This is a genomic window from Bacillus sp. 22-7, assembly GCF_010628845.1.
Classification (GTDB): domain Bacteria; phylum Bacillota; class Bacilli; order Bacillales; family Cytobacillaceae; genus Cytobacillus; species Cytobacillus firmus_B.
This window is the reverse complement of record NZ_NJQY01000002.1, coordinates 1-115343: the sequence shown is the minus strand read 5'-3', so window position 1 is coordinate 115343 and position 115343 is coordinate 1. Positions and strand designations below refer to the sequence as shown.

General features: G+C 40.7%; 116 protein-coding genes, 3 pseudogenes and 2 riboswitches (1 of these 121 running past the window's edge). Of the genes and pseudogenes, 27 read left to right on the top strand and 92 right to left on the bottom strand.

The genetic code is table 11. From position 1 onward, the window contains the following. Positions 1-259 carry the start of a DUF3231 family protein gene (locus CE058_RS01315; protein WP_163139779.1) on the bottom strand. The gene continues 749 nt to the left of window position 1, outside the view, so the window shows 259 of its 1008 coding nt (coding positions 1-259); its start codon is at positions 257-259; its stop codon lies beyond the left edge, outside the window. Positions 260-361: 102 nt separating this feature from the next. Here CE058_RS01315 and CE058_RS01310 point away from each other — a divergent pair, with 102 nt between their 5' ends. Next, positions 362-904 (top strand): hypothetical protein, encoded by a 543-nt coding sequence (locus tag CE058_RS01310; RefSeq protein WP_286167826.1) that lies wholly within the window; start codon positions 362-364, stop codon positions 902-904. A gap of 7 nt (positions 905-911) precedes the next feature. On the opposite strand, the gene CE058_RS01305 is transcribed toward CE058_RS01310, so the two are convergent. From CE058_RS01305 to CE058_RS01295, 3 genes are all read right to left on the bottom strand, one after another. Further along, positions 912-2027: a cysteine desulfurase family protein gene (locus tag CE058_RS01305; RefSeq protein ID WP_163139775.1), complete on the bottom strand. Its 1116-nt coding sequence runs from the start codon at positions 2025-2027 to the stop codon at positions 912-914. Positions 2028-2382: 355 nt separating this feature from the next. Beyond that, the gene (locus CE058_RS01300; RefSeq protein WP_163139773.1) at positions 2383-2763 is read right to left on the bottom strand and encodes a VOC family protein; all 381 of its coding nucleotides are present in this window, start codon (positions 2761-2763) and stop codon (positions 2383-2385) included. A gap of 95 nt (positions 2764-2858) precedes the next feature. Beyond that, the gene (locus tag CE058_RS01295) at positions 2859-3083 is read right to left on the bottom strand and encodes a hypothetical protein (protein WP_197087772.1); all 225 of its coding nucleotides are present in this window, start codon (positions 3081-3083) and stop codon (positions 2859-2861) included. A gap of 232 nt (positions 3084-3315) precedes the next feature. On the opposite strand from CE058_RS01295, the gene CE058_RS01290 reads away from it, so the two are divergent. Next, positions 3316-3609, top strand: coding sequence for a phospholipase A2 family protein (locus CE058_RS01290; RefSeq protein WP_163139769.1), 294 nt, complete (start codon positions 3316-3318; stop codon positions 3607-3609). Positions 3610-3718: 109 nt separating this feature from the next. Further along, the gene (locus tag CE058_RS01285; protein ID WP_163139767.1) at positions 3719-4090 is read left to right on the top strand and encodes a VOC family protein; all 372 of its coding nucleotides are present in this window, start codon (positions 3719-3721) and stop codon (positions 4088-4090) included. Between the two features lie 65 nt (positions 4091-4155). On the opposite strand, the gene CE058_RS01280 is transcribed toward CE058_RS01285, so the two are convergent. After that, positions 4156-4383 (bottom strand): hypothetical protein, encoded by a 228-nt coding sequence (locus CE058_RS01280; RefSeq protein ID WP_048011572.1) that lies wholly within the window; start codon positions 4381-4383, stop codon positions 4156-4158. A 131-nt stretch (positions 4384-4514) separates the two neighbouring features. Between CE058_RS01280 and CE058_RS01275 the strand changes: the two genes are divergently transcribed. Beyond that, the gene (locus tag CE058_RS01275; RefSeq protein ID WP_163139765.1) at positions 4515-5384 is read left to right on the top strand and encodes an EamA family transporter; all 870 of its coding nucleotides are present in this window, start codon (positions 4515-4517) and stop codon (positions 5382-5384) included. A 232-nt stretch (positions 5385-5616) separates the two neighbouring features. On the opposite strand, the gene CE058_RS01270 is transcribed toward CE058_RS01275, so the two are convergent. Then, the gene (locus tag CE058_RS01270) at positions 5617-6468 is read right to left on the bottom strand and encodes a GNAT family N-acetyltransferase (protein WP_163139763.1); all 852 of its coding nucleotides are present in this window, start codon (positions 6466-6468) and stop codon (positions 5617-5619) included. A 156-nt stretch (positions 6469-6624) separates the two neighbouring features. Then, complete coding sequence (locus tag CE058_RS01265; protein WP_163139761.1) at positions 6625-7035, bottom strand: RidA family protein; 411 nt, start codon at positions 7033-7035, stop codon at positions 6625-6627. 103 nt (positions 7036-7138) lie between these two features. Here CE058_RS01265 and CE058_RS24940 point away from each other — a divergent pair, with 103 nt between their 5' ends. Then, on the top strand, positions 7139-7306 hold the full coding sequence (locus CE058_RS24940; protein WP_286167825.1) for a hypothetical protein: 168 nt from the start codon (positions 7139-7141) through the stop codon (positions 7304-7306). A 49-nt stretch (positions 7307-7355) separates the two neighbouring features. Beyond that, positions 7356-7511, top strand: a complete 156-nt coding sequence (locus CE058_RS24935; RefSeq protein ID WP_286167824.1) for a hypothetical protein — start codon at positions 7356-7358, stop codon at positions 7509-7511. Positions 7512-7556: 45 nt separating this feature from the next. Here CE058_RS24935 and blaOXA read toward each other — a convergent pair whose 3' ends face one another. Next, positions 7557-8351 (bottom strand): class D beta-lactamase, encoded by a 795-nt coding sequence (gene blaOXA / locus CE058_RS01255; RefSeq protein ID WP_163139759.1) that lies wholly within the window; start codon positions 8349-8351, stop codon positions 7557-7559. Between the two features lie 144 nt (positions 8352-8495). Here blaOXA and CE058_RS01250 point away from each other — a divergent pair, with 144 nt between their 5' ends. Together CE058_RS01250 and CE058_RS01245 are read left to right on the top strand one after the other, a co-directional pair. Next, positions 8496-9842 carry an aminotransferase-like domain-containing protein gene (locus CE058_RS01250; protein WP_163139757.1) on the top strand — a complete coding sequence of 449 codons (1347 nt, stop codon included), beginning with the start codon at positions 8496-8498 and terminating at the stop codon, positions 9840-9842. A 111-nt stretch (positions 9843-9953) separates the two neighbouring features. Beyond that, the gene (locus CE058_RS01245) at positions 9954-10448 is read left to right on the top strand and encodes a hypothetical protein (RefSeq protein ID WP_163139755.1); all 495 of its coding nucleotides are present in this window, start codon (positions 9954-9956) and stop codon (positions 10446-10448) included. A gap of 81 nt (positions 10449-10529) precedes the next feature. Here CE058_RS01245 and CE058_RS01240 read toward each other — a convergent pair whose 3' ends face one another. The 16 genes and pseudogenes from CE058_RS01240 to CE058_RS01165 form a co-directional block, all read right to left on the bottom strand. Continuing rightward, complete coding sequence (locus CE058_RS01240; RefSeq protein ID WP_048011564.1) at positions 10530-11615, bottom strand: YkvI family membrane protein; 1086 nt, start codon at positions 11613-11615, stop codon at positions 10530-10532. Positions 11616-11707: 92 nt separating this feature from the next. Then, entirely contained in the window at positions 11708-12874 is a 1167-nt protein-coding gene (gene menC, locus CE058_RS01235; RefSeq protein ID WP_286167823.1) for an o-succinylbenzoate synthase, read from the bottom strand. 21 nt (positions 12875-12895) lie between these two features. Next, positions 12896-13714: a GNAT family N-acetyltransferase gene (locus tag CE058_RS01230; protein WP_163139753.1), complete on the bottom strand. Its 819-nt coding sequence runs from the start codon at positions 13712-13714 to the stop codon at positions 12896-12898. 2 nt (positions 13715-13716) lie between these two features. Next, positions 13717-14844 carry a M20 peptidase aminoacylase family protein gene (locus CE058_RS01225; protein ID WP_163139751.1) on the bottom strand — a complete coding sequence of 376 codons (1128 nt, stop codon included), beginning with the start codon at positions 14842-14844 and terminating at the stop codon, positions 13717-13719. After that, positions 14841-15704 (bottom strand): MurR/RpiR family transcriptional regulator, encoded by an 864-nt coding sequence (locus tag CE058_RS01220; RefSeq protein WP_163139749.1) that lies wholly within the window; start codon positions 15702-15704, stop codon positions 14841-14843. The genes CE058_RS01225 and CE058_RS01220 overlap by 4 nt, the downstream gene beginning before the upstream one ends. Positions 15705-15877: 173 nt before the next feature. Continuing rightward, positions 15878-16957: a Ger(x)C family spore germination protein gene (locus CE058_RS01215; protein ID WP_163139747.1), complete on the bottom strand. Its 1080-nt coding sequence runs from the start codon at positions 16955-16957 to the stop codon at positions 15878-15880. Further along, positions 16954-18042 carry a GerAB/ArcD/ProY family transporter gene (locus CE058_RS01210; RefSeq protein WP_163139745.1) on the bottom strand — a complete coding sequence of 363 codons (1089 nt, stop codon included), beginning with the start codon at positions 18040-18042 and terminating at the stop codon, positions 16954-16956. Before CE058_RS01210 ends, CE058_RS01215 begins: the two co-directional genes overlap by 4 nt. Before the next feature lie 31 nt (positions 18043-18073). Then, entirely contained in the window at positions 18074-19600 is a 1527-nt protein-coding gene (locus tag CE058_RS01205; RefSeq protein ID WP_163139743.1) for a spore germination protein, read from the bottom strand. Between the two features lie 492 nt (positions 19601-20092). After that, positions 20093-20242, bottom strand: a complete 150-nt coding sequence (rpmG, locus tag CE058_RS01200) for a 50S ribosomal protein L33 (protein WP_117325841.1) — start codon at positions 20240-20242, stop codon at positions 20093-20095. A 184-nt stretch (positions 20243-20426) separates the two neighbouring features. After that, complete coding sequence (locus CE058_RS01195) at positions 20427-20861, bottom strand: hypothetical protein (RefSeq protein ID WP_286167822.1); 435 nt, start codon at positions 20859-20861, stop codon at positions 20427-20429. 33 nt (positions 20862-20894) lie between these two features. Further along, on the bottom strand, positions 20895-21146 hold the full coding sequence (locus CE058_RS01190) for a type B 50S ribosomal protein L31 (protein WP_163139741.1): 252 nt from the start codon (positions 21144-21146) through the stop codon (positions 20895-20897). 23 nt (positions 21147-21169) lie between these two features. Continuing rightward, positions 21170-21439 (bottom strand): 30S ribosomal protein S14, encoded by a 270-nt coding sequence (rpsN, locus tag CE058_RS01185; RefSeq protein ID WP_163139739.1) that lies wholly within the window; start codon positions 21437-21439, stop codon positions 21170-21172. 155 nt (positions 21440-21594) lie between these two features. Further along, a complete protein-coding gene (locus CE058_RS01180; RefSeq protein ID WP_163139737.1) occupies positions 21595-23193 on the bottom strand; it encodes an ABC transporter permease in 1599 nt (532 codons plus the stop codon). After that, positions 23193-24095 (bottom strand): ABC transporter ATP-binding protein, encoded by a 903-nt coding sequence (locus tag CE058_RS01175; RefSeq protein ID WP_163139735.1) that lies wholly within the window; start codon positions 24093-24095, stop codon positions 23193-23195. The genes CE058_RS01180 and CE058_RS01175 overlap by 1 nt, the downstream gene beginning before the upstream one ends. 91 nt (positions 24096-24186) lie before the next feature. Beyond that, complete coding sequence (locus CE058_RS01170) at positions 24187-24894, bottom strand: TetR/AcrR family transcriptional regulator (protein ID WP_286167821.1); 708 nt, start codon at positions 24892-24894, stop codon at positions 24187-24189. A 314-nt stretch (positions 24895-25208) separates the two neighbouring features. Next, positions 25209-25945 (bottom strand): annotated as a pseudogene (locus CE058_RS01165) (phosphotransferase family protein). Between the two features lie 178 nt (positions 25946-26123). On the opposite strand from CE058_RS01165, the gene CE058_RS01160 reads away from it, so the two are divergent. From CE058_RS01160 to CE058_RS01150, 3 genes are read left to right on the top strand one after another with little or no spacing between them, the layout of a single operon-like run. Continuing rightward, complete coding sequence (locus CE058_RS01160; RefSeq protein WP_163139733.1) at positions 26124-27242, top strand: YibE/F family protein; 1119 nt, start codon at positions 26124-26126, stop codon at positions 27240-27242. Continuing rightward, entirely contained in the window at positions 27239-28006 is a 768-nt protein-coding gene (locus CE058_RS01155) for a YibE/F family protein (RefSeq protein ID WP_163139731.1), read from the top strand. Before CE058_RS01160 ends, CE058_RS01155 begins: the two co-directional genes overlap by 4 nt. Beyond that, positions 27999-28238 (top strand): hypothetical protein, encoded by a 240-nt coding sequence (locus tag CE058_RS01150; RefSeq protein ID WP_163139729.1) that lies wholly within the window; start codon positions 27999-28001, stop codon positions 28236-28238. The genes CE058_RS01155 and CE058_RS01150 overlap by 8 nt, the downstream gene beginning before the upstream one ends. Positions 28239-28412: 174 nt before the next feature. Here CE058_RS01150 and CE058_RS01145 read toward each other — a convergent pair whose 3' ends face one another. Then, positions 28413-29264 (bottom strand): STAS domain-containing protein, encoded by an 852-nt coding sequence (locus CE058_RS01145; RefSeq protein WP_163139727.1) that lies wholly within the window; start codon positions 29262-29264, stop codon positions 28413-28415. Positions 29265-29543: 279 nt separating this feature from the next. On the opposite strand from CE058_RS01145, the gene CE058_RS01140 reads away from it, so the two are divergent. Next, positions 29544-30035: a CBO0543 family protein gene (locus CE058_RS01140; RefSeq protein WP_048008673.1), complete on the top strand. Its 492-nt coding sequence runs from the start codon at positions 29544-29546 to the stop codon at positions 30033-30035. Positions 30036-30073: 38 nt separating this feature from the next. On the opposite strand, the gene CE058_RS01135 is transcribed toward CE058_RS01140, so the two are convergent. The 3 genes from CE058_RS01135 to CE058_RS01125 all read right to left on the bottom strand — a co-directional run bounded on the left by CE058_RS01135 (position 30074) and on the right by CE058_RS01125 (position 31621). Next, on the bottom strand, positions 30074-30844 hold the full coding sequence (locus CE058_RS01135) for a DUF817 domain-containing protein (RefSeq protein ID WP_163139809.1): 771 nt from the start codon (positions 30842-30844) through the stop codon (positions 30074-30076). Positions 30845-30919: 75 nt separating this feature from the next. After that, positions 30920-31129, bottom strand: a complete 210-nt coding sequence (locus CE058_RS01130; RefSeq protein WP_048008671.1) for a helix-turn-helix domain-containing protein — start codon at positions 31127-31129, stop codon at positions 30920-30922. A 9-nt stretch (positions 31130-31138) separates the two neighbouring features. Beyond that, positions 31139-31621, bottom strand: coding sequence for a DUF2975 domain-containing protein (locus CE058_RS01125; protein ID WP_048008670.1), 483 nt, complete (start codon positions 31619-31621; stop codon positions 31139-31141). A gap of 284 nt (positions 31622-31905) precedes the next feature. On the opposite strand from CE058_RS01125, the gene CE058_RS01120 reads away from it, so the two are divergent. Then, on the top strand, positions 31906-33300 hold the full coding sequence (locus CE058_RS01120; RefSeq protein ID WP_048008669.1) for a sensor histidine kinase: 1395 nt from the start codon (positions 31906-31908) through the stop codon (positions 33298-33300). Further along, the gene (locus tag CE058_RS01115; RefSeq protein WP_048008668.1) at positions 33278-33955 is read left to right on the top strand and encodes a response regulator transcription factor; all 678 of its coding nucleotides are present in this window, start codon (positions 33278-33280) and stop codon (positions 33953-33955) included. Before CE058_RS01120 ends, CE058_RS01115 begins: the two co-directional genes overlap by 23 nt. An 89-nt stretch (positions 33956-34044) precedes the next feature. Here the strand turns inward: CE058_RS01115 and CE058_RS01110 are convergent, their stop codons facing one another. Beyond that, positions 34045-34656 (bottom strand): YdhK family protein, encoded by a 612-nt coding sequence (locus CE058_RS01110; protein ID WP_163139725.1) that lies wholly within the window; start codon positions 34654-34656, stop codon positions 34045-34047. Positions 34657-34893: 237 nt separating this feature from the next. Between CE058_RS01110 and CE058_RS01105 the strand changes: the two genes are divergently transcribed. Next, the gene (locus tag CE058_RS01105) at positions 34894-35280 is read left to right on the top strand and encodes a hypothetical protein (RefSeq protein ID WP_048008666.1); all 387 of its coding nucleotides are present in this window, start codon (positions 34894-34896) and stop codon (positions 35278-35280) included. A 135-nt stretch (positions 35281-35415) separates the two neighbouring features. Further along, positions 35416-35574 (top strand): plastocyanin/azurin family copper-binding protein, encoded by a 159-nt coding sequence (locus CE058_RS01100; protein WP_286167829.1) that lies wholly within the window; start codon positions 35416-35418, stop codon positions 35572-35574. A 122-nt stretch (positions 35575-35696) separates the two neighbouring features. Here CE058_RS01100 and CE058_RS01095 read toward each other — a convergent pair whose 3' ends face one another. From CE058_RS01095 to CE058_RS25300, 3 genes and pseudogenes are all read right to left on the bottom strand, one after another. Next, complete coding sequence (locus tag CE058_RS01095) at positions 35697-36431, bottom strand: urease accessory protein UreH domain-containing protein (RefSeq protein WP_163139723.1); 735 nt, start codon at positions 36429-36431, stop codon at positions 35697-35699. A 304-nt stretch (positions 36432-36735) separates the two neighbouring features. Further along, positions 36736-37707, bottom strand: a complete 972-nt coding sequence (spoIIP, locus tag CE058_RS01090; RefSeq protein ID WP_286167828.1) for a stage II sporulation protein P — start codon at positions 37705-37707, stop codon at positions 36736-36738. A 392-nt stretch (positions 37708-38099) separates the two neighbouring features. Further along, a pseudogene (locus CE058_RS25300) lies at positions 38100-38696 on the bottom strand (YncE family protein); the annotation flags it as partial. Positions 38697-39049: 353 nt separating this feature from the next. On the opposite strand from CE058_RS25300, the gene CE058_RS01080 reads away from it, so the two are divergent. Beyond that, the gene (locus tag CE058_RS01080; protein WP_163139719.1) at positions 39050-40687 is read left to right on the top strand and encodes a multicopper oxidase family protein; all 1638 of its coding nucleotides are present in this window, start codon (positions 39050-39052) and stop codon (positions 40685-40687) included. A 311-nt stretch (positions 40688-40998) separates the two neighbouring features. Here the strand turns inward: CE058_RS01080 and CE058_RS01070 are convergent, their stop codons facing one another. The 3 genes from CE058_RS01070 to CE058_RS01060 form a co-directional block, all read right to left on the bottom strand. Further along, a complete protein-coding gene (locus CE058_RS01070; RefSeq protein WP_163139717.1) occupies positions 40999-42438 on the bottom strand; it encodes an MATE family efflux transporter in 1440 nt (479 codons plus the stop codon). A gap of 125 nt (positions 42439-42563) precedes the next feature. Continuing rightward, positions 42564-43022 carry a hypothetical protein gene (locus CE058_RS01065; RefSeq protein WP_163139716.1) on the bottom strand — a complete coding sequence of 153 codons (459 nt, stop codon included), beginning with the start codon at positions 43020-43022 and terminating at the stop codon, positions 42564-42566. Positions 43023-43036: 14 nt separating this feature from the next. Further along, positions 43037-44023 (bottom strand): F510_1955 family glycosylhydrolase, encoded by a 987-nt coding sequence (locus CE058_RS01060; protein ID WP_197249697.1) that lies wholly within the window; start codon positions 44021-44023, stop codon positions 43037-43039. Between the two features lie 462 nt (positions 44024-44485). On the opposite strand from CE058_RS01060, the gene CE058_RS01055 reads away from it, so the two are divergent. Further along, complete coding sequence (locus tag CE058_RS01055) at positions 44486-44806, top strand: AbrB/MazE/SpoVT family DNA-binding domain-containing protein (protein WP_163139712.1); 321 nt, start codon at positions 44486-44488, stop codon at positions 44804-44806. Positions 44807-45008: 202 nt separating this feature from the next. On the opposite strand, the gene CE058_RS01050 is transcribed toward CE058_RS01055, so the two are convergent. The 9 genes from CE058_RS01050 to CE058_RS01010 form a co-directional block, all read right to left on the bottom strand. Then, on the bottom strand, positions 45009-46163 hold the full coding sequence (locus CE058_RS01050) for a M20 family metallopeptidase (protein ID WP_227887615.1): 1155 nt from the start codon (positions 46161-46163) through the stop codon (positions 45009-45011). Positions 46164-46194: 31 nt separating this feature from the next. Continuing rightward, on the bottom strand, positions 46195-47877 hold the full coding sequence (ggt, locus tag CE058_RS01045) for a gamma-glutamyltransferase (protein ID WP_163139710.1): 1683 nt from the start codon (positions 47875-47877) through the stop codon (positions 46195-46197). Between the two features lie 273 nt (positions 47878-48150). After that, on the bottom strand, positions 48151-51024 hold the full coding sequence (locus CE058_RS01040) for an ATP-binding protein (protein WP_163139708.1): 2874 nt from the start codon (positions 51022-51024) through the stop codon (positions 48151-48153). Further along, the gene (locus CE058_RS01035) at positions 51014-51385 is read right to left on the bottom strand and encodes a response regulator transcription factor (protein ID WP_048008658.1); all 372 of its coding nucleotides are present in this window, start codon (positions 51383-51385) and stop codon (positions 51014-51016) included. The genes CE058_RS01040 and CE058_RS01035 overlap by 11 nt, the downstream gene beginning before the upstream one ends. Beyond that, entirely contained in the window at positions 51386-54634 is a 3249-nt protein-coding gene (locus CE058_RS01030; protein ID WP_163139706.1) for a hypothetical protein, read from the bottom strand. After that, positions 54631-56031 carry a glycosyltransferase family 2 protein gene (locus CE058_RS01025; RefSeq protein WP_483297528.1) on the bottom strand — a complete coding sequence of 467 codons (1401 nt, stop codon included), beginning with the start codon at positions 56029-56031 and terminating at the stop codon, positions 54631-54633. The genes CE058_RS01030 and CE058_RS01025 overlap by 4 nt, the downstream gene beginning before the upstream one ends. An 11-nt stretch (positions 56032-56042) precedes the next feature. Further along, entirely contained in the window at positions 56043-57086 is a 1044-nt protein-coding gene (locus CE058_RS01020; protein ID WP_163139702.1) for a HEAT repeat domain-containing protein, read from the bottom strand. After that, positions 57087-58709 (bottom strand): GGDEF domain-containing response regulator, encoded by a 1623-nt coding sequence (locus CE058_RS01015; protein WP_163139700.1) that lies wholly within the window; start codon positions 58707-58709, stop codon positions 57087-57089. 371 nt (positions 58710-59080) lie between these two features. Beyond that, positions 59081-59635, bottom strand: coding sequence for a DUF3231 family protein (locus CE058_RS01010; protein ID WP_163139698.1), 555 nt, complete (start codon positions 59633-59635; stop codon positions 59081-59083). Positions 59636-59797: 162 nt separating this feature from the next. Between CE058_RS01010 and CE058_RS01005 the strand changes: the two genes are divergently transcribed. Next, positions 59798-60373, top strand: a complete 576-nt coding sequence (locus CE058_RS01005) for a CBO0543 family protein (RefSeq protein ID WP_048008654.1) — start codon at positions 59798-59800, stop codon at positions 60371-60373. A 15-nt stretch (positions 60374-60388) separates the two neighbouring features. On the opposite strand, the gene CE058_RS01000 is transcribed toward CE058_RS01005, so the two are convergent. The 23 genes from CE058_RS01000 to CE058_RS24920 form a co-directional block, all read right to left on the bottom strand. Next, positions 60389-61075, bottom strand: a complete 687-nt coding sequence (locus tag CE058_RS01000) for a lysoplasmalogenase (RefSeq protein ID WP_163139696.1) — start codon at positions 61073-61075, stop codon at positions 60389-60391. A 27-nt stretch (positions 61076-61102) separates the two neighbouring features. After that, complete coding sequence (locus CE058_RS00995; protein WP_163139694.1) at positions 61103-61669, bottom strand: MOSC domain-containing protein; 567 nt, start codon at positions 61667-61669, stop codon at positions 61103-61105. 160 nt (positions 61670-61829) lie between these two features. Beyond that, entirely contained in the window at positions 61830-62318 is a 489-nt protein-coding gene (locus tag CE058_RS00990; protein WP_076258672.1) for a CBO0543 family protein, read from the bottom strand. A gap of 143 nt (positions 62319-62461) precedes the next feature. Next, entirely contained in the window at positions 62462-63658 is a 1197-nt protein-coding gene (locus CE058_RS00985; RefSeq protein WP_163139692.1) for a CbiX/SirB N-terminal domain-containing protein, read from the bottom strand. Between the two features lie 298 nt (positions 63659-63956). Beyond that, positions 63957-64943 (bottom strand): ABC transporter substrate-binding protein, encoded by a 987-nt coding sequence (locus CE058_RS00980; protein ID WP_163139690.1) that lies wholly within the window; start codon positions 64941-64943, stop codon positions 63957-63959. Between the two features lie 23 nt (positions 64944-64966). After that, complete coding sequence (locus CE058_RS00975; RefSeq protein WP_048008649.1) at positions 64967-65731, bottom strand: ABC transporter ATP-binding protein; 765 nt, start codon at positions 65729-65731, stop codon at positions 64967-64969. Between the two features lie 2 nt (positions 65732-65733). Further along, entirely contained in the window at positions 65734-66774 is a 1041-nt protein-coding gene (locus tag CE058_RS00970; RefSeq protein ID WP_163139688.1) for a FecCD family ABC transporter permease, read from the bottom strand. Next, positions 66771-67607 carry a class I SAM-dependent methyltransferase gene (locus tag CE058_RS00965; RefSeq protein ID WP_163139686.1) on the bottom strand — a complete coding sequence of 279 codons (837 nt, stop codon included), beginning with the start codon at positions 67605-67607 and terminating at the stop codon, positions 66771-66773. Before CE058_RS00965 ends, CE058_RS00970 begins: the two co-directional genes overlap by 4 nt. Before the next feature lie 63 nt (positions 67608-67670). Next, positions 67671-68210: a cob(I)yrinic acid a,c-diamide adenosyltransferase gene (locus tag CE058_RS00960; protein WP_048008646.1), complete on the bottom strand. Its 540-nt coding sequence runs from the start codon at positions 68208-68210 to the stop codon at positions 67671-67673. Between the two features lie 13 nt (positions 68211-68223). Further along, positions 68224-68778 (bottom strand): nitroreductase family protein, encoded by a 555-nt coding sequence (locus CE058_RS00955; RefSeq protein WP_163139684.1) that lies wholly within the window; start codon positions 68776-68778, stop codon positions 68224-68226. Next, positions 68772-69533 carry a uroporphyrinogen-III C-methyltransferase gene (gene cobA, locus CE058_RS00950; protein WP_163139682.1) on the bottom strand — a complete coding sequence of 254 codons (762 nt, stop codon included), beginning with the start codon at positions 69531-69533 and terminating at the stop codon, positions 68772-68774. The genes CE058_RS00955 and cobA overlap by 7 nt, the downstream gene beginning before the upstream one ends. After that, entirely contained in the window at positions 69530-70159 is a 630-nt protein-coding gene (locus CE058_RS00945) for a precorrin-2 dehydrogenase/sirohydrochlorin ferrochelatase family protein (RefSeq protein WP_163139680.1), read from the bottom strand. The genes cobA and CE058_RS00945 overlap by 4 nt, the downstream gene beginning before the upstream one ends. Then, on the bottom strand, positions 70128-71513 hold the full coding sequence (locus CE058_RS00940) for a cobyrinic acid a,c-diamide synthase CobB (RefSeq protein WP_163139678.1): 1386 nt from the start codon (positions 71511-71513) through the stop codon (positions 70128-70130). Before CE058_RS00940 ends, CE058_RS00945 begins: the two co-directional genes overlap by 32 nt. After that, the gene (locus CE058_RS00935; protein WP_163139676.1) at positions 71510-72646 is read right to left on the bottom strand and encodes a cobalt-precorrin 5A hydrolase; all 1137 of its coding nucleotides are present in this window, start codon (positions 72644-72646) and stop codon (positions 71510-71512) included. Before CE058_RS00935 ends, CE058_RS00940 begins: the two co-directional genes overlap by 4 nt. Then, positions 72639-73421, bottom strand: coding sequence for a precorrin-4 C(11)-methyltransferase (gene cobM, locus CE058_RS00930; protein WP_163139674.1), 783 nt, complete (start codon positions 73419-73421; stop codon positions 72639-72641). Before cobM ends, CE058_RS00935 begins: the two co-directional genes overlap by 8 nt. After that, the gene (gene cobI / locus CE058_RS00925; RefSeq protein WP_048008639.1) at positions 73418-74122 is read right to left on the bottom strand and encodes a precorrin-2 C(20)-methyltransferase; all 705 of its coding nucleotides are present in this window, start codon (positions 74120-74122) and stop codon (positions 73418-73420) included. Before cobI ends, cobM begins: the two co-directional genes overlap by 4 nt. After that, a complete protein-coding gene (gene cbiE / locus CE058_RS00920) occupies positions 74123-75316 on the bottom strand; it encodes a precorrin-6y C5,15-methyltransferase (decarboxylating) subunit CbiE (RefSeq protein WP_163139807.1) in 1194 nt (397 codons plus the stop codon). After that, complete coding sequence (locus tag CE058_RS00915) at positions 75291-76427, bottom strand: cobalt-precorrin-5B (C(1))-methyltransferase (protein WP_163139805.1); 1137 nt, start codon at positions 76425-76427, stop codon at positions 75291-75293. Before CE058_RS00915 ends, cbiE begins: the two co-directional genes overlap by 26 nt. After that, positions 76402-77076 (bottom strand): precorrin-8X methylmutase, encoded by a 675-nt coding sequence (locus CE058_RS00910; RefSeq protein ID WP_076258628.1) that lies wholly within the window; start codon positions 77074-77076, stop codon positions 76402-76404. The genes CE058_RS00915 and CE058_RS00910 overlap by 26 nt, the downstream gene beginning before the upstream one ends. Then, positions 77064-77834, bottom strand: coding sequence for a precorrin-6A reductase (cobK, locus tag CE058_RS00905; RefSeq protein ID WP_163139672.1), 771 nt, complete (start codon positions 77832-77834; stop codon positions 77064-77066). Before cobK ends, CE058_RS00910 begins: the two co-directional genes overlap by 13 nt. A 9-nt stretch (positions 77835-77843) precedes the next feature. Beyond that, entirely contained in the window at positions 77844-79466 is a 1623-nt protein-coding gene (gene cobJ / locus CE058_RS00900) for a precorrin-3B C(17)-methyltransferase (RefSeq protein ID WP_163139670.1), read from the bottom strand. A gap of 233 nt (positions 79467-79699) precedes the next feature. Further along, a riboswitch (cobalamin riboswitch) is annotated at positions 79700-79878 on the bottom strand. Positions 79879-80109: 231 nt separating this feature from the next. Further along, positions 80110-81444: a D-serine ammonia-lyase gene (gene dsdA, locus CE058_RS00895; protein ID WP_163139668.1), complete on the bottom strand. Its 1335-nt coding sequence runs from the start codon at positions 81442-81444 to the stop codon at positions 80110-80112. Between the two features lie 179 nt (positions 81445-81623). After that, positions 81624-81740, bottom strand: coding sequence for a DMT family transporter (locus tag CE058_RS24920; RefSeq protein WP_250802464.1), 117 nt, complete (start codon positions 81738-81740; stop codon positions 81624-81626). Between the two features lie 499 nt (positions 81741-82239). Beyond that, a riboswitch (purine riboswitch) is annotated at positions 82240-82338 on the top strand. A gap of 81 nt (positions 82339-82419) precedes the next feature. Between CE058_RS24920 and guaC the strand changes: the two genes are divergently transcribed. Continuing rightward, positions 82420-83403: a GMP reductase gene (gene guaC, locus CE058_RS00885; protein WP_048008633.1), complete on the top strand. Its 984-nt coding sequence runs from the start codon at positions 82420-82422 to the stop codon at positions 83401-83403. Positions 83404-83738: 335 nt separating this feature from the next. On the opposite strand, the gene CE058_RS00880 is transcribed toward guaC, so the two are convergent. The 5 genes from CE058_RS00880 to CE058_RS00860 form a co-directional block, all read right to left on the bottom strand. Beyond that, on the bottom strand, positions 83739-84956 hold the full coding sequence (locus CE058_RS00880) for an MFS transporter (RefSeq protein WP_163139666.1): 1218 nt from the start codon (positions 84954-84956) through the stop codon (positions 83739-83741). 331 nt (positions 84957-85287) lie between these two features. Then, positions 85288-86694, bottom strand: a complete 1407-nt coding sequence (locus tag CE058_RS00875; RefSeq protein WP_163139664.1) for an amino acid permease — start codon at positions 86692-86694, stop codon at positions 85288-85290. Between the two features lie 87 nt (positions 86695-86781). Beyond that, positions 86782-88416 carry a M20 family metallopeptidase gene (locus CE058_RS00870; protein WP_163139662.1) on the bottom strand — a complete coding sequence of 545 codons (1635 nt, stop codon included), beginning with the start codon at positions 88414-88416 and terminating at the stop codon, positions 86782-86784. A 50-nt stretch (positions 88417-88466) separates the two neighbouring features. Beyond that, entirely contained in the window at positions 88467-89270 is an 804-nt protein-coding gene (locus CE058_RS00865; RefSeq protein WP_163139660.1) for a dimethylarginine dimethylaminohydrolase family protein, read from the bottom strand. A 41-nt stretch (positions 89271-89311) separates the two neighbouring features. Then, entirely contained in the window at positions 89312-90166 is an 855-nt protein-coding gene (locus CE058_RS00860) for a dimethylarginine dimethylaminohydrolase family protein (protein WP_204260498.1), read from the bottom strand. A gap of 177 nt (positions 90167-90343) precedes the next feature. Between CE058_RS00860 and CE058_RS00855 the strand changes: the two genes are divergently transcribed. Together CE058_RS00855 and CE058_RS00850 are read left to right on the top strand one after the other, a co-directional pair. Then, a complete protein-coding gene (locus CE058_RS00855; RefSeq protein ID WP_048008627.1) occupies positions 90344-91081 on the top strand; it encodes an IclR family transcriptional regulator in 738 nt (245 codons plus the stop codon). Between the two features lie 556 nt (positions 91082-91637). After that, positions 91638-92405 carry an alpha/beta fold hydrolase gene (locus CE058_RS00850; protein WP_163139656.1) on the top strand — a complete coding sequence of 256 codons (768 nt, stop codon included), beginning with the start codon at positions 91638-91640 and terminating at the stop codon, positions 92403-92405. 336 nt (positions 92406-92741) lie between these two features. Here CE058_RS00850 and CE058_RS00845 read toward each other — a convergent pair whose 3' ends face one another. The 6 genes from CE058_RS00845 to CE058_RS00820 form a co-directional block, all read right to left on the bottom strand. Continuing rightward, positions 92742-93677: a transporter substrate-binding domain-containing protein gene (locus tag CE058_RS00845; protein ID WP_227887676.1), complete on the bottom strand. Its 936-nt coding sequence runs from the start codon at positions 93675-93677 to the stop codon at positions 92742-92744. A gap of 201 nt (positions 93678-93878) precedes the next feature. Beyond that, positions 93879-94385, bottom strand: a complete 507-nt coding sequence (locus tag CE058_RS00840) for a DinB family protein (protein WP_163139654.1) — start codon at positions 94383-94385, stop codon at positions 93879-93881. Further along, positions 94385-94933: a GNAT family N-acetyltransferase gene (locus CE058_RS00835; protein ID WP_163139652.1), complete on the bottom strand. Its 549-nt coding sequence runs from the start codon at positions 94931-94933 to the stop codon at positions 94385-94387. The genes CE058_RS00840 and CE058_RS00835 overlap by 1 nt, the downstream gene beginning before the upstream one ends. Before the next feature lie 48 nt (positions 94934-94981). Continuing rightward, positions 94982-95485: a DinB family protein gene (locus tag CE058_RS00830; RefSeq protein WP_163139650.1), complete on the bottom strand. Its 504-nt coding sequence runs from the start codon at positions 95483-95485 to the stop codon at positions 94982-94984. Positions 95486-95489: 4 nt separating this feature from the next. Beyond that, on the bottom strand, positions 95490-96686 hold the full coding sequence (locus CE058_RS00825; protein ID WP_163139648.1) for a styrene monooxygenase/indole monooxygenase family protein: 1197 nt from the start codon (positions 96684-96686) through the stop codon (positions 95490-95492). 384 nt (positions 96687-97070) lie between these two features. Beyond that, positions 97071-98315 carry a helix-turn-helix domain-containing protein gene (locus CE058_RS00820; protein WP_163139646.1) on the bottom strand — a complete coding sequence of 415 codons (1245 nt, stop codon included), beginning with the start codon at positions 98313-98315 and terminating at the stop codon, positions 97071-97073. Positions 98316-98571: 256 nt separating this feature from the next. On the opposite strand from CE058_RS00820, the gene CE058_RS00815 reads away from it, so the two are divergent. Both CE058_RS00815 and CE058_RS00810 read left to right on the top strand, forming a co-directional pair. Next, entirely contained in the window at positions 98572-98907 is a 336-nt protein-coding gene (locus CE058_RS00815) for an ArsR/SmtB family transcription factor (protein ID WP_163139644.1), read from the top strand. A gap of 30 nt (positions 98908-98937) precedes the next feature. Continuing rightward, the gene (locus tag CE058_RS00810; RefSeq protein WP_163139642.1) at positions 98938-99936 is read left to right on the top strand and encodes an NADP-dependent oxidoreductase; all 999 of its coding nucleotides are present in this window, start codon (positions 98938-98940) and stop codon (positions 99934-99936) included. A 291-nt stretch (positions 99937-100227) separates the two neighbouring features. Here CE058_RS00810 and CE058_RS00805 read toward each other — a convergent pair whose 3' ends face one another. From CE058_RS00805 to CE058_RS00780, 6 genes and pseudogenes are all read right to left on the bottom strand, one after another. Continuing rightward, a complete protein-coding gene (locus tag CE058_RS00805) occupies positions 100228-101163 on the bottom strand; it encodes a ring-cleaving dioxygenase (RefSeq protein ID WP_204260497.1) in 936 nt (311 codons plus the stop codon). 31 nt (positions 101164-101194) lie between these two features. Then, positions 101195-101802, bottom strand: a pseudogene (locus tag CE058_RS00800) (flavin reductase family protein). Positions 101803-101825: 23 nt separating this feature from the next. After that, positions 101826-102764: a ring-cleaving dioxygenase gene (locus CE058_RS00795; protein ID WP_163139637.1), complete on the bottom strand. Its 939-nt coding sequence runs from the start codon at positions 102762-102764 to the stop codon at positions 101826-101828. Positions 102765-102915: 151 nt separating this feature from the next. Continuing rightward, positions 102916-103314: a DoxX family protein gene (locus CE058_RS00790; protein ID WP_163139636.1), complete on the bottom strand. Its 399-nt coding sequence runs from the start codon at positions 103312-103314 to the stop codon at positions 102916-102918. 189 nt (positions 103315-103503) lie between these two features. Next, positions 103504-103740 carry a DUF896 domain-containing protein gene (locus CE058_RS00785; protein ID WP_163139634.1) on the bottom strand — a complete coding sequence of 79 codons (237 nt, stop codon included), beginning with the start codon at positions 103738-103740 and terminating at the stop codon, positions 103504-103506. 177 nt (positions 103741-103917) lie between these two features. Next, positions 103918-104625, bottom strand: a complete 708-nt coding sequence (locus CE058_RS00780) for a Crp/Fnr family transcriptional regulator (RefSeq protein ID WP_163139632.1) — start codon at positions 104623-104625, stop codon at positions 103918-103920. Between the two features lie 112 nt (positions 104626-104737). On the opposite strand from CE058_RS00780, the gene CE058_RS00775 reads away from it, so the two are divergent. Both CE058_RS00775 and CE058_RS00770 read left to right on the top strand, forming a co-directional pair. Next, positions 104738-105091 carry a DoxX family protein gene (locus tag CE058_RS00775; protein WP_163139630.1) on the top strand — a complete coding sequence of 118 codons (354 nt, stop codon included), beginning with the start codon at positions 104738-104740 and terminating at the stop codon, positions 105089-105091. Between the two features lie 906 nt (positions 105092-105997). After that, positions 105998-107101: a GerAB/ArcD/ProY family transporter gene (locus tag CE058_RS00770; protein WP_163139801.1), complete on the top strand. Its 1104-nt coding sequence runs from the start codon at positions 105998-106000 to the stop codon at positions 107099-107101. Positions 107102-107157: 56 nt separating this feature from the next. Here CE058_RS00770 and CE058_RS00765 read toward each other — a convergent pair whose 3' ends face one another. Together CE058_RS00765 and CE058_RS00760 are read right to left on the bottom strand one after the other, a co-directional pair. Continuing rightward, on the bottom strand, positions 107158-107325 hold the full coding sequence (locus CE058_RS00765) for a hypothetical protein (protein ID WP_163139628.1): 168 nt from the start codon (positions 107323-107325) through the stop codon (positions 107158-107160). Positions 107326-107445: 120 nt separating this feature from the next. Beyond that, complete coding sequence (locus CE058_RS00760) at positions 107446-107868, bottom strand: VOC family protein (RefSeq protein ID WP_048008610.1); 423 nt, start codon at positions 107866-107868, stop codon at positions 107446-107448. Positions 107869-108789: 921 nt separating this feature from the next. On the opposite strand from CE058_RS00760, the gene CE058_RS00755 reads away from it, so the two are divergent. Continuing rightward, positions 108790-109305 carry a cupin domain-containing protein gene (locus CE058_RS00755; RefSeq protein ID WP_163139626.1) on the top strand — a complete coding sequence of 172 codons (516 nt, stop codon included), beginning with the start codon at positions 108790-108792 and terminating at the stop codon, positions 109303-109305. 334 nt (positions 109306-109639) lie between these two features. On the opposite strand, the gene CE058_RS00750 is transcribed toward CE058_RS00755, so the two are convergent. From CE058_RS00750 to CE058_RS00725, 6 genes are all read right to left on the bottom strand, one after another. Continuing rightward, entirely contained in the window at positions 109640-110488 is an 849-nt protein-coding gene (locus tag CE058_RS00750) for a sialate O-acetylesterase (RefSeq protein ID WP_163139624.1), read from the bottom strand. A 336-nt stretch (positions 110489-110824) separates the two neighbouring features. Continuing rightward, positions 110825-111367 (bottom strand): small multi-drug export protein, encoded by a 543-nt coding sequence (locus CE058_RS00745; RefSeq protein ID WP_248347719.1) that lies wholly within the window; start codon positions 111365-111367, stop codon positions 110825-110827. Between the two features lie 17 nt (positions 111368-111384). Further along, the gene (locus CE058_RS00740) at positions 111385-111819 is read right to left on the bottom strand and encodes a hypothetical protein (protein WP_163139622.1); all 435 of its coding nucleotides are present in this window, start codon (positions 111817-111819) and stop codon (positions 111385-111387) included. Next, positions 111816-112022: a helix-turn-helix transcriptional regulator gene (locus CE058_RS00735; RefSeq protein ID WP_035329703.1), complete on the bottom strand. Its 207-nt coding sequence runs from the start codon at positions 112020-112022 to the stop codon at positions 111816-111818. The genes CE058_RS00740 and CE058_RS00735 overlap by 4 nt, the downstream gene beginning before the upstream one ends. A 513-nt stretch (positions 112023-112535) precedes the next feature. Beyond that, a complete protein-coding gene (locus CE058_RS00730; protein WP_163139620.1) occupies positions 112536-114299 on the bottom strand; it encodes a Rieske (2Fe-2S) protein in 1764 nt (587 codons plus the stop codon). A 370-nt stretch (positions 114300-114669) separates the two neighbouring features. After that, positions 114670-115137, bottom strand: a complete 468-nt coding sequence (locus tag CE058_RS00725; RefSeq protein ID WP_261391742.1) for a hypothetical protein — start codon at positions 115135-115137, stop codon at positions 114670-114672. Positions 115138-115343 lie beyond the last annotated feature (206 nt).

Below are 115343 nucleotides of genomic sequence, written 5' to 3'. Positions count from 1 at the left end.
GGGCTGCAGTGTTCACATCCTCTTCACGCTTAAACCCATAAGGCACGGATAAGCCTTCATTTTCAAAAAATCCAGTCAGCTTCTGTAAATGTGCATCCGTTAATTGAAGACCTTCCTGAAGCATGGACTGTAGTTTCTGGTCTTCAACTGTATTTGAAAAATATAAGAAAATACACTGACTCATGCTGCTGTTCAAATAAGCCGACCATAACTGCGCTATTTCAGCTGCAGTCAATGCAGTGTTCTGACTATCATTCATGACTACACGTCCCTCCTTTTTCTCTTAGCATTTCCAAAAGCTGAAAGAATTACAAAGGGATATAATAAATAATTAAATATTGCACATCCTAACTATCGGGAGGTGTTTCTTTTGATCGTTTATTACGGTTCCATCAAGAAATTGGATCACTTTCAAAAAGAGCAGGCAGGGCAAAGTAAAATGGAGGAATTGGATACACTTGGGATCTGGTGTACATCGGATTTTGAGTCTGCTAAGTCATTTGCCATTGGGAAAGAAACAGTCTGCGAAAAATCGGAAACGGACTTCTGGGAAGATGGAACACCGAAAGTGGTTCAATATGATAAGTTAATACGTGGATTTGTCTATAAAGTCTATATAGATGAACCAAACTTAAGAGAATTTGATTCTTATGATCATTTCATGAATGAGAGAGACCCCTTTTGCGACTATGCAAGCAAAAAAAAAAGACACCTTACCTGGCAAGATAAGGCGATCCTATTGAATAAAGATGAAGCCAACACCCAATTTTGCAGAAACCTGTCGAAACAAGGCTACGATGGGATGGTCATTCCGAAAATGCCAATTGAAACCGGCCCTGAAGATATGTATTGCATTTTTTCAGGAGATATCATGCAGATTGCTGATGTCTTTTCAATGGAATAGCGGGAGCCTAAATTACTTCTTTAAGCCATGAAACCACCTGATCAAGCTCCTCTTTTGTCGTAAATTTCCCCAGACTGAATCTGACAGCACCCATTCCAATGTATTCCGGAACCTCCATTTCCCTTAAAACAGGAGATAATTCCACTTTGCCTGAATGGCAGGCTGATCCTGTGGAAGCAGCAAGCTGTGGAATGGCGGATAAGATGTCCTGTCCAACCCTATTGATAAAACTCACATTCAGGGTATTCGGAAGCCGTTTTTCTTCATGGCCGTTAAGAACAACCTCTTCACCAAATGCCTCCTTCAATTGACCCCAAAAATAATTCGTTAAGTCAGCAAGCCCGCTGTCCGAGACATGCTTCCCAGCTAACTCACAGGCTTTGCCGAGCCCGGCTGCAAGCAATGTGTTCTCTGTTCCTGCTCGCATTCCAAACTCATGTCCTGCCCCGTGAATAAGCGGTTCAAGCTCTGTGCCTTTCCTGATATATAAGGCGCCAATCCCTTTAGGCGCGTAAAATTTATGACCGGCAATGGTGAGCATATCCACATTCAGCTCATTAACATCAACAGGCACTTTTCCGGCGGATTGGGAAGCATCGGTATGAAATGCAATCTTGTGCCTCCTTGCGATTTCCCCTATTTCTTCTATTGGCTGAAGAGTCCCCACTTCATTGTTTGAATGCATAATGGTGATCAGGATTGTGTCTTCCCGGATGGCCTTTTCAATATCCCCAGCAGAAACCATTCCATATTTATCCACATCCAACATCGTGAGTTCAGCACCTAAACGCTCCAGAAATTTTAAAGGCTCGATTATGGCAGGATGCTCTATTTTTGATGTAATGATGTGCTTGCCTTTTGAAAGATGCTTGAAATAATAGCCCTTTAATGCGAGGTTGTTTGCTTCACTTCCGCCGCTGGTAAAAATAATCTCTTCAGGTGAGCATGACAGCAAGTCAGATACCTGTTCCCTTGCACGGTTCATTTTTTCTTTTACTGGCTGCCCTGCCCAGTGCACTGCGGAAGGATTTCCGTAAAAGTCTGTCAGAAAAGGATACATGTGATCAGCAACCTCTGAGGCCAAAGGCGTGCTTGCGTTGTAATCGAGATAAACTTTGTTCATTTCCCCTCCCCCTTTCTATAAGAATATCAAAATAATAGAGGAAATGGAGTTTTAGACTAATTTAATAGGGATACCCTCACATCCCTAAAAAAACAATTAACAATAAATTTACAGACCTTTTATCCTTCTTTAATAATGCAGGCTTAAAATAAAGATATACCAACTAATCGAAAGGAGCTGGCGCTATGCTTGAGAAACTTTTTAGATTAGCGGTCCTGACTATTTTTTGTACTCTTTTCCCGTAAGTTTTTAGTTTTTCTTTTTCTCCCAATGGAAGCCCGGCATCAAAATGTGAGCTGACAAGTCTACGTAATGCTCGTTCAACTGCCGCGATATCGGCTTTCACTCAAACTTTTCACTTTCTCTCCATCACAGCAAAGTAATTTTCTTCTCCATCCGCAAAGTTAAAAACCCGGCCTGAAGGCATTTCTACAATTTCTCCAACCGTAATGCCCTTGTTTGAAAAGTCGCTATGAAGTCTTTCAAGATCTTCTGTAAAAAACATCAACGAAGGGGTGCCAAGGTTTAATCCCGGCGACATCTTCGCTACCCATTCCTTATTGTGCAGAATAATACTCGTCTCCGACTCCTTTGATGGAGATACTTCGATCCATCTCATCCCCTGGCCATTATCTTCTTCGGCCAATATCTGAAATCCAGCTTTTTCAGTCCAAAAATTTACTGCTTCATCCTGATTGTTAACGTATAGCATAATTTGTCCGACTTGCTTAATCATGTTCTTACACTCCTTTCGTAATTTTTATATTAAATAAATCTGAAAATTAATTCAATTAAAAAAGAGCCCTGCCCCAGGGACAAAGCTCTGCCTTCTTAGTAATAGTAAGGATATGGCGCGTACGGGTAAGGCGGGTAAGGATAATAAGGATAACCAAATCCTGGTCCCGGTGCCAGCAAGGCTCCTGTCGCAAGCCCTCCTAAAAAGCCAAGCCCCAGACCAAAGCCTGGTCCTCCAAACCCGAATCCCGGCCGGCCAAAACCAAATCCGGGTCTTCCAATTCCAAATCCGGGACGAACTCGATGGTCAGTGAAATACATGCCATTGTGCGGAACAAACTCCTGTGACACAGGCATGTGCTGGTATTGATAATCCAAACGGAACTCCTCCTCTGTATATGTCTACAGTAAAGGATATGCGTCAGTTGCCTATGGGGTATGGGCCCCTGCCCTTAATTCAAAAACAATCTTCGTTTAATAGATAAGTAACCACACCTCTATTATGATTTCTCCATATCTATAAATTAAATTGATAATTAAAAGAGGGATACTAGTGAGTAGAAAAAAACAAATTCCTTGCCTTTTCCCCGGATACCGATGGTGCGGTCCCGGATGCAGCGGACCAGGCGCCCCTATTAATGGAGTGGATGCCTGCTGCAAAGCTCATGATAAATGCTGGTCAAGCGGAAGATCCAAATGCAGCTGTGACCAGGAATTTCTCAGATGCCTGAAGCCAAAAACAAACCTGCATGGCGAAGAAGGAACCATTGCGACGATCATTTATATTTATATGAAGATTCAAACCGATTTTACCTGCAGCCGGTTTCGGAGGAGAAGACAATATTAAAAAGCGGCGCTAGTCGCTTTTTTTATTAACAGTAATATTGCTTTATTAGATTACTTCGATTAAACTCAAAATTAGTTATCTGAATAATAAGAAAACCGAAGGAGGAACCATGAAACTAGGAGCGTTTTCAGTAAGCTTAACCGTAAAAGACATTAAGAAGTCAAAAGAATTTTACGAAAAACTTGGTTTTGAAGCATTAGGCGGGAATATTGAGCAAAATTGGCTGATACTGAAGAATGAAAACTGTGTCATAGGTCTATTCCAAGGCATGTTCGAGAAAAACATCCTTACATTTAACCCTGGCTGGAACCAGAACGCAGAAAACTTAGAGGAATTCACTGACATTAGGGACCTTCAAAAGCAACTAAAGGAACAAGGGATTCCTATCATAAACGAAGCAGATGAGTCAGGTTCCGGCCCTGCAAGTTTCACCCTCGAAGATCCGGATGGCAACGCTATTCTTTTCGACCAGCATAGGTAGAATTCTGCTTACATAAAAATAGAAACAGCAGTGCCGGATTGCACTGCTGTTTTAGCCAATAATAATCAACGTTCATTTCCCCGTTTAAAGTTCCCCGTTATCTTTGCCATGATTAATTGCCTGCTCTTTTCATCTTCAGCTTCACTCATTCTTTTTAGAAACTTCTCTGACTCTTTACCTTTTAGGATTTTCACTTGTTTTCCATTAAAATCAAGAAACACTGTGCTATTTTTATTTACCCGAAAGCTAAATGGTTCTTCATCCAGGCGATTCCTTTTATCAATATGATCCATTTTCTTCCTCCTTGCTTAACCAAACTATAATATAGAATACTCAACAAGAAAACAGAATTTTTTAACTAAATGAATCAAATAATATCCTATACACATTTAATTATCCCGTTGCAGAAGTGGAGATCCTGCTTATGAGCATAATTTTAGCCCTGCTGGCCGCATTATTTGCATCTTTCACCGCTATTCTCGCTAAAATTGGCATTGAAAAGGTTGATTCCAACCTGGCTACCGCCGTACGGACGATTGTGGTGGTCATCATGGCTTTTTTAATGGTCCTTATTACTGGCGAAACAGATAGCATATTTACTATTTCGGTGAAATCCTACGTATTTCTGGTCCTGTCAGGCCTGACAACCGGCCTATCATGGATCTGCTTTTTTAAAGCGATTCAGATTGGAGATGTATCAAAAGTAGTTCCCATTGATAAGTCGAGTGTCGTCTTAACGATCCTCTTATCCTTTATTATTCTCAGGGAACCCGCCACAGCTCTGGTTGTTTCAGGCGGAATCATTATTTCCATTGGAACCTTTGTCTTAATTGGCCTAGTCAGGAAAAAGACCCGCAAAAAGAAAGTATTTAATACAAAATCATATATTTTCCTGGCCGTCCTGTCCGCTGTATTTGCTGCAGCCACTAATATTTTAGCGAAGATCGGAATTGAAGACGTCGACTCCAATGTGGCTACCTTTATCCGGACTGTGGTCATCATTCTTTTCGCCTGGGGCATCGTATTTTTTCAGGGGACTGTTAAGGAGCTTAAAAGCATTTCGAAAAAGTCCTATTTATTTCTTTTCCTCTCTGGAGCCGCTACCGGATTATCCTGGCTGTGCTATTTCGGCGCTCTCGCCATCGGCAAGGTTAGTGTCGTGAACCCCATTGATAAATTCAGTGTGGTGCTGACGATGATTTTAAGTTTCATTATTTTAAAAGAGAAGCCGGCAATGAACACAATTGCAGGCGCCATTTTGATTACGATTGGGACGGCTTTGCTGATAATCTAGGCGTTAATTAAAGATAATTACATAAGAAAAAACGGCTTAAATCCTCAATTTGAGCCGTTTCAATGGAGATTGGGCTTCCAGCAGCCCATTTCAGAAACTATATTTATGTGCTAGTATTATTTACTTGCTGATAGACCAAATTTACTTTCGGATAAAATATTTTATTTGCGCAAAGCCCAATTCTACTAGCGTAAAAGCTATTTATTTTCGCTTAGCCAATATCATTATTCACCTATCCAAAAGCCTGCGAAGCAATAGCATATAAGGTATTGTTCCTCTGCGGCATAGCTGCTGAATTTTTCATCATGACTGGAGGAGTGTTTGTTTTAACAAAACCGCTTCGCTCCAGATAGGGCATAAAATCCTTTCTTCCTACTGGAACATCAATTCGCAGCTTCCCTTTATGATGTAAAGCCAATTTTTCTACGATTAAGGCAGCTGTATCTGAATCAGCTGCTGCAATGGGTCCAAGTATTAAATTGACTGGTCCCTGTATGGATAATCCATATCCAATGATCTCTCCATTATTATTTTTAACAACAAGGCATTGTTTGGACTGGCTGATTCGATTGCGCAGAAATACGCTTCGCTTATCCCCAAAGGCAGCCCCGTCCAAAATAACAAGCTTAGCAAAATCAGACTGATTAAAGTCTTCTATAAAAACTCCATCATGAACCTGTAAATGTACAGGGATGAAATCATCACAAAGAAATTTGCTTATAAAATCCACTGTTTTGAAGCCCATTTTTTCATAAAGGGGCTTTCCTTCCTTCGTTGCAATGAGCATTAGCGACATATCCCCATTAATACTTTCAGCACACTTCCGGACTGCTTCCATTGCCAGCCCTAATCCCCTGAATTCTTCATGGACAATAACCATGCCAATCGACGCCAGTCTAGTGTCATAGGGAATAATAGCTGAACTGGATACAATTCTCCCTGCAGCATTCTTATGACCGAAAACTCTCCCGGATTCCAAAATTGTTCTTATTTCATATTCATCATAATCCCATCCAACCGATGCCGATAAATCTATTAGGCCAGGAATATCATATTGATTTAATTCTGCTATTTCAACTTTCATTCGCTTCTCCCTCTAAATCTTTTGTTTTTTCACCCTAATAAGTATTAAATACCCTTTATACAAAATCCTTCCTGCTTAAAGTTCTAAAGAAGAGCTAAAAAAAAAAATGGACCCCGAATGCTATTCCTGGAGGGTCCATTTCTTTCGTTATGCGGATTATTTGGCGTTTTGGGGTAAGGCAGCAACCGCTTCTATCTCAACTAATTGGCCCCTATAACCCAAAACGGTGACACCTGACAATGTACTTGGAGCATCATGAGAACCGAATTCTTCCCTAACTGCCTGCCATACGGCCACCAAATCTGACTGGTCAGAGGATGCAACAAGAACTCTTGTATAGGCCACATCCTCTAATTCAGCGCCACATTCCTGTAAAGCTGCTTTCAGGTTTTCCACGCAAAGCTTGGCTTGTTCTTCATAACTTATTCCCTCAGGCACTCTCCCCTCTTGATCAAGCGGACACGCCCCTGCCATAAAATAAAGATCCAATCCTGCAGGGACATGAGAGGCGTAAGCATAGTCAACGGCAGGTAAAACCTGCGAATGTATTAATGAGATTTTCTTCATTTCTTACATTCCTTTCCTCTGGCATTTACTATTTTAATTCCACCTATATATATGAATTCCTTTTTCAGTTAAACTGTTTTTAATATCTCAAAAGGCGGGTGGCATGATGCGGGGCATTAAGTTAATAAGAATGATAGTAATTCTTTCTGTCAGCTTACTGTTTGGCTGTTCAGATAAATCGGTGGATCAAGCTGAATTTCCGCCAGAGAAGACGGCAGCTGTTGAAGTGAACGGATCAGACTATTCAATGGAAAAAGGAGGCTATCGGTGAGTCAGGACAGAAAGTTAAAGTTAAGATAGAAGATAACCCGATTCTTAACGTGTTTTTATGGAATCAAAGCGGAAAAGAAAAAGAAATCAAGCTGGAGGATGATCAAATAACTGTGCCTGCAGATAAAGGAACTTATATTTATGAAGTCTTAGCGGAATGGAAAAACGGGGAAATCTCTTATACATTTGTGGCGGAAGTTCAGTAATAGGGAAACCATAGACATGGTTTCCCTCGCTGAATCAGCTGCATTCTATTTAAGAATTTTTTTCTCCTTCAATACTTCCAAAGCAATATTTTTGGCCTCAGTGCCTGTTCCATCGATATTCACCGCAAACACCCATGTGCCCTTCTCTGTTTCAATAAAACCAACATACCAGCCAAGTCCCATGTCAGAGAGCCTTGTCCCTGTTTTGCCATGTAAAATGAAGTGATCCTGTTCATCCTGAATCATCATTCGCTTGACTGTTTTTTGGTTCTTTTGTGAAAAAGGCAAATCTTCTTCAACTAGTTTTTCGATAAAACCAGCTTGTTCTGCTGCAGATATTCTCAGGCTGCTGTCCAGCCAAAACGAATCAATACCGCCAGTAATGTCCTGGTTCCCATACCCTATCCTTGAGACGTACTCATTCATTTTCTTTTCACCAATCGTCCTCGCCAGGTCCTGATAAAACCAGATAGCAGATTCCCTCATGGCAGAAGCAAGGGAATGATCCCGATTCCAGCTTTCGAATTCGCGTTCCACTCCATCCCACCTTTTCACCTCGTACTCATCTCTCACAGCGGCAGTTTCAAGTCCTATTAGGGCATTGGCAACTTTAAAGGTTGACTCCGGCGTCAGTCTCTCTTTGCTCCTCTCCTTGCTATAGACATAAACCTTGTCATTCTTAAGATTTTTGAGAACCATAGTTCCCTCTTTTCCTGCAAAAGCCTCTTCAATGTGCAGCTCTTTCGTGTTTTCTTTTCCGCCTAATGCCTCAGCACCTGTACCTGCCAGCAGGCATAACAAGGCAAGAGAGGCTATACCAAATCTCCTCATCCGATTCATCTTTTCTTCCTCCTTCATAAAATAGGATTTCCGTCATGATGTGTGCTCCATATTTGTCCCTTATACTATAAACAGCATAATGGACACCGAAAAGTAATATTTCGGCTATCTGTACCCATACAGATTCTTGAGAGGAGCATAATAATGGGCAATAAATATGATGAAGTCATAGAAGAAATCCAATCCAGATTGGATGATGAACGGCTGAAATCCGGAGAAAAGCTCCCTTCCATCCGCAGATTGGCCAAAGAATTCAACTGCAGCATCAACACTGTACTGAAAGCTTACAGTGAATTGGAGAAGGCACATCTGATTTACTCAGTGCCCAAAAGCGGCTATTTTGCAGTAGGCTCGGATATGCCCAAAAAACAAACTCAAATGAAAATTGACTTTGTCTCAGCAGGCCCGGATAAAAGCAAGATGCCCTACCGTGATTACCAGCATTGCATGAATCAGGCAATTGAGCTTTATAAAGAGGAAATGTTTCAGTATTCCCATCCCCTCGGCCTGGAGAGTCTGCGGCATCAGCTGTCAGCTCAGCTTCAGGATCTGCAGGTTTTCGCCCCGCCTGATAGAATTGCCGTTGTATCAGGATCCCAGCAGGCTCTGGATCTCTTAATCTCACTGCCTTTTCCCAATAAGAAAAATGAGATTTGCGTTGAACAGCCAACACACTTCAGTTTCATAGATTCCATCACTTCGCGCGGCCTGAAGCCTATCGGCATCGAGGTAAATCAGAATGGGATTGATCTTAATAATTTGGAAAAGGTCTTCAGAGAACGAAGCGTTAAGTTTTTCTACACAGTCTCCCGATTCCAGAACCCGACAGGCTGCAGCTACTCCAATCAGGAGAAAAAGCACATTGTCGAGCTCGCTCAGAAATATGATGTCTGCATAATCGAGGATGATTATATGGGAGACCTTGATACCAGGAAAAAAGCAGACCCCATGTTTGCCTATGATCCCAGCGGCAGAGTCATTTATACAAAAAGTTTTTCTAAAGTTCTGCTGCCTGGGCTGCGATTGGGATTGGCCGTTCTTCCGGAAACACTAATGAAAAGCTTTACTCAAGCCAAATTTGCAGCGGACGTCCATACACCAGTCCTCACACAAGGAGCACTTGAGATTTACTTAAGCAGCGGTATGTTTAAAGTCCACATTGAAAAACTCCGGTATCAATACAAAAAGAAAGGCACCATTCTCAAAAAGGCGTACTTGGAGCATTTGCCTCCTGGTGCTGCCTTTACTGGCGGGGATTCGGGATTTTATTCAACAGTTGAGCTTCCAGGCAGATTGAAAGCAAAACAACTTGTGGAATATCTCCAAAAGAAGAATGTACTGGTTCAGGATGCAACAGGTATGTACCTCCCTGAATACAGGCATGAAAACCGTATCCGGTTAAGTGTGTCACAGGTGGATGACAGGAGAATTCCAGTTGGGGTGAAAAAGATCGGGGAAGGGATTTGTACGTTAGTCAATTCATATATCTGAAAGATGCGTTTAAATATGGACTAACGCCACTTCCAAAGATGACATGACACCCGATTAACAATCATATCTATAAGGATGGGGTTCCAATATCCATAAAAGGAGATGGTTCGATTGAATCCTTATTATTATTATCCATATTATCGGGCAACTGGCTGGGGAGATATATTAACACTGCTGCAGCAAAGTTTATATGCTGAGGAAATGGTTTGTTCCATGAGTTCTGAACTATTTCATATTCCCGAGACCAAAGATTTAAAAGGAAATGCAGAGATGCACAACCACCTGGTTCCGGCTTCGTATCACCGCGTGACCGCTGTTGGATGTGCACATAGACTAGTAAATGGAGAACAGCGGCAATCGATTATCGACACTATGGCGGCTTGCATCGTGAATGCGGAAAATCAGGATAAAAAGGTGCGGGAAGGACTAAAAACGATGGAGGAAAATGCAGGTCCAGAGTATAAGGCGTTTATAAGTTTGATCATCAGATGGCAAGACCAGGCAGAAAATTACCTATCTCAAGCTAAAGAAGCTTTGCGTACGATGGATGTATCTTTTCCTTCTGCTGGAAGCGGACCGGAGAATGGCGGTTACAATCTTTATTAAGGAATTGGATACCAGTCAGGCAAGTATGACGAAATTTAAAGAGGTTATAGAAAGCTCAGCAGAACTGAGCTTTCTAGGTTTCTACTGTTTAAAAGCAACTCCATTAGCAATACTCCCAACAGCCTTCCTCTTCCCTCTAACCCAAGCAAACACAATAGCCGCAATCAATGTAAATCCTAAGTACCCCATTAATGGATAAACCGTTCCGACCAAAGTGATGAAGCCGATGAAACTTGCGCCAAAAGCGGCAGCTCCGAATAATACAACAAAGACATTGAATTTAGGATTCTCTCTTTTCACGATCCTAGCAGTGAAGGCATACAGCATCCCAACAGCTGTGTTGTAAATCATGCCAAGCAGGACAACAAACATTAACAGTCCAAATGCCGGTGAAATTTCATTTGCAAGTGCAAGGATCGGCATTGGAGATCCCTCCACCACGTCCATTTTGACCAGCATGGCTACATTGATCAGTAAAATCAGCACACCCAGACCAACACCGCCCAAGATTCCGCCCAAGCCAGCCTGCTTTTCATTCTTCGTTGTGCCGCCCATGACAGCAAGCATCGCTGCACCAGCCGCAATATTGTAAGAAACATACAGTAATCCGCCCATAAACCAGTTGGAAGCAGCAGGCGTTTGGCTTTCCGCCAATTTCTGAACTTCCGGGAAATCCAGCCCCATCGTGCTTAGAGCATAGACGCTAATGATAACCACCATGAGGAGCAGAAATGGCGTAACCAGGCTGATAATTGAAATGACTTTTTGGATGTTCAGACATACTGTCAGGATCGTTAACACAGCCATAATAATATTGCCGGCCATGCTCGGGATTCCAAATTGCTCTTCGAAGATCGATCCCGATCCGGCAAGCATGACGACGGCCACCCCAAAAAGGAAGAATGTAATGATAAAATCTACAGCCATTCCAAGATACTTTCCGCAAATATGGTAAATCACATCTTTATGGGAATCTGTCTGCAGACGGCTTCCCAGCTGCGTTAAATTCATGCCAAGAAAAGCAAAGAAAAAAGTCGCGAGCACGCCTCCGGCAATCCCCATCCAGCCAAAGCCCGTAAAAAACTGCAAAATCTCCTGCCCAGAAGCAAAGCCTGCTCCGACAATCACCCCAATAAAGGCCCCGGCAATCTGAATACTCTTTTTCAAACCTATTCCCCCTTTTAATATTTGAATTTTTTGACAACTTTATTTAAAAGAGAAAGAGAGAATCCTCTCTCTTTGAGCGTCATTTGCGCTTTTTATTTGGTTTGAGTGGCACTATTCCCGCCAATGAGGGCTGCATGTTCATTCTGCTCTCCCAACGCAAATTTCTTTTCAAAAACAGTAAACTCTCTAATAGTTTCATAATTCGGTTCATACCCGATGCCGGATTTTTCTGGAACCTTGATCATTCCATTTTCAACGATTACTTCAGGTTCAATCAGATCCTTCTCCCAATAGCGGGATGATGCAGCTGTGTCCCCTGGCATAATAAAGTTTGATAGAGTGGTTAAGGCAATATTGTGTGCTCTGCCAATGCCGGATTCCAGCATGCCTCCGCACCACACCGGGATGCCGCGTTCCTGGCAGAGGTCATGAATTTTTTTGGATTCTGTCAAGCCCCCGACACGGCCGATTTTGATATTAATAATTTGGCAGCTTCCAAGTTCAATCGCCTTGCGCGCATCCTCATAGGAATGGATGCTTTCATCGAGGCAGACCGGTGTTTCAAGTTCCCTCTGAAGGACAGCATGGTCAATAATGTCATCAGAGGCCAGCGGCTGCTCGATCATCATTAACTCAAATTCATCCAGCTGTTTTAACAGTTCAATATCATCAAGTGTGTAGGCTGAGTTCGCATCCGCCATAAGCGCTATATCCGGAAAATGCTTTCTCACTTCTCTCATGACCTCAACATCCCAGCCCGGCTTGATTTTCACTTTAATTCGTTTGTAGCCATCCTCTACATATTCACCAATAAGGTTCAGCAAGTCCTCAACACGGTCCTGAATCCCGATGCTGATTCCAACCTCAATTTCATTCGCTGTCCCGCCAAGCGCATTCGCAAGCGGAATTCCCTTTTGCTTGGCATATAAGTCCCAAACCGCCCCTTCAAATGCCGATTTCGCCATATTGTTTTTCCGTATGTAGGAGAGGGTTTCTGACACATCATCAGGGTGTTCCATTTCTTTGTTTAATAGATTCGGAATGATGAAATCTTCAAGCATATGCCAGTTCGTTTTCAGTGTTTCTTCGTTATACCATGGTGAATGAAAGGCAACTGATTCTCCCCAGCCGCTAACACCGTTCTCATCCTTTGCTTCCAGTAAAAGAAATTCTTTATCCTGAAACGTTCCAAAGCTTGTGGTAAATGGTGCTTTCATTCTCATTTTCATATGCCTCAAAACGACTTCTGTCACTTTCATATTCATTCCCGCCTTTTCCTGTTAGTTGAGTTTAAGCTGGTTTCGTTGAATTAATACATAGTAGTGTACCGGGCCTTTTGCACTTTTTTGAAAACCTGCCATGGCGTACCCTTGTGAAAATAAAGTCTGAAAAATCCCTCTAGTTTTGAAGCGCCAATCCATCGACAGCTCGAAATTTTGATTTTTAATAGCTTGAAAGTTTGCCGGAATCGGAACAAGTACAGGTCCTCCAGAAGCATCCCATTCGGTATTTAATAAAACAGGAAAGTTGTCCTCTGATATTCCCCAGTCAAACGGATTCTTGGCAGACGCTGTTTCAATCCTGAGCGGATCACCGGCATGAGAACTGGTAATCCACCATTCCACCTTTAACCGGTCTGTCGGCAGTCCATGATTCAAATTATCATCCATATCTCCATAGCAATTCTCCACATATGTGGAGCAAACCGCATTCAGTTTATTAAGATTTAAATAGGCATTCCGGCTTTCAAGCGGATCAAACGTCCAGGTGATCAGATCATATCCCATCTCAGCTGCCAGTTCCTTTTGCTTCTGCTTTAATAATGCGCCAAGCCCCTTATCCTGGTGGTCGGGATGAATGCCGAGCATATGAGAGCATAAATACCCTTTTCCTTTGCTGAAACCCGGAAATCCGTAACTGAATCCCACAAGTTCTTCTTCTATAAATGCCCCGAGGAGAACCCCGCCGTTCTGGGCAGCTGTAATGGTTTGATGAACCGGCAGGGGAGCCATGTTCCAGATGATCTCCTCCAGCTTTTGAATTAGATTCATATCTGATGCTGTCTTTAATACCCGCAAATCAATTGTCACAGCAGCCATCTTCACTCCTCCTTCTCCAAAGTGGCCATTACCGCCCTGGCCAATATTTCAACTCCTGAGTAAATGGCTTCCCGATTAAATGTCATGTCCGGATGATGAAGCCCCGGCTGTAAATCACAGCCCAATCCTAGCATCGCGGCCTTAATATTCGGCTTTTTGAGGGTATAAAAATGAAAGTCTTCCCCGCCTGAAGTCACGATTGGCTCACGTAATTGGCCGGCTCCCAGTACATCAATTATGGCCTTCTCCAGAAATTGCTGCGCTTCTTCATCTACCTGGGCTGCTGCCACATTCGCTTTCGTCTCCAGTGTAATTTTGACTCCGTAGAGCTTGGATAAATACTCCGTGACCGTTTCAATTTTTTCAGACAGTGCGTTTATCACTTCATTGGTTTGAGCTCGCAGGTCTAAACTGAAGGAAGCTTTTCCCGGTATGATATTGCCTGAGTCACTGCCGGCATGAAACTTGGTCATCTTAGCCGTATGGGGGACCATGGGATCCAAATGAATGTTTTTAATTTCATGAATAAAAGAAGCGCCAATCTCGATGGCATTCTGGCCAAGATGCGGACGGGCGCCATGGGCATCTTCCCCGATAATTTCCCCTGTCAGAAATCTTGCAGCACCATGGTAAATGGCTCCCGATGCTTCCCCGTCTCTTATTTCCTGGATGGGTCTAAGATGTACACCGTACAGGTAATCCACGTCATCCAGCACGCCATGCTCAATCATTTTCAAGGCACCAGTGCCTTTTTCTTCAGCCGGCTGGAAGATGAATTTCAGCTTGCCTTTCTTGGGGAATCCCGCCTTTTGCAGCAGCAAAATCGCCCCTACTCCCATTGTCATATGGGCATCATGGCCGCAGGAATGATTCGCCTGAAACTTGCCGTCCACTTCCTGCCAAAGTGCGTCCATATCGGCTCTCAGAGCGACACACGGACTCCCTTCCCCCACTTCAACAACTAAACCGGTGCAATCCCCAAACAGCTGAACCCGGAATCCCCGGCACTCAAGGAATTTCTGCAGGTACTCGGTGGTTTTATATTCCCTCCAGCTCACTTCCGGATGTTTGTGCAAATGCGTAAATACCATCTCTAACGCTGGTTTAAGCTCTTCAATCATTTCCTTCAATCTAACTTCCCTCCCGGCTGTATAAAAAAATGCTCACTTTCCAGCTTTTCATATTGTTCTTTTCTTGCTTGAAATCGGTCACGATCTTGAATGGACACCCCTGCAATCATCGCATTCAGAAAGGAAAATAATGCGGGTGCTGCATCAATCGTCGATTTTTCGGAAGAATGGATTTGAAAAAGCAAATCGGCATGCTCCTTAATTGGCGCGATCGCTGAATCGGTTATGCCAATCACAAATGCTCCCTGCTTTTTCGCCAATTCCGCCAATTTGATCGTATCCTTCATATAACGGTCGAATGAAATGGCAATGAACGTCGCATCTTTATCCATTTCTGTGACCGTCAAAAGCAGATCATCTGTATCCGGCCGGATCAGCTTCGCATTTCCCCTGACTACACCAAGGGTAAAAGAAAGCCAGCTTGCTGCTGCAAAAGAAGACCGCAATCCTGTAACATAGACCTTTTTCGTCTTGATCAAGCGTTTCACTAAAACATCAAAATCATCCTGGCTTATGTTCTCAAGCGTTTCCCTGATATGCAGACAATCCTTCTCCATTACACTTGCCAGGAACTCCGGTTTTTCGGCCAGTTCCACCTTACTCGTAAAATACTGCCCCAGTGTGCTATTCGCCTTCAAAAGCTGTTCCCTTACCATCTTCTGAAGCTCAGAATAGCCGGAAAGCTGAATCGAATAACAGAAACGGATGACTGTCGTTTCACTGACCCCGATTCTTTTGCCGATCTCACCCGCAGACTTTACGGCAAAATCCTTCGGATGGTCGAGCAAATACTTCGCTGCCTTCTGCTGGCCTTTGGTGAGGTTATTAAACTCTTTTTCTATGGTTTCTTTTAATATCATTTAGGATCACCTTAAAATATGAAGTTTAAGCTGTATTCTTTAGTTTTTTGAAGTCTGCACTTCGTTTTAATTAAACTATCATATATTTCTTCGGAAAACAACAATAATTCTGAAAATTTTATAATTAAAAAAGACACCCTTATCGGATGCCAATTTCTTTATGATATACATGATCATTCTATAATTCCCGATTGAACAGCATTCACATCTGCTTCAATTTTAATTTCCATTTCACTATACTGCTCTTTCCATTCCTTCCGATTAAAATCGGAGCGCTGCCGGGCCTTTTCCCCGATACGAAGGGGATCTGTATTCAATTCCTGAAACCTCTTGACCATTTTCTCTGCTCTCTCAGTTATTTCTTTTTCCACTGCTTTTTCAATTCTCTCAATCGTTTTCTTGTCCGTAAGATCCAAATCAACCCCTTCCATCGCTCTGCCGTTTACTTTCACCTTAAAAGTAGCTGTATATTTCCCATTTCTCTTGTCCACCATTATTTTAGGTTTTGATGACAGGTTTTCGAGACTTACATCTTCTCCGCCGCTAAGCTCCACTTCAAATTGTCCCCGCCGGAATTTTTCATATAGTATTTTAAAGATATAGGCGTCACCAAAACTGATCGTATCAACAAGCTTATCGTCTTTAAAAATCCCCAGTCCGCTGACTTTTAAATGCTTTCCCTGTTTTTCGATTAAAGGTAAAAAAGGGTCGGCATCCTTGCTGTAATAGTGAACAAGAAATCGGTGTAAATTTACATCAGGAATAGTCTGCTCAAGATTTTGTTCAACCACATCAATTAAATACTGTGATACAGAATCACTTTGCGAGTAATTGGAATCAATAATGTCTTTCGCCTTCTCTTTTGATACAACCAGCAGCAATTTCCGGCCAATGCTTGGGTTTCTCTGCAGACTGTCTACTTGATTTTCAATGCCATGCTCTGCAAGTTCCTGATTGAAAATGACCAGTCCCACCCTTCCAACCACTATGGGCTTTGCAGCTTCGGCCTGAATCTTTTGCCTGATCCGTTTACTGGTCTTCCCTGTTGCAGAAAAAACCTCATTTACAGGCAATGATTGTTCACCTGGAGGTATATTGGAGGAGCCTGCTGTTCCTTCAAATTCCTCACCATTGACATAATCATAGCCAATGGTCTGCACCAATTGGATATCCTCCAATACCTTTGGACTTGGAGTACAGCCTGCCAGGAGGATTGGAATCAGGGAACAGCATAAATAGTTTTTAACATTCATGCTTTTTTCACCTTCATGATGATATATTGTAAGACCAGCAAGCATGGCAAGTAGAAATAGATCGTATATAACCCGATTTGAGAGACAGCTTTCTGCAGCAAATCAATTTGCTGTCTATCTGTTAATAGAACGCTGATGAAAAACAGCAGTAGGCAAAAAATCCTCAAGGCACTTCTTTGAGAGACGGGAAACAGACGGTTCATTCCTCTGCTTGCACACCAGAGGCCAATGCAAATATTCGGAAGAATGGCAAAGAACCATACGGAAATTCCTATGTATTCGAACCTTTCCACAATGATTAAGTCCACGATTTTCCAAAGTGTGAGTGTGGCCCAAATGGTGCTTTTTAATTGTTCCTGGTTGAAATAGACAAAGGTAACAAAAGCTGTGATCAAGTAAATAAGAATGCTAAATAACACGCCAAAGTATGCCCATTTTTCGGATTTTGGCCCATCCTTTATAAAAGGATAAAACATGAATAGGGTCTCAAACCCGAGAAAATTTAGAGTCATATCTTTTGAAGCTTTAAATAAATCACCAGGAGAAGCATCCAGGATTGGCAGAAGATTTCCATAATCAGCATACTGTAAAGGATAAAACTTCACCAGCAATAGCGGCAAGACGTATAAAACCCCTAAATAGCTTAACCCTGTTACAACCCTAAAACCTCCTGTGACATAGGAATAGGCTAAAAATATGATAATTAGTATGAATATCCATTCTGAGACTTCGGGAAATACCCAAACCTGGAGAACTTCCACATAGGATCTAAGTACAACCAACGCAAAAGCAAAGAAGTATAACAAGAATAAAAAGCTTAAAAAACCGCCAATCCATTTCCCCATAATTTCAGCGTGGATGGCCACGATGTCGTTATTCCCCTTATTCAAGATTCGATAGGAAACCCATACCAATCCGATAATGGAGGCGCCGGATGTTAAAATTGCAATCCATGCGCTATAGCCGGCAGACTGGACAATAATTCTTTCGAAGCCCAGAATCCCTACACCTATTTGCATCGCATGTATTAAATAAAATACAAAATAGGGAGATACCTTTTTATCCTCTTTAGGTAATGGAAACATCAGCTAACCTCCTTTATCGGAATATATTTTATTAATCTTCTATGTCTCTTTTCGATTTCTCGTGCTTCTTGGGCTGAAAACGAGTTCGTACAGGTGATCTGACCTGCAATGGCCGCTTTGTTTGCATGAAAAATGGGAGGCGGAAGAGGGAATCCCTTAAGTCATCCAGCCGTAAAGGATAGACGGGTGCTAAATATGGGCGTCCAAGAGAAGTCATTTTAAGCAAATGGCTCAAGATGTATGAAAAACAAAAGGTAACTCCCAGAAGCCCCCACAACTGAGCAGTGATTAAAAAAGGAAAACGGATTAAGCGAATCGTATTGCCCATTTGATAGACAGGTGTTGTAAAAGATGCCAGGGCCGCAAGCGCCACGATGATTAGCAGCACATTACTGGTAAGGCCGGCCTGTACTGCCGCAGTCCCGATAACAATACCGCCTACGATACCAATTGTCTGACCGATTTTGGTCGGCAGCCTTGCTCCAGCCTCTCGCAATAGCTCAATGGTCAATTCCAGAATAATAGCTTCCAGTATCGGGGGGAACGGGATCCCGCTCCTTGAAGCAATAAGCGGGTTAAGCAGGTTTTCCGGAATCATTTCGTAATGATATGTGAGCACGGCGACATAAAGTGAAGTCGACAACACGGAAAAGAATACGGCGAACAAGCGGACAAGCCGAAAAATGGAGGCAATATGCCATGATAAAAAGTAATCCTCAAAAGCTGAAAAAAACTCTACGAGAGTTGTAGGGCCGGTAAGGGCATGAGGTGAGCCATCTACAATGATCGTTATTTTCCCTTCCGAGAGCACACTCGCTACCCTATCAGGCCTTTCCGTGTCAATTAAATGAGGAAAGGGAGAATTGTGGTTATCGGAAATGATCTGGTTAATAAAAGAGCTGTCCACGATTTGATCAAATTGAATTTCATTCAGCCGCTGCAAAATGGTATTTACGTTTTCTTTATCCGTAATTCCTTCAATATAAAGAACAGCCACTCTTGTTTTCGTCAGACTGCCTATTTTTACTTCTTCCACGATAAGATCTGGTATAGGCAGCCTTTTCCTGACCAGATTGATGTTAGCATCAATCGATTCGACGAAAGCTTCCTTTGGCCCTACAACACTGTACTCGACTTCCGGCATGCTGACGGGCCTCTTCTCAAGCGAAACAGCAGAAATGACCAGAGCCTCTTGCAGTGAACCTTTTACTTCTATGACAACACAGCCTGTCAGCAGCTTATCCCTTATCTCATGAACATTATCTATAATTTCAGTATTATCAATGGGAATAGCCTGCTGAAGATCAAACAGGGTCTTACTCTCATTTTCTTTGATATAGGGCAAGACATATTGATGCAGGATGTTAATGTCTACAATAGTCTGGTAATAATGTATATAAAATGGGCTGGATTCTGAATATCTGTAGGAAACAAAATCCGCAGATTCTTTACAGCGATGAAGGAGTTCATCAATCCGCAATTCATGCTCAGTATTTCCATTCTTCTTTTGTTTGTAGTCCCTATTAAACCTTTTTAATTTAGATTTAAAAAAACCCACCGGACACTCCTCCAAAACTTAACAAATCCTGGTTTTAGTATGTTGCCCGCTGTTCTTAATTATTCTTTTTTTATGCATTGCTTTCGATTGGTGCAAACGATAAAATGCAGCTCTGCATCCTTTTATTCAGGAGCAGTGTGGGAGGCTTCGCTGATAAAGCAGCCGAAGGAATAAACCTGCTGGAGGGCACACATGATCATGATCATGGTGATGAGGACCACAAAAAAGCTGAGGACAAGGTTTACGATTATGACGAAAATTCTGAGACAATAAATAAAGTATTTAACAGTTATATAAAAAGAGCGCAATCATTGCGCTCTTTTCCTTTTAATCTGGCTAAGCGAGGGGCTGGAGCTTGCTCTGACCAATAATTGATATGGAAAATTCAGCACGATTTCAGATACCGTGCTGAATTTTCAGGTTTTATCAGCGGCTGATCATTATGTTATCTTTTTAACAGTCTTTTTAAAATACAAAGTTAATCAAAGCCGGTTACTTCGTTTCACGGTGCAATGTACGCTTCTTTAAACGCGGAGAATATTTCATTAATTCGATCCGGTCAGGATTGTTCCGCTTATTTTTGGTGGTAATATAATTCCTGTCCCCTGTCTCTGTACAAGCTAATGTAATCTTTACTCTCATATTAATTTCCTCCTTATTAACTTCTTAAATGCTCTGAACAATTCTTTCTGCGGCCTGGCGCGCCCCTGAAATATTCCGGGCAATCGGACCAATCTCCAGTTCTGCCAGGGGCCCTGTTACATAGAAATGAGGGCACCCTTCAAGGGATTGTCTATCTTGAAAACCGCCTCCTGCAACGATCCAATTAAAGATTATTTGTCACTCCTGATGCCGGATTTAATGCGAAATCATTACGATTTAAAGAACAAATTTTTTTACGAATTACTTTCTTTAAGGAAAAATAAAAATATTTAACCTTATTCCTTTTCTTTCTTGCCGGGACACTGTCTGTTAATTCGACCCAAGTTACATGTTTCAATTTATTCTCAAGCTGCCTGTTAATGGTGTCTTCAATTTCATGCATGGTCATCATCAGCTGTCCAAAAGAAAGGTTAAAATGTGCTGCGGCCTGCCTATGAGGTGAATGCTTCACAAGCAGATCCATAAATTCTTCAGAAGTCGAAGCCCTTTGAGCCAGCTCTTCTTCCAGACCAACGACAAATTCATAAATCTCCTTTTGCTTAGGAGGGAGTGACTTTACAATCTCTCTTGAGATCATTTCCATAAGATGTGAATTCATACCTTTCACCTCACCATGCCATGTGGAGAAACCTTACTTATTCTTCATGTTATATCTCTTCATAAATCGTTCAGCACGTCCGCCGCGATCCGTGAACTTCTGAACTCCAGTATAAAACGGATGAGTATCTGAGCTTACTTCAACTTTAATTAATGGGTATGTGTTTCCATCTTCCCACTCAATTGTTTCATTTGCAGCCTTTGTTGATCCTGTCAAAAATTTAAAGCCGCTGTTCATATCCATGAATACTACTTTATGATAGTCTGGATGAATACTTTCCTTCATTCTCATTACCTCCAAAATTTATTTTACCAGCTGGATTTCTTCACTCCTGGAACTTGCCCTTTGTGCGCATATTCCCGGAAAGCGATTCGGGAGATTTTAAATTTGCGGAGATATCCCCTGGGTCTGCCCGTCACCTGGCAGCGGTTTTTTAGCCGTGTCGGTGATGAGTCTCTTGGCAGTTTCCTTATAGCCTCGTAATCCCCCTTTTCTTTGAGTTCCTTTCGTAATTCTGCATACCTTAATACAAGCTCCTGACGTTTTAATTCCTTAGCTACTTTTGATTTTTTCGCCAATGAATTCACTCCTTTTTAGTGAAAATCGTAATTATTACGATTTGTATAATGTTATTTAATCACAAAAATTTTGATATTGCAACACATGGGACTTCAGGGCTGATATTAGAAAAAACGCAATCCGATATAGATTGCGTTTCTATCTTTACACATCATTATTCAATATCCCGGCTATTAAACCCAATAAACCCGGCTAACGCCAGCACCCCGGCAGCCAAACACAATAACAGCAGCGGGACAATTGAAAATTCCTCAATCGGTGCCTGCGGAACGTGGCCAAAAGGAGAAATGCTGCCAATCCAGTCTGAGAATTGGAATAAGCCTCCTAAATACAGCACAATAAAAGAATATAAAACATAAAGCCAAATGAAACCCGTGAATTTTGGCAGGAATCCAATCAGAAAGACGGCCAGGCTGATCATGACCAGCATAGCTGGGTAATAAGACAATGCTGCCCCAAAGATCATTCCGAAAGATAACCCGCCTTCAACCACAGAAGTACCCGCAGCCCATAGTCCGAGTGCTGCCAGCGAAATCATGAGAAATCCATTAATGACAGAAATAACGAGATAGCTGCCTAACAGTTTGCTCCGTGAAACCGCTTTGCTCAAAAGATGAACAATTCGCTCCTTCTTCTCTTCACCTCGAAGTTTATTCATGGCCATTACTGGAGGAATCGTTGCCATCAGTGAAATAACAATCATCAGCATGGGAATGAATTGTTCCACTAATGTTACCCCTTCTGTTGGCTTTAGGAGCTGCTTCATGGCTTCATTTTCGGAAAAAAATGATTCCAGATCCCCTAATACTGAACCGTAAGAAGCTCCCAGAACAAACATGCCTATTGCCCATGAAATGATTCCGGTCCGCTGCAATCTTAACGCAAGGCCAATTGGACTCTGCAAAAAGCGGGATGCATATTGTTTTCCGGGCATGGATGGAAAGAATCCCCGATCCAGATCCCGAATAGCGTTCAAATAATTCGCAGCAGCAAATAGAACTATGGCTGCAGCAGCCATTAAGACAATTGGCCACCAATTATTAGAGTCATAGACTTCTGCTTTGGTTACCCACGCGAGCGGCGAAAGCCAGGACAATGATTCATTGCTGATGTCTGTGATTGCTCTAAAAAGATAAGATATAAGAAGAACGGCTATTGAATAACCAATTGTTCCCCGTGAACTATCTGAAGCTTGAGCAAATACAGCTGTTACCCCTGCAAAAAATAAACCCGCCGCCCCTAATGCAGCACCATAAAGCAATGAGCCTTCGAGATCCATGCTTTCAATTCCAAGGGCATAAAGGCCGAATCCATTAATCAAAGCTAATCCGATGCAAGCTGACGATACTGTTAGAAGTGTTGCATTTAAATAGGATAGGCGCCCTACAGGCAGCGAACGGAGCAATTCCAGGCGTCCATCCTCTTCATCTGCCCTAGTATGCCGCGTTACCAGCAGGATGCTCATTAAACCGGTCACAGCAGCTGTCATTAAAAGCATTTGATGGGCTGTCATGACACCAATTGTATAATTGCTTAAATCCGCGGGACCAGTCATGGCTGTCATCGCCGGGTTGGCCATCGTCTGTGCCATTGCATCCCTTTCCTGCTGGGAATTGTATAATCCCTTAAAGGCTGTTGGAACGATTATCGTGAAAAAAGTAAGTGCAAGCACCCATATTGGGATACGCAATCGGTCCAGCCGGAAAATAAATTTTGAAAGGAAAACGGTTTTCTCCAAATGATTGCCTGCCATCAGCGGACACCTCCTGCATCCTTTTCCCCTTCATAATGGCGCATAAATAAATCCTCCAATGTTGGCGGGGCACTTTCCAGCCTGATAATGCCAAATGGAGAAATATGCTTGATCACAGCATCCATTTCAGTTGTATCGACCTGAAACGTCATCCCGTGTTTACTTTCTTCAATGTCATGGATGCCTTTCAGTTCATTTAAGCCTGTAATCGGCAGCTTCGTATCAACAAGCATTTGAGTCCGGGTTAAGTGGCGAAGTTCACTTAATGTACCCGATTCAATAATCTTACCTTGACGGATTATGCTAACCCGGTCGCACAGCTTTTCTACCTCCGATAAGATGTGACTGGACAGAAGAACGCTCTTTCCTTGTCTTTTAACATCCATCACACATTCCTGAAAAACCTTTTCCATCAAAGGATCGAGTCCTGATGTCGGCTCATCCAGAATAAACAGGTCAGCATCAGAGGAAAAGGCCGCAACCAGAGCAACCTTTTGCCTGTTGCCTTTAGAGTAGGTTCTGCACTTCTTGGATGGATCTAAATCAAATTTATCGATTAACTCCTCACGTTTCGCTTTATTTGAAGTGGCATTTAATTTTATAAATAAATCAATGACCTCTCCCCCTGTTAAGTTTGGCCATAGGTTGACGTCACCAGGCACATAGGCAACCCTTTTATGAATATCGACAGCATCCTGCCAGGCATCCTTGTTAAAAAGCTTTACTTCTCCATCTGTCGCCTTTAAAATTCCCAATAACACCCGAATGGTGGTGGACTTTCCTGCCCCGTTTGGGCCAATGAACCCCAGTACCTCACCTGCGTTTAACTCAAGATTTACCCCATCCAATGCCGTAAACTTACCGAATTTTTTTGTTAGATTGGCTACTTTTAAAAGGCTCATACTCATTCCTCCCCGGTTTTATAAAGTGAAACTTCAATCAGTGGGGGTTTTCCTTATCCCCCACTGATTGTTAGTTGAACCAATCGGGCCTTTACGGGCAGTTTGACCCCCGCTTATCCTCCTTTGATTCCTCAGAGTCTTGAAGTGGGGTCTTACTGCCCGTTAGACTGCGATAAAAACAGCTCTTTAGAATTTCTTTATAGCTGTCCCATTCGTTAAAAACCTCGTTACCGATATCCTCAAATGACTTAATTTTAGCGATTTGCAGCTCCGCAAAACCAGTCATGGTCCAATTAAGGATATTCATTGCTTTTTCTGGTTCTATATCCTCCCGAAGCTTTGACCAGTCGATGTTTTCGTAAATTCTTCTGAAGCCATCTTTTTGAATGTTTGCCAGCAGTTGATTTATATCAGATTTTACATCCTGAGCATCTTCTTCAAGCAGCGATTTCAAGAAATCAAATACAAGGGGGTATTTCTTTTGGATGTTTAACTTAATGAACCCCACCTGACTGATCCTTTCAAAAATGTCCCTCTCATTCATGTCTATTTCTACATAGATTTGTTCAATGATGTTTACTGCATTCTGTATCAAAAAGAAATACAAGTCCTTTTTATTGCTGAAATAGTTAAACAATGAGCCTTTGCTTATTTGTGCATCCTTTACTATTTCATTGGTAGATGCCTTCTCAAATCCGCTCTTTACAAATTCCTTCATGGCCGCATTGATAATCCGTTCCTGTTTTTCGGGTTTCAAACTGTAAAAAGTAGTATTAATTATATTGCACTCCTTCCTCAAAAATGACCACCCTGGTCACCTTTAAGATATCAAAATTGACCAAAGTGGTCAATGTTTTTCCGCAAAGAAAATTAACAAATATTATCAATTTTTTATTCTTAGTTTTATTTAAAATTTCACGGGGATACATGCTAATAAAAGGAGGTGAAAATAATGACATTAATTTTTTACAAAGCAATGGAGGCTTTCAAAAAGGATGCAGAAAATCAGAAAAAAGAAAAACAGCAAAAGGAAATCCTGAACGGTCAAAAGAAATAGTTACATGAATCTGCTGCTTCTCTTTCATCCTTTTGGATGATTTTTTTTTCACAAGCTTATGTTCCACTTGTTTGCACAACGATTTCCAGTAATCTCGTATTTTCTGCCACAGATAGATTTTCCGATAACCTTGCAGCAGCAATAATGAGAGTCCACTGGAAGACCTCGTCTCGTGATAAACCGGAAATTCTGCAATAAATATGAACATACATTTCTGCCAGTTTCACTGAAACTTTCGACAACAATAGAAATGTACGGATGACATCCGCACGAACATCGCCAGAACTCGAATCGGCCCAATCAATAACGCACACCTTCCCATCACACAAGACCAAATTAAATGGATGAAAATCTCCGTGACACAGTTTTGGTTCAAAAATCATAGAAAACTTTTCTGAGTTTTATTCAGTGTTTCCACTGATTGAATCTGATTGTGCTGCTTAGCAGTCATCGAACCAATTACTGATGCATCAGCCGGCAAAGCATGGATTTTTTGCTGCATATCTACACAAATGTTTAAATAATTCTCTGCTGATTCCATATTTTCGAGTATCAAATCACCTGCTGTTTTCCCTTTTCTATACTCCATAATAATTGCCTGTCTGCCGGCTATTTCTGTTACTTTGAAAATTTTAGGAACAGAAAGCCCGCACGAGGAGGCATATTCTTGTTTTTTTGCTTCGTGCAGATGTTCTGAAGGCGGTAAATGCTTTTTAAATACTTTAACGATTTTGTCATCATATTGATAGATTTCCGCTGTATTGCCAACAGCTATCGGATTGCCCAGATTCACCTCTCTTCTCGCCTGATAAAAAATAATTTAATGCTCTGTTTTAGGTAATTCGATCTCCCTAAATGAGAATCCTTTCTACAAAGTGTTGAATCCTGAGAAACTTGACTATCCGAAAAAGTTACTGATATCCTTATTCCGTTGCAAAGGTCTTGTATTTATATACTCCTGGAGGTTTATTTTGAAAAACATCCCTATTAAACAGGTCTATTTTTATATCATATTGGCAATATGCATAGCTGCCTCCGTACTGTTTGTCCAAAACAATGATTCTTTCTATGAACGCACAATCGCTGTAGTAAAGGAAGTCAAACTTGTTCACTCTGAAGAAATTACGGATACTTCCGATAATGAAGACCGTATAAATGAACAGCGGATTATAGCCGAAATTACAAATGGAAAGTCAAAAGGACAGCATATTCTCATAATAAATCAGTATTCAAAATCCAAAGCTTATGACTATGACATTCAAAACGGCCAAAAATTATTTGTATCCATAAAGGAGAAAACAGCAGGTTCTGCAGAATTAAGCGGGGATATTCTTGATTTGAAGAGAGATCATTACATACTGCTGACAGGATGGATCTTTATCCTGATACTGCTCTTTGTCGGTAAGAAGCAAGGCCTCTTTTCCATCATCAGCCTGGCTGTAAATGCTGTGCTGCTTTCCTATGCATTGGATGTTTATCTGAAGAATCCGGAAACAAGCCTGCTGCTGATATGCGGCGCTGCAGTCATCCTATTTACGGTTACCTCCCTCCTGCTCGTAAACGGCTTTAACGAAAAGACATATGCTGCCATTATCGCAACACTTGCGGCAACATTTTTGTCATTATTGATCACTTATCTGGTCATTTGGCTAACTGGCGCGAAGGGTCTGAGATACGAAGAGCTCCAGTTTATAACCAGGCCCTACCAAATGGTGTTCTTAGCCGGTTTATTTATCGGCTCATTAGGAGCGGTTATGGATGTAGCCATTACCATGTCATCTTCACTGTTCAGCTTATATGAAAAGAATAACAGCATTCCAGTGCAGGCTCTTAAACGCTCTGGAATGGAAGTGGGCAAAGACATTATGGGCACCATGACGAATATCTTGTTTTTCGCCTATATCAGCGGCTCCATTCCGATGCTTATTTTGTATATAAAAAATGACTCACCGCTCGGATTCAGCCTATCCATGAACCTTTCACTGGAATTAGCCCGGGCACTTGCCGGAGGAATCGGAATCGTGATCACCATTCCGATTGGCCTTTATACTGCCATATATTTCATTAATAGAAAGAGGGCACGAAAATGAATGCAATACTAGTGCTTGGAGCCATATTATTTATTCTGATGATCCTTATAGGCGGAAAAAAAGGAGCCAGATCATTTTTTGCGATCTTCCTCAACTTCGGAGTGATTATTTTCGTCCTTTTCTTTATGAACGATCCAAACATCAATCCCATTTTCGTTACATTAATTGCCTGTGCCTTTATTGGCTGTATCAACCTGTTTTTTATAAATGAAGTGAACATTAAGACGATAACCGCCTTTCTGGCTTCAATCATTACTACGATCGTTCTCATTGTGTTCATTGTCATCATTGCGGAAAAGGCCATGATTCAGGGATTTGGTGAAGAAGAAATAGAAGAGTTAAGCATATTTTCCCTTTATATTGGGGTTGATTTCGTTAAAGTGGCTGCGTCTGTCATCATCATGAGTACAATAGGCGCCATAACGGACGCTGCCATGGCCATTTCTTCCCCAATGCGGGAAATTCATTATCATCACCCGGACATTAGCAGAAAAGAATTATTCCAAGCCGGCATCAGCATCGGCAAGGATATTCTCGGAACAAGCACCAACACATTATTTTTTGCCTTCTTCGGCGGATATTTAGCACTGCTGATATGGTTTAAAGACCTATCCTATTCACCAGGTGAAATTATCAATTCAAAGATCTTCAGCGGCGAGATGATTACAATCTTCTGTGCAGGAATTGGGGTAACAATGGTGATTCCTGTTACTTCCTGGATTACCGCACTGTATTTGGTGAAAAGAGGAAATTCTGGTGAATAGCTTAAGAAAATTAAATGTACCTGGACAATTATTTAATATACTGAAAAGGACACCTCGTAAGGATGTCATCTTTTTTCAAGTCATAGATTTAGCTCTCGAAAATATATATTCTCCACTTCGCGGGGATATGTTATTTGAAGCAGTCCTACACTTTGAATCTCTGTACGCTTGTATTGATGATCAATTGGCCAGCTGGCAGAATGTTGCTTTAAGTAAACAAAATAGAGGCTAGAGATGAATTCGTTCTGTATAATGCTCAGATAAAGATTACTTTTATAGTCACTTATACTATCAAAGAAAGTGTGTGATTCAGCGGCTTCAGCCCGTCTCCATTTTCCAGCATCAAAAAAAGGACTGCTTCTGCAATCCCTGTAATTAACTGTATTATAAGTAAAGCTTTTTATTTTTAAAGTTTAATCTTCAATAAGCTTTGTAATGCTTTTTGAAGACTTGTGGCCACTTCAATGTGAGAAATATTGATCCCCAGGTGAATCATTGTTTGAGCAATTTCGGGTCTGATTCCTGTTAATGTAGCTTTAACACCCAAAAGAGTCAAAGATTCTACAACCCTTATGATCCGGTCTGCAACCATGGTATCCACAACAGGAACGCCTGATAAGTCGATAATGATATGCTCCAAAGAAAACTCATTGCTTTTTGTAAGAGCCTTCTCCATTAATTCCTGGGCTCTTTGAGTATCAATATCTCCTATCAAAGGCAGGATTCCGATTTTATCAGTGATTTTAATAACTGGAATCGATAATTCCAATGCTGCAGCTTCTGCTAAATTAATACGTGTGTAGAATTTCTTTGAATATGAAATACTTAGCCAATGAACAGCCCGATCCACCACAGAATCAAAGTCAGAAATGATTTCATAGAATTGTGCTATTGTCAGTTCCCGCTGAGATGCATCGTCCCTGATAATACGGCCAATGAGGTTTCTATAATCTCTGACTTCCTTTAGTGCTATATCAATTGGGAGACTATAATTCACTAATGTGTCTACAGCTTCCTCTCCCCATTCATTAAGAATTTTATAAGTTGTTTCTTTATCATTTGCAATTGAATGTGCATAAATCTCGATTATATTTTCACGCCATTGCTGTAATCTGGTACCCATTGATTCTGAAATCTGGTTGGATTCTAAATCTATTTTTTGCTTGATTAATTCATGCTTTCTTCTGAGTATGTACTCAGAAATTTTCTTCTTATAATCAACCTCTGTGTGATTGATCAGGTTAATCCTCTCCCTCATGTTGAGACCTATCTCCTAATATAACATAGAAGAATTCGGCAAAAAAAGGAACTTCTGACCTTAATGGGGTAACAATGGTGATTCCTGTTACTTCCTGGTTCACCGCACTGTATTTGGTGAAAAGAGGAACTTCCGCTGAATTGCTAAAAAAATTAAAATGCATCTGTTAATTAATCGGTTACCATACAATTACAAGGATTAATTACCCATTTTTAACATTTTATGGTATTTAGTGATGAATATCGTCCATACTAGGTACCAGTAAAATGAGGTGAACCTATGCACTGCATCCTTGTATTATTGGTCAGCATTCTTTCTTACATAAAAGGCGACTGGAAAAACTGGGAAAGATATTATCCCACCATGCTGTATATTTCCGTGGCATCTTTCATTTATGAATTTATTTCTCATAGCCATTTTCACTTATGGGAACTTGAAAAAGGGCTTTTGAATCTGATGGGCGTACACTTATTGCATAACATTATTATTAATCCTTTAATTGGCTTTGTATTTTTATCTAATTATCCAAGCTGTCTTAAAAATAAAATTTTTTATTATGCGCGATGGATGTTATTGTTTTGGGCGGCTGAATGGCTGGCATCCCGCCTTCATTTCATATCCTATCATAATGGGTGGAATATCTGGTGGTCTTTTCAATTTGTGGCCATCATGTTTCCGATGATCCGTTTACACTATATCCATAAACTGCGGGCACTATTTCTTTCCGTTCCGATTGCTGCCCTTTATTTGTTCTTGTTTGATTATCTTTAGAGACCATGCGGATAGATCGTGCCAAATAAATTAGATTGTTATTGCCCTGCAGTCTTCCCCTTAACCTGCTTTAGGGTGGCAACGATCAGGAAGCTGACAATCACCAGCAAAAGCCAGGAACTAACCTTCCCCAAATGAACAAGGCTCCACGCCTCTGCCTGATTCGGATACTCCCAGGCCCCAAAGAACGTCGCAATATTCTCAGCTATCCATATAAAGAACCCGATCAGAACAAAAGAAAGCGCAATAGGCATTCGGTATCCCTTTCCGCCAACCTCATAACGGACCCAGGATTTCCAAAATACAATGATCACCAAACCCGACAGCCACCAGCGGATATCAATCCAATAATGATGTGTAAAAAAATTTAAATAAATCGCAGCGGCAAGTGGCACTACTGCCAGGAATGGCGGCCACTTGATCAGATCAACCTTCAGCCTTCTCCACGCCTGGCACAGATAACTTGCTACACTGGCATACATGAAGCCGCTGTACAAAGGAACCCCAAAAACTTTAGAATACCCGTCTTCCGGATATACCCATGAGCCCATATGTACTTTAAACAGTTCGAGTGCAAGGCCAATGATGTGGAACAGCGTGATAACCTTCAATTCATCCTTCGTTTCAAGCCCTGATTTCAGCATCGCCCACTGCATCAGAAGACAGATGATCAGCAGCCAGTCATACCGCGGGAGAAAAGGCATCGGCAGGAATTTAGTTAAAGCTAAAGAAGCAAAAATGACAACAGGAAACAAACAGGACAAAGCCTGCTCCCAGCCGAAACGAAACAGCTGCTTCAATGACCTCATCGGCAGAGCTTCCAATTTGCGAATAGTCAATTGCATTCGAAATTCCCCTTTCATTTGGACGATGAATCTGTCCACTTATTCATCACTGCGGTATTCCAGGATATCTCCAGGCTGACAGTCCAGTGCTTTGCAGATTGCCTCCAAAGTGGAAAAACGGATCGCTTTTGCTTTTCCGTTTTTCAATATAGAAAGGTTTGCCATGGTGATTCCCACTCTTTCTGAAAGTTCTGTTACACTCATTTTTCGTTTTGCGAGCATCACATCAACATTGATTATAATTGCCATGTTCTCACCTCAGACCGTTAAATCATTTTCTGATTTTATCTCGATTGCCTCTTGCAGCAGCTTTTGGAGAACAGCCGCAAACACTGCGATCACCATGGAAGCAAAGGGAACCACCAACCCTACAAAGATGACACCCGGGGCATCGTCTATCTCTGCAAAAACATAGAATAGCGGCAGGACCAGCACATGCAAACAGGCAATGATGATGGCACAATATTTTATTTTCTTTAAAGAAATGACAGATAAATTAGAGAACGCTTTATTTTTATCAATATAGAGCAAAAGTTTGAAAGCCTGATACAGTGCAAAGTAAAACGGTATCGTAGACCCATAAAATACGATGTAAACCCAATACTTAAAAAAAGCAAACTTCGGCAGCAATTCACCTGCGACCTTTCCCAGCTCAGGCACTAAAAAAATGCACAAAACTAAAATTGGGACTCCTAATAGAATAACGGCTATTTTTAAAAACAGCGTTGTTACCTTTTCCATAAAAAGCACCTCACTTCTTATTTTCAATTTGATTGTATTCTATTTTTTATCGTTTTTCAATAAATATTTTGTGTAATTTAATATTTTTTTATTGCATCTTATGTTGTTTCAATGTTAAAAAAACGCATAAAACACGATTCTATGCCATCTTGCCAGACGTTTAATAAATTCTTTTAAAAATATATAAAATGCTAAGTGTACTAATTTTGATCATTCTGCATGAATTCTTCAAATTTAAGAAATATAATTGAAATTGGATGTTTCAAAAGAATCGGGTGATATAAATGAAGAAACTTTCAATAAAGCTTGGAATCGTATTTTTTCTGATTATCTTTAGCCTGGAGATCTTTATGTTTTTCTTTTTGCACGCGGCACTGGTAGATTCAAGAATAGAAGAGGAGTTTTTTTCTTTGCAAGCCAGAGGCAACGCCCATAGGGACATTCTCGAAAAGCATTTTGAACCAGATACTATCTCTCATGTAACCTTAATGGAATCCGAGGCAAATACCGATGTTGTGATCACCGATATTAATGGTCAATTACTTGGTTCATCAGTAAAAAGCATCGATATTCAAGACCATATTAACCGTTCAGACTCCGATATCCCGCGTGACGGAGAGGTTGTTGACGACAACTGGAAAGAGGGAAAGTTTATCTCAACAGTAAGTCCTATAGATATTAATGGCGAAACGTCTGGCAAGGTTTTTATGTTTCAGGAAACAGCTTCTATACACTCTTTAATCGAAAGACTTAATAGACACTTTATATTAACAGGACTAATAGCTGTTTTTTTAACCTTAATCGTTATTATATTTCTTTCTAAAGGCCTTGCTAAACCTTTAATAAGAATGAAGGAAGCAACTTCTAAAATCAGCAAAGGAGATTTTACTATTTCTCTCCCAAAAAACAGAAGTGACGAACTTGGCGATTTAGCAAATTCTATTTCTCAGCTTGCCAGTGACTTAAATTATTTAACACAAGAGCGGAACGACTTTTTGGCGAGCATCTCACATGAACTCAGGACTCCCCTCACATATATAAAGGGCTATGCAGATATCGTACTTAAACGTAATTTATCAATTGAGGACCGTGATAAATATTTAATTATTATTCATGAGGAAGTAAATCGTCTTTCTGATTTAATTAAGGATCTTTTTGATCTTGCAAAAATGGATAAAAATTCATTCGTTATACAGAAAAGGCCTATAGACTTAACTGACTTTTTTCTGAAAATAGAGCAAAAATTTTCTCCGGCTTTCCAAGAAAAAGAACTGGAATTTGAAGTAATTTGTCCAGAAGGAGCAGTTATTATCGCTGACCCTGCCAGGCTTGAGCAAATCATTTTTAATTTACTGGATAACGCTATTAAACACTCTTCACCCGGGGCCAAAACAATTCTATCTATAAACAATAAAAAGAAGGATGTCTATATTAACGTTCGAGATAATGGAAAAGGGATTCCCGAAGAAGACCTGCCATATATTTTAAACCGCTTTTATCGTGTAGATAAGTCCAGAACTAGATCTTTAGGAGGAACAGGTTTGGGGCTCGCAATTGTAAAGGAGCTTGTTCTAGCCCATGGGGGTACAATTGCAGTAAAAAGCAAGGAAGGAATAGGAACTGAATTTGAGCTTGTCTTTAAAGGAGCAGATAATATTGAAAACGATACTATTAGTTGATGATGAATCTAGAATGATGGATTTACTTGCCCTGTATTTAACCCCAATAGGTTTTAAATGCGTCAAAAAGTCATCTGCAATAGAAGCAATCAGGTTTATAGAAACTCAGCCCGCAGATTTAGTATTATTAGATGTGATGATGCCTGAAATGGATGGCTGGACAGCATGCAAAGAATTAAAAAAAGTCAGAGATATCCCGATTATCATGCTTACCGCGAGAAGTGAGAAACCTGATATTGTTAAAGGGTTAAAATTAGGAGCTGATGATTATATTTTAAAGCCTTTTGATGAAGAAGAACTTGTAGCAAGGATTGAAGCAGTACTTAGAAGAACTGCAACAGACGAAGAGTTCATTTCATTTAAAGGGCTTATACTTAAACCAGATTCCTATGAGCTTTATTTTGAAGATAAAGAGGTATTACTGACACCCAAAGAATTTGCAATGGTACAGTTATTCATAAGTAACAGAAACAAGGTTTTCTCTAGAGATCACCTAATTGAATCGGTTTGGGGATATGGTGTCTCGATTGAAGACCGTACGATAGACTCTCATGTTAGAAACATACGAGAAAAACTGAGAAAAGCAGGATTTCCCGCTGACGATTATTTGTTAACCGTTTGGGGCGTTGGATATAAATGGACAGGAAAGGAATAGATAGAATCTAGACAACCAAAATAAAAAGTCGAATCCTTGCCAATGGAATCGACTTTTTTTGGTTTGCATTTTTTATGCTGTTTTTTTATCTATTTTGTTGAGGACAGCTCACTTTCTGTTACCCATTTATGATTTTTCACTTCTTTGCCGTCGGTTGTCGTAGTAAAGTCAACCATATAAACAGTTGTTTGTTCAGCTGAGTCAATCTCTGCCGCTGCACCATCCATGCCTTCCATATGGTCTGCATTTACAGTAACTTCTTCTCCAGGTTCAAGCGGTTCATCTCCAGCTCCTTCTAACTCCTCATGTATCACCCATTTATGGCCTTCCACTCTTTCTCCCCCGGTTGTTGGGGTATATGAGATCGTATAAACAGTAGTATTATATGCACCTGCAATAGTTGCTTCAGCGCCCTTCATACCCGGCATATGATCAGATTCAATAATTGCTTTGCTTCCAACTTCATAAGTTGGTGAAGCAGCTTCTTCCAAACCTTCAGGAACTTCACCCGATCCTGACATATCCATATTGCTATGATCCATGCCTTCCATATTACCTTGGGTCTCTTCCGTGTTCTCAGTCTCGTTGCTTTCATTATTTTCCGTATTTTCTTCATTTGCATTTGAACAGGCTCCTAATAGTAATAAAAGAGCTGTAAGCAATACAAATAAGATTGATTTCCTTAAATCTTTTTTAAACATGCACATATCTCCTCCTAAAGCAATTTATATTATCATACCTATAAAATGTGCAGAAATTATGATGTATGCACTTTAACCAAATTCATGCTTTAAATGTATTCCCCGCTGATTAAATTTTATCTCTCGCTGGCTTTTCAATTTATTTGCTTTAGACTTAAAGTATAGTATCCTTTTAGAAAGATCTATCCATACAATTCCCATTTTCATTTCCTGTTATATTAAAAAGGGGTGAAGAAATTGTGCTTTTCTCATAATCTACTAGAAATGGAAGCCCTAAAACTATGTGAGGAGATTAGGGAACAATCTATTTATAAACTAAAAGGTATAACTGCTGGTGGTGAATGCATTATTGTTAAAGGAGGGAGCTCTATACAAGACAATCTAAATTTAAACCCCGGTGCCTCCTTACCTTTGATTGCAAAGGTCATGCTTGAAGATTCTGATGGACGGTGTTTTTCGGTTAAAACAGATGAAGCAGGGCTTCAGTTTGCTAAAGGCCTTATTACTTATAAAGAATATGTTCGTCTTCAGTCTAAAGAAAGAAGAAAGTTAACTATTGTTTTTATAGCTTCAGCGGGCGTGTTTGTTTTATTGGGCTGGTCTTTAATAAAGTTTTTGCTTTAATTGACTAAACAAGGAGTGGAGTACTCCTTGTTTCTTTTTTCTGCTGTTTATTGTTTCCTCATACGCTTTAAAATCTTGACAATGTGGACCATGACATTGAAATAAAACATATAGCGGTCACGAAATCTAAAACCAATCACCGCTAATCATGGCACTGCCCAGGCTGACTTCCACCTTCATGCATCTGGAAAAAGTGAAGCGGCGCTAACTTTTACATCCGGTGTATATGATTTTTACTGTTCTACACCTGGATATAAAGAAAATGGCATGATAGGCACTATTACAGTCGATTAAAGAAGTCCCATCCCTCATTATTTTGCAGGGATGGTTTTTTTAACAAAATATTATCATAAGGTGACCTGATATCGATGATGATGATGATAATGATATTACTCATATTTTCGAATTGTCGTTAACTAAAAACTCCAATATGTAATAGTATCAAGTACTCCAATTATCAGCATTATGATACCAGTTACTTTTTGCACAATAGCCCCCATTCTTCGCCCCTTTTTCATTAATCTACCTCCCAGCTCCAGGTACCATATAAGAAATACAGCAATAATTAAAGGCAAAGAAGTTCCTATTGCAAATATAGGAGGCATTATCATCCCATAATTTACTGAGATAGCCATTGGCATCAGTGTGATGAAGAATAATACAAACATGGTCGGACAAAAACCAAGGCTAAAACTCACTCCCATTAAGAATGCTCCCAAGCTGCCTTCCTTTTGAAACCCTTTAATAATTCCCCCAAGGGAAATTGTTTTACTGAATTTGATGAATCCAAGGAAAAATAATCCTATCAATATAAACATGGGACCAATAATTCTTCTAATCCAAGGAAAATAAACCGTCATAATAGTCTTTACTTCACTTCCGAAGATCCACACCAAAAAACCAAAAGATGAAAAGACAGCTATTTTCCCTAGTGTGAAGAACACCACTTCTTTCCAGGCAACATTCATTTGGAAAGATTTATTTCCATACAATGTAATTGCGCCCAAATTCCCAGTAAATTGACATGGGGCCAATGCACCGACAAGGCCCAAAATAAAAGCAAAAATTATGGGAATATCCTTGGTGTTCAAAACTATATTAATTAGAGGCTGACTAAGGAAGTTGCTTATTGTACTGAAAAATTCATACATTTTTTATTCCCCTACCTTGTATTCCTTCAAATAATCTGTATGAAAATAATCGGTTTCATTGTTATTAAAAGTTCCTTTTTCATTCATAGCATTTAATTATGAAGATTTTATGAAGGCTGAAAATATTTACAATTACTTTCAAAGAGCAGTTAGAAACAGCTGATTTTTGAACATTTTTCCACTGCTCAAAAATCATCTTCATTTTATTTTGAAAGCAACTGCTAACCATCCCATACAATTTGCGAAATGGCAGTTTATTTAAAATGAGCATAAATAAAGTCTTATATAGTTAATATTACCAGCTTCAATTTCCGTTTACTTCCTCAGCATCCCAGTAATATTCACTGAAAACTTCCGCAAATGCTTCAATAGAATTATCTAGTTCAGTGTTATTATTTTCTACTCCTCCGAACTCAAGCAGCATTGATTGGCTGGAAAGGTCTTGATTATATACTCCATTCCCATCATCTTTTGTTTTTATAAAAACACCTCTGCTAATTCCCGGAAATTCTTCTTCCAGCTTTTTATTTAAATCTTTAGCTAGTGCAAGATTTCTTTCAAAGTTTCTATTTTCCTTTCCGACGATAAAAAATAATCTTGCAAATGGCTCCCCATTTATTGTTGCCGTTGTAAGGTTCTTTGGCTGGGAGTCTCTGTGAATATCAATAAGATAGCTAATTGATGATTTTTGGGCCATTGCCTCTATTACTGTTTCTCTAGAAAGAGCATAGGAATGATTATAATTCCAATGTTTCTTTTTCAATTCCTCTGTAACATTCGAAGTACTATGGTTTGCTCCTATCCCTCGCTTCATTAATTCGACTTTCAGCTTTTTGCCAACCGCTATAATGTTTTTACTTTCATTTAAACTTACAGCTTCATTTGCCGATTTTTTCCCGGACAGTAATGGCAAAAAGGCTTCCCAGCTATGAGAATGATAAATAAATGCCACATCCTTACCAGTATTTGGAACAGGCGAGGATCCCTTGTCTTGTGGAGTATTTGGACTAGCTTGGTCCTTCTCTGCCAGTTCTTTCTCTTTCAAAAGCATCTCCAACGGGGGAGCAGATTCCATTGGCAAAGTAGTGAGGTCTGTTCCGAGTCCTGCAATGGCAATTTCGGTGTTAAAGGCAGAAAAAGCAGGAATTTCTCTCCCAAGAAACGTCCGAATGTCTTCCGGCCAAATATTTGTAAAGGTGAGAAATGCCGTACGGGAGATAGATGGCGTTTCTTCTTCCTTTATAGTTGACTTTAGCGGGCCTATTTCAGTTGACATTAGGCTTAGGAAAAAATTAGCATGCACCTTTTCACTAGTAGCTGTAATAACGGAAGAATTTAATCTTTCTTTTAAATCAAGATAATTTATAAAAAATACAGTACTGAAAATGAATAAAAAAAAGGCAAGATAAATCCAGTGAACTCGTATAAAAAACATGGAAGTATGATTCCTTTCTTTCATTATGTTCCCCCCGTTCTAGTATTCTCCTTGGTAATTTAATATATGATTAAAAATAGATAATAGAATAGATTCTAATTGAACTCTATTAACAGTTATATAGAGCTAATTTTCTTGCAATATTTAACTGCATGAAAAGTGATAGAAAAAAAGAAATCCGCCTAATTCATATTGTTAGGCGGATTTTTGTAAGGATATTGATTCCATTTAACTTATTCTGTAATGCTTATTCCATTCGGCACACCTTTTACTTCAATCGTTTCAATTACTTTATTCTGTTCTTTATCGATGATACTGACCGTATCCTCAAACATATTTGTACATAAGACTTTCTTATTATCTGGACTTGTTACGACTCCATGTGATCCTTTTCCAGTTTTAATTTCAGCTGTTGCTTTATTTGCAGCAAGGTCTATGACTGTAACACTGCTGGAAGGAGCTTCTTCTGTTCCTTGGTTTGCAACATAGGCAAACTGATCATTTTCATCAATATAGACTTATGCGGGACCAGTACAAACAGGAATTTTATCAACCTTCTCAGTAGCCAAATCAACAACTGCAAGAGCATTTTCTCCATTTAATGTAGCAACAAGTGTTTCTCCATCTGAAGTGACACCTGTAGTAACAGGAGCTGCTCCTACTTTTATCCGTTTTTCCTCTTTCATGGAACCAATATTAACAACACTGACTGTATCTTCACCCATGTTTGCAATATAAGCGCTCTTACCGTCTGCTGAGATTCTAAATCCATGTGGCCCTTTTCCTGTATCGACTGTACTAACCACCTCAAAGCTTGCTATATCAATGACTGCAGCCAGCCAGCACCCCTCCTGTCATTAAGATAAATACCCTAACCATGCTTTTTGATTTGCACATAAAGATATGCCTCCTTTTCGTATTTATGGCAATCATAATAACGAAAAATAGTAACCAAAGTGATTCATTTTCACTTTAGCAATCAAACTTTCAAAAAGTCTAACAATCTTTCGAAATCCATAAAATCTCCATATCTGGGATGTAAGATAATTATTTTCAACTCAAATAAAAACCGAATTTTACTCAATGCACTCAATTAAAAATTCCCTGAATTTTTTTCACATCCATAATTTCTGCATTTATTTTTATTATGATTTGTTTTGAATAAATACAGGAGGTTACCGGCATGAAGATTAAACTGCTTGCTATATTCATTTTTTCAATCCTTTTCCTCGCTGCCTGTTCAAATAGCGGTATGAGTGGAATGGACCATGGAAACATGGACATGGAAGAGGAGAATAATTCTGAAGAAAAAGAGAATGACGAGGGGCTGCAGACTACAAACACTACAGAAACACTTACGGGCAATGAAATTAACATTGTTGCTCAAGAAAGCAAACATCAGCTGAATAAGAGTGTAAGCGTTAAGGCCCTAACATTCAATGGCTCTGTCCCAGGTTCCCAAATACGGGTAAAGCAAGGAGAAAAAGTAAAAATCAACCTAAAGAATGAACTTAATGAACCAGTGTCCATTCACTGGCATGGGATTCCAGTTCCCAATGAAATGGATGGCATACCAGGTGTGACACAAAACGCAGTCCAGCCAGGTGAAACCTTCACATATGAATTTTCAGCCGAGGATCCTGGAACATACATGTACCATACCCATCAAAATGCTGTTGAGCAAATGGATAAAGGTCTATACGGTTCATTTATTGTAGAACCAAAAGAGAAGACTTATGATCGTGACTATACCCTTATGCTTGATGAGTGGATGAGCAAGCCTGTAGAAGGTGAATCCTCCATGGTAGGAATGGATCATAGCAACATGGGTTCAGAAGAAGATAATGATAAAGAGTCTGATTCTGAAGAATCAAGTATGAGCGGCATGGATCACAGCAGCATGGAGTCAGAAGGCAACGACAGCATGAATGGTATGGGGGAAATGGGCCATGACATGAGTGCTTACGATATCTTTTCGATAAATGGCAAAAGCGGCGACAGCATTGAGCCCTTAAAGGTAAAACAAGGAGAAAAAGTCAGAATTCGACTTGTCAACGCAGGATTTATGTCACATAAAATCCATCTGCATGGCCATGATTTCAAAGTGGCAGCCATTGATGGGCAAGAACTAAATGAACCAAAGGAAATTAAAGATCAGGTGATTTCAATAGCACCTGGTGAGCGTTATGATATAGAGTTTACAGCAGACAACCCTGGCGAATGGTTTATAGAGTGCCACGGGGACATGGAAGGCACACGTGGAATGAAGACAATGATACAATATGAAAACTCTCCTGGCTCTACTGATAAGTCCAACCAATCCGAAGAGCTTCCAGAATTCACATTTATGAATTATGGCGGTTCTGACAAAGGTGAGTTTTCGCTGGATCAGGAATATGATGTTGACTATAAAATGGATTTAAACACAGCGATGGATGGCAGCGAAATGGCTTATACGATTAACGGCAATACGTTCCCAGAAACTGATAACATTAATGTCAAGGAAGGCGACCTCGTTAAGGTGACACTGACTAATAATTCTATGATGGATGACCACCCTATGCATCTGCACGGCCACTTCTTCCAGGTCATCAGCAGGAATGGGAAACCTGTAGAAGGTTCGCCGATCATGAAAGATACGATTAACTTAAAGCCTGGTGATGAATATGTGGTTGCGTTTAAAGCAGACAATCCTGGCAATTGGCTATTCCATTGTCATGATCTTCACCATGCGACAGCGGGAATGGTGAATATGGTTAAATACGATGGATTTAAACCAAACTTTACTCCTGATCCTAACGCGAATAATAAACCAGAATAATTAGCAAATAGCTAAGTAATTAAAGAAGCGGCCTTGCAAATAGGTCGCTTTTTTAGAAAGATCGGATCTAACCTTTTTGTTAATAAATAGGAGTGGTTTTATTGGGTATAGTCATATTTGGGCTAGTCGCTTTTTTAGCCGGGTTTGGCGTCCTGTTAAAGCTTTCTTGTTTTAGGTTGGTTCGCCATGATGACCTTTATAAATTCAGGGTATCCTGCTATGTAAAAAAACCAATTGAAAGGATGAAAGTAATCTTCCTGGGTCCTCATTCTATAAAATAGCAACTGCTTCCTCTGGCATAATTCATATATTTAGTAATTATTTACGCATGCCGACATCGTTTCCTTTGTTGTCTGCGGATGACACTCAGATTCTGCCTCCGGTGCTTTCTCAAGTGCCATCCATTTTCCTCTTTTGAACTGGATAACTAGCACAATTGCCCGGAATGCAATGTCAGCGCCTATCGCAATCCAAACGCCGGCCAATCCCCAGCCCAGCGCAATAGCCAAAACATAAACAAGAACTGTTCGTACTGCCCACATGCCAAAAGCTGTCAGGTACATAGGGAATTTTGTATTGTTTGCACCTTGGAAAGCTCCTGTTAATACCATAAGGACAGCTAGAAATGGCTGGAAAACTCCCGATATCTTTAGAGCCGTTCCAATATTACCGATTACTTCCTGATCCTTTGTAAAGAAACTTCCTGCCCATTCACCAAGAAAGAACAACATAGCCCCCAGGGCAGTCATTGATGCTAAAGTTAATAAGGTTGTAAGTTTAGCATATCGTCTAGCTTCATCTAGGTTTCCTGCACCGATTTGCTGTCCAACTAGTATTGTGGCTGCTGTTGCAAACCCATAACCAATCATATAAGAAAAGACCTCAATATTTCCTGCGATTTGGTGGGCGGCAAAGGCGTTTGTTCCAAGTGCCACTACAAATCCGAAATAGACGATTTGTCCAGCACGCATCACTAACCTTTCACCCGCGGCTGGTGCTCCAAGCGTCGTCAACTCTTTTAAATGTACTTTGTCCAGCTTCCAATAGTCCTTGCGAAAAGCAAGAACTTTTGATTGATTAAGGTAATATAGGAGTGCCGCGCTGCCAACAACCCGGGAGAATACTGTAGCAAGGGCAGCTCCCGCGATTCCCAGTTCTGGAATAAATAAAAAACCGAATATCAAAACGTAATCTAATGCTGCATTAACAATATTAATAATGATACTGACCTTCATCGGTGTTTTCGTATCTCCTGCTCCTCTCAGGATTGCACTTATGACAAACATTAAGGACATAAAAATCGAAGGAATGCCGACTATTCGAAAATATAGCGACCCTGCCTCTAGAACACTTGATTCAATCCCCATTAATTTTAATAAGGGTTCAGCAAATAATAAAGTTGCTAAACCAGTAATCAAACCAAAGAAAATCGCCAAGACAATAGATTGCTGGGAAATATGCCTTGCTTTTTCCGGTTGTTTCGCTCCAAGAAAGTTGGCAATTCTCACATTGGCTGCTACCCCTATTGCCATGAATAGAGCAAAATAAATGGCGAGAACTGCGTTGGTAACTCCAACTGCGGATACTTCCGCCAAACCTAACTTTGACACAAAATAGGTGTCTACAAAACCAAGGATGGTTTGAAAAAAATTTTCGATTACAGCAGGAATGGCCAGGACTATTATGATTTTTAGCCTTTCTTTATTAGATTGAATATTTTTCAGTTTTACTTCTACTAAATCATCCTTCAACTATTTCTCCTCCATTTCTGAGAAGGCTGTAAATGATAATTACAATTTAATAAAATGGGGCACACCTTATAAGTGTGCCCCATTCTATAATTAGTCTATTAACATTATTTACTTATCCGGAATATTTATATTGAATGGATCATCTTTGTGGTGGGCATGGAGAAACTCTTCCATTTTCCATTCACAATTACGACATGTCCGGCTGATCCAAGATTAGGCTCCAAATCCGTGATTTTACTTCCTTTGTTATCAGCAACAGTAAATGTCATAATATGCTGTTTTAAAACCAAAGCATCGATCTTTAACTCAAATACCAAGTCATCTGCAGCTTTTACTAACTCCTTATCCGGATTAATTAATTCATTTTGTTCCTCGCCCTTAGCAATAAAACCCAACTTGGCATGCTGCTGCCCAGAACCTTCTAGAAGGAAATCGGCAAATATTTTGTCCGCTTTTGGTAAACCGTTTAGGACAGGTTTGATGGTATTATTCCGTATAAACTCCTGGGCTCCAACCTGCTTGGATGGCATGTCTTTATAATGGAACAGTTTTAAATAAAGAAAAAGGATCGAAGCAAACTTCAATTCTTTTTCCTTATTTATCTAATACTTCCTGCTTCAACAATACGATCCCAGTTATTGCCGCCATCAGCAGTATGATATATGTCTCCATTAAAAGAAACAAACGTCAATTCCTGTTCATTTTTTGGGTTTTGAGCAAAATACATAACAGCATCTTCTTTCATTTTAGGCAATGCTATCTCTTCCTCTGTTTCATCAGTAAGAGAAAGCTTTGTCAACTTGGCTGTACCATCGTAAGTGCCATATATTAAGCCCTCGTTTGTAAAAAAGACAGATGTACCCTGTCCGCTTTTCGAGATTCGTTCAAAACTTTCCCCTTTGTTCTTTGACAGGTAAATTCCCTGCTGTCCAGATGCTGCTAAATAATCTGCATTATTAGGATGAACAGATAAACTTAGCAATGTATCTTCCAAACCATTTGCAGCAACTTCCTTCCATGTCTTTGCTTTATCTTCGCTGAGATAAAACTTTCCAGTATCCATAATAGAATTCTCCTGCGGGTTCATTAGGAAAATAACCGAATTTTCATAGCCTGCTCCCATTAAATGAAAATCCGTTTCTCCTTCAAGGGCTTTCTTTTCAAGAGTTTGTCCATTATCGGGACTATACTGAATACCTAAAGGGTTTGGCAGTTTAGAATCATTTCCAGGGTGTCCGCTGGAATAAAACCCGTCTTGTGTCGCATTGAAGCCCATATAATCGTTATTTTCTTTCTTTGTTTTAAACCACTTTCCGTTATCATAAACTTTTAAGCCGTCATGAGCTGCAAAATAGACCTTACCTTGATTTCCAGCATAACCAACTCCGTGAATATGATCTATTTTTCCATCGAAAACTTCAAAAAAGCTATTTGAAGAAATGGATGTTTCTTCTCCCCCATTTTCCTGTTCACCAGTTTGTACTTCCGACTGTCCGGTATCCTTGGTATCTTTTTCTTCAGCCTGTCCGCAGGCTGCAAGGCTAAACGTTAATCCAATTACTGCAAATAAACATATCTTCTTCATAGATTTCACTCCTGCTACCAATATAAGGCCCTTTTAGAATATTACAACCTAAAAAAGCCACCTGGAAAAGTTGTTCAACTTACTCCTTCAAGATTTCTTAAAGACTATAACAAAAATATGCATATAGTGTGCAGAAAACACAGCCAGAAAGACATTCCTATAAAAACCTAAGATTTTTTCTTAATGCAAGGTTTCTTCATATTTTTTTTGTAAAGTAAGTTTAAGGATATTACCAGATGAGGAGCAGCTGAAATGAAAAAGATAATGTTTATTATGAAGATGCTTAACTTTTTAAGATATACTCAATGGATTTAAGCATGGCACAGACGATTATAAAACCAAACCCTTTAATGATAGGGAGATTTTGGCAATAGCAAATGCTCTGTTAAGAAGATCTTCGGCTCATAAACAGATCGGGCTTTCTGTTACTGGATTAATATGGGATGAAAGGAGGAAGATTCCTTGTATATTAAAAAATTATCCAAAAATGGCCAAATCTTACTGCCTGCAGCCCTTAAGAAAAATTTGGGTGTAACGGATGGGGACTTTGTATATATATTTCACGAAGCTCGCCAGCTTGTGATAAGCAGACACCATGAAGATGATCATTTAAATAAGGTGATTTTTAGGAACGGGAGGTTCTCTATCCCTATGGAACTGAGAAACATGCTAAAGATCTCCGCAGCCTCCCAATTAAGGTTAGAAGCTCATTCAGAAAAAGGCTCTATCTCAATTACAAATTTAGATAATATGGAAGATCAAGACCAATTTAGTTATCCTTAAACACTATTAAACTATTTATGCCAATTTGAATTATTGTATTAAGGGAGCCAACCAGCTCCCTTAGTGAATTATTAAACTTAACTTTTTAATGAGCTATTATAGTAGGAATTTTTACGATTATTTTTTGCATGGTATTGTCATCCGCCAAAAGTGAAATTATTATCACAGGCACAGTCCAACTCTTCAGGCCATACATTTCGTATCATTTCCCCATCCTGCTTAACCTCTCAATCGTTCTTGCCAGTAATGCCGTTCGCTTCGGAAACGTTTTCAAATCGATATACTCATCTGTCTCACTATGGGAAAATTCTCCGAGCGGCCCCATGCCATCCACAGTTGGGACTCCTTCAGTGGATGTATACGCTGCATCCGAACCTCCGCCGGTGCTGACTTCCCTTATAGACATTCCAAGTTCTTCCCCTGCAGCCTTTATTTCCTCAATCAATTTGTCCGTTCCCGCCACTTTTTCCATTGGCGGTCTTCCAATTTTACCTGATAAGCTGGTTTCTGTTCCCTGCACTTCCTCCTCCTCTGCAATTTCTGTGATTTTTGCCGTAATCTCCTTTGCCTGTTCCATGTTCTTGACTCGAACATCCACTTGCGCTTCTGCATCTGGGGCGACAGTATTGGAAGAGATGCCGCCGTCAATTAAGCCCACATTGACCGATAAGCCTCTCTCGTAATCATTTAAATCATGAAGTTTCACTACTTTATGTGCCAGTTCATCAATGGCGCTTCGTCCTCTTTCGGGTTCAACCCCTGCATGGGCACTTTTTCCTTTAACATCAAAGATAAATCTGCCAATTCCCTTTCTTTCTGTGACTATGCCGTCATCTGGTCTTCCGGATTCAACGACAAGTGAGAATTTTTTACCTATCGACGCCTCTTTAATAATGGCTTTTGATTTTCGTGAGCCGATTTCTTCATCACTATTAAAAATCAGGTGTACATTTTTATATGCGTCCGATCCTCTTTCCTTAAGAAGTTTCAATGCGTACAACACGGATACATGGCTTGCCTTTTCATCACTCACTCCCGGTCCATAGGCTTTATCCCCAATCATTTTGAATGGGCGCTTTTCTGCTTCACCTTCTGGAAATACAGTATCCATATGGGCAATAATGATGATTTTAGGGTCGCTATCCTTTTCAGCTTTTATCTCAAGATGGTTTCCATACTCTGATTCACGGTGAACAAGAACATCCATATCCAAATCCTCAAATTCCTTTCTCAAAACAGTGCCAACCTTGTCCACTCCTTCTTTATGATAAGAGCCGCTGTCTATATTAACGAGTTCCTCGAGCAAGTTCATCATTTCCGGCATTTTTTCCTCCAAATACGCTTCATATTGATTCAATGAAATCACTCCTATTCAAATAATCACCGGGTTACTCTTCGTTAAATCCAATGGCTGATCCTGGCCTGCTTGAATCAGCAGCTCCATGCAGCATGCCAGTTTTGGGATCCATCAGGATTGCCTGGACATTCCCAATTGGCCTGTCTGTATCATCAAACTGAAATCCCATTTTGCGGAGCTTGTCAATTTCACCTTGGCCAATGCCTTGTTCGGTCCAGACATCAGGTCCTACACTGTTATAAATCCTTGGTTCTTCGATTGCATCTTTTACATCCATTTCAAAGTCGAGTATATGGCTGATAACCTGCGAAACTGAAGCAACAATGGTTGGGCCGCCAGGAGAGCCCAGCGTTAAAACAGGCACTCCATCTTTGAATATTATTGCAGGTACTTTTGCGCTGACCGGCTGTTTATTTGGTGCCAGGCTATTAATATGATCCGGTTCAGGTGTAAAATCGGTCAAATCATTGTTAAGCAAAAATCCGTAACCTGGTACCATGATGCCTGAACCCATAATATGCTCATTGGAAGACGTGCAGGCTGCAATGTTCCCCCACTTGTCCGCAACGGTAAAATGCGTAGTATCTTGTCCAGTTTGATATACCTTTACTTCGCCCTTTGGACGATCGCTGCCCTGGAACTTCCAGGGGTTGCCGCAGTCAATTTCCGGATTTCTCGATTTCCAGTCAATCTTTCTCCGCCGTTCTTCTAAATACTCTTTATGAAGCAGACCTTCAACCGGAATTTCAGAAAAATGAGGATCTCCCATATAAGCCAGCTTATCAGAAAATGCTAATCTCATTGCCTCTGAGAATAAATAATACTTTTCCCAGGAAGATACTCCATACTTGTTAAGTTCAAAACCTTCCAGTATTCCTAATAGCTCCAGCAGGGCAATCCCTCCGCCATTAGGTGGTCCTGGAACGGCAATATCATAGCCTCTGTAGGTTCCCATCACCGGTTCTTCAATTGGAGCCCGATAGTTTTGCAGATCCTCATTCGTCATAATACCGCCCTGCTCTTTAAGCGTCTTGATGATGGCATCTGCAATTTCACCTTCATAAAGCGCTTGTATCCCATTCTTTTGCAGTATTCTAAGAGTCTTTGCCAGGTCTTTGTTTTGTACCCAGTCTCCCTGCACTAACGGAACACCTTCCGGCATAAAAAACTTCTTTGCTTCTTCCCCCATCCTGATATGAAGAATTTCGATGACTTCGTCCCATTGCCAGTTCACCCTAAAGCCTTCTTCAGCCAGTTTAACGGCAGGCTCAATCAGGTCCTCCATCGGCTTTGTCCCAAACCTTTTATGCCCCTCATCCATAGCCTTCATGATACCGGGAATGCCTACTGACTTGGCATCAATGGTCTGCTGAAAGTAAGGAGTAATCTCTCCTTGTTTATTTAAGAACTGATCTTTATCTGCCCCTGAAGGAGTCTGTGAATGGCCGTTGATCACCTTTGTCTTTTTTGATTTCTGATCATAATAGACGATGTATCCGCTTGCCCCAATTCCTGTGTTAAACACTTCTGCCACACTAAGGGCAAATTGAATGGCAACAAGGGCATCCATGGCATTGCCGCCATTCCTTAAGATTGCGGCACCGGCTTCTGTTGCTTCATGTACTGCAGAAGCAGCCATTCCATGAGTGCCAGTCGCCTTCTGCCTCTTGTCCTCAGTGTCATTTTCCATGTGTCTGGTATCTACCCTATCCATTGAATCCCTCCTATAGGTTCCCCTATAAATTACTAGATTCTATTTTAGTATTAAGAGCTTTTAATCTCTTGTACCCGGCTGAAAATAGCTGAAACATACAAAAAAAGGCACCGGACCTTGAGTCATTTTGATGACTAAAGATCCGGGTACCTGTTATTAATAAATCTTTTACGGAAATTAATCTTAAAAGCTGAAGCAGCTGCTCCCTGTTTTAAATACGAATGCCGGAAGGTTTTCCATGGAAAAATTTTTTTAATGAAGAGCCTATATTAATCAATCACCGGGTGAATTTTCAGGAATCAATATCTGACCGGCTTTTCCAACCTTAAGCAGTGTCTGCATAATGGCCATCGACAGGCTTCCCGCCTGATAAGGCTTTATCAGGTATTCATGAGCTCCCAGTGACAGGCCTTTCTCTTTTTCATCCAGTGCAGTTGAAATAATGATTGGAATGTGACTTAATACTTCATTTCGTTTTAATATCTTCATAATACTCCATCCATCAAGCCCCTCATCAAGCATGATATCCAAAACAATCGCATCAGGCAGGTGATTTTCCAAATACTCCAGGACATCCCTTCCATTATTGAAATGCTTCGCATGCAAATTGTTTTCCGTAAGCTCCTGAATAAACAGTTCTGCCAGGCTTTGGTCGTCTTCAATAACCAGCACTTCATAGCGTGTGCCGCTTTGATGAATATTCTCATCCAGTCCATGGGAAGGCTTATAAACAGCTGGAATGGAAACTATGAAGGTACTTCCTTTCCCGTATTTAGATTTGACACTTATCATTCCATCATGAGCCTTTACTATTTCCTGTACAATGGACAGCCCAAGCCCCGTTCCGCCAATTCGGCGTCGATCTGAATTGTCCACTCTGTAAAATTTGTTAAAAATATCCGCAGCTGCATTTTCAGGAATTCCCAGTCCTTGATCTTCCACTTCTATATGAAGCAGGCTGTTTTCTTCAAACAACCTTATATTGATGGGACCTCCAGATGGAGAATACTTGATGGCATTGCTTATCAAATTGGAAAATACCTGTTCGATTTTGCAGGAATCACCAAGAATGACATCATTTCCACTAAATGGTTCTAATGTAATATTGTGAACATCCGTCTGCACCTGCTGATTATCAATTACTTTCTCAATAATAGGAATAAGCTCAATATATTTTTTTTCATATGTTTGTTTACCGGATTCCATCCGTTGGACATCAAGAAAATCGTTGATTAGAGACGTAAGCCTCTTCGCCTCATTTAATATTGTCATCAAATATTTCTTCTGCTTTTCCGCCTTGAGTTCCCTGTTCAGCAGCAGCTCCGAGAAACCTAAAATGCTGGCAAGCGGTGTTCTCAATTCATGGCTGACGGTGCTGACAAACTCCGATTTCATTTCATCCACTTTAAATTCTTTTGTAATATCCCTGTGGACCAATACAGTTCCAACACACTCATTATTCTGATAAAGATCTTCACAGTACATCTGGCAGATATGCCCTCTATCCTTTGTTTTGTATACAAACGTTTCCCCGCTGGATGTTTTACCATTAAAGGCCCGCCAGATGAATTCGGTAAAACCATCTTCATCCTCTACCTGCTGTTTTAGAAGTACGCTCCATTTATCCCAAGTCAGTCCAACAATCCCTTCAAACCCACCCTCACAGTGGAACATTTCGCAAAGCTGTTTATTGACCTGCAGGATGCAGCCGTCCCTGTCAACATACTGCAGACCTTCCTTTACAGTGTTGAGAATATCCTGGTTCAATTTTCTATTCGCTTCAGAGTTTTCGTAAGAACTGATTTTATCGAGCGACAGCCCAATCTGTTTTGATAGTGCCGAATATTCATCCATATGCGACTGTGCAAAAGGAAAGCCGTATCTGGTGAAAACCATGACAGCCGTAACCTCTTGATTTGAAGAAATTACAGGCAAATAAAGGTCATAGCCGAAAACGGTTCTTACATGGTAGCCCTTCTCTTCTTGAAGCAATTGTCTCTTAACAGCAAAACCTTCTTTTGTTTGTTTCAGCCTCTCAATTAATCCGCTTCTCAAATGATTCTTGAACTGTTCTACTCCAAAAGATGAAATGCCAAATGAAGCAGATTCATCATTTTCAAGCATTACAATGATCCCGCAGTCCGCTTCAATGACATTGGACATATTCATTACAATACTTTCCAGCACTTCCTGTTTTTTTAGTGAATTGGAGATGCCATTAATCAATTCATTCCGGCGCTCAAGTTTTCTTTCATTTGATTGCATGGTTCCAAGAGCATCTTCCAATTCTCCTCTCTGCGCTTGAAGTTCGTCCTGCTGAGCAATAAGCTCCTCATTTTGCGCAAGCAAATCCTGCTCTTTTTCCTGCAGGGTCACCACCATTTTTTGAAAGGCAACAGACAGGACTGCTAATTCATCCATACGATCCTGCCCTACATTCAGTTCCGCCTTTCCTCCCCTGGCAATTTCTTCAGCAGCATTGGCAAACTGAGTAAGCGGCTGTCCTACCTGCTTGAACATAATCCGGATCATCCGAAACAGAATGACCAGAATGACAACAAGAAAAAGAAAGAAACCTGTTTGTATATAGGATTGTTTTTGGATTAAATCCTGAACCCTGTCGTTCAGCTCATCATTCAAATTTTGCAGATAAACCTGAATATCATCCTGAAAGGTATTAATCCTTGCAGTAGCACCGGAATCTGCCATTTTAATGATTTCGTCCATACGGCCTGCTTCAAAATATTCAATGGACACGGGAAGTCTTTCAATGAAATAATAATCCGCAAATTCATCCATTTCCTTCCCAAAGGCTTTGTCCTCATTGGTTGAAGCAAGGCCATTGTATTCACTGATAAGTTTTCTGATCTGTGGCCTTAAGGCAGCAGCCTGGTTTTTTAATTCAGGATTCCCAAAGGCGAAGTAGCCTCTGACATCAAAAAAGACGAGATTGAAGTTATGATCAATTTGCTGAACAATTTCTTCTTTTTTTATAAGCTTTTCGCGTTCTTTGTAATAAGAGCTGTTTATTTGCTCTTGCAGCAAAATTAAAATACTGGTTCCCGCCAGAAAGAGAAGGACGAATACTCCCATAAGCGCAACAATCTGCCTGGTCAGGCTCTTTTTTATAAAATGATTAAGCTTCATCTGCTATTTTTCCAACCTTCTCAAATAATTGAAGAGGGCTGAATGGTTTAACCATGAAATAATCGGCCCCTGCCTTTAAAACCTCTTCCTGTTCATTTTGCTGGCTTTTGGCAGATAACATTAATATTTTCACTTCTTTGTTAAGAGCCTGCTCACCCCGGATTTTCCTGATGACATCAAGACCGGTAAGTCCAGGCATCATATAATCCAGAATGACCAAATCAAACTGCTTTTTTTCAAGCAGCTTCAGGGCTTCTTCTCCATCTTCAGCTTCATCGACTTCAAAGTCCCCTTCTTCCAGAGTGTCAGCAATAAGCATGCGCAGAATTTCTTCATCCTCAGCAATCAATATCTTTTTCATTTACTTCTCTCCCAACTCTGCGGAGTCAAATGATTCTTTCATAATATGATAGGACTTTTTAAGCCTTTCATGGTAATCTGGCTCCTCCCACTGGTCCCAGGAATAATAGGCAGAATCTTTTCCATGGAGCACTCCATCTTGCATCTTTGGAAAAGAATCCAAGATACCTGCTCTGTCCTCCGACACGGCACTAATTCTTAACCCCTCAATTGTCTGGCTGCCTGCGAGCCCTTCTCTCCATAGATCCCCAGCTATCTCTTTCTGGCTTGGATCCTTTATATTAAGCAATGCCCACGGAAGTCTGATCTCCATTACTTTTTTACTCCTGCTAATACTTATATCGGTTAATGAATTGAAGTGTTCATGAGCAGGATTTGCATTCCCAAACTGTAAATTGCCTGTCTCATAGGATTTGAACGGTTTCGTTTCCCCAGTGGATGGAATAGTTAATTCCTTATTCAGTGCTAACCTGATAGGGTGGAAGACTCCATTATCCTTTTTATTGGCATAGCTTTCATTCGGAATCATATTCAGCATATGGCTATAATGATAATAAAAAGTATCATAATAGCTATCTATTAAAAGTCTGGATTTATCCTGTCCGCCTATTTCTGCCATAAAGTCAACTCCGAAGTCCGTTTTGACCTTTCCTGTCAGAACCGGGATCGAAGTCTGTCCCTGCTCTGCAATGGTATCGATCAGTAAACGTGTGGTCTCATTCTCCAGGTCAATAGGATGGTTATAATCCAGCCGGATATATAAGTGTTCCTCATCAGAACGAACATACATATCCTTCAAGTAAGAATTCTTACGGCCAGAACTGTAGACAGGTTTCGCGTTCAGCTTTTTCCAATCACCTGCAATGCCATCCACATATATTCCAGCTTCATTTTTACCTGGTTCAAAGCTCAGCAGGCCGAAATGCTGTTCATTTGTTTGCCTGTTGGACCAGTATGGACGCCGGTCAGGATTATCATAATCCATCGTATTCCAGGTTCGCTTAAACCATTCATCCTGCCAGGAAAACACGAGACCGCCGGCATAACCTTCAGAAACAATGGACTTAAACAGCCGGCTGTTTATTTTTCCCTGCTCCTCCTCGGAGTGAAATCCCTGATTCATGTCCCCAACGTTCTCATGGGTCATCCCCCTGGACGAAGGGACTCCGAATTCCGCTACCATTACTGGCATCTCGTGGACAGCGATTAAATCATGAAGATAGCCTGCATAATTATTCTTTTCCCCTTTTGAATCGATGTAATTGACATACTTCTCTTCATAGTTAAGGAAATCAGGGTAATATGGATAAACATGATAAGAGGCAAAAAGGCCAGCGTGAAACCTATCTGTCCTCTTTATATGATTAGGGTTTACAGAAACCATATCTTCCTTAACCGACGGCTCTGAAGGGTGTTCCAGAAGATCGGTCGTTACCCAGTTGGTAAAACTCATTGAATGCTGCCATTCGTAGCTCGCGGTTTCATAATTCACGGCATAGTCCATCATTTCAGCAAGCCAGATTTCAAACGGGCTGGCATCAGCTGTCTGGAAATACTCACCGGAGAATTGCTGAAGTCCCTTATGTTTATTATTCGTGCCTTTGACCGCCTCAGGATCCCACTCAATACCAACCATAAAGCCAAGCACATATGGTGAGATATCAAATGTATATTCGCCTGAAGCATGCCCTGGCCTCTCCTCAATGACGGCATTTCCATGAATAATATCAATCATTTTCTGCATTTCATTTTTAAAATCTTTAGTTACAGCATCTGAGAAAGCATCCTGCTCCTTAACCAGTGTTTCTTCATTGACCCAGACACCATGGAACAGAAATAATGGCTTTTCTGCAATCTGATTATATTTATGAAACGCTTCATAAAATGCCGGCGGATGCAAAGTATAGATCCTGATAGCATTGGCATTCATATCGCCTATTGCTTTAAACCAGCGGAAATACTCAGCTTCAGTAATTCCTGTTTCTCCCGGGAAATGGCCAGGCTTGGCTATTCCCATATTGACCCCTTTTATTAGCAGATCCTCCCAGGTGCCATTTTTCAGTATTTGAATATAATCTTCACTTGTTTGGCTATTGAATTGTATACCATTGGTCTCATCTATTTCCGTGGTGAATTTGCTATTCGCCAGCTGCGGCTTTACCTGCAGCACCTTTTTCATCATTGGTACGTACGCTTCCCAGTAAAAAGAATCATTGGCACTAAAATGTTCTTTCCACTTGGCAAGTCCTCTCGTCTGATAAATAGTTGGCACTTCTGCTTCATCTGCATAATCGCCTGCAAAATAATAGGAAGCATACGCAGCGTTGCTGTGCTGAATAACAGCTGGGAAGGTTTCAGGGATTCCGGCATTCTGCAGCTTGCTTTTTCCTGTCTTAGTAAGAGGCAATGAATACTCAGCCAGTACTTCATCCGCATTTCTTGCCTCGATTACATCAAACCAATACCGATAGGGCGCTCCCACCTTCATTCCGAAGAAATCCTCGCCCTTATCAGTAAGGCGGAACTCAACCCCTTTACCTTCCATTTCACTCTCTTCGACAACCACAACGTAATCATTCGAGTTCACAAATACGAGACCGGAACCTTTAAGACCCCAATTTCCGTCTCCATAGTGTTCCTTTACCCAGATAGGAACTTCACTGTCCGATAGGTCAGGGAAATACCTCCCAATCCACCCGCTCCAGCTGATATTCAATAAATTGGTCAATCGGTGCCGGGCCTCATCTGATGAAGGACTTGCAAACGTATTGAATTCTGCAATGAGTGTTTTCCCTTTGGAGGATACTAACGTTTCCTCCAGCTGAATAACCTCCTCCTCCTGCAGCCCGCCATATAGATTAGAAGACCGTTCTCCCAATGGATTGCTTCCATAGAATTCTTCCTCATAAACCCCATACGTATCTGCAAGGTAAAGAACCTGATATTTTTCAAGATTGTCCGGTAATGGCTTAATAGTATATTCATTATTCATTCCTGGTTTAAAGCCGCTGTAATCAGCCTCAATACTGTATCGATTCCCATCTGATTTGATATATTTTTCATTATTTAAAATCCATATAAGTCCCTTATGCTCCCGATAAGAGTCATCCGGCACTGTTTTGTCCAAAATAAACACATTCAGTTTTTGATCCTGCTTTATCCACCATGTCCAGAAAGGACTGGAAACAACGATCAGCACGGCAAAAACAAACAGAAAAACGGCTGTTTGCCCTTTGGTAAATTGTCTCATCCGGAAACACCTTTTCTTTTCATTTCTCCCCAGCTTGTATCGCCTTTGACCAGCTGCCATATTCCTTCACATCTCCAAAAAACCGTCAAAGGCCTGTACCATAACGTTTCAGTCAATGAATAGAAAAACAGTTTGATTAAATCAGAGACTTTTGGAAATTTCCTTAAGCTCCATTCCTCAAGTAAAACGGCGGCCATGGAGAAAAGTGAACCATATAAACACGATAGCAGAAAAATCAGGATGGCAAACTCAAGATAGATACCACCCAAAAATAGCGAAATAACCACATAAATGTATCCCAATAATTCAACTATCGGGCCCAAAAACTCTACGATCCAAAAGTATGGAAAGGATATAAACCCTATAAGGCCGTATCTTGGATTAAAGGTCATCTTCCTGTGTGTCCACAGACTTTCAAATAATCCGCGATGCCACCTTCGCCTTTGCCTTCTTAGGTAGGTCGGGCTTTCCGGAACTTCTGTCCAGCAAACAGGGTCAGGGACGTAGACGATTTTTTTCTTTTGCTTTTTATCTCTGATAAGTCTATGGAGCCTTACTACGAGCTCCATATCCTCGCCAACTGTATTGGTTTTATAGCCTCCCGCATCAATGACCCATTGCTTGGAAAAAACACCGAAGGCTCCAGAGACAATCAGAAGTAAATTATGCCGGCTTAATCCAATCCTGCCCATTAAAAAGGCCCTTAAATATTCGATTATTTGCATGATGACTAAAGGCTCCCTGGCTAAGCCAACCTTTAAAATATTGCCGTCCTGTATTTCACAGCCATTCGCAATGCGGATGCTTCCGCTAGAAGCAATCACTTCCCCATCAGAATCCAATATAGGCTTCATTACCTTTAAGAAAGCATCCCTTTCCAGTACAGAATCTCCATCCAATGAACAGAAATAAGGAAAATGGGAAAAGTTAATTCCTGCGTTCAGCGCATCAGCTTTTCCTCCATTCTCTTTGTCTATTAAAAATAGATTTGGAAGAGAAGCGGACTGGTAAACTTTTTTAACAGCCTTTGTTTCAACCTGCTTCCTGACAGCTGGGTTAATTTCCTTCATTTGATAATGTGTAATCATTTTTTCAATGGTGTCATCTTTTGAACCGTCATTGACAACGATAATCTCAAAAGAAGGATAATCTATACTCAGAAGGGATCGTACACTGGCAACAATGCCTGCTTCTTCGTTATATGCTGGTACAATGATGGAAACCGGTTTTGCGAAGGATTCATTCATATACTCGTCAAATGTCTGGTTTCGGTTCAGCAAATATTCCTTCCTTAGCTGAAAAACTGAGATTACTAAAATAATTGAATAGAAACTAATGACCAGCACCATAAAGACTGCTATAAATGCAGCAAATCCGACCAATATATTTCCCCACATAAAAGCCATAATCAACCAAATTCTCCTTTGTTCATCCATTCCCAGGCCATGTCCCTTGCATACGAATCATCCGAGGTATCCAGTACAATCTGCAATTCTTCTTTTCCGCGAGGGAACATCATAATGGATTGCCCAGCCTGAGATCTCACCCACCAGGAACGATCATGGAGAAGGTCGAGTAAATGTGGCATGAGTTCAGGTTCCTTTAATGAACCGAAGAGCTTCGCAGCCATCATCCTTTCCTTCCAATCCTCGGAATGACGCAAGTCCAGATAGGGTGATATATCCTTAACCATCCCTAGTGAAGAAAGTGCCTTTACTGCTCTTAAACGAGTCTCCCCATCATAGCTGGCATAGACTGACTCAATGAAATGTAAATATCTTAATTCTTTTCTAATTCCAGCAGAATCTATTATGGCGTATTTCAATGGGTTTGCAGCATTATGGAAATCTGTAATTAAACGACTGAACAAGTTTTCATTCAGCCGGAGGATAATATTCCTTAATTCACCGTCCGATAGATTTTCACTATTATACAGAAGAAGATCAGGAATTCCTTCGAATTGAAATGCCGCGAGTATTCTCAAGGATTGTACCCTTTCATCATGTGATATTTTCTCTTTTATAGCTGATTCCAAAACTTGAGGCTGTAACTCAATGAAATGCAGATCTTCGATAGTGTAGAGTGCGTTCATTCTAGTACTCCACCTTCTGCTCTTCAACTGTCTCTGAAAGTAATTTCTCAGATTCCTGTCAGCAAACTCCCTGAGTTTTCCCGTTTCCTCTTCTCCTGTTAAATTGGCTGCGAACTTAGACAAAATCTCTTCTGCAGCCTTCTTTTTTATATCATTATCCAAATGAAGGTGCCGGCTTATTTCTCCTTCTGAGATAAATTCGAAGATCAGCGGACTAAGGGTTTCAATGCATTCATTAATTTTTCTGCGCTCTCGATCTTCCAGCCATTTTCTTATGACAAGGTACAACAGAATGAGAAGCAGTAATCCAGAAATGACAGCAGCTAATAGACCGAGGAAGAATATTTCATTCTTCAGCATTTAGATCAGCCTCTTAATTAAACGCTGAATTCGAGCTTCTAGTTCTGTAAGACTAAATGGCTTTGTCACGTAATCTTCAGCACCAAGCTTCAATGCACGGGCAATATCCTGCTCACTTTTTCTTCCTGTCAGCATAAGAACATGAATGTCCTTCGCTCTCTTAGACTTTTTCATTTCCTGCATAACCTCTAGGCCATCCATTACAGGCATAATCCCATCAAGAATCAGAAAATGCGGCCCCTTTTCTTCTATTCGATTTGAATGCAGGTATTTTCGCCCGTCTTCAAATGCCTGGATATCCAGGTCTGCATGATCGAATTCCATATTGCTGAGGACTTTTGTCAGCATCATTCTAATAATCGAATCGTCGTCAATGACAGAGACATAAAGCTTTTTCTTATGCTGTGCAATAGGATCGGCTTTGCCGCATTCCACTCGAGCTCTTCCCTTTTGTTTCGCTTCATATAAAGCCTGGTCTGTGGCCCTCACTATTGATTCTTTCTCTATCCCCGGCTGATCGACCATACTAACTCCTGCAGAAAAAGTAACACTAAATGAATGGCCGCACTGTTCAAACCTCTTTTCCGAAAACCCTTGTAAAATCTTTTCAAGGGCTATTTTACTTTCGAAATCTGTAGCGCCAGAGAATAAGATAATAAATTCCTCGCCGCCATATCGGAACACATAATCTGTTTGCCGGACATTTTCTTTTAAGTACTTTGCAAATTCAGCAAGGACTGTATCACCTGCAGAATGACCATATGTATCATTAATGTTTTTGAAAAAATCAAGATCAAGTATCGCCAGTGAAAAAATCCGATGATTTCTGGAAAATTCATTCATAAATACTGCTAAACTGTCTTCAAAAAACCTTCTATTATATACACGGGTTAATTCATCTATCATTGCCGATTGATCAAATAATTTCTTATTTTCTAAGTGACGTTCAATCTTTAATAGAAATTCTTCTAAGTCAATTGGCTTTGAAATGAAATCATCTGCCCCCAATTTATATGAGTCTAATCTGGTTTCCCTATCATTGCTTACACTGATCATAATCTTTGGAACATACTTATTTCGGGTATGTTTCTGTAAACTCTCCAAAAACTTAAAACCACTTTCCCCTTCCAAATTAATATCTATTATTAAACAATCTGGACGATGATCATAATACTGCTCTGCTGCAACCTCCAGCTCTGTACTGGCAATAACCATCCAGCCCCTGCTTTCGAGTGCATCTTTCAGGAGAATCAGCATAGAAATATCATCATCAATCAGCTGAACAAGAGGGGCATTTTCCACCCTTATCGGAGCCTGCTGCTTTAATGTGCTTTCGAAATGCTCATACTCATAGCTCATCTCAATTAAATCGTAAAGATAATTTCGTAAAGCCTCCTTATCCCAATCCTCTTTTTCATCCATATTTTCAATATCCAAGATCAGATTATCTGCCAGCTGATGGAGCCCGGTGAGCTGCAGTGTTCCAGCAGTACCCTTTATGGAATGCAGGAACCTGTAAACCTCTTCTTTTTTTATATTCTCAGACAGATTATTTTCAAACCAGTCTGTAATCTGCGTTTTTATTTTCTCAAATAATAGAACTTTATATTTTTTCAGCTCCATTACCTACACCTCGTTTATAAAAGTAGCTAGTGGTCAAAAGTACTTTTTCTATTTTTAAATAAGACTACTAAACCTAAATTAACAAAAATCTTCCATATCATTAGTCTAAAGCATTAGTAATAGGCTTTCAAACCTGGATATGTCCTTCTCTTCCTCATGAACAGCAAAATAGCATTACTTGTCTAAAAGCCTGTTGAGAAAAATTGGATCCAATATACTATAGAGGATAATGATATTGATTGTAAATAAACTGTTACATTTTTTAATGGCTTTTTTTTCCGCTTAAGATACTTATGAATGGCATGGTAAATCTTTGACAGATTTTTGGTCCCTGCCCAGAGAAAAACCCAATTCTGACATGAATTGGGTTTTTACCTTTTTGGAGTACCTGGAGCGTAGTAATACGGCGGCACCTTTAGCCATCCCCGCTTCCTCATTAGTGTTTTTAAAGTAGCTCCAAAAATTGTCCATTCTAAAAAGAATTCAGTCCACATATTGCCTGCATCATTACGGACAGAGTCTGCTTGTCCTTTAGCACAGGCAGTGGAACATGTTACTAGCTTGAATGCGACCCCATTGGTAATTTCATCATCAGTCAGCTTAACGCCTAAAGGAATCTCATTTGGAGTTGAATGGGGTTTTGCTGAGGTTACGTCAGGTAAAGGAATTCCTTCTTTTCTCATAAATGTGCTTAATCTCTTGACCTGTGACTCACATATTTTTACTACATCGGTAAGCATTTCTTTCACTTCATCATCTGTAGTCGTGTTTAAGCCAATTTCTTCGTATCGTATGAATTCCTCCACCAGCGTTAAATACGTCCACATGTCCCCAACTTCAATGACATGCAAGGGTGATTTAGGTTCATTGGTATTATCAAACGCAATTCTGAGCATATTAAAAATTGCTTCTAAAGGATTAGGCATCTATTTTACCTCCTATACTGTATAGGTTGTCTACAGAGTGAGAAAAAATGCATAACTTTTGTCAGATTCTCAGCCTGAATAGCACAGGAGGAACAGCTTAGGAAACCTTTCCAAAAACGGATGGATGACTGGAAGCTACACTAGAAAGAACGGGTGATAGGTATGGCATTTGAAAAAGGACTGTCCAAGTCTGAACAAGCATATGAACAATATACGAATATTAGCTCTGTATTCGCGGAAATTGTGAAGGACGAATTTATCACTACGTGGCAATGGTGGGCAGGACTTGCTTTGTTTATCATTCCCTGGCTGATATGGTTTAAGTATAGAAAAAAAGACAGCACCGGGCGTCTTCTCCTTGCTGGATTTGCAGTCATCATTTTATCCCTGACAATAGATCTTGCTGCCTTATCTTTAGGGTTATGGTCCTATCCAATGATTATTATTCCCCTTGCACCTTTTTTGTTTTTGCCGTATCACTTTTCATTGGCACCAATAGGTATAATGTTAGCTCTTCAAATTAAGCCTGAAATGAATACATTGCTAAAAGGAATCATTTTCTCTGCCATTGCAGCTTTTGGAGGAATGAATTTATTTAACGCCATTGATTTCTACAATCCCAAAGGCTGGTCTACTCTATATGATTTTGTCATCTTCCTCACTCTTTATTACAGCGGGTACTGGATAACGAGAATGGAGAGTTTTCAAGGTCTGGAAAAAGAAACAGGAAAAAAATAAAGACTTTCCTTTTTATCAGAAAGTCTTTTTTGCTATTGGTTCCGGTATGGCTGCGGTATCACCTGCCGCTTCTCTAAATGAAGCAAGGCTTCTCGCAATCAGGAATTGAGCAGAGTAGTAAGTGGCCATGATAAGCATATCTGAATACACAATATCCGCAACAAACATATTCCATGAAAGGATTGAATCAGAGATTACAAACAAAATGCTTCCCGCAATGGCCAGCCTGTTACCGGTTAGGATGGCTGATAACGCCATTAAGGAAATGACCAGCATATAAGCAATAACCGGAATCACCAATGCATCATTTTCTGCTTTGGATAAGGAAGCAACCAGCTGGCTGCCAATGATCAAAGAATACAAGCCTATCGGGATGATGGCTGATATGCGGAGCTTTGTCATCCGGGACATCTTCAAAAATCCAGTCAAATAAAATAGATGCCCAACAAGAAAAGCACCAAGCCCGGCAACAAACGAAACAGCAATGAATCCATCACCAAGCATGCAGAAAAACAGGCCGATAACGATTAAACGCAATGGCGGCCCATTGCTGGCAGGGAGTTTTTGCCATGCATAGAAAATAATGAGTCCCATAGGAATCAGCTTAAAGGTAACTTTGATTGCCAGTGGCTCAGAAGGAACAATGAAAATATACAGTATCGCCATCAATCCAATTAAAATTGGAACCAGCCGGTTATTCAAAATTATTCAACCTCCTTGTGCCGCGTATTAAACCCGTTCCAGTTCTTTAAAAGGCTTTGGCGGTAATTCAACTCGGATTTCATCGCCCGGCTTCACTTCCCCGCTCTCCAAAACAATTCCCATTATGCCGGCCTTTCTAATGAGGTTCCCATTTTCATCCTTCTCTATCACTGCATTTAAAAGCCCAGGCTGAAATTGATCGATCTGAGCACAGGGATTTCGCAGTCCTGTTATCTTGATCATAGCGGAATGACCCAAAAACAAGATTGAGTTTACGGGCAATTCAAGAAGATTGATTCCGGCTGTTGTAATATTCTCACCCATTTGTCCAGGTTCAATATGAAAACGGCCTGACAGCTCTTCAAATAGCTCTTGCTGGATTAAATGAACCTGTCTCAGGTTGGGCTGATCAGGGTTTTGTGCGACTCTGGATCGATGCTTTACCGTTGAGCCAGAGTGAGCATCCCCTTGAACCCCCAATCCCTCCACCAATTTTATGATATCTTTCCTTTCTTTGCTGAACGTATGCTTCTTGCTTAAACTAACAGCGATGACTGTTCCTGCTATTGGCCTTTCCGTCTTTTCCGTATGCATTCTATCACGCAGCCTTCCTACTTTATTTCCCTCTGTTTGTTCCATATTCAACAAAGACGGAAATATTCCTTCTGAACAAGGTCATAGAAAAAGCCGCCGAAGTGGCAGCCTTGTTTAATACTATAGCTATATTTCCAGCTGAATCATGATAGAACTTAACTTACATATCGTTTATAGTTTGATTACCCTTTATTCGATCCAATGTTTTAATAAACCCCACAAATCCCCTTATAGTGAATAAAGTAAAATTCACACTGCCAAATGTATGGAAAATGGACCATTTCCTCCACTTAAATAATCTGGTGTTTCTTTCAAAGAACCATTGGGCAATGCTCATGGGCACACTGAACAGCAAGCTTTTGAGAAGAATATTGCCTAAATTGTCATTGTAAGACATCTTAACCCAAATCACACTTAAAAGCGGGAAAAACAAAATATCATAAATCAGGTTGGTTTTAAAAATCCTTGAAAAAGGCCGGACCGGATATTCTACTCTTTTCGTTCCAACAACATAGGCATCAACCAGAGAAGCCAGAACGCCTTTCGAGAAAAAAATAACTAAAGTCTCCCTCATTTTTTTCCCTTTAAACAAAAATGGAACAGAAAAAATGCACAATCCGAGAAGCAGGTTTAATAATTTTTTCTCCATAGATGATCAGCCTTTCCTATTACAGATATTACTAAATTCACCCACTTTGAATTTATTTATTCCTAAAGCATTGCACCTGAACTTCTTATAAAAAAGACTGCCAATTGGCAGCCGGAATAATAATCATATAGGAATTATTCATTTTAATGATGGTGATGATGTTCATAGCCATGTTCTTCCGCATATTTACGGAAATTTTCCAGGTCCTGCATTCCAGTTGAAGTGCCATCGAGGGCCTGGTTCATTCGCTCCAGCAGGACGGTTCTCAGCTTTGGATGGTATCCGAAGTATTCTGCGATATCTATTGATAAATGAGGATAGCTTTCTTTAAACTGTTCGGCCATTTTGTTCATTCTTTCCATTAAAATGCCGGTAAATAAGAAATAGGGCAGCATGATGATTCGTTTGGCGCCCAGTTTAATGCAGCGGTCTATACCATCATTGACGGTTGGCATTGTGACCCCCATGAAGGCACATTCAACGGATGATACATTTAACTTTTCCCACAGCAATCTGCTTATCTTATAAAAATCTGCATTGGCATAGGGATCGCTGCCGCCTCGTCCGATTAATAAAATAGCTGTATCTTCATGCGTTTGATTAACATCAAAACCGGTTTCAGCAAGTCTTGACTTTAATATTTCAAGAACTTCCTCATGAACTCCTATCGTCAGGCCATAGGTAAACTGAATATCAGGGAAGTGCTCTTTGGCATGTTCAATTTCTGCCGGTATGTGCAGCTTGGAGTGTCCGGCATGTAATAAGATGATGGGAATGACATGGATTTCATCTGCCCCTTTTTCAGCACAAAGCTGAATGCCATCTTCAATATTGGGAGATGCAAATTCTAAGAAGCAGGTTTCTACCAGAAGGGCCGGGTCAATGTCGTTTCTCATTTGATCGATGAATCGGCGGACTTCGTTATTCCCTGCCTCCATCCTGCTGCCGTGGCCGACAAATAAGACAGCTTTTTTCATTGGCCCTTTACCTTTTTTGTATTTATCAATTCCTTTAATGCGGTTTTCATTGCGTTTGCGTTCGCCGTGTTCCATTGAATAGATGATCGACTCTTTTTTCACTGCTTCATGAACGATGCTGCGGGCTGTTTCTTCCTGCTGGACTGAATACCAGGTTCCTTTTGGGTAATCAATGACGACGCATTTGTCTTTACAGCGGCCGTTGCAGCGTGTACGGGATGTGTGAATATGCTCGTCTAATCGGTTTTTCCGGATTTCATCGCGTATTTGCGTTGTGACTTCTTCTGCACCTGCACTCATGCAGGTTGCGCCGTTGCATATTAGCAGGTGGCGCTGCATTTGTGTTAGGTTCCAGGTTGTCATTGGGTGACCTCCCTCTATTAAATTTGATACTCTATCTTGAAATCTTGTTTAGGCTTAGTATAAATCCCGTTGCTTTCCGCTGCGGGCACTTGCTTTCCGCGGGGAGGAACGGGAGCCTCCTCGGCTTCGCCTGCGGGGTCTCCCGCTCCCTCTCCTCCAGCAGGACATTGAATAAGCTCCCTCGAATGACCCCCGCACGAAGGAAATGCGTCAGCATTTTCGAGGATCAAGTGCCCTCCGCTCCAATCAACTCAGCGGATAAATTTTAGTTCAAAAATCCACAAAAACGCACAATCACCTAATTCCTAAATGCTTCTGGATAGAAACCCTTGGCCAAAACCTCCAGCGCTTCCCCAACACGAACCCCTTCAGATGCTGCCGACAGCGGGAGGATGACAAAGCGTTCGTTTTGTACGGCTGGTGTCTGGCTTAAGGCTGGGTCCTTTTTTAGGAATTTTATTTTTTGTTCTGCAGTAGTTGATCCATAATCTATTACTACAATGACATCAGGCTGGCGTTCTACTGCATCTTCTTTTGAGACAGTGGCCCAATTGCCTTTTACATCTCCAAAGACATTGTGCCCGCCTGCCATTGTGACAAGTGTATTCATGAAGTTTTGTGTGGCGGTGAATACATCGGTTTCGCCGCTGTCGTAAACCAGGACATCCAGCGGCTCTTTTACTTCCGGCAATTGGGAACTAATGGCGTCAATTTCTTGATTCATTTGTTGAATTAGTTTTTCACCTCGTTCTTCGACCCGGAAAATTTTTGCGATATTTCGGATGTCACTATAGATATCTTCCAGGGTGGGTGCCACTTTAACAGATGAAGATTGTAAGTAGCTGTTAATGCCTAATTCCTTTAGTTCTTCACGTGTTGCAATGTTTTTCTCATTGAAGGCACTGTCCCAGCCGCCATATAGAAAGTCAGCTTCCGCAGAGATGACTTGCTCCTTTGATGGATATTGCTCGGCCAATACTGGTACCTTGTCGTACGCCTTCTGTAATGGCTCATAAATCTCGTTATCCAAGAATGCAGTGCCAGCCATGGAATCTTCTAAACCAAGTGCCAGCATGATTTCGGTCACATGCTGATTTAATGATATTGCATTCTTCGGCGCTTCTTCGTATTCATTCACAAAGCCTTCATTTTCAATAACCACTTTCTCCGTCTGCTCCGCTTGCTCACTTTTCACCTTTGCTGTGTTTGCTTTTTCTGCTGAGCATGCGGCTAATAATAATGCTGCCGCTAAAACCAGGAAAACCCAAATTCTGCTGCTTTTCATGTTCATATGTCCCTCAATTCACTTTAATTGTTTGTGTGAAAAAATAGATGAAGTTTTTTGGTAAATGGGTTTTTCGAAACACCTGCCTGCATATGGAAGACTTCCTTCAATGTTTCTTCCGTCAGGACTTGCTCAGGTGTCCCCGACATATAAAGAGCTCCCTCGTTCATGACCAGCAGCTCATCACAATACCCGGCTGCCAGGTTTAAATCATGGAGCGCTGCCACAATCGTGATCGGCAGATCTTTTACTAAATCCATTAATTGATATTGATGTTCAATATCCAGATGATTGGTCGGTTCATCAAGAATTAATATGTTTGCCTGCTGTGCCAGGGCGCGTGCGAGCATCACCCGTTTCTTCTCGCCGCCTGATAATTGGTTAAACATGCGGTTTTCCAGGTGAATCACATTTGCAAGCACCATGCTTTCTTCTGCAATGGCAAAGTCATCCTGATTGTCAGCGGAAAGCCATTTCTTGTAAGGCATCCGCCCCATCATGACCAAGTCCTTTACCGTAAAATCAAAGAGTACCGGAGTTTCCTGACTTACAACAGCTAACTCCTGAGCAAGCTTTTTCTGCGGGATATCGAGAATATCTTTTTCATTTAACGTCACGAAACCGCTCGTTTGTTTTAAATGACGATAAATGATTTTGAGCATTGTCGACTTTCCGCTGCCATTCGGTCCAATGATGCCAATGAATTTTCCCTGTTGCACCGAAAAAGTGATATTGTTTAAGATTTGCTTGTCCGGCACTGAAAAGGACATATTTTTGACCAGGATCATCACTATTCACCGTCCCCAAAAGAATAACGCTTTCGCCTGAGCATCCAGATAAAGAATGGGCTTCCGCAAATGGCGGTAATAATTCCGATTGGCATTTCTTCAGGCGCCAGCACCATACGTGCAGCCATATCCGCCCAAACTAAGAAGATGGCACCGATCAGAGCGCTTATCGGCAGAACCAGTTTGTAATTTGAACCCGCCAGCATCCGCACGATGTGAGGAATAATCAGCCCGACGAAGCCAATGCTTCCGCTGACAGCGACGACCACACCGGTCAGAAGGGATACAAAGAGAATGATAAAGATCCGAAAACGGTCCAGATTCACGCCAAGTGTCGCGGCCGTTTCCTCACCAAGCAATAAAGCATTAAGCTGCCGATAATTCACGAGCAGCAGAATAAAAACAAGCAGCAGTGAAAAAAATGGAATGCCAAGATTGGACCATTTCGCGCCCGCCAGACTGCCGAGCATCCAATGCATGACCGCTTGAATGCCGCCCTGCTGCTTGGACATCATCAGCATAAAATTGGTAATGGCGGATAACACCATCGAAACCGCAATCCCCGCCAATAGCAGGCGAATGACCGACATGCGCCCATTGACGCGTGCTAAAAAAAACACAATCATGACCGCAAAAATGGCCCCTAAAAATGCGGCAAGGGAAATGGCATACTCCCCCAAAACGCTGAATGCACCAAGTAAAATGACAGATGCCGCTCCAACGGATGCTCCGGAAGATACTCCGAGAATGTAAGGATCTGCTATCGAATTTTTCACTAATGCCTGAATGGCTGCCCCGCAAATGGCCAATGCGGCACCTACTATGGCAGCAAGTACAATACGGGGGAATCGTATATTCCAAATAATAACCTTCTGTGCATTAGTAGCATCTGTATCTATGAATAGACCCAGCTTGGAGAAGAGCACTTCCCAAATAAGGCTTGGGGTAATGTCCACAGATCCTACCATCACTGCTAGAGTCATGGAAGCAAGCAGCCCAGCGGCCAGGGCAGCCATCAGTAATGCAAACCGTCCCCTTGTCATATATGCTTCACAGGCTCCCAGCTGATGATTGCCGCATGGAAAGGATAACGGTACACATACCCGCCATCCTCTTTGGAAATAAATCGTTCCAATGAGGCACCCACATGTGTTTGTTCAAACCGGGGAGATAAGATTTTCTTGCTCTGGGCATCAATTAACTGCTGCCATGTATCATAACGATGCTCCCGCTCAAGCTTTATCATTTCACAATCTGCATAAATGCCTAACTGGTACAGCATATTGACGATCATGATATAATCCCGGCGCGGGTATTTAATGTCATAGCCAAACTGCTCATCCAACAGGACGTAATGCGGCTGAATAGGGCCAGTCGTTAAGCCGATTATGGCACGTTTTTTTGCCAGCCTGTTCATTTTCTTCAGTGCTTCATTCATTTCATACATTCGATAAAAGCAGTTCACCCCCACCACAATATCATGCGGCTCCAATTGTGCTTCTTCCCATTTACTGTGGACAAACTGGATACGGGCATCCTCTTCAAAGTACTGCTTTAAGTATGCGAGCACACTCTTTGAACCATCCACCAGAGTTAAACTTCCGGCATCCTGGCTGAGCGGAAAGGTATAGTTCCCCCATCCCGGACCGAATTCAATACAGCTTGAGTCTTCCGGGATATGCGGCTTCATTTTTTCGTAGATCCTTTTGGCATACTCATCTGTTTGCTTGTATCTTTTTTTCTTCATGGATTGCATCCAAAAGGCTTCCTCCAGCTCATCATCAACCATTCGCTCCGGCATCCTGCCATGCCAATCCAGCATGCCTTCTTTCCAGAGCTTCTCAAAATCGTATTGCAAAAGGGATTCTTTTATCATTGAAATTCTCCTCAGTTTCCAAAACCTAACTAGATACAGGCCTAAATACTCGGGAGGAGCTGCTTAAAACTCCAGCCCCTTCATGGCTTTAACTTCCTGTTCGGCATAATAATGTTTGGTGGCATCGATGGTAGAAACTAAATCGGCCAATTCGAGAATGGCTGGATGTGCAGAACGCCCTGTGATCACCAAATGCATCGATCCAGGACGGTTTTGAATGGCCTCCAGCACCTCAGATAATGGCAGCACATCGTCAATGGGAAAACGTGTAATGGCCAGAGCATTATTCAGTTCGTCCAGCACTAACACATCTGTTGTTTCATTTTTTAATTCTTCTTTTACTGTCTGCCAGGCGGTCGCAAGTGCTTCACGGTGCTCCTCCGGTGTTTTCGTCCATGTAAACCCGATTCCCAGCTGCACAGTTTCAACACCAAGTTTCCTGAGGGCCAGCTGTTCACCATATGTACGCTCCGGTGATTTAATAAATTGAAAGTATTTCACCTTCATGCCCCGGCCAATTGCCCTTAATGTTACACCAAGCGAGGCGGTTGTTTTTCCTTTGCCATCTCCTGTATAAACCAGCAGCATTCCTTTTTGTGGCATAAACCATTCCTCCTTACAGCCAAGTTGTCTTTTCAGCAAATGGGGTACGCTTTTTTTCGGCAGCAATTTCTTCTGCCGGATAGCCGATGCATAGCGTCCCCACTAATTGCTCCTGGCCGGATGCACCGATAAAATCATGCAGTGCGGTATCATGCACCAAGCCAACGCCTCTTGTACGCCATACCATGCCTAATCCCAGCTGTTCGGCCATCAGCCACATCGACATGATCGCACTGCTTACGGCAAAGACATTATCTTTAGTTGCCCCTTCATCTCCTTCCACAATGGCGGATGTCACGACGATGATCAGTGGTGTTTTCGTGATGGCTTCCATGGAGCTTTTCACTAAATGCGGCTTCGACGGAAAGCGTTTTTGCAGGTAATCAAGTGCAACCTGCTCGTAGCGTTTTAAACTTTCTCCCTGCAATACATAGAAATGCCATGGCTCACGCATGCGGTCATTTGGTGCATATGTGGCTGCTGCCAATAATGTTTCGATTTTATTCCGTTCTACTTCGTGCGGTTCAAAGTTTCGAATCGCACGTCGTTTTTTCAAGGCTTCTAACATAATTCATGCTCCTTTTCTATAAACCAGGCAATTTGATCCCGTATTCCAACCACATCTCCAACCAAAATCATCGATGGATTCGAGATGCCATGAACCTGGATATCCTCTGCAATATTTTCGAGCGTTCCCGTAATCGTCCGCTGATTGGCAGTTGTGCCCCATTCAATAACAGCGGCTGGGGTTGTTCCGCTTTTGCCATTGGCTATTAAACTTTTCGTAATGTGAGCAATGTTGCCAATGCTCATATAAAAAGCGACAGTGTCAATTTGAGCAAGAGCAGACCACTTTAAAAAGTCCTGCTCTTTTTCGGCGCGGCCATGGCCTGTCACAATGGCAAAGCTTGCCGCGTGATCACGGTGTGTCACAGGAATCCCTGCATAAGCAGGCGCAGCAATCCCGGCGGTTATACCAGGAACAATTTCAAAGGGAATACCTGCTTCCCGCAAAATGGCCGCTTCTTCTGCGCCGCGTCCAAACACAAAAGGGTCGCCACCCTTTAAGCGCAGCACCTGCCTGCCAAGGTTTGCCTGTTGTACCAGGACCTGATGGATTTCATCCTGAATCAATCCATGCCTGCCCGGCTCTTTTCCGCAATAAATCAGCTCTGCATCTGCTTTTGCATGTGTTAATAACTCACTATTCACCAGACGGTCATATAAAATTACATCAGCCTGCTGAATGCACTCCAATCCGCGAATTGTCAGCAGTTTGGGGTCACCAGGTCCAGCTCCAACAATATAGACAAATCCTCTCATTGCTTTTCTCCTAAACGCTTAAGCAGCCATTCTTCACATTTTTGCTTATCCCCTTGCTCCATCCACTCCAGAACTTGCGGATGCAAAAGCTCTGCCAACAGCTGCTTTTTCTCATTCCCGGTAAACTTCTCTAAGATTCGCTGACGGGCTTCCTTCAAAAAAGATACATACTGGGCGTAATGCTCTCCATATTGCTCTGCTAATTCTCCCTTCACTTTGCGGGTCAGACCCGGGCTCCCGCCAGATGTAGATACGGTCAAAACGAATTCACCGCGGCGGACAACTGCGGGATTAATGAAATCCACCCTGCCCTTTGCATCTGCCCGGCTGAGCAGCTGCCAATGCTGTGCGGCTTCTTCCACTGCATTGTTTACTTCTTCGTCGTTTGTGACAGCGAATATCAGGGCCGCGTCATCTAAATCAGCCGGTTCGAAAGATTTTTCTTTCCATATCAGAAGTCCTTTATTGATATATTGCTGCAATTTTTCAGTTACCGTTGGGCTGATCACAGTTACTTGGGCTTTTGTCGGCAGCAGCGCCTCAGCCTTCTGGCGTGCCACATGTCCGCCACCGACAATAACCACCTTTTTATAATCAAGATTCATTAATAACGGGAAATAATTCATATCCTGCCTCCAAACAAGCTGACAGCCAATTTTTCACAAGCTGAGGATTCGATGCAAAATGAAAGTGTGTATAGCCGGCTGCAAGATTATCAGTTAAATAGCCTTCCTTCTGAGACCGGAAGCGGCCCTTGCAAAAGTAAGCCGGTGATGAGTGCTCTCCTTCATATGCCGAGTAATGGAATTCATGCCCTTTTGCCTGCTCTCCTTCATTCATTAGGAAGTTGCCAGGAACACCTGTGATTTCCCGATACCCGAGTGCAGCTAATTTATCCTGCATCCTGACCCGGCCCGGAATTACACCGATCATCGGGAATGCCTGTCCTTTTCGATCCACAATTTCTTCTGTTAAATACATAAATCCGCCGCATTCTGCCAATGTCGGCAGACCCTTCTCCAGCGCCGCCTTGATGGAAAGTTTTGATGCTTCATTTTTTGCCAGAGCTTCAGCAAACTCTTCCGGGAAGCCGCCGCCGATATAAAGCCCCTGTGCTCTTTCAGGAACTTCCTCGTTATCGAGCGGTGAGAAGAAATGCAATGTGGCACCATGGGCTCGCAGCAATTCTAAGTTTTCTTCATAGTAAAAGTTAAAGGCCGCATCTCTGGCAACCGCAATATGTACTTCCTGTCTTTCTGGCTGTGCATCAAAAATCGAAGAGGAAACCTCCAGGACTTGGGCTTTCGTTAGTTCCAGAAGCTGATCTATATCGACTGTTTCTTCAATCGCTTCTGCCAAACTTTCAAAATAGGAATCTAAATCACCGCGTTCAATGGCCGGCACTAATCCCAGATGGCGGCTCGGCATCACAGGAACAGCTCCTTTTGGGAGATAACCAATGACAGGAATTCCGCATTCTTGTTCAATCGCTGATTTAACAATGTCAAAATGACTTTTGCTTCCTAATTGATTGGCAAGGACACCAACGATATGGGAACTTTCATCAAGCATTTGAAAACCTTTGACAATCGCCGCCGCACTTCTAGCCATACTTGCCGCATTAACTATTAGAATGACGGGACTTTTTGTAATTCCGCTAATATGGGCAGCAGATCCTTCATTGGATAATGGTGATTTGCCGTCATAAAAGCCCATCACTCCCTCAATAACTGATACATCAGTATCGCAGCTTGCTCTTGCGACAATGGCATTCACGGTATCATGGGACATCATGAAACTATCAATATTTCGGGAAGAGCGTTTGGTGACTGCTGTGTGATACGCCGGGTCAATGTAATCCGGGCCGCATTTAAAGCCCTGCACGGTTAACCCCCGCTTCATCAGTGCACGCATAATGCCGATCGTGAAGGTTGTTTTTCCAACACCGCTTCCAGTCCCGGCCAAAACAAATCGATTCATCCTCTTCCCTCCTCAAAATTGATGCGTGCAATGCTGATGGTCACATTGCCGCTCTTCTTTTTCGCCAGCAGCAATTCCTTCGCATTTGCATACCTCATGGCCGCCGGCTCGCTGACCCCATAAGCGCCGGTATATTTAAAGACGGTGTCCGACGGATTCTGCATAGGAATCTCATTCAGCTCTTCAGGTGTGTATGTAACAAACGGCCAGTTATATTTAGCTGTTAATTCCAGCAGGGCTGCCTCGTCTTTTTTCAGATTAATAGATGCAATCGCTTTGACACTTTTTTTGCTCAAACCTTGCTCCGCCAATGTTTCATCGATTACTCTTTCAATCTCTGCCATTGACGTTCCTCGATTGCAGCCAATTCCAAGAACAATTGATTTTGGACGGTACAGGACGCCATTCTCAAGCAGCGCCTCTTCATGCGGCACTAGAATGCGATCTGTAATAAGGAGTGCCGCTTGTGGCTTTGCCTTGATGGCTTCCTCTATAGATTGATAGATTTTTAGATTGTCCGGCATTTCCCGGTCGTACATCCACCAATTCTTTTCCCCTGTTTCCTGCACGATTGCCACATGATCTTCATTGACAACCGATGCACTGACAGGTGTTAATTTTTCTTCACTATCCCACATCCACCCGAATTGGGCGCCAAATAAATCGACAGGAATCGTTTTTTGAACATCTGATGCGGTGGTCACAACGGGCGACGCCCCAATGGCATGGGCAAATTCATGGGTTAAGGCATTAGCACCGCCAATATGGCCGGATAACACGCTGATGACATACTGGCCTTTATCATCAACCACCAGCACACCAGGGTCCGTCTTTTTATCGATCAAAAGCGGGGCAGTCATGCGGACGACAGCACCGAGGGAAATGATGCAGATTATCCCTTTATACTGCTGGAATAATGCGGGCAATAATAGGCGGACCGTGCCATCAAATAACTGAATTTGCCGTGCTTCTTCATCACCCTGTTCGAATTTTTTCATATAATACAGGTCTGCATACGGGAATATTTCCGCATAGCTTCTTGCATGCGCCACCCCATGCTTTGTAATGGCAACAAGAGCATAGGGTTTGCGCTTATCAATTACCGGCATTTCACCTTCGCGCAAACTAATCATTCGCCGTCACACCTTTACGGAAGCCATGTGTGAACGTTTTGTCATATAGCTTCGAGCGGTATTCTTTTTCATGGATATGCGGGTCCAATGCCCAGCCTGCCAGAATCATCGCATGCTTGCGGATTCCGTTGACACGCATCGCTTCGTCCAGCTCAGACAGAGTGGTGCGGACAATTTTCTGATCCGGCCAAGAAGCACGCTGCACAACCGCAACTGGTGTATTGTCTTCCCATCCGGCTGCCTGCAGTTCCTTTGTGATTTTCTTTGTTAAGGTCGCACTCAGAAACATCGCGATTGTACAATGATGGCTGGCCAAAGCCTGTAATTTTTCACGCTCCGGCACTGGTGTCCGCCCCTCAGCCCTTGTTAAAATAAGCGTTTGTGTTAAATCCGGAATCGTCAGCTCTGCCCCGACTGCTGCTGCAGAGGCAAAAACAGAACTCACCCCCGGCACAACTTCACAGTCTATATCGTGCTGTTTCAATAGTGCCACTTGCTCCATCGTTGCCCCGTACATCGCAGGGTCGCCTGTATGTAAACGCACTACTGTTTTGCCTTCTTGAACACGCTCGACAATGCATTCCACCATTTCTTCAAGATGCATTCCGGCTGTACGGATAATCTCCGCCGACTCCTTGGCTTCCGCCACTAAAGTCTCGCTGACAAGGGAGTCAGTGTACATGACAACATCAGCGTTATTTAATAGCTTTAAGCCTTTTACCGTAATTAAATCTGGATCTCCAGGTCCTGCTCCGATAATCCATATTTTTTTCATTTGCGCACCACCATACATGACAAGTAATTTAATTCAGCACCACGTAGCTCCTGCACATTCCATATGACCTCTTCGTCAGATGTAACCTTTGTCACAACATGTGTTTTGTCCAATAAACTCATTTCATCCAATAGATTCAGCATATCGTCCAATACTTTCGCTACTTTAATGAAGACAATCGCATCATGAGTTTCAATCACCCGCCGCATTTCCTCCATATTCTCGGTTGCCGGAATCATCGCGACATGGTCATCGCCATCAGCCAGGGCAATTCCCAAGCGATTAACAGAACCATTAAAAGACGAGATGCCAGCTACCGTTTCAATTGGAACATCGGGATGCATCTTCTGCATCAGCTTCATTAAATGGATAAATGTGCTGAATAGCATCGGATCCCCTTCCGTAACGAATGCTACATCTTTTCCCTGAGACAGAAAGCCATAAATAGCTTTTGCGGATTTTGTCCATTCAGCCCTTAATGTCTCTTCGTCTTTTGTCATTGGAAAAACCAAACCGAGCATTTCTTTTTCTTCGGGATTTATATACATGTCTACAATTTGATGGGCGTAGGATTTACTGCCTCTTAATTTTTTTGGATAAGCAATGACCGGGCTTTCCTGTAATTTGCGGAATGCTTTTACCGTGATTAATTCCGGATCTCCCGGCCCGACTCCTAATCCATATAAAGTTCCGATTCTCATTTAGTTCTTTCCTTTCTTTGCAGTCACAATAAAAATGGGATTTAACGGTTCGAAGCGCGTTAAATGCAGGATTGGCTTGCTTTTAGAAATCTGTGCCTGCATTACGGATACTTCGCAGCCCCGATTTTTCAAATGCTGCATCGCTTCTGCGAGATTTTCGATTGTGGCAATATTCATAACGAGCCGTCCATTTGGCTGCAGCCGTGAAAGGCATGATTTCAATAAAAGCTCCATATTCCCGCCGTTGCCTCCAATAAAAATCGCATGCGGATCTGGAAATTCATCCAGCCTCTCAGGCGCCTTTCCAAGGACTGCCGTGAAATCTGTCCGATGCTTTAATTGATTCTCCAGGCAGTTTTCCAGATCGCCCTCATTCTTTTCAATCGCATACACGGCACCTTCCCGGGCTATTTTCGCTGCTTCAATTGCAACCGAGCCGGTGCAGGTACCGATATCCCAGACGATGCTGTTTTCCTTCAGCTCTAATTCCTGCAGACAAAGAGTCCTGATCTCCTTTTTCGTAATCAGGCCTTTATCCGGCTTTCTCTGTACGAACTTATCATCCGGAATTCCCAGTGAGGCACGCTCCACTGACACACGCTGCTTTAAAATCACCACATTCAAGGGATAAAAAGACGATTGCTCCATTTCATCCAAAGTGAAAAAGCGGCAGCGTTCATCTTCCCCCTGCAGATTTTCAGCAACAAAAGCATCATACTCCGTCATGCCGAACTTCTTTAAATACGCTGCAATGGCCTGAGGTGAATTCTTCTCATCTGTTAAAATAGCAATCTTTTTCCGCCCGTCAATTCTTTGGGCAAAGCCTTTAATAGAACGTCCGTGCAGGCTGACAATATACGCATCCTGCCAGCTCTCCTGCATTTTTGAAAAAGCGAGCTGAACAGAGCTTGTATAAGGATAAATCTCCAATGGAAGCTTTTTTGCTAATACACTGCCAAGCCCGTAAAACAGCGGATCACCCGACACCAAAATAACCGTATTGCGTGTTTCCTGCTGCAGGTCAGCCGTTAAGGCCGACAAGCCGCCTTTAATCACTTTTTTCTCTCCATTAAATTCCCGGAAAAATTGCAAATGGCGTTCCCCGCCGACCAGGACATCACATTCATGAATCCAGTCTATGTATGAGGGGAGCAAGCCTGCTGCGCCATTATCCCCGATACCAATCATCTTCATCCAATTTGTCAATATTCTCAGCCTTTCCTAGACAGCTTCCGTTCATGGCATACAGAGTTGTCGAAACTTTGACGCTTGCGTTCATATGATTCAGTGCATAATAGCAGCAGTTTCGGCAAAGGGCTTCAAAGAATTCTTCGTTTCCCTGAAGGATTTCACCCACCTGTGAAGCCGTATTTGCCTGTAAAATGTCCTGCTGAATTTCCTCACTGACTCCCACTTTATTGGCCATACCTGCTAAAAACTCGAAACTGACTGGTGCACTTTTCGAGTGCACCATCATGACTCCCTGTGCAACCTTTGAGAATTTCCCCATCATCCCTACAAGAGAGACTTTGGGAATCTTCTTCCTTGCTATATTCTTCAAAGTAAAACCGACAAAGTCGCCCATTTCGATAAAGGCTTCTTCCGGCAAATTCGGATACTGCTTCATGGCAAATTTCTCACTGCGTCCGCCTGTTGTAATGACTAAATGCTCACATCCTGCTTCTTTTGCCACATTGATCGCCTGAGCGATACTTGCCATATAGGCGGAACTGGAAAATGGAACCACCGTTCCCCTTGTTCCTAATATCGAGATTCCTCCGATAATTCCTAATCGGCCATTCAATGTTTTTTCAGCTATTTCTGCACCGTCCGGAACCGAAATGACTACTTCAATGCCCCGATTTACTTTATATTTGTCCATTGCTTCCTGGACGACACCATGGATCATTTTACGCGGCACCGGGTTGATCGCTGCCTGCCCTACCGCTACTGGCAGCCCGGCTTTCGTGACCCGTCCTACACCGATCCCGCCATCTAAATGGATGCCTTCTGTTATGGCATAAGTGACCGTACTTTGAATTCGTGCCTGATGTGTGGCGTCCGGGTCGTCCCCGGCATCTTTGATCGTTTCGCACATGACCCGGCCATCTGACCTATCAAAAGCCGTCACTTTAAAAGTGGCATACTGGCCAACCGGCAGATAAATCGTAACTTCATTTGGCACCTCTCCGGTCACAAGTGCCTGCAGCGCTGCCTTTGTCATGGCTGCGGCACAGGCACCTGTCGTATAGCCGTGCCGCATTTGGGATGGATCTTTTTTATTTCGCTGCTTTTGCCCGTTCATCCGCCATAATCGAAATGGCATTCAGCGCAGCGACCGTCACTGTACTGCCACCCTTTCTCCCTGCATTCGTAATAAATGGGATCCCTTCAAGCACGGCCAGCTCGGCTTTGGACTCTGCCGCTGATACAAAGCCGACTGGCATGCCAATAATTAAGTCAGGTTTTGCGAGGCCTTCTTTAATTAAACGAATCAATTCCAGCAGTGCTGTTGGCGCATTGCCGATAGCATAGATGCCCCCTTCATGCAGACTCGTTGCTTTTTGCATGGAAATGATCGCACGTGTTGTTCCCTGTGCCTTTGCTTCTTTAGAAACATCTTCATCCGCAATATAACAATGCAGGTCCCCGCCATGCTTTTGGAATCGCTTGCGTCCTGACCCGCTTTCAATCATCTGTACATCTGCCACGACATGACGGCCTGCTAAAATCGATTGAACCCCTGCTTCAATGGCATCTGGTGTAAAAATCATGCTTCGCCCCAGCTCGAAATCGGCCGAGGCATGGATGACACGCCGAACCACCAGCCACTGCTCATTTGTAAATGGATGCTCGCCCATCTCCTCTTTAATAATCGCGAAGCTGTGATCATAAATTTTATCCGGATCTACCGTTACCGGTACAAATGTGGTATTAAAGTTCATGTTTGCCATGTGTAAAGCCCTCCCAATTTTTGAGTCACTTCTTCGAAAGAAGTGCAAAAGTTTTCATAATGAAGTGGCGGCCGCTTAATCAAAATAACAGGAATCCCCATCTCCAGAGCAGCTGTCATTTTTTCATCCACAGATCCCACTTTGCCGCTTTCTTTTGTAATCATCAGGGTTACACCGTATTGCTCACAAAGAGCTTTGTTTAATGATTCGGAAAATGGCCCCTGGATCGCAATGATGTCCTTTTGTTTAACGCCAAGCTTATCGCATTTTTCCATGTTTCCTATGTTTGGGAGCATCCTGCATACAAGCCGGATCTCCTCCCGCATCAGATATTTTGTGAAGATTTCCAGCGTTTTGCTGCCGGTTGTCAGCATGATTGTCCCTTTATGCGATTGAGCCAATTTTGCTGCTTCCTCATAGCTTTCAGCTTCAGTGATGAGCTTTGAGGTAAACTGTTCATTTGGCCTTTCGTAACGTATGTAAGGAATGCTGCATGCTTTAGCTGCTGACATGGCCGTTTTTGACGCTTCTTCCGCATAGGGATGACTGGCATCAATTACAGTGGTCATCTCTTGCATCTGAATTAATTCAATCATGTCATTGTCTGACAGCCGCCCCACTTTATAAGAAATGCCTTCAGCTTTCAAGCTGTCAGCTGCCGATTCTGTGACAACGGTTGCCAATAAGGGATAACCTTGATTTTTCAATTGAATGGCTAATGCTCTCGCATCACTTGTGCCTGCTAAAAATAAAATCATGAGATCCTCCTAATCCCCGCATGGTGCCGGCTCTACTTCGATCTTGGAGCTCATATCCTGATAGGTAAAATACTGAATTTTTTTCACGCGCTTAAAATATTTAAAAAGCCGTTCATTTGGATGCGCATTTTCTTTGTATTCTTCGATAATCTCCTTTAATAACGGCACCAGCTGTTCAGGCTCAATTCCCTCTGCCACCGGCTGGGCAGCATGGGCTGTACGGCCAACCGGCTTTGCCCCGATAAATAAATCAAACTTCTTCTTGCGGTAAACAATGCCGATATCATCAAATACCGCCCGATAGCAGGCCATACCACAGCCATTAAAGCCAATATGCAGTTCCTTTGGTAGCTTTAAGCCGCCAAGTTCAGCTGCAATTTCCTCTGCATATGGAATGGATTCTGCCTTCTCCCCGTAGCAAAAATCGCAGGCTTTTACATTTAGAACATCACCTACCGGCATGACTGTCAGATCATGCTGTTCGAGTTTTTCCACAATCGACTGAGGCCGTCCGGTTGGAATCTTGATTAAAAATCGGTGATCCGGTGTATATTCCATGGTGCCTTTCTTGCCAACAGCTTCTGCCAGTACACGCATTTGGTCAGCTGTAATAAATTTATTGGCAACACCAGGCGATGCCGCAAATTCAAAAATATCTACGATTGGCTGCTGCACCAAATGTGTTTGGTCAATCTCCGATTTCGTCACCATCGATAATGCCTTAAATGCCATATCCAAAGAGCTGGATTCTTGTCTTTTTCTCTGGATCTGCTCGTAGCCGGCCTGTGCTTCCCCGGTTTCCTGATTTAATGCCCATGGCTCCGCTTCCTTTTTTAAACGCTGATGCGGCTTTAAGGTTTGCTTCTCTTCACCAAGCGTATACTTGCGCTGATAGCCTCTTGGTGTAATGATTTTATTGTCATAAAAGAAAGTGGAGGAATTCCCGATCACAACTGTTGTCAGCATGCCAATATCATGATCAAGCATTTCCGCCAGTGTCGTCAGAATGACATTTTGATTTTCACGGTAAGCACTTTTCACCAGCCCCACTGGTGTATCAGGAGAACGATATTTTAATAGAATCCTTTGTGCCTCGACAATCTGGCGTGTCCGCCGGCCGCTTTTCGGGTTATATAAAGCAATGACAAAATCCGCCATCCCGGCTGCTTCAATGCGCTTTTCGATCACCGTCCAGGGTGTTAAATGATCGCTCAGACTGATGGTGCAGGAGTCATGCATGACAGGTGCACCCAGTAAACTTGCACATGAATTTATCGCAGAGATGCCAGGAACAATTTCCACATCGATTCCTTCTTCTTCCGTCCAGCCCATTTCGATCAGCACTTCATACACTAAGCCGGCCATGCCGTATACACCCGAGTCACCGCTCGATATCACGGAAACAATATGGCCAGCTTCCGCCCGTTTCACTGCATCCTGCGCACGGGATACCTCTTCTGTCATCCCAGTGCTGACAATGGAACTTGCTGTTACGAATGGCATGATCAGATCTACGTAAGTTTTGTAGCCAATAATGCAATCACTCATCTGCAGCGCATCCACAGCCCGTTTGGTTATATGCTCACGATCGCCAGGACCAAAGCCGACAACAAAGATTTTCCCCTTTTTCATAGGCTTACCTCCAATTAAGAAAAGCACATGCGCCCTTCCTGCTGCCTTACTGCTCAAGCAGGCGGCCTGCGCCATCTAGTTCTCAAAGTTCAATGATTCTTGCCAAATAAAAAATGCCTGCACTCCTTTTCAAAGGAATACAGGCATATGAAATGACAGTATAAAAATAAGCATACTGAAACCCAAAAACAATTGATCATAATTGTCCCGCCTATACTTCTCCCTCCGAAAAGCAAGTGTCGTTTAAATAAGCAGGTTTCCTGACTTAAGCTTCTTCTTACTCTTACACCTTCCCGATTTCTCAGTGGCATTGTAATTTCATCAGCTATTACAGTAGCGGGGGCTGTACCAGATTTTCACTGGTTTCCCTTTTACCTCACAAATAGTGAGCACTTATTCAAATTGATATATTAATTTTTTACTAATATAACATATAATGACCAAATTTGACATATTATTTTTTTCTTAATTTTTTTAATGCTGTGTTAATGCCTTAGACTTTTTGAAATAAGATTTGGTAAAAGACATCAGCAAGTGTGCTCTTCACAAAATGAAACTCGCCGATTGGCTAGTTCTAAGGACACTTCATGAGCAATCCCGCTGATTTTCTCTCATCTAAAATTTTGGAGACCGAAGATTAGCATTATAGTTCTGCACCTTTTATATAATATTCTTCCATTATTTCTTTCGGAACCATACTTCCGCCGGTCGCCCACATGAGATGGACAGCATTTTTCATTTTATCTTTTAAGTTATGATTTTGAACATATTCTTTCCCTTGCTTCTCAGTCGATAACTTTACTGGACCTATGACGCCTGCCAATGCGGAAGGCTCAAGACGAATGTTTTCTGTATCGGCCAATGTGCTTAATAGTTTAAATAACTCATGATCACTTACGGTATAACTTCCGCTTAACAAAGGCTCAATCGTTTGACCGACGAATCCCGATGGTCTCCCAACGGCAAGGCCGTCAGCTGATGTGATGTTGTCAATTCCAAAATCTTGGACCGAAACTTTATCATGCATTCCTGTTACGAGTCCCAGCAGCATACATGGAGAATGAGTAGGTTCTGCAAAGAAGCAATGAACATGATCTTGATACATTAATTTTAAACCAAAAGCGACTCCCCCCGGTCCGCCGCCTACTCCGCATGGAAGGTAAACAAATAGCGGATGGTTTTCATCTACTGTAACATTCAGATCTTCTAATTGTTTTTTTAAGCGACTGGCTGCTACTGCATAGCCTAAAAACAAATCGCGGGAGTTCTCGTCATCAATAAAATAGCATTTCGGATCACGATCAGCTTGTTTGCGCCCCTCTTCGACCGCTTTGCTGTAATCTTCCTTATATTCAACCACCGTTACTCCTTTGCTTTTAAGGAGATCTTTCTTCCATTCCTTTGCATCTGCAGACATATGGACCGTGACTTTAAAACCTAATTTGGCACTCATTATGCCAATACTTAACCCTAAATTGCCCGTAGATCCGACGGCAATGGAGTATTCGGAAAAGAAGTTTCTGAAATTCTCCTTATCAAGGATCGAATAATCATCCGCTACTGATAATAAACCATGTTGGATCGCCAATGTTTCTGCGTGTTTCAACACTTCATATATGCCGCCGCGCGCTTTAATGGAGCCTGAAATCGGAAGGTGGCTGTCACATTTCAGCAAAAATTCCCCTTCTAATGGATGTTCATACATCTGTGATAATTTTTCACGCATCGCGGGGATGGAGACAATAGGAGATTCAATGATTCCATTATTCTCCCTTGTTTCTGGAAAAACCTTTGCAATGTAAGGAGCAAAACGCATTAACCTTTCCTCTGCATCTTTTACATCATTTTCATTAAGCGGAAGCTTCTTAACTTCTGTTTGAAATGGTTTCTTTTTCGGATTTGTCCAAAATACTTCCTCTACATCTACCAGCTCACCTATTAAAGGATATTCTTTTATCCAATCTTGAACCGTTTTCATCACTTATTCTCCTCCAAATGAAATCTTAATGTCCTGAAGTTATTTTAACACCGACAGCCCCTGCATTAATACACATAATCCATAAGGTCGATCTTAAATTTCTAGGTTCATTTAAGAAGAGCATGCCGGCTAAAACACTTCCGACAGAGTCGATGCCGGTCTATATTCATAAGCAGTCCCTACCGGAAGGGAAGTAACTGACAAAGAAAGAAATAAAAGCTTAGACTTCCGCAAACAAGACAACTGATCGTAGAGGGCCACTTTTTAAATCCATCTGCACGCTTCAGACTAATCACACTTCCAATCTTGGCAAAGCCGGCAATAAGAAGAAAAAACCAATCCAATTAAATCAACTCCTAGACCGTAACCTTTCATGTTTTGGGGTTCCCCTTGACTTACTTTTAGTCCAATAATCCCTGTGATCATTAACGCGACAAAAAATACTTTCCATAGATTAATAGTCTCCCCCCAAAAAGCATACTCGGCTGCGACAGTTCCCACTGTTCTTAATCTAGTACTAAAAACACTAAAAAAGGTTCTAATACTGTTCTTCGATGACCATTAATCAAAAAAATACCCCTTTATTCCACAATCCTCCCCGTTATTCGAAGAAGAAATCCGATGCTCTGGAAAAACCAAAAAATGATTAAATATATTAATTTAATTTCCTCCCTTTTTTTATAAAAAACAATTTTTTTGATGATAATGTTCAAATCCCTTTTAATTTTCAATGAAAATCCGAATAATAAACGTTTACATATAATAAAGGTTCGTTTATAATCAAATTTGTGGTTAAATAAATTATTTAAAATCATTCGTATATTCTTAGTATTATGGTCTAAGAGTTTCTACTAGGAGCCAAAAATCCTAACTACGAATGGGTGTGATTACTATACCCATTTATAGTTAGGATTTTTTTCATCTTAGATTTTGACGAACATTACTATTAAAATTATTTTTTTAGGAGTGTATATCATGGAAAATGTATTTGATTATGAAGATATTCAGTTAATTCCTGCTAAATGTGTGGTTAACAGCCGTTCTGAGTGTGATACCACTGTGACACTAGGAGGTCGTCAATTTAAACTTCCTGTTGTGCCAGCCAATATGCAAACAATCATTGATGAAAAGATAGCCCTTTATCTTGCTGAAAATAATTATTTTTATATTATGCATCGCTTTGAGCCAGAAAAACGGCGGTCATTTGTAGAGGATATGCAAGCAAAAGGTTTCTACGCTTCAATTAGTGTTGGAGTGAAAGAAGAAGAATATCAATTCATTGAAGAGCTTGCAGAGGCAGGGCTTACCCCTGAATTCATAACGATCGACATTGCACATGGTCATTCAAATGCTGTCATTAATATGATTCAGCATATTAAAAAACACCTAACCGAGAGCTTTGTCATTGCTGGTAATGTTGGTACTCCTGAAGCTGTGCGAGAACTTGAGAATGCCGGTGCTGATGCGACAAAAGTTGGGATTGGTCCTGGTAAGGTATGCATCACAAAAATTAAAACAGGATTCGGGACTGGAGGCTGGCAGCTGGCAGCACTTCGTTGGTGTGCAAAGGCAGCAAGTAAACCGATTATTGCTGATGGCGGAATACGAACACACGGTGATATAGCCAAATCAATCCGTTTCGGTGCATCGATGGTCATGATTGGCTCCCTTTTTGCCGGACATGAAGAATCACCAGGAGAAACCATCAACAAAGATGGAAAGATTGTTAAAGAATATTTTGGCTCTGCTTCTGAATATCAAAAAGGTGAAAAGAAGAACGTAGAAGGTAAGAAAATGTACGTTGAGCATAAGGGTTCCTTACAAGATACGTTGACTGAAATGGAACAAGATCTCCAATCCTCTATTTCATATGCTGGTGGAACTACTTTAGACTCCATTCGTCACGTAGATTATGTTATTGTCAAAAACTCTATTTTTAATGGCGATAAAGTATATTAAAGCCTTTTACTCAATTGTTCATTAGGATTTTCCTCTGGCTGCGTAGAGGTCAGGGGTTCGAACCCCCTTTGCTCCATACACGAAAACCCTTGCGCAGCAAGGGTTTTTACTATTTATGTTTATGCTATTATTTAATATTTGTCAACGTGTACCTCTTTAGTTGACTAAAGAGGTGCTCATAAAAACCTGTGTGTTATTCGTATACTCCACATCAGCTGCGGAAAGTTCTTTGGTGGCTCTGGTACAAGAACCCTGCCTTCTTATTTGCAGCACATACTGAACCTCTTGCACCCATTACTTTCACAAAGTTAGTAAAAAAATGATGTTTAATTTATTTAAAATGACCTATTTATTGTCCCTTTTACATTGTTAAATTCATGCCGTTTATACTGGACCATAGATACAATGCCAAGAATCGGTCCAATCGCTAAACAGGCAAAGACCCATTCCCAGCCAACTAACCTCTGAATAATAGGGATTAGATTTATAGAAAATATAGTGATCAGGAAACCAATACACATTTGAAAAGTCAGGGCTGTTCCTACATACTCAATTTCTGCAACTTCTGAAACTGCGGCAGAAAACTGGGCAGAATCTGCGATGACAGACATTCCCCAAATGATAGAAAGGAGTAAGGTTAACCAAATAGATTGACCAAAAGTAGAACCAATCAAGATACAGCAAATGGCACTGATAACCATTGAAATAATCGTCAGATTAGCTCTTCCAATTTTATCTGAGACCAATCCGCCTGCTACACTGCCAATTCCCCCTGCAATCCCGATGATCAAAAAAGAGGATAATGCAATAAACCAGGGAGGAATCCCTGGAGAATAGCTTGTAAAACTAGCGGCCAAAAAGACTGGAATCCAGCTCCACATCGCATACAATTCCCACATATGCCCAAAATAACCGTAGTTCGCAAGCATTACTGGTTTATTCGATACTACCTTTTTAATTAATTTAAATGAGAAAGGTATTTTTTTAATTGTTACTGGAGCATCTTTTAAAACCCAATTAACAATGATAGCTGCCAGGAGAGCCAATATTGAACTGCAAATAATCACTGATTGCCAATTTAAAGAAGAAGAGAATATAACAATAAAATGCGGCAAAGAGGACCCCAGCGTTAAGGAGGCTATTAAGATGCCAACAGCAAGCCCGCGTTTTTTTGGAAACCATTGCGATAAAATTTTCACAGCTGTCGGGTATACACCTGCAAGTGATACACCGGTTAATATCCTAAGAAGGATACCGAAAAAAGCCTGATCTGCCAGAATAAGCAAGAGATTCAATAGTGCCCCTAGAAACGCTGAAACCGCAAGAACCTTTCTTGGATTAAAACGATCTGCTATCCCAAAATATGAACTAACTAATGCACCTATCACAAAACCAATTGGGACAGAAGCAGACAGCCATGCTTCTGAGCTGGAGCTGAGATTCCATACTTGAATTAGCTCAGGAGCTATAACCGAAGCACTAAACCATAAGCTTAATGCACATAATTCAGCTATTCCAATCCAAATTAACGCTCTCCATGAACCTGGAATCATGATATCCCTCCCTTAAATAATGAGTAATATTATAATTATACAGAATATAACAGTCCGTTCTTCCGTAAAATAGATTTATTTTTTAGAATATCAGATTAACTACCATTCTTTCCACACTATCTTCATTTCGTCGTTATTCATCCAGATTAACTACCATTCTTTCCACACTATCTTCTTTTTCGTCGTTATTCATCCATTTAAGATAAAGTAAATTAAGGTTTTTAGTATATTAGATTAAGATGAAGCATAAAAAAACCGGACAGCCATCATGGTCATCCGGTTAATCCTGGTAAATAATCACACAGAAACATACAAATGTCTGCGATTGCTCTCATGCACCTATTTCATTATTAGAACTAACTTTATCAGTTTTCCGATTTTTGAAGTAATAGAATAGATAGCTGGCAAGCAGGAATCCTATTCCAATAAGCAGTCCTGCCAGCTGAGTTGGGTCAAAGGCCAGGAATACCAGGATCGAGACACAGAATATAATACAGATCAGCGGGATGATTGGGTAGAATGGAACTTTGTATTTTAAATCCTCTGCCTTTCCGCCTGCTTGTATATACTTACGCCGGAACATGAATTGAGAGAGAGCGATTCCCATCCATGAGATGGTGACAGAAATACCAGCAATGGACATTAATAACACAAACACGGTTTCAGCTGCAAATACGCTTGTGAGTAATGATAAAAGAGAAAAGATCATGGTGAATACCAGAGCAGTGAACGGAACCTTTCGTTTTGAGAGTTTTCCAAAAACTCTTGGTGCCATTCCATCATGGGCCATCGCCCAAAGTAAGCGGGTCGAAGCATAAATACAAGAGTTTCCTACTGATAAAATAGCGGTTAAGATAACAAAATTCATGATATCAGGGGCAAATGGAATTCCAGCCAAATCCATTAAGGTTACAAACGGGCTTTCTAATATCCCGAGCTCCTGTGTTGGAAAAATGGCGGATAATATAATAATAGAAGCAATATAAAAAATGATGATTCTAAAAAGGACATTTCGAATCGCACGAGGAATATTCTTTTGAGGCTCCTCGCTTTCACCGGCCGCAATTCCGATTAATTCTGATCCCTGATAGGAAAAGATGACATTCATCATCGTTACAAACACGATGGCAATTCCAGCAGGGAAAAGGCCTTTAGGAGCTAAATGTTCCATATATGGCGCCGGCCTGTCCGCCAGTGGTATGATGCCCAGAATGGCACTGAAGCCAATAATAATAAAGAAGATCACAGCTACCACTTTAATGCCGGAAAACCAATATTCCGCTTCAGCAAAGCCTCTTGTTGTTAAGGCATTGAGTGCGAATAAAAGAAGGATGAATATGGCACACCACACCCATACCGAGATATCCGGAAACCAGCGTTTCATCAAAATTCCGGCAGCCGTAAATTCTACTCCAGCTGTGGTGGCTGACCCAATGAAATACATCCAGCCTAACGAGAAACCAGCCGAAGGACTAATGAATTTACTGGCATAAGTCTGGAACGATCCCGTAACAGGCATGTACACAGCAAGCTCCCCCAGGCAAACCATGACAAGATACAAAATGACTCCTCCGAATAAATACCCGATTAAAGCCCCTCCTGCCCCCGCTTGATTGATCGTGTAGCCGGCGTTTAAAAACAGTCCAGTTCCTATTACTCCACCCAAAGATAGCATAAATAAATGACGGCGCTTCATCGACCGGTTTAATTGATTCTTCTGACCCTCTTGCTCTACCATCTTGATCACATCCCTTAATTAAATTGGCATCAGACACATTAAGCTTTCGTGAATTATCCACCCTGAATGGACAAAACCACCATTTTGTCAGCTAGTTGCGCCTGACACCATTAGGTGCTTTTTTGCCAGCATCTTGACCATCCCTTCTACAAGGGCGGGTACTTCTTCGAAGGCGCTTTTGATGTGGAGGCGTTCGGTTCGTTTGTGGGCGTCTTTTCCGAATGGACCTACATTTAGTACCGGTGCCTGGAGCTGTGTCATTTCATCGAATGGAATGCTGTAGCTGCTGCCCCAAACCGGCGTGTTTTCTTTAAATACGATCCAGCCGTCACCAGCATCCTGATAATTGACATAGCTCAAATCGCTAATCCCATTAAAATAGTGAACCTGGTTAACAGGCAGCCCAAACTTTTCAAAGCCTAGTTGTTTTACATATTCAATGCATTCTGCGACCAGCTTATCCTCAGAGGAATTGACTGCCGGATAATAAGGCGGTGCATAAAGCAAAACGATTGCCGGTGTCAGCTCCTGGCACTGAATGATTAAGGCATCAGCAATTCGGATAGTTTTCTCCCGGTCATCCCATTCCGCTTTTTTCTGTACCAAGTCTTTGATGCCCGCAACAAAATCTGCACCAAATTTTCGAACGGCATGCTTTTCCAGTTCTTCATAACGCAGCACCCGCACTTCTCCGATGGGAGATACATTCCGTTCACTGCAGATTTCTTTATAGGCTTCGTTGCAGGCGTGAGCCGCATTTAGCGCTACCTTTTCGAAAATATCCATGATTTCCGCGGCATTTCGTTTCATTAAAAATACATTGTACAAAGCCGCTGAACGATAAGGTGTTTGCGCGGAATACTCCAGCCGCAGATCCTTTTGCTGCAGTGTCACCGGAAGCGGAGTTTGTTCTCCCATCTCCGTTTCCTGCAGTGTTAAATTCCACTCCATTCTTTGTGTTAGAAATGAGGCAATATAAGGCGCTGTAATGCCGCTAAGCGGTTCCCCCACATGCGTTTCTTTTCCATAAAAAAGAGCGGCAGGCATGATTTTACCAATAGAGCCTGAATACACATAATAGTTCCTGTCACCCGGTTCCTGCGTAAATACCGGTTCCCCGTTCAAGAAAAGCTTATAGGTGAGCTGATGTTTATCCTTCAATTCTAAAAGTTTCTGAACCGCTGCACGCATACCGGAAGAGTTAACTTCTTCATCCGGAACCGTCAGCAAAATAAGGTTAATAGGCCAATGTTCAACAGCAGCTTTTTCTAATAATCCCATATGCATGACAAGCCCCATTTTCATATCCATCGTGCCCCTGCCAAATAAGAACTCTCCCGAGAGAAGATCCTGCCTGGCTTCTTCCGGCAGCTCTTCAATCCTGGAGTGAAGCAAATTCGTCAATTCCTCCGGCAGATGCGCGTACTCCTGAAGATCGCCATATTCTTCGGTATTTACTGTATCAAAATGGCTGATTAACACGACCGTTTCCGTGGCATCAGGATGTTTATATAAAGCGGTTACAAACCGACGGCCCAAATCGGCATCATGGAGCCCCAGGTGATCAGGATTCTCTCGAAAATAGGTCAACTCCTTGAGCTTCTCTGTCACCTTACAAGAAAATTTACGCTCTCCATCCGTAAGTGTCATGCTTTTCCAGCTTACTACTTCACACAATAACCTGCGCAATGCATCCGGGGTTCCCCACCTTAGCTGTGTCATAACTAAACGCTCCTTCTATGCAAATTAAAACGACCATTTTTCAACTAGTATTAAAAACGAAGAGACAAACAGCTTAATCCGCCATCAAGTTTACGGAACTCAGATGTATCAAGTTCAATCGTCTGGAAGCCGGCTTCATTAATTTTTTGCTTTGTATGCGGGTATCCGGACGGGATGATGATATAGTCATTGACGCGAATACAGTTTGCTGCATATTCCTCTTCCGGAGGAACAACAATTTTTTGATAGGAAATAAAATCCGGGTGGTCTACAAATTCTCCAGCAACGACAATCGTTTGATTGCCTATATATGCTATTCCGGTTTTCAGGTGGAAGAATTTTTGTAATGGAACGATGGTTGCATTATAGCCTTCGGATTCTAAAATTTGCTTAAGCTGTTCGGCGCCTCCCTGGTTTGTCCGGGTAGAGATCCCAATGTAAAAGTGATCTTCGATTTGTAAAATATCGCCGCCATCAAGTGTTCCAGGCGCTTTAATATAGTAGATCTTATCAAAGAAGGATTTAATTGCCGGCTCTATTTCGTGAATTTCGCCATTTCTTTTTTCCGCACCAGGGTTGGAAATGACTGCGAACTCAGCAGTTAAAACAGCTGTATCTTCTACAAACGTAGAATCCGGGAATTGATCATTGCTATGAAGAACAGTTACTTCTGTACCGCATGCTTTAAGTGCTTCAATATAGGCATCATGCTGCTCTAATGCTTTATTTAAAATAGGTGTTCCAAGGTCAGATGTTGTTAATCCATTGATAAAAGTTGTGCCGGGTCTTTTTACAATTGTGTTATGAAACATTTTTGCAGCTTGTGATGATTTTGTTGTTGATTCTCTTAACATGTGTTATTCCTCCATCTACTCTTATGATTTATTAATTTTGGTTAAACACGTTCCACAGGACATGTGAGACATGTTGGTCCTCCTGTGCCTAAATATGAAATTTCATTACCTTCGTATTCATAGACGGTCGCCCCTGCATCCAATAGTCCCTGTTTGGTTTGAGGATTTCCGGAAACCATGACACAGATGCGCGGTGCAACAGCCAGCACATTACAGCCAAGCCGCTGGTATTCATCGTCCGGTACTTCAACCAGCTGGAAACCGTGTTTCAGAAGCAACTGTCTTAGAAATACGGGCATAAGCCGTGAATACACCACAGCAAGATTTTCATCTACGATGCTTATAAAAGACATAAGGTGAAGACATTCCTCTTCTCCTTGATCATGCGGGAGCGGGACAACTATACATTCCTCAACTATCTCTTTTGTCATTTCTTTAATTTGGCGAATCGCCTCATCGTTTGTCCGATAACCGCGTCCAATTAATAAAGTCCGGTCATCCAGCCAAACAAGATCTCCCCCGTCAGCTACAGCATCACCAGTTAATTCTCCCAAAATCGGGATATTTTTTTCCTGTAAAAATTCTTTATAAATTTCTGCTTCAGGCTGACGTAATTTTTTCCCTGATTTTAGAATCATTGCGCCTTTTTTCGTAAATTTAACGGGATCATGGGCATAAAGCGAATCCAGCCCCGCCTTTTCTGAAACCGGCAGAAATTTAATATGGCCGACATGCTTCTTGATTATGGATAGAAACTGTTCGTATTCCTGCTGGGCTTTCATATAATCCGGCTCACTGATATAGTTAAACTTTTTCCACTCACTTCTTAAATGCTCCTGGCTGATAAAGGCTTCTTTTGGATGCTTTACAATGACAGTGTTTAGCTTTTTGTACATTGAAGTCACCAATCGGCTTAACCTCCTTTTTCCACATATCGGAATAGGTTTCCTCTGACAGGAAAACTTATAATATGATATTATAGTGATAGATTCTTCATGTCAATATATTTTGAATTTACTGACTAATTTATTTCAATACACCAATGTAAATTAAAAGGAATGGAAGGATAAAAGATGCAGACAATCGATCGTGCCATGCAGGTAATCAAGGTTTTGTCTAAAAATGATACAAGAATGTGGATTTCCATTACAGATTTATCAAAGGAATGCGACTTGCCTGTCAGTACACTTCATCGCCTCCTGCAATCCATGAAGCAGCACGGGCTTATTCAGCAGGACCCCGATTTGAAATTATATTCCATGGGTAACACCTGGTTAGAATATGGACTTAAAATGTATGACACCTTTGATTTTGTTGGACTGATTCGCCCAGAGATGGAAAAATTAATGCATGAGGTGGAGGAAAGTGTGTATTTTAGCAAGCCAATTGGATTAGAATCACTTGTAGTCGAAAGAATTGATTGTCTCAACAATCCGATTCGAATCAATGATCAGCTTGGTATTCGTATCCCGCTGAATATTGGGGCAGCAAACAAAGTGCTGTTAGCTAATATGCCAAACTCCGAGTCTGTTAAAGCTATTAATTCCTTAGTGCCATCTGAGGAAAGAGATTCGTTTATAAAATTATTGAGCAAAGTTAGAAGACAGGGCTATGGGGAGAGTCATGGCGAACAAACGCCTGGAACCTCATCTGTCGCTGCGCCTATTTTCGATCACGCCAATGAACTCTTAGGAGCTATAAGCATCGGATATGTTAATTTCAATATCACAGAAGAAAGACAAAACTGCTTAATTGAAAAAGTAATCGAGTACGGTATGCGAATCTGCAATAAATTAGGCAGTAAAAACTAAGGTAATTAAAAAAGAGTGCATTTTAACAACAAGGATTAGGAAGAAAATTGTCCTTAAGTCTAAATAACATTTAAAAAAACGCAAGGTTAAAAATTGCCTTGCGTTTGAAATGTATTAACCAGCAAATTAGTTACCTGTTCAACCCAAAAACACTTAAGAAAACCATTTCATAGATTCAGGTTTTAATTAGTCAGAAATGAAAAAATGCATCCTTCACACTGTACCTTTCTAGTCTCTTGCATATATACTAGTATCCGTTCTGCTATTAAATCCTCGCTCTTTAGAATTCCTTCTAACTCGCACCCTAACTTTTACCTCCCTGCAATTATTAATATATGTGCCATTCCATTGTATAAATAGTTTTTGACGCTACACGAAATGCTCCTTCATATCCTTTTCCCGTTTTACTTACCCTGGTCATATGCATTTTTTGTAAAAAAGTATGGAAAAATATTTATTGTGTCTTCATTAACCTTTGTAATGACAGTTTAATTCTTTCCTGATCAGACAAATTGGCTAAAAAATTAAAATTAATAAGTAATTGAGGTGACAGTACATGCCAATGATAAATATGAACAGTGCCAGCCTGTATTATACTGTAAAAGGAAGCGGAACTCCGATTGTTTTTATCCACCCGCCTGTATTGACTTCAGTAAACTTCCAATATCAATTAGAAGAACTCTCAAAAAATTTTCAGATAATTACTTTTGATATACGCGGACACGGAAAAAGCCCATACTCCCCAGAACCAGTAACCTATCCACTAATTATTGAGGATATCATTCGACTATTGGACCACCTTAATATAAATAAAGCGTTTTTATGCGGATATTCTACTGGCGGTTCTATTGTTTTAGAATTCATGCTGACGTTTCCTGAAAGAGCTTTGGGGGGAATTTCAATTGGGGCAATGCCCGATGTAAATGACGATTACTTGAGAAAGAAGATTTCTTTAGGAATCAAGCTTTCAAGCAAAGGGGCTATTAACTTATTAGCCTGGTCCATCTCCTGGAATAATTCAAATAATCTCAAGCTGTTTAAAAATATGTTTTCAGAAGCAAAAAAAGGGGATTACCGCAACATTGAGCAATATTACCGCTATAGTCTAAAATACAATTGTGTCAATCAGCTTAATGAGATTAATTTGCCTACCTTATTGGTTTATGGTAAGAAGGATAAGCCCTTTCATTCCTATGCAAGGCAATTGCATGAGAAATTGCCACAAAACGAATTATACTTTATCGAGAATGTTGACCACCGTATCCCGACCAAAGCTGCAAAAGAACTAAACCGGCTAATTTTTCAATTTGTAAACACAAAATGACAGGTATCTATAGGTACCTGTCACCATTCACTATTTATTGATAAATCATCTCGGGCTACTCTTTATTTGGCTATCTTTTCATGGGCAGTTCAATACCTTAGTCTGGCCCTTAAAGAGGAAAAGAGCGCTACCTCTTTTATTCAAGGATAGCGCCCTTTAATGGAAGATCGTTTTCCTGCTGTACTGGCAGCCACAAACACACCTAAAGTAAACCATGTAGTATTTCTCTGAAAAACTACCCGTTTTATTCTGGCATCTCTTTTTCTGAAAGAATTTACACGGCTGAATCTAAAAAGAGGTTGGCATAGGAAATAGAAGCCTTGCCTATCTTTTCTATTATTCTCCCTTATTGTAAATCCATTTTTCTTTTAATCGGTCAAATTCTCCATTGAGCTCCATCTCCTCCATCCATAGATTGACCCAGTTCTGAAATACTGCATCCCCGCGATGCATAAGGTAGCCTTTCTGGCTCTTCGTGAACGTATTGTCCGTCAGAGCCGCATACAGCCTGGAATCCTGGCTTGCATAGTAGATGGCCTCAATGCTGTCGGTAATCATCACGTCTACTTTTCCCTCAGCAACCATGTTCGGAATATCCAGATTGTTTTCGATTACGACAACCTTTGCCTGTGTAATGTTGGCATCCACGAATTTTTGGTTGGTTCCCCCTGGGTTTACACCGATGGTGACATCTGGCTGGTCAATCGCTTCCAAGCTTGTATATTTCTCCTTATCTTCCTGCCGGATTAAAGGAGCCTTTCCATCATTAATATAAGGATGCGTTAAGTGTGCTGTTTTTTGCCGATCGGTATTGCGGCTGATCCCGCCAACCGCTATATCAAACTTATTTTTATGGAGGTCCTCCATTAAGGTTGGCCAGGAAGTTTTAACGAAAGTGATCTTGACCCCAAGGTCTGCTGCCATTAATTTAGCCGCTTCGATATCATAGCCTTCATACTCTTTTGTTTTCGGATTAAAGTACGTAAATGGCTTATAGTCACCAGTTGTACCTACCCGAATCACACCTTTCTTTAAAATACGGTCGAGTCTTGAGCTAATGACGAATGTATTGGCCTTTTTATCTACATACCCTCCTGCAGCCTCGGCCACCTGTTTCACTGATACATAAGGTTTTTCATTTACTGTAACCGTGCTTAACGTTTTTCCGTTTAACTCTAGCTGCTCGGTTTGGCTGTCGGCAAGCGACAGGCTTGTCCCTCCGGTAATCAATAATGCAAAAAGTGCAAACACGATGAGTACTTTTTTTTGCAAACTGTTTCCCTCCTATTCAATTGGTTATGTCTATTATCTTTAGGAAGGTACATAAAGTAAATTTATTTTCTGAATTTTCGATAAAACAGTTCGTTTATACGAGGAAAATAGCCCCTATATTTTTTAAACACAAAAACGTTGAAAAGAGCACAATTCTTTTGCTGCAGAATTGCGCTCCTTTTCTGGCATAATCACAAAACGCTAACATTCAAAAAGAAAATAAACATAATCCGTAGGTACGCCTCGTTCACCTTGCTGATGCAGCATCGCTGTCACATTTCCGCGATGGTAGGTTCCATGATTCACTACATGGTGAATGAGATCGGAAAGTATGAACTCACAGCGACCATATTTCGGGTGCTCTGTAATGATGATACGTTCTGGATCCTGATTGTCTGCAAAAAAGTGGTAAAATTCATTTGAAAGCGAATCATAGAACACTTTAAGTTCATCTATAGACGCTCTTGATGCTTCTGTCTTTCGACGCTCAACTTCCCTAACAGTATCGTGGAAGCTGCTTCCTTTCATCGTCTCCAACCAAGTAATGTCTGTTGCATACAGGTGAATCAGCACCTCTGATATCGATGAAAAAACACTATTAACTGTCTCGTTATAAATCCTATCAGGCAGCTGCTTCAAGTGCTGGATCAATTTTTGGTTAGCCCAAACGTGGTAATCGTACATTTTCTTTGCGCGATTATTTTCCATTAGCTCACTCCACCCTCTTCTTTTTGATTCATATGAAATAAAACATGTTTATTTAAAGGACTATCTTTCTTAACTTTCGGGTGATTGAATGTTTTAATAAAATTCATTCCGATTTTTTTCATTACTTTTTTCGAAGGCTTATTAACATCGGCAGTAAAACTAAAAACATCACTAAAACCCAATTCGTTAAATCCATATTGTAAACAGGCTGACGCCCCCTCAGATGCATATCCTTTTCCCCAAGCCTCTTTTTTCAGTCGCCAGCCAATTTCTATACACGGTGTAAAATCAGCTTTAAATGTTGCTCTATGAAATCCTATAAATCCTATAAACTCTTTATTTTTCTTTACTTCCACGGCATATAATCCAAATCCGCATTCTTTAAATTCAGATACAATCGATTTATAGAACACATTTGTTTCTTCGGCTGATAAGGTTTTAGAAAAATACTTCATAACCTGTTCATCTGCATTTAGTCGACTAAATGGCTCTATGTCTTCTTCCTCCCAGTCGCGTAATTGCAATCTCGATGTTTCTAAATATATCATTATAAACCTCCGAGAGTTTAATTGGTTTAGTTTATTAAATTGGCTGAACTATGCATTAAAAAACTTTTGTTCCAGTTCACACTTCTGACGCAAGTGATGGCGAAAATGCATACCGACAAGATCGAACCACTCTCTCGCGTTCAGCCAGCCAAAACCTTCATGTTTAATTTTGTAATTGAGATTTATAGTATCTACTCTAGATTCCCATTGTCTCAGCCTCTGCATTACCAGATCTAGCCTATTCGTAAGGTCTTCTTTACTATCTGAATTGCTTGGCGGGGTATTTAGTTCGTCCGGTAATTTGATTTTAATTGGCGGGAAATCTCCAATTTTATATAAATGCTCACCAAACTCCGTTTTCCCGAGCTTTTGCTCTTCCTTTGATGCCGCACATGTTTCCACATTGTCAAGATACTCCATAGCAACAAGAATCACATGGTCGTACATTTGACCAATGGACCAAACCCCTTCAGCTGTTATATATCTTAGTTGCTCAAGTGAATAGTTTTGCAAATCATGTTTGTATGTTTCAATTAGTTTTAAATTACTCATTTAATCATTCCTTTACCTCTGTGCTGCAATTAATGTTTTGAAAAAAAGCTTCATAAGCTTTTCGGGGATTCGCAAACCATTCTGCAACCTCATCTGCAATCTTTTGATTTTCTGCCCCGGCTAACAGGATTTGAACAACATGCTGAGGCAATGCCTGAGTCATGGCATTTGTCCATTCTGTTACTTCTTTTACAACTGTTTTTGTTCGATCCCAATATGTCTCACCAATTCGGATGTCCCAGATTGAATTTTTATATTGAATCAACGTTTCGTACAACTGTTCAGCACAAATAGAAGAAAGATTACATCCTTGACCAGTAATCGGGTCATTAAGAAAAACACTATCTCCACAACCAACTACTATTTTATTTTTAAAGATTACGTAAGGTTTTCTAATTACAGGTTTAATGGCAACATTAAGGAAGGCTTTATCATCGGAAAGAGCAAAGATATTTTGCTGGATACGATCGTGGATGTCCTGGAAATACATTTGTGTAATATTTTTCATTTGATTTGTAAATTCTTTTACGTCCTTTATTTCTTTAAATACATCTAACTCTCTGCCTGGAACTGCCATAATGAACAATATGGTAACAGGCCCTTGTTCTGTCATTGCAGGAATCTCAAACATTTCACCTATTTCAGGCAGAACGGTTACGCTTACACCTGGAGGATCATTTGGCTTTACCCCCAAAAAATAACCAACTATACATTTTCGTTGAGGCACTTGGATAGGAGAAAGCTGCTTTTCAATAGGAAATGGAAAGAGAGGGCCCGATTTTCCAGAACAATCAATCGTTAAATCAAACTCATCTGCCAAACTTTCTAACTGATCTTTATTTACTCTTATAAGTCGAAAAGAGACACCCTGGTTTTCAAGATCCTTCAAACAGTGTGAAAAGTAGAAACGCTGGTCAACGGATAATGCTGGTTCTTTCAGCCTGCCAACAAATAGTTTTTGATTACCGATCGTCATGTGAATACTTTTAAGAAGAGTTTTATCCTCCCATTTTGGCATTTTAAAGCGATTTTCTCGGGTTCTCGTTGAACCAAAATGTACTTGGGTAGACATAATTCGTCCATTTCGGATCTTATCCGAAGAATTTGAGTGAATAACAGTCACATCAAATTCTTCTTTCAGAGAATAAGCCAGCTGTAAACCTGCTGTGCCGCTGCCTATAATACAAATTTTCTTCTTCAAGGTTCTCTCCCCTTTGTTATCTGGTAGCCGCGAAGATATTATAATAACATTGGTAATTTTCTGCCTTTTTAGTCTAAAGAATACACATGGTGATGTAAATACGACGATTTATTTATTTTCCATATTATTAATGTCTAAGCAAGTCAAACGATCCCTTTTCGACAATCAGGTCCTATTCACAAGGAAAGAGCAAATTTCTTGCTCCTGATAGGCCCCAGATTGTGGAATAACTCATTACAATAATGCTGACCTAAAATTAAAAAAGAGCACTTCCTGTTCAAGGAAAGTGCCTGTTTCTTTCATCAAATTAGAAAAGAGGAAAAGAAGAGCACCCGTCAAATAAAGGGGGGCATTAGTCCTTATTCCATTTAAAAGTACACGTCACTAATCCATTTCATAATAGCTCATCTCAGCAAGCATTTTCTTTTTAGCGAGAGCCCATGCCTTTTCGTTTTGCTCTGAGTTGATATAATACCGAAAAAGCTTAACTTCAAAGTGCTGGATTAGATCCTCGTTTCCGGACTTAATGAAATATGGAAGCACCTTATTTTCAACATAGTCATAATAGGAATCTTCCTTGCTGTTCAGTAATAAATCATGGAGATGAAAAAATAAATAACTTTGGTCATTTCGTTTTTGGGCGAGGTGCAGACCTTTTTTTGCATCGGATAATAGGTCTTCTTTCGATTTTAAGTTTCCCTTATAACAAATGTCTATGTATAAATCTAACATGGTTAGATATAAGTAATCTTCTTCTTTCAGTAAGGTCAACCCTTTATCAAAATACTCTTTCGCCTCTCGAAAATGTTTTCTTCTAAACAGCTCTTGTCCAAGATTAAAATAGAGTTTAGTTAACCTATCTGCAGATTGAATCTTTTTTGCAGATTGGATTAATTTATCATAATAGCTGCGGGTCTCTTTTAGGCTAAATTGCGATTTGGCGTTTAATTGAAGGATAATAAGCGACTCTGTATCGAGTATGCGTGTGAAATTTAATGTTTCTTGAAAATAGCGCAAAGCTTTTTGAGCATAATAGTAAGCTAAAGTGTTGTCATGAACTGCATGATAGGAAATAGCCAGGTGGTAGTAATATTCTTCGCTCGAATAACTGGAATCAATTTTCTTTAGGACTTCAATTGAATCCTTGTAGTTTCCGATACTAAAATAACAGATTCCCTGAACATGTTTATATAGATTGCTCTCATAAGGTGAAAGGCTGATGTCCAGTTTCTTGATCTTTTGCATCACTTTATGACATTTTTCATTTTCATAAAGAATGAGATAATGACGTGCTAGAAGCAGTGAGTAGTGTACTTGAAAGTCGGGAAAATCCTTTAATAGATTAGCGTCAAGTTCTGCTTTTTTTACTTTCATGTTTTCGGTATCTAACATAACAATAGCATTTTTCCATTCTTCTAATGTTTCTTTAAACCTATTGAAATTCCTTACTTCGTCTTGAAAATTTTTGTTTAATTTTTTAGAAAGAAGTGTAATAATTTCCCCAGAATATTCTGTTATGCCTCGCTCAATTTTACTTAAATGAGTGACAGAACAAACCCCTCTTGAAAGCTGTTCCTGTGTGTATCCTTGTTTTTCTCTGTAGTATTTTAGAATTTTCCCTTCGATCATTTTTTCTCCCTCCTACTGATAGTATAAATAACGAACATAAAGGATGGAATAGTTTATAAGAGGATGAAGAAAGATGGTTATTAAGATCCTTATAATTCTTATAAAGAAAGTAGAGAGACTGAAAAATCAATCAAGTATTCGTCTCGATTTGCTTTCTCAATATTGAACCTAACAAAACAATAGTTTACTGTTGTATTCAGCAATATGGTTTATCAACTTAAACCATTAAACCGATTAATGGAGGTATTTTACTTTAATGAATAAACAGGACCAGCTAAATAAGATCAAAGAGGATTTTATTAATTGTCAAAAAGTACTATTGGCTATTGGTGATGAAACACGTCAATCGATCTTGTTAGTTCTAATGGGGACGGATTGTCAAACAGGATTGCGTGTGGGTGAAATAACAGAACAAACACATCTTTCTCGACCAGCTGTGTCCCATCATCTTAAGGTTTTACGAGACGCCGGTGTTATTTTAATGCGTAAGGAAGGCACAAAAAACTTTTATTATATTAATGTACGTACAGAATTAGGTTTGTTAAGAACGCTTGTGTCGGATATTGATAAGTTCATGAAGAACTTTTATTGAATTGATGGAATTTATTTGGAGGTATAGGCTATGAGAGCAATGGTCATTGATAGGTATGGGAAGGTTCCAATGCGTTTGGCAGAAATACCCGCACCTGAAATTGGTGAATATGAGGTACTCGCAGAAATTCATGCAGCTAGTATCAATCCTGTTGATTTTAAGATACGCGATGGGAAAGTGAAATTGTTAGTAAAATATAAAATGCCTCTTATCTTAGGGAATGACTTTTCTGGTGTCATTGCAAAGGTTGGCGCAAAAGTGACTCGTTTTAAAGCAGGTGACGAAATTTATGCACGTCCACGCAAGAGTAAAATCGGTACTTTTGCTGATTATATCGCTATTCATGAAGATGACATCGCCTTAAAGCCTAAAAATTTGAGCTTTGAAGAAGCAGCATCGATCCCGCTGGTTGGGTTAACCTCCTATCAAGCACTAACAGATATTTTGCAATTACAAAAGGGACAAAAGATTTTAATTCAAGCTGGGGCTGGTGGTGTCGGTACCTTTGCTATTCAGCTGGCCAAGTTAATGGGCGCCACTGTTGCAACAACTGCAAGTGCTGCTGGTGCAGATTTAGTGAAAACTCTTGGTGCAGATGAAATAATAAATTACAAGACAGAAAAGTTTGAAGTGATATTGAAAAACTATGATGCCGTCTTTGATACACTTGGAGGCGAAATACTCGAAAAATCATTCGAAGTGATAAAGAGCGGAGGAAAAATTGTTTCCGTTTCAGGATTACCGAATGCCCGTTTTGGTAAAGAATATGGCTCTGGATTTTTTAAGACGCTGTTGTTATCAGCAGCAAGTCATAAACTTACTGCGCTAGAAAAAAAGCATAATGCTGAATATACGTTTTTATTTATGAAGCCAAGTGGTGAACAATTACGTATAATAGCAAACCTTATCGAGAATGGTAAAATTAAGCCAATAATTGATAGAGTTTTTCCTTTTGAAGATGCTCAAAAAGCGATGGAATATGCGGAGTCAGGAAGGTCGAAAGGAAAAATAATTGTAAAAATCAGATAGTTGGAAAGCGAATTTCCTTTTTTCTTTATAATGATAGTGTAAAAGCTTATTGGCACGGGCATTATTGCTTGTGTAAATAAGCTCTTACACTGGATATTTTCACTTTTTAAAAAACAGAACGACTTTCCAGGATCTAGCTTAAAAGTTGTTATTGAAATAGATTGATAAACTATTAGCTGGTAATTCCAAGAAAAAAAGAGCTGCCACTAATACACTAAAAAAGCTAATCGAATAACGCGGATTAGCTTTTTTTACTGATAGGCATTTCCTTTTTGAAATATTTTCATCCTTTTATACAGGGACCTCTAAAGCAGGTAAGGCCTCTTCCAATTCCTCCCTCTTCGATTCCAGCCAGGAAGGCAGCATAAGCCTGCTGCCAAGTTCCTTTAGTGGTTCGTCAACCGTAAATCCTGGAGGGTCTGTCGCGATCTCGAACAAAATGCCGCCTTCTTCATGAAAGTAAAGTGCTTTGAAGTAATTGCGGTCGAGAATTTCGGTTGGATAATAGCCCTTCTCCTGAAGAAGGTTTCTCCACCTCATATGATCCTCTTCATCCTTTGCTCTCCAGGCAATATGATGAACTGTACCTGCCCCCATCAGCCCTCGTACAGAAGGGGTAAGTTTTATATCGATTGTATTTCCAAGTTCGGCTTCTGATTTAAATCTTAAGAATCCCTCTTCCTGACCTAGGCATTCAAGCCCTAATACATCTTCAAGTACTTCAGCCGTTTTATTTGGCTTTGCAGAAATCAGGGTCACTCCCCCAAATCCTTTAATGGCAGCCTCTGGATGAACGTCTTTCAAAGCCCATGTATTCAAAGGCCCCTCAGACCGCTCTACCAGTTCGATTTCAAGGCCGTCCGGATCCTGGAATTGCAGGTAGTTTTCACCGTAGCGAACCGTTTGTATAAACTTAACGCCAAATTTACTCAGCCGTTTTTTCCAAAATTCAATTGAGTGTTCAGGGATCACATAACTGGTCACCCCGACCTGGCCGGTTCCAATCCGCCCTTTGAGCTGCTTCTCCCAAGGAAAGAAAGTTATAACCGTTCCAGGATCACCTTTTTCATTTCCGAAATACAGATGATAAACTTCCGGCCGGTCAAAATTAATCGTTTTCTTTACAAGCCTTAGTCCCAGTACCCCTGCATAAAAGTCGATATTTCGCTGGGCATCGTTAACCATAGCCGTAATATGATGGATACCTGAAGTGATTTGCAAAATCATTCCCTCCACTTCTTTAAAAGTGACTTAATTTCTACTTGGGTCTTTCGATTGAAAACAGTTCGCCAATCTTTGCATAATGAATGCCAGCTAAACGGCTCACTCAGCAAGCCCCTTTGGATCAATTCTTCCCTTATCATAGATGTTTTCATCAATATGAAATTGAACAACTTTTCCAATGATAAGATCACAGCCAGGAGTATCCGTCCCTCCTAATGAAAGAGATTGTTCCAAGGTACACTCCATACGGATTTTCGCTTCCATCACTCCAGGCACGGAAATTTTCGTACTTTCAGCTGGAGTTAATTGTGCTAATTCTATTTCACTTTGATCAGGAGGCAGTGAAGCAGCTGTCATATTTATTTTTTCTACATTGTCCTCGTCGACAATATGAACAACAAATTCCTTTGTGCTGATAATATTTCTGGCCGTATCCTTCTGTGTTCCTTCATTTCTTTGAATCGCCAAGGAAATCATTGGGGGATTTGATGTTACGATATTGAAATAACTGAATGGCGCCCCATTCAATACACCTTCATTTGAGATCGTGGTTACAAAAGCAATGGGCCTTGGTATGATGCTTCCTATTAAAAGTTTGTAATTTTCTCTTTCACTATTGTCAGCTGGGTCAATTGAAAGCATAGCGGGCATCACCTCTATAAAATTTAATCCAATTCTCTTACTGTAAACGGAAGCAGAACACTTTCTATCTTATCCCTTTGCGGCTCATATTGTTCAGGCAGCATTAATTTCCCGCCCATTGTTTCCTGGGATTCATCATGGGCAAACCCTGGAGGATCAGTAACAATTTCAAATAAAATTTCCCCATGTTCCCTAAAATAGATCGCATTAAAGTAGTTTCGGTCTTGAACTGGTGTAACCCCATATCCATTATCGGCAACATACTTTTGCCAATCCAATTGATCCTGATCATCAATAGCCCTCCAGGCAATATGATGGACGGTTCCCACACCCATTCGTCCCCGTCCAATTGGAGTTAATTTAAGATCGATGATGTTTCCAATATCAGCAGAAGATCGGTAACGGATAAAATCCCCTTCCTGACCTAAAACTTCGAGTCCCATAATGTTTTCCAGCAGGTCAGCCGTTTTCGCTGGCTGAGTTGATAGGAGAGTTGCTCCACCGAAGCCTTTTATAGCTGCTTCAGGGGTAACATCCCCGTAAGTCCAGGAATTTACTTCCCCTTCTTCTCTTTCAACAATCTCCAAATGAAGTCCATGAGGATCATCAAATTCCAAATATTGCTCTCCGAACCGTTCCATTTTTGTATAAGGCACTTTAAATTTTTCAAGCCTCTCTTCCCAAAACTTCATGGCACCTAAAGGAACGACATACGAAGTGACTCCTACCTGGCCATCGCCAATAACCCCTTGACGGGCACCTTCCCAAGGAAAGAACGTAATGATTGTTCCTGGCTTGCCGCCCTCATTTCCAAAGTAAAGGTGATAAGTGCCGGGATCATCAAAATTGACCGTTTGCTTGACTAAACGCAATCCTAAAACTCCAGCATAGAAATCTGCATTCTCCTGAGGATGGCCAACAATTGCAGTTATATGATGAATCCCCATTGTTTTTTTACCCATATCTTCAACACTCCTTTAAACTTTGATTAAATATATTCTGTGACTAGGCCATGCCCTGCTATATCAATTCAGTTAATCAATTCATATACAAGCTGGAATGGAACAAAAATTTTCGAAAGCTTTATTTGAGGTATTTCTAATTCGGGATAGTTTAGAATAAAAAGAAATCCAATGCATATTGGCCAGGGCCAATTAATGTGATACCAATGGCAACAGAGAGTAACGTTAAGTTATATTCATATCCATTAGATGTTGCCCATAACCCATTTGGACCATGCACCTTAACGATAGCCATGATCATAGTTCCTGCAATCATTAGTGCTGCGAGAGGAGTTAAAAATCCTAATGCAAACAAGATTCCCCCTATAAGTTCTGCTGATCCTGCAAGAAGAGCCATCATTACTCCCGGCTTCATCCCAATGGATTCAAACCAGCCTCCGGTTCCCTTTAATCCATGACCCCCAAACCACCCAAACAATTTTTGAGCTCCGTGACCAACGAATAATATGCCAATTACCAGCCTAATAATTAATAATCCTAAGTCCATCATTTTTATTTCCTCCTAATTTTAAATTATCTCGAATTCGAGATAATTTATTAAAATTTTTTTGCTTTTTCTTATCATTTCGTGAAATTGAACTAATGCGTCAGCTCCTCTGCATTTAATAAGCTTACCTAAAATTAATGTTTTTTGTGGTTCCCTTTGTAACTGCTGCGCGCTTTCTGGATAGCATAAGATTTACCATATTGGCTTAACTTTATGTCTTGCCTGGGCTCTCTTTAATTTTTCAGGAGTTACATCATCTCCTATTGGATCAACGATGGTTGTGTTTAATAGCAGCTCTTCCATTGAGCCGCGAAATTCTTGGATATATTGACAGCGCAAAATGTTTAATTCTGCATTTTCAATTTGTGTTAAGCCTTCCTTCTTTCTTTTTGCTGCGAGTTCATTTATTCTTCTTAGAAACTCATGCATAAGACTTACTCCTTTCAAGTAAAAATCGAAAGATATCTCGAAGTAAAATATCTCGAATTAAAGATAATATATTTTATTAAATAAGTCAACACTATTCTCTTGATTATAAAGATGGAATATATCATTTTTGCGTGTATTTTAATTTGATCTAATGCACTCTTCATTAAGTGCTGATTTTTATCCGTCCTCTTTTAATGCACATTTTAGGCGTACACTATGAACTTCCATGGTTCCCCGCCTTCCTGATTTGCGCACGATTCCTTCTGCATTAAATTCATTTAAAAGTGCTGTCACTGTTTCACGGATACTGCCCATCATCGATGCTAATTCTTGATGAGTTATGTAAATATCAAGTGCAACCCATTCTTCCGCACTGCTGCTTGGCAATTTATCCCCAAACTTCTCTGTAAGTTTATTTAAGAGGAATAAAAGCCGTTTCCTTGTACTGCTATATGCCATATACTCCAGTAACTCTTCGACTTCCTTAAGGCGGCTGGAGATTATTTCAAGAAGCTTTAAAGAAATACTTGGATTTTCACGTATTATTTTTTCAAACTGCACTCTATCTATTCTGCAAATAACAGAATCCTCCCATGCCTCAGCATATAAATTTTCAGAACCGGTTGTAAAAGTACCAATTTCTCCAAACACATGCCCCGTTTCTAAAATATCAACTGTAAGCTCTTTCCCGCGCTCAGTTATTCTATACAAACGAACCTTACCCGATTTGATTAAATACAATAACTTTTGATCCATATGTGGAGAACTAATAACGGTACCTTTCTCCACAACTTTCATAGGTGTGACCGGTTCATATTTCTTTAATTCCTCCAATTCCAGATCCTTAAAAATCTGTATTCTCGATAAATACTTCATTTTATCCATATGCCTCTCCCCCAATTCTGCCGAATGTAGTCCAGACTACATACTCACTAACCTAACAAGCCTAGAATGTATACATAGCAGCTACGTCTATTATACAAAAGGAGGAAACTTTGTGGATGTTGTAACTATGATCATTCAAATTATTTTAATTTTTATTTTCACCATATCCATTTCGATGAAATTAGCACGTACCAAGTCAATGGTTAAGCACTGGGGAGAATATCGCTACCCCCTATGGTTCATGCAATTAATTGCTTTCCTGGAAATATTGAGCGTAGGCGGATTGATCATAGGATTTTGGTTTCCTAAATTTATCTTGCTTTCAGGATCCCTCATTACTATTCTTATGCTAGGTGCCCTGCACGCTCACTTCTTAAGAGCCAGACATAGACCGATTATGGGATTAAATGCCTTAACAATGCTGATTTTAGCTATTATAATCACCTTTTTTCAATTCAGTAAGTAGTCAAGAATAGCTCACGTTAATATTGTCCGGCATTCAGTTTGAAGACTCATGAACTTAGCCATATCGTTACCATTCCGGAAAGCCTGCTATCCCAAAGAGAAAACCTAATTTAGTGATCCATTCTTAAAATATTCCAAACATCCCTACCCCCATCTAATTTCAAGACGGGGGTCATAATTCTTTAATAGGAAGTTAAGGGAATGATCTTAATGTTCCTGTATAATCCTCCAAGCTGAAGCATAGAACTTCCGCCAGAATGCTAACTGTGTCTTGGACTACTTTTTAGTGGCGGTTATATTTTTGCGGTTCAACTCAAGCTTTAGCTGCAATATCTGAACACTGTAATCATCATTTGAAAGGTGCTGTGAAACCAGGTCATATATGATGTTTTTTACGCTGAATTACAGAAAGATGGATTCCACCAATGATCTTACCCGCTAATTTTGAGGGGAGGATACAGTTTCCTTTGTGAACTAACCAGCCTATCATATAATCCAAATGCAGATGGGCGTTGGCACAGTTCCTATATTTTATATCATTTGTGTAAGTGCCAGGCATAAATTTCCCCTATATTTCCACTTACCGCCTCACTTTTTATTGCCTTCCATTCATAAGTTTTCCAACACCGGTAATATTAAGAGTAATGCAGAAAATAATGGTGATTTACTTATGACTAAACAGGATTAAGGATGAAGTCCAGCATGAGGTATGGGAAAAATCCTTTTTTATTCCAATAAATTTTTAATATAGTCAAAAAACAAATGTACGCTTTGGTCTTACTTTAATAAACATTCTATCCCCTTTAGCAAAAAAAGAACACAAGATAAAAAGTTGATGAATACCGCCGGAGTGAGAACGCAGTTTTACCACAGCCAGATACCAAATTATGAAACGGAGGTGAACCAGATAAAGGAACAGCCAATACCAGACAGATTGAAGATATCCCCATTTCTAGTGTTTTATTTAATTATGTCCATGCAAATTGGCATTGGGGTTCTTAGCTATCAGAGAGACATCGCAAAGGATGCTGGCTATGATGCCTGGATTTCCATCCTGTTTGCCGGGGGATGCATACATGTCATCCTTTGGATGATCTATAAAATTGCCGAAACGGTTGATGGAGATTTTGTGACAGCCCATAAGTACCTTCTGGGCAATTTGATCGGCAAAGCTATCAGTTCCATTTTTATAGGTTACTTTTTTTTGTATGTCTTAGCTATCGCACGAACATTTATCGAAATCATTCAAGTGTGGATGTTTCCGGATCTGAGCACTTTCTGGTTCTCCTTTGGTTTCATGATACTTTGTACTTATATCATTTTTGGAGGGTTAAGAACCGTAGTCGGTATAGCCTTTTTTGGTCTTGTATTGCCGGCTTATCTCCTTCTGACATTCGGCTGGGCCATTAAATTCTCAAATTTTTATAATCTCCTCCCAATTTGGGATCATTCCGTTAAGGAACTTCTCATCAGTTCCTACAATATGTCGCTTACCTTCATCGGTTTTGAGATTATTTTGTTCGTTTATCCTTTTATAAAAGAACCAAAGAAATCCAAAAAGTGGGCCCACCTTGCTGTTTTAACCACTACCCTGATCTATACGATTTTAGCAGTCATTACCTTTGCCTATTATTCGGAAGATCAGCTTGCTAAACAGGTTTGGCCGACTTTAACCATGTGGAAAATTGTTGAAATGCCTTTTGTGGAACGTTTCGAATATATTGGGATTGCAAACTGGAACTTAATTATGCTTCCGAATGTGTGTATTGCCATCTGGATTTGTTCGAGACTTATCAAAAGGATCTTTAATATTAGACAAAAAATCGGTGTTTTTTTTATTGTGGGTGCATTATTATTATTGATTAACTTTATTAATACGCGCGAAGAGATTAGTCTGTTTAATGAATATTTTGGGAAAGCAGGGTTTGGCTTTACATTCATTTATATCCCCTTGTTCTTTGCCGCTATCATGATTGCCAAGAGGGTAAAAAAGAAGGGTAAAAAGAAATGAAATGCTTATCTAAATGGGGATGGGTCTGATGCTTGCTGGATGTATTTTCTTTGGCTTTAACCGGCAAGCATAATAAATTGCTGAATATATTTGTATTCGCTTAAGTACTTTACTTCTGCAAATTTATTTGGTTTTTTCGGAATAACAAGAGGATCCAGAGTCCATTCCCCTGAAATCAGGGCACGTGCCACATTCTTTAATTTCTCTTTATCCACTCCTATCATTGTTTTAACTGCATGTTTCCACTAACAAACACCAATAATGTTGATAGCATGAGATAAACGAGTCAAAAAAAAACGGCTTTGATATTTTCGCAAAGCCGTTTTTCTCCTATATCGTATGTACTAACCTTGATGTCCTTCAGTATAAATTTGAAAGGTTACATCGAATTTATCTTTAATAACCCCGTATGCAGGACTAAAACTTGTTTCTGATAGCGGCATTTCAACTTTTCCCCCATCCTGTAAGGCATTAAAAACTTGCCGGGCTTTATCTGCATGGTCAAAGGTAATACAAATAGTCACTAGGTTTCCCTCTTGAGCTGGCTGCCCTGGGAATGTATCTGAAAACATAATAGCTGACTCACCAACCTTTATCGTCCCGTGTGCAACAAGGTCTTTTGCATCCTCCGGCAAAGGAAAATCAGGGCTGGCAGGCATTTCACCAAAAGTAATCACTCCTAAATTTTCGGCATGAAATACCTTTTCGTAAAATCCAATTGCTTCTCTTGCATTTCCGTTCAACTGTAAATAAGGAATAAATTGCATGATTTCAGCTCCTCTAATTTTATTGGATATGTACTCCAAATATTATTATAACCAACAAGCAGATGAATTACATTAAAATTCTGATAATTTTAATTATTCAGCACCATATAGTCACAAGTGCTGTTTCAAGTAGACCGAATAAAGAATTTACTAAGCGAATCTAAATAAATCTACACGCTTTTCTTCTTCTAGTTCAGCTAAAATCTTTATCATTTTATATGTTACAATGAATATAAATTTTTTTCTGAACAAAACAAAGATTTAGATACTAAGCGTCTTAATCCTTTAATCTCATACATAACTGTGTTAATTGTGGCCACCATAAAAAAGCAGTTTGAGACCATGATAACGATAGTAATTATTATTGTTGATCAGCTTTTTCTTTATTGTCATTGAAGGAGCGTGGGCGGAAAACATGTACACCGTTCTTACATATTTTGTTTCCCTTTTTGTTATTGTGATATCTGTATTTACTACACTTTTTATCAAAAATGAACTAGAGCGAATGTTCCGGGAAAAAAATAATATGATCCCTTTTCATCTATCTAATGTGCTTCTCACCTTAATGGTTTCTTTTGCAGCACATGCTGTATTGACGATTTATATCATTGGAGATGAATTCAACTGGTTACTGCAATTGGCAATCCTCATTTTCATTATTTTACCAATTTATATTTTAGGGCACTTGGCATTCGAAAAATATAAATCTGTTTATAAAAAATACATACCCTCTGAGAGCGGGAAGATTTTAGTACTTAATGAAAAGTACTTAAAAAAGAAAAAGTGGCCTTCAAGGTTCAAAAATTATAATGACTTTTCTAAGGAAAAATAAGGAATTTTAAAAATAGGAGTCTTACTTAAGTTCAGTAAACTTAAGGAACTTTTTTGGTATTTATTTATGCAGGGATTGGAGCATTTTAAATGAAGAATGAGCAGTATTGGGTTTCAAAGCTTGGATTAACTCCTCATCCAGAAGGAGGATATTATAAAAGAACGTTCCAATCAGAGGAATATACTTCTGATCAAGAATTGTCTGTGAATTTTGCGGGAACACGTAATCTCTATACAAGCATTTATTTTTTATTAACGTCCAACGATGTGTCCCACTTTCATCGATTGAAATCGGATGAATTATGGTATTTTCACGCTGGAAGTCCATTAATCATACATATCATCAATGAAAATGGTGAATATGAAGAAATTAAATTAGGAATAAACCTTGATAATGGAGAAGTACCTCAAGCTTTAGTGCCGAAAAATTCAATCTTTGGTTCGTCTGTTATGGAGGCAGATACATTCTCACTAGTAGGCTGTATGGTTTCTCCAGGCTTTGATTTTCAGGATTTTGAACTATTCATACAAGCAGACCTTTTATCCAAATACCCTCAATATAAGGAAGTTATTTTAAAATTAGCATATGAAAGGATTCCTGAATAGAGATTTACTAATGCTTGTCTTAATCAGCCATGCATCCCATCCTTATTAAGACAAGCAATCATTCTCGAAATCACCCTATTTCCATAAAAAAGAGAGGTAACTCCCCTATATTTAGTGTTCAAAATCAGATCTATTTAGTCCTCCTTGTTCAAATCATTTCTAAGGACATTTGAATCCTTCATTGCTTCTTGGTTTATAGGAAATTTAAATTTGCTTCTCTTCAACTTTAAAATGGCAAAGGGCTCTTTTGACCGAGCCCTTTTTTAAGAAGTTAGCCTTTTATTATAAATGAAAGCAGACGCATTCCTTATTTACGAAATGCGACGCCTGTTGATTACTTACCGTCATTAATATTGGAGACAGCAATAGAGAATTCCTCAAAACTCATTTCTCCTAAGGCAAACTTCGTACTTTCAACAAATATACGTTCATTTTTCGTTAGTTCACGTTTTGCTGCCTTTTCAATCCATCCATCTTCTATATCTAAAGTATCTAAAACATGCTTTTGTTTTGAAAAAGCATCATAGTATCTTAATCCAAACTTTCTTTGGGAAACAGCATCAGTATGTATGCCATCTGGATTTGCCGTTAAGCCTTTTGATGTTACGAAAAAGCAATTCTTTTCGGAATGAGCCACTTTAGATAATATCTCATTTATTTGTTTATATTCTGCCGCACTTTTCCCAAATCCCGACTGTCCAAGATAATGCCCCAGCTCACCTATAATGATCGGGATATCCGGTGCATTCAATTCTTCTCTCAAGTGTTCGAATAAGGAAAGCAGTTTGGCTTCGTATGTTTTATATCGTTCTCCGTAACTGTCGCTTTCTCCCTGATGCCATAGAATCCCCGCTAATTCACTTGTTTCCATTGCAAATTTTGCTTCAGAAATCGCATGCCTGGTTAAAACTCCATCTATTGCCCAATCATCAATAGAGCTTCCTCCCTCGGCACATGGAATGAGCCCAATCCCCTCGCCTGAATGGTCCTCTGTCCAAGCCTGAGCAAAAGAGGCTGCCGGCCCAATACCAGATACGTGGCGATCAAAATGAATTGGCTCCGCCATCATCTGCCATCTGCCGTTTCGCAGCATATTTATGTGCTCATTATAAATTGGAGACACATCGTCCATAAATCCTCTGCCAGCCATGTTGGATTGTCCGATTAACAGTATAGATTTCATAGAGTATCCTTCCTTCTGTCGAGTTTTAATTCAATTTAATGGCCTGATAATAAATAGACAAGCCAATGTGCATCACACTCATACGCCTTTTTGCCTTCCGTAATACATCTGCCGTCTCTTTACCTTATCATTCATCCTTAGAAGTGGTGCGGGTATAAAGTATACTTACCTTTTCTTTCTCACCTTACCATGCAGAATAACTGAATTTGTCCGAATTATATAGCATATTCTCCGAACCAAGAGAGCACTTACTAAAGAAAAAGGACGCTTTCTTACTCAGGAAAACGCCTGCTTACTGAATGAGTATGAAGGACCTTAAAAGTCCCTAATGAAATGTTAGTTGCTGAATAGGCGGATTAAGAAACCATCTTCTTCAACATGAGGCATAAAATAGGTGATTCCATAACTTGAAGCTACAGCCATAATGACTGTCCAAAGGAATAAACTGGTCAACATCCAGCCGGTTACCCTCTTTCTTGTCGAACCAAAGCTCATTCCCATAAACGCAGATATGTGAGATCCAACGAAAAAAGGGCCAATAATTGCTAAGCCAGGTAAGCCATACTTATCAAAAAGTGCCCGTGCCCGTTTGCCTTTTTTCGACTCTTCCATGCCTTCAGCATCAGCTTGTGCTGCCGCAACTTCTTCCACATGCATAATATCTTGCATACGTTTTTTTTGTTTTCGCTTTCTCATCCATTTCTTCACTTGATCCACAAAAACAATTAACAGAACCACTGTCAGAGCATTCCCCAAAAAAGCAAGTATCGCTGTCAGAACTGGAGATAGACCCCCGATGATAGCCAGTGGAATCACAGCAACAAGTTCAAATAACGGAATTGCCGCCAGAAGAAATACAAAAATATACGATAAAAACATATCCTTCATCCTCCCCTTTATTCATAAAGTTTTTTAACTTCCGACCAAAAAATAAAATACTGCCCAATGCCAAGTACAGTCAAAGCGATGACAGGGAGCAACTCGACTTTCCTAAACAGTGAAACCGCTACAATCACTGCCGGAATCGCAAAATAATAATAAATATACACTTTTCGACAAGCACGATACGTAATATATTGATGCCCTTCATCTTCTTCTTTCAGCTCATACGGGATGAAGGTAAGAATACGAATCTTCCGTTCTGGAAATTTACGGTTAAAATAAACCATTGTTCCGAAATAGATGATGACAAAAATAGCATATGCAACAAAAATAATAGTCGTCATGTTATTCCGCTGCTCCAAAACGATGCTCATCGAATAAATGACCGCAAGCCCAATCAGAAACACACTCATTGTTAAAGGTGAACGCAAAAAACGTTCCATAATCACTCATCCTCCCCCTCTATCCAAAACAGTTCCTCTAAATCGACACGTAATGCTTTAGCAATTTTCAATGCCAACAGTACAGACGGAGCATAGTCACCTTTTTCAATCATGCCAATGGTTTGGCGGGTAGCTCCAACCAATTTACCTAAATCAGATTGAGTATAATTATGCCTCGCTCTTAATTCCTTCACTTTATTTCTCAGCATATTTAACATCCCCTATTACCATTTCCTGCCTCTTTATTGTAAAGAATACTTAACATTAGGTCAAGGATATTTTCCATTTTACATACCACTTAACTTAGTTGAGATTATGATAGCTATCCAAAAGGACTTATCTATGAAAAGAAAAAGAACCTCCAAATTTGTAATGGAAGCCCTCTTGCCCATGATTGTCATTAAAGTTCCTGCGGAATATAAGGTTTTAATTCGATGATCTCGCCGCCTTACAGCTGATGGTACATGTTTTCATCAAATATTTTTTGAGGCTTATCAAAATATATAGGCAGTTATTCAACAATATGGCCAGTTTGTTGGATAATAGTCATGATGATTTTTTCACTCCCCTTAGGCTCTTAACGTTAATTATGATATTAAAAAAGTGCCTAACCCCTCATATACAAGGGATTAGACACCTTTAATACAGGTTTATTAAAGTGTTAATCAGCATGATACGATCATTTGTCTTTCTCATCTGAATCATGACTCGTCATCGATTGATCAATCATCTTCAAATAATTTTTCTCCCCGGTGGAGGCGCATGGCAATTTGTGCTGTATGCGGCATTTCTCTCGCAGTTGGGGCATGCCCTGCCAGATAACGTGTGACTGCAAGGATCAATGTTTCCTGTGCATACCTGGCAAGCTCTGAATCCTCTTTTTCCCAATGATCGTGTTCGACCATTGCTGCTTCATACATTTGAAATGAGTGAAACTCTGCATCCTCTCTTAGTAAAGCGTGACCGAGCGTATTGAAGAGTTCGCTTTTATCACCGCCGCGTGCCAGGTAATTCACTACCCATCTTGCTGATTCCGCAACCTGCTGCTGCTGATTCATCAGCTCCAATAATTCTGAAGGATTCTGCGGTTCAGTTTCCACATCTTTTGGTTCCGGCCTTCTGGCAGACGGTGTATTGAGAAAACGATCAAGATACACACTCATTGCTCCATGGAAAACAGCCCGGGTCAATTCAGGTGTAGCAGAGCGGCGTAACGATTCGTGTACCGCATGTGCGTGGGTAAAAGTATGAAGTACAGTGATCCAATCCCTGAAATCATTTTGTACATGGAAGCGGGAAATCCGATCAGCAGCCGCTAAAGTTACGAGCTGGGCTAACCGGGAAGGAGTGACGCCGTTTTTAAGTGCATCCTTCATCATATTTACCGTTTTAATAGGGTTATCTGATAAAATTTGTTCAACCAAAGCTGGTTCATCTATACCAACGTCTTCTCGTGATGTGTCATCAGCAAGGATATCAGGTAATTCCTGGAACGCCTCCTTTAAGGGTTTGACCAGGTTCACAGGTGATTGCCAGCTATGGGATTCTTCACTGCGGGATACATCACTGATACCAGGCAGCAAGGATGACAATACATAAGGCCGGTGCTCAATACCAATCTGATTTATAATCTCGAATGCTTTATTATGAAAATCAAGAGTATGACCTGTATTTACATAAAAATGATCCGTAACCGCTGTCATCATCATGTCAGCAAGCTGCTCGTCTGAGAATCCCGATTGTACCGCGGTCAATAGCACCCGCTCAGCTCCCTGTGAATCACGCACCTCCACACAATGACGATACCATTCTGATAATTGCTCGAATGATTGGGTATTCTTTTCATTTGATACAGGGAGGGATCCAAGCAAAAAGCGTGTTCCCATGCCGGAACTTTCCCGTGCAACATGAACCAGGCCTTGGAACAGCGCTAAAACCTGTCCGGTTTTATCCAATTTGGGCAATACATTGGTCATGGCTGTTAAAATCGTTAATCCCGATCCCCATCCACCCCTCCGATGTGTTGTTCCGAATTCGACGCCGATTTTTGCTATCTCTGTCTCTGGAAAACCAGCTTCCATCAATCCGACAACTGATTTGGCGATGACCAGACTAATATTTTGCTCAAGGCCGTCACGTAATCGCCGCCTTAATTTTTCGATTGTCACCTTATTAAACGGAACTGGATAAACCCAAACCTCATCCCCCTTGATCTCAACAGGATAAGTAGGGACATCATCTGCCCATGGATCCAAGGTTCCGCCGCTTTTTATATCAAAGCGGGCATGATGCCAGTGACACGTCAAAATCCCATCACATAGACTTCCTGTATGGAGAGGAAAGCCCATATGCGGACAGCGGTTATCCACCGCATAGACTTGTTTTTCGTAAACAAATACGGCAATTGCATGACTTCCACCTTTAATAACCTTTGCCCCTTCATCTTCAAGCGTTTTTAATGAACCGGCATAAATCAATTCTGACAATGGTATCACTCTCCCTAAAGAATTCATAAAAGATTTACAATAATTGTTATCTATTATTTTATATTATTGAAGGAATACAGGAATCCTTCATAGGTGTGGACTTTTTTCATCCAAAAGTCTGAGAATCTACCCAAAAACAAAGGTTAACATCGGTATGCTCTCCCTTCCAATGACCATTCATATATTGATAATCTTATGAATCTGAATCGCCTCTTGGTTATTCAGCTGTTTTTTGAATTGCCTCCTCTTACAACGACTATGACTGGTAACCTTCAATTCTGAATTTAATACACAGATTATAAGCAAGAGTGTTATCTGATACCTTCTTAAAGTAATCTGCCCCGTTAACCCGTTAGCTAATGAAGAAAAATTACTTTACTTCTATGGCAAATGCATAATCAGCATCTCCAGTAGATGTGTTCTCTTTCTTTTCATCCATCCACCAGGCTCCATATGAATAGTAATAAATCCCTTTTTGGGCAGGCGCTGTGAAATGATTGTTACTTATTTTAACTTCCGATTCTTCAGAGCTGCTTATTTGCAGAACATGAATTTTATTTGGTTTTGGTTCATATTCCATAATAAAAGCTACACTTTCACCAGGACTTACTTCAATTGGTTCACTTCCTTCCAAAAGCTCGATTGGTCCAGCTTTATCCACACATTCGGCTTGACCTTTCGTCGACCAGCAATAGGTTCCAAGTATAGTTTCGAATCTTTCGTTATCCACTTCTATAAAGGCTTTAGGTGGCTTAGGTTCTTCTTGAGTCACACCATTATTTGTACACCCAGTGATGATTAAACCAAAGAGAGCTATAATATGGTACCTTTTCTTCATGATTGTCTCCTCCTAAAAAAGAATGCACCAATATCTGAGCAGGCTTCTGTTTATCTATTTAGACGATGTTCGTTATGTATTGTGCATCCAAAACGAATGAATATAAAAAAACACAAAACTAAAAGGGAAATTATCCTTTTGAGGACCAATGCCCAATTATCATTATATAATTGTTTTGTTGAACAAAACCTCCCTCAATAAAAGAA

Excerpts from the sequence above, each read along its gene's own strand:
- CE058_RS01305 (WP_163139775.1), bottom strand. The coding sequence starts at position 2,027 with ATGAACAAAGTTTATCTCGATTACAACGCAAGCACGCCTTTGGCCTCA.
- CE058_RS01300 (WP_163139773.1), bottom strand. The coding sequence starts at position 2,763 with ATGATTAAGCAAGTCGGACAAATTATGCTATACGTTAACAATCAGGAT.
- CE058_RS01295 (WP_197087772.1), bottom strand. The coding sequence starts at position 3,083 with ATGTATTTCACTGACCATCGAGTTCGTCCCGGATTTGGAATTGGAAGA.
- CE058_RS01285 (WP_163139767.1), top strand. The coding sequence starts at position 3,719 with ATGAAACTAGGAGCGTTTTCAGTAAGCTTAACCGTAAAAGACATTAAG.
- CE058_RS01280 (WP_048011572.1), bottom strand. The coding sequence starts at position 4,383 with ATGGATCATATTGATAAAAGGAATCGCCTGGATGAAGAACCATTTAGC.
- CE058_RS01275 (WP_163139765.1), top strand. The coding sequence starts at position 4,515 with ATGAGCATAATTTTAGCCCTGCTGGCCGCATTATTTGCATCTTTCACC.
- CE058_RS01270 (WP_163139763.1), bottom strand. The coding sequence starts at position 6,468 with ATGAAAGTTGAAATAGCAGAATTAAATCAATATGATATTCCTGGCCTA.
- CE058_RS01265 (WP_163139761.1), bottom strand. The coding sequence starts at position 7,035 with ATGAAGAAAATCTCATTAATACATTCGCAGGTTTTACCTGCCGTTGAC.
- CE058_RS24940 (WP_286167825.1), top strand. The coding sequence starts at position 7,139 with ATGATGCGGGGCATTAAGTTAATAAGAATGATAGTAATTCTTTCTGTC.
- blaOXA (WP_163139759.1), bottom strand. The coding sequence starts at position 8,351 with ATGAATCGGATGAGGAGATTTGGTATAGCCTCTCTTGCCTTGTTATGC.
- CE058_RS01250 (WP_163139757.1), top strand. The coding sequence starts at position 8,496 with ATGGGCAATAAATATGATGAAGTCATAGAAGAAATCCAATCCAGATTG.
- menC (WP_286167823.1), bottom strand. The coding sequence starts at position 12,874 with ATGAAAGTGACAGAAGTCGTTTTGAGGCATATGAAAATGAGAATGAAA.
- CE058_RS01230 (WP_163139753.1), bottom strand. The coding sequence starts at position 13,714 with ATGGCTGCTGTGACAATTGATTTGCGGGTATTAAAGACAGCATCAGAT.
- CE058_RS01220 (WP_163139749.1), bottom strand. The coding sequence starts at position 15,704 with ATGATATTAAAAGAAACCATAGAAAAAGAGTTTAATAACCTCACCAAA.
- CE058_RS01215 (WP_163139747.1), bottom strand. The coding sequence starts at position 16,957 with ATGAATGTTAAAAACTATTTATGCTGTTCCCTGATTCCAATCCTCCTG.
- CE058_RS01210 (WP_163139745.1), bottom strand. The coding sequence starts at position 18,042 with ATGTTTCCATTACCTAAAGAGGATAAAAAGGTATCTCCCTATTTTGTA.
- rpmG (WP_117325841.1), bottom strand. The coding sequence starts at position 20,242 with ATGAGAGTAAAGATTACATTAGCTTGTACAGAGACAGGGGACAGGAAT.
- CE058_RS01195 (WP_286167822.1), bottom strand. The coding sequence starts at position 20,861 with ATGAATTCACATCTTATGGAAATGATCTCAAGAGAGATTGTAAAGTCA.
- CE058_RS01190 (WP_163139741.1), bottom strand. The coding sequence starts at position 21,146 with ATGAAGGAAAGTATTCATCCAGACTATCATAAAGTAGTATTCATGGAT.
- CE058_RS01180 (WP_163139737.1), bottom strand. The coding sequence starts at position 23,193 with ATGGCAGGCAATCATTTGGAGAAAACCGTTTTCCTTTCAAAATTTATT.
- CE058_RS01175 (WP_163139735.1), bottom strand. The coding sequence starts at position 24,095 with ATGAGCCTTTTAAAAGTAGCCAATCTAACAAAAAAATTCGGTAAGTTT.
- CE058_RS01155 (WP_163139731.1), top strand. The coding sequence starts at position 27,239 with ATGAATGCAATACTAGTGCTTGGAGCCATATTATTTATTCTGATGATC.
- CE058_RS01145 (WP_163139727.1), bottom strand. The coding sequence starts at position 29,264 with ATGAGGGAGAGGATTAACCTGATCAATCACACAGAGGTTGATTATAAG.
- CE058_RS01140 (WP_048008673.1), top strand. The coding sequence starts at position 29,544 with ATGCACTGCATCCTTGTATTATTGGTCAGCATTCTTTCTTACATAAAA.
- CE058_RS01135 (WP_163139809.1), bottom strand. The coding sequence starts at position 30,844 with ATGAGGTCATTGAAGCAGCTGTTTCGTTTCGGCTGGGAGCAGGCTTTG.
- CE058_RS01130 (WP_048008671.1), bottom strand. The coding sequence starts at position 31,129 with ATGGCAATTATAATCAATGTTGATGTGATGCTCGCAAAACGAAAAATG.
- CE058_RS01125 (WP_048008670.1), bottom strand. The coding sequence starts at position 31,621 with ATGGAAAAGGTAACAACGCTGTTTTTAAAAATAGCCGTTATTCTATTA.
- CE058_RS01120 (WP_048008669.1), top strand. The coding sequence starts at position 31,906 with ATGAAGAAACTTTCAATAAAGCTTGGAATCGTATTTTTTCTGATTATC.
- CE058_RS01110 (WP_163139725.1), bottom strand. The coding sequence starts at position 34,656 with ATGTTTAAAAAAGATTTAAGGAAATCAATCTTATTTGTATTGCTTACA.
- CE058_RS01095 (WP_163139723.1), bottom strand. The coding sequence starts at position 36,431 with ATGTATGAATTTTTCAGTACAATAAGCAACTTCCTTAGTCAGCCTCTA.
- spoIIP (WP_286167828.1), bottom strand. The coding sequence starts at position 37,707 with ATGTCAACTGAAATAGGCCCGCTAAAGTCAACTATAAAGGAAGAAGAA.
- CE058_RS01080 (WP_163139719.1), top strand. The coding sequence starts at position 39,050 with ATGAAGATTAAACTGCTTGCTATATTCATTTTTTCAATCCTTTTCCTC.
- CE058_RS01060 (WP_197249697.1), bottom strand. The coding sequence starts at position 44,023 with ATGAAGAAGATATGTTTATTTGCAGTAATTGGATTAACGTTTAGCCTT.
- ggt (WP_163139710.1), bottom strand. The coding sequence starts at position 47,877 with ATGGATAGGGTAGATACCAGACACATGGAAAATGACACTGAGGACAAG.
- CE058_RS01040 (WP_163139708.1), bottom strand. The coding sequence starts at position 51,024 with ATGAAGCTTAATCATTTTATAAAAAAGAGCCTGACCAGGCAGATTGTT.
- CE058_RS01035 (WP_048008658.1), bottom strand. The coding sequence starts at position 51,385 with ATGAAAAAGATATTGATTGCTGAGGATGAAGAAATTCTGCGCATGCTT.
- CE058_RS01030 (WP_163139706.1), bottom strand. The coding sequence starts at position 54,634 with ATGAGACAATTTACCAAAGGGCAAACAGCCGTTTTTCTGTTTGTTTTT.
- CE058_RS01025 (WP_483297528.1), bottom strand. The coding sequence starts at position 56,031 with ATGTGGGGAAATATATTGGTCGGATTTGCTGCATTTATAGCAGTCTTT.
- CE058_RS01020 (WP_163139702.1), bottom strand. The coding sequence starts at position 57,086 with ATGCTGAAGAATGAAATATTCTTCCTCGGTCTATTAGCTGCTGTCATT.
- CE058_RS01015 (WP_163139700.1), bottom strand. The coding sequence starts at position 58,709 with ATGGAGCTGAAAAAATATAAAGTTCTATTATTTGAGAAAATAAAAACG.
- CE058_RS01010 (WP_163139698.1), bottom strand. The coding sequence starts at position 59,635 with ATGCCTAATCCTTTAGAAGCAATTTTTAATATGCTCAGAATTGCGTTT.
- CE058_RS01005 (WP_048008654.1), top strand. The coding sequence starts at position 59,798 with ATGGCATTTGAAAAAGGACTGTCCAAGTCTGAACAAGCATATGAACAA.
- CE058_RS00995 (WP_163139694.1), bottom strand. The coding sequence starts at position 61,669 with ATGCATACGGAAAAGACGGAAAGGCCAATAGCAGGAACAGTCATCGCT.
- CE058_RS00990 (WP_076258672.1), bottom strand. The coding sequence starts at position 62,318 with ATGGAGAAAAAATTATTAAACCTGCTTCTCGGATTGTGCATTTTTTCT.
- CE058_RS00985 (WP_163139692.1), bottom strand. The coding sequence starts at position 63,658 with ATGACAACCTGGAACCTAACACAAATGCAGCGCCACCTGCTAATATGC.
- CE058_RS00980 (WP_163139690.1), bottom strand. The coding sequence starts at position 64,943 with ATGAAAAGCAGCAGAATTTGGGTTTTCCTGGTTTTAGCGGCAGCATTA.
- CE058_RS00975 (WP_048008649.1), bottom strand. The coding sequence starts at position 65,731 with ATGATCCTGGTCAAAAATATGTCCTTTTCAGTGCCGGACAAGCAAATC.
- CE058_RS00970 (WP_163139688.1), bottom strand. The coding sequence starts at position 66,774 with ATGACAAGGGGACGGTTTGCATTACTGATGGCTGCCCTGGCCGCTGGG.
- CE058_RS00965 (WP_163139686.1), bottom strand. The coding sequence starts at position 67,607 with ATGATAAAAGAATCCCTTTTGCAATACGATTTTGAGAAGCTCTGGAAA.
- CE058_RS00960 (WP_048008646.1), bottom strand. The coding sequence starts at position 68,210 with ATGCCACAAAAAGGAATGCTGCTGGTTTATACAGGAGATGGCAAAGGA.
- CE058_RS00955 (WP_163139684.1), bottom strand. The coding sequence starts at position 68,778 with ATGTTAGAAGCCTTGAAAAAACGACGTGCGATTCGAAACTTTGAACCG.
- cobA (WP_163139682.1), bottom strand. The coding sequence starts at position 69,533 with ATGAGAGGATTTGTCTATATTGTTGGAGCTGGACCTGGTGACCCCAAA.
- CE058_RS00945 (WP_163139680.1), bottom strand. The coding sequence starts at position 70,159 with ATGAATTATTTCCCGTTATTAATGAATCTTGATTATAAAAAGGTGGTT.
- CE058_RS00940 (WP_163139678.1), bottom strand. The coding sequence starts at position 71,513 with ATGAATCGATTTGTTTTGGCCGGGACTGGAAGCGGTGTTGGAAAAACA.
- CE058_RS00935 (WP_163139676.1), bottom strand. The coding sequence starts at position 72,646 with ATGATTAGTTTGCGCGAAGGTGAAATGCCGGTAATTGATAAGCGCAAA.
- cobM (WP_163139674.1), bottom strand. The coding sequence starts at position 73,421 with ATGAAAAAAATATGGATTATCGGAGCAGGACCTGGAGATCCAGATTTA.
- cobI (WP_048008639.1), bottom strand. The coding sequence starts at position 74,122 with ATGAGAATCGGAACTTTATATGGATTAGGAGTCGGGCCGGGAGATCCG.
- cbiE (WP_163139807.1), bottom strand. The coding sequence starts at position 75,316 with ATGAAGATGATTGGTATCGGGGATAATGGCGCAGCAGGCTTGCTCCCC.
- CE058_RS00915 (WP_163139805.1), bottom strand. The coding sequence starts at position 76,427 with ATGAACGGGCAAAAGCAGCGAAATAAAAAAGATCCATCCCAAATGCGG.
- CE058_RS00910 (WP_076258628.1), bottom strand. The coding sequence starts at position 77,076 with ATGGCAAACATGAACTTTAATACCACATTTGTACCGGTAACGGTAGAT.
- cobK (WP_163139672.1), bottom strand. The coding sequence starts at position 77,834 with ATGATTTTATTTTTAGCAGGCACAAGTGATGCGAGAGCATTAGCCATT.
- cobJ (WP_163139670.1), bottom strand. The coding sequence starts at position 79,466 with ATGAAAAAGGGGAAAATCTTTGTTGTCGGCTTTGGTCCTGGCGATCGT.
- dsdA (WP_163139668.1), bottom strand. The coding sequence starts at position 81,444 with ATGAAAACGGTTCAAGATTGGATAAAAGAATATCCTTTAATAGGTGAG.
- guaC (WP_048008633.1), top strand. The coding sequence starts at position 82,420 with ATGGAAAATGTATTTGATTATGAAGATATTCAGTTAATTCCTGCTAAA.
- CE058_RS00880 (WP_163139666.1), bottom strand. The coding sequence starts at position 84,956 with ATGATTCCAGGTTCATGGAGAGCGTTAATTTGGATTGGAATAGCTGAA.
- CE058_RS00875 (WP_163139664.1), bottom strand. The coding sequence starts at position 86,694 with ATGGTAGAGCAAGAGGGTCAGAAGAATCAATTAAACCGGTCGATGAAG.
- CE058_RS00870 (WP_163139662.1), bottom strand. The coding sequence starts at position 88,416 with ATGACACAGCTAAGGTGGGGAACCCCGGATGCATTGCGCAGGTTATTG.
- CE058_RS00865 (WP_163139660.1), bottom strand. The coding sequence starts at position 89,270 with ATGTTAAGAGAATCAACAACAAAATCATCACAAGCTGCAAAAATGTTT.
- CE058_RS00860 (WP_204260498.1), bottom strand. The coding sequence starts at position 90,166 with ATGTACAAAAAGCTAAACACTGTCATTGTAAAGCATCCAAAAGAAGCC.
- CE058_RS00855 (WP_048008627.1), top strand. The coding sequence starts at position 90,344 with ATGCAGACAATCGATCGTGCCATGCAGGTAATCAAGGTTTTGTCTAAA.
- CE058_RS00850 (WP_163139656.1), top strand. The coding sequence starts at position 91,638 with ATGCCAATGATAAATATGAACAGTGCCAGCCTGTATTATACTGTAAAA.
- CE058_RS00840 (WP_163139654.1), bottom strand. The coding sequence starts at position 94,385 with ATGGAAAATAATCGCGCAAAGAAAATGTACGATTACCACGTTTGGGCT.
- CE058_RS00835 (WP_163139652.1), bottom strand. The coding sequence starts at position 94,933 with ATGATATATTTAGAAACATCGAGATTGCAATTACGCGACTGGGAGGAA.
- CE058_RS00830 (WP_163139650.1), bottom strand. The coding sequence starts at position 95,485 with ATGAGTAATTTAAAACTAATTGAAACATACAAACATGATTTGCAAAAC.
- CE058_RS00820 (WP_163139646.1), bottom strand. The coding sequence starts at position 98,315 with ATGATCGAAGGGAAAATTCTAAAATACTACAGAGAAAAACAAGGATAC.
- CE058_RS00815 (WP_163139644.1), top strand. The coding sequence starts at position 98,572 with ATGAATAAACAGGACCAGCTAAATAAGATCAAAGAGGATTTTATTAAT.
- CE058_RS00810 (WP_163139642.1), top strand. The coding sequence starts at position 98,938 with ATGAGAGCAATGGTCATTGATAGGTATGGGAAGGTTCCAATGCGTTTG.
- CE058_RS00805 (WP_204260497.1), bottom strand. The coding sequence starts at position 101,163 with ATGATTTTGCAAATCACTTCAGGTATCCATCATATTACGGCTATGGTT.
- CE058_RS00795 (WP_163139637.1), bottom strand. The coding sequence starts at position 102,764 with ATGGGTAAAAAAACAATGGGGATTCATCATATAACTGCAATTGTTGGC.
- CE058_RS00790 (WP_163139636.1), bottom strand. The coding sequence starts at position 103,314 with ATGATGGACTTAGGATTATTAATTATTAGGCTGGTAATTGGCATATTA.
- CE058_RS00785 (WP_163139634.1), bottom strand. The coding sequence starts at position 103,740 with ATGCATGAGTTTCTAAGAAGAATAAATGAACTCGCAGCAAAAAGAAAG.
- CE058_RS00780 (WP_163139632.1), bottom strand. The coding sequence starts at position 104,625 with ATGGATAAAATGAAGTATTTATCGAGAATACAGATTTTTAAGGATCTG.
- CE058_RS00765 (WP_163139628.1), bottom strand. The coding sequence starts at position 107,325 with ATGATAGGAGTGGATAAAGAGAAATTAAAGAATGTGGCACGTGCCCTG.
- CE058_RS00760 (WP_048008610.1), bottom strand. The coding sequence starts at position 107,868 with ATGCAATTTATTCCTTATTTACAGTTGAACGGAAATGCAAGAGAAGCA.
- CE058_RS00755 (WP_163139626.1), top strand. The coding sequence starts at position 108,790 with ATGAAGAATGAGCAGTATTGGGTTTCAAAGCTTGGATTAACTCCTCAT.
- CE058_RS00750 (WP_163139624.1), bottom strand. The coding sequence starts at position 110,488 with ATGAAATCTATACTGTTAATCGGACAATCCAACATGGCTGGCAGAGGA.
- CE058_RS00745 (WP_248347719.1), bottom strand. The coding sequence starts at position 111,367 with ATGTTTTTATCGTATATTTTTGTATTTCTTCTGGCGGCAATTCCGTTA.
- CE058_RS00735 (WP_035329703.1), bottom strand. The coding sequence starts at position 112,022 with ATGCTGAGAAATAAAGTGAAGGAATTAAGAGCGAGGCATAATTATACT.
- CE058_RS00725 (WP_261391742.1), bottom strand. The coding sequence starts at position 115,137 with ATGAAGAAAAGGTACCATATTATAGCTCTCTTTGGTTTAATCATCACT.